At 61.8% G+C, this 111,216-nt stretch carries 111 protein-coding genes and 1 riboswitch (2 of these 112 cut by a window edge); of the genes, 51 read left to right on the top strand and 60 right to left on the bottom strand.

Annotated features, from left to right (window positions below; all coding sequences use genetic code 11):
- The 4 genes from HBO05_RS18455 to trmB all read left to right on the top strand — a co-directional run.
- Positions 1-248, top strand: the 3' portion of a protein-coding gene (locus tag HBO05_RS18455; RefSeq protein WP_076963151.1) for a DUF423 domain-containing protein. The gene continues 133 nt to the left of window position 1, outside the view; 248 of the gene's 381 nt are visible here — the last part of the coding sequence; its start codon lies beyond the left edge, outside the window; its stop codon occupies positions 246-248.
- Between the two features lie 71 nt (positions 249-319).
- Positions 320-520 (top strand): sulfur carrier protein ThiS, encoded by a 201-nt coding sequence (gene thiS / locus HBO05_RS18450; RefSeq protein WP_162947777.1) that lies wholly within the window; start codon positions 320-322, stop codon positions 518-520.
- 55 nt (positions 521-575) lie between these two features.
- Positions 576-1,370, top strand: coding sequence for a thiazole synthase (locus HBO05_RS18445; RefSeq protein ID WP_017845016.1), 795 nt, complete (start codon positions 576-578; stop codon positions 1,368-1,370).
- Positions 1,371-1,379: 9 nt separating this feature from the next.
- Positions 1,380-2,105 (top strand): tRNA (guanosine(46)-N7)-methyltransferase TrmB, encoded by a 726-nt coding sequence (gene trmB, locus HBO05_RS18440; protein ID WP_169954936.1) that lies wholly within the window; start codon positions 1,380-1,382, stop codon positions 2,103-2,105.
- A gap of 138 nt (positions 2,106-2,243) precedes the next feature.
- Here the strand turns inward: trmB and HBO05_RS18435 are convergent, their stop codons facing one another.
- The 9 genes from HBO05_RS18435 to HBO05_RS18395 form a co-directional block, all read right to left on the bottom strand.
- Complete coding sequence (locus tag HBO05_RS18435; RefSeq protein ID WP_034116244.1) at positions 2,244-2,567, bottom strand: DUF3392 domain-containing protein; 324 nt, start codon at positions 2,565-2,567, stop codon at positions 2,244-2,246.
- A gap of 18 nt (positions 2,568-2,585) precedes the next feature.
- Entirely contained in the window at positions 2,586-3,788 is a 1,203-nt protein-coding gene (gene hemW / locus HBO05_RS18430; RefSeq protein ID WP_262381430.1) for a radical SAM family heme chaperone HemW, read from the bottom strand.
- A complete protein-coding gene (gene rdgB / locus HBO05_RS18425) occupies positions 3,785-4,381 on the bottom strand; it encodes an RdgB/HAM1 family non-canonical purine NTP pyrophosphatase (RefSeq protein ID WP_172313696.1) in 597 nt (198 codons plus the stop codon). Before rdgB ends, hemW begins: the two co-directional genes overlap by 4 nt.
- Positions 4,378-4,812 carry a DUF4426 domain-containing protein gene (locus tag HBO05_RS18420; RefSeq protein WP_029300487.1) on the bottom strand — a complete coding sequence of 145 codons (435 nt, stop codon included), beginning with the start codon at positions 4,810-4,812 and terminating at the stop codon, positions 4,378-4,380. Before HBO05_RS18420 ends, rdgB begins: the two co-directional genes overlap by 4 nt.
- Positions 4,813-4,833: 21 nt before the next feature.
- The gene (metW, locus tag HBO05_RS18415) at positions 4,834-5,454 is read right to left on the bottom strand and encodes a methionine biosynthesis protein MetW (protein WP_029300485.1); all 621 of its coding nucleotides are present in this window, start codon (positions 5,452-5,454) and stop codon (positions 4,834-4,836) included.
- Positions 5,455-5,461: 7 nt separating this feature from the next.
- Positions 5,462-6,601 (bottom strand): homoserine O-acetyltransferase, encoded by a 1,140-nt coding sequence (locus HBO05_RS18410; protein ID WP_169954935.1) that lies wholly within the window; start codon positions 6,599-6,601, stop codon positions 5,462-5,464.
- 162 nt (positions 6,602-6,763) lie between these two features.
- Complete coding sequence (locus HBO05_RS18405; protein ID WP_057440376.1) at positions 6,764-7,354, bottom strand: YggT family protein; 591 nt, start codon at positions 7,352-7,354, stop codon at positions 6,764-6,766.
- A 9-nt stretch (positions 7,355-7,363) separates the two neighbouring features.
- The gene (gene proC, locus HBO05_RS18400; protein ID WP_057440375.1) at positions 7,364-8,182 is read right to left on the bottom strand and encodes a pyrroline-5-carboxylate reductase; all 819 of its coding nucleotides are present in this window, start codon (positions 8,180-8,182) and stop codon (positions 7,364-7,366) included.
- Positions 8,183-8,215: 33 nt separating this feature from the next.
- Positions 8,216-8,902 (bottom strand): YggS family pyridoxal phosphate-dependent enzyme, encoded by a 687-nt coding sequence (locus HBO05_RS18395; protein WP_170042152.1) that lies wholly within the window; start codon positions 8,900-8,902, stop codon positions 8,216-8,218.
- A 57-nt stretch (positions 8,903-8,959) separates the two neighbouring features.
- Between HBO05_RS18395 and HBO05_RS18390 the strand changes: the two genes are divergently transcribed.
- Positions 8,960-9,994: a type IV pilus twitching motility protein PilT gene (locus HBO05_RS18390; RefSeq protein ID WP_172313648.1), complete on the top strand. Its 1,035-nt coding sequence runs from the start codon at positions 8,960-8,962 to the stop codon at positions 9,992-9,994.
- Between the two features lie 76 nt (positions 9,995-10,070).
- Here the strand turns inward: HBO05_RS18390 and HBO05_RS18385 are convergent, their stop codons facing one another.
- On the bottom strand, positions 10,071-10,706 hold the full coding sequence (locus HBO05_RS18385; RefSeq protein WP_170042154.1) for a C40 family peptidase: 636 nt from the start codon (positions 10,704-10,706) through the stop codon (positions 10,071-10,073).
- A 249-nt stretch (positions 10,707-10,955) separates the two neighbouring features.
- On the opposite strand from HBO05_RS18385, the gene HBO05_RS18380 reads away from it, so the two are divergent.
- Positions 10,956-11,384, top strand: a complete 429-nt coding sequence (locus HBO05_RS18380) for a TM2 domain-containing protein (RefSeq protein WP_169953555.1) — start codon at positions 10,956-10,958, stop codon at positions 11,382-11,384.
- Positions 11,385-11,527: 143 nt separating this feature from the next.
- On the opposite strand, the gene HBO05_RS18375 is transcribed toward HBO05_RS18380, so the two are convergent.
- The 7 genes from HBO05_RS18375 to gshB form a co-directional block, all read right to left on the bottom strand.
- Positions 11,528-12,799, bottom strand: coding sequence for a dihydroorotase (locus HBO05_RS18375; protein ID WP_169953557.1), 1,272 nt, complete (start codon positions 12,797-12,799; stop codon positions 11,528-11,530).
- On the bottom strand, positions 12,796-13,800 hold the full coding sequence (locus HBO05_RS18370; protein ID WP_038444135.1) for an aspartate carbamoyltransferase catalytic subunit: 1,005 nt from the start codon (positions 13,798-13,800) through the stop codon (positions 12,796-12,798). Before HBO05_RS18370 ends, HBO05_RS18375 begins: the two co-directional genes overlap by 4 nt.
- A 24-nt stretch (positions 13,801-13,824) precedes the next feature.
- Positions 13,825-14,331 (bottom strand): bifunctional pyr operon transcriptional regulator/uracil phosphoribosyltransferase PyrR, encoded by a 507-nt coding sequence (pyrR, locus tag HBO05_RS18365; protein ID WP_169953558.1) that lies wholly within the window; start codon positions 14,329-14,331, stop codon positions 13,825-13,827.
- 82 nt (positions 14,332-14,413) lie between these two features.
- Positions 14,414-14,851, bottom strand: a complete 438-nt coding sequence (ruvX, locus tag HBO05_RS18360; RefSeq protein ID WP_005792259.1) for a Holliday junction resolvase RuvX — start codon at positions 14,849-14,851, stop codon at positions 14,414-14,416.
- Complete coding sequence (locus HBO05_RS18355; protein WP_170042156.1) at positions 14,851-15,420, bottom strand: YqgE/AlgH family protein; 570 nt, start codon at positions 15,418-15,420, stop codon at positions 14,851-14,853. Before HBO05_RS18355 ends, ruvX begins: the two co-directional genes overlap by 1 nt.
- A 100-nt stretch (positions 15,421-15,520) precedes the next feature.
- Positions 15,521-16,420, bottom strand: coding sequence for an energy transducer TonB (locus HBO05_RS18350; protein ID WP_169953560.1), 900 nt, complete (start codon positions 16,418-16,420; stop codon positions 15,521-15,523).
- 77 nt (positions 16,421-16,497) lie between these two features.
- Positions 16,498-17,451: a glutathione synthase gene (gene gshB / locus HBO05_RS18345; RefSeq protein WP_029300457.1), complete on the bottom strand. Its 954-nt coding sequence runs from the start codon at positions 17,449-17,451 to the stop codon at positions 16,498-16,500.
- Positions 17,452-17,689: 238 nt separating this feature from the next.
- Here gshB and pilG point away from each other — a divergent pair, with 238 nt between their 5' ends.
- The 6 genes from pilG to HBO05_RS18315 all read left to right on the top strand — a co-directional run bounded on the left by pilG (position 17,690) and on the right by HBO05_RS18315 (position 27,566).
- A complete protein-coding gene (pilG, locus tag HBO05_RS18340; RefSeq protein ID WP_032858786.1) occupies positions 17,690-18,097 on the top strand; it encodes a twitching motility response regulator PilG in 408 nt (135 codons plus the stop codon).
- 44 nt (positions 18,098-18,141) lie between these two features.
- A complete protein-coding gene (gene pilH / locus HBO05_RS18335; protein WP_169953561.1) occupies positions 18,142-18,507 on the top strand; it encodes a twitching motility response regulator PilH in 366 nt (121 codons plus the stop codon).
- Positions 18,508-18,519: 12 nt separating this feature from the next.
- Complete coding sequence (locus tag HBO05_RS18330) at positions 18,520-19,056, top strand: chemotaxis protein CheW (RefSeq protein WP_169953562.1); 537 nt, start codon at positions 18,520-18,522, stop codon at positions 19,054-19,056.
- A complete protein-coding gene (locus HBO05_RS18325) occupies positions 19,053-21,104 on the top strand; it encodes a methyl-accepting chemotaxis protein (protein WP_169953563.1) in 2,052 nt (683 codons plus the stop codon). The genes HBO05_RS18330 and HBO05_RS18325 overlap by 4 nt, the downstream gene beginning before the upstream one ends.
- 158 nt (positions 21,105-21,262) lie before the next feature.
- Positions 21,263-27,118, top strand: a complete 5,856-nt coding sequence (locus HBO05_RS18320) for an Hpt domain-containing protein (RefSeq protein WP_172313646.1) — start codon at positions 21,263-21,265, stop codon at positions 27,116-27,118.
- Positions 27,111-27,566 carry a chemotaxis protein CheW gene (locus tag HBO05_RS18315; protein WP_169953565.1) on the top strand — a complete coding sequence of 152 codons (456 nt, stop codon included), beginning with the start codon at positions 27,111-27,113 and terminating at the stop codon, positions 27,564-27,566. Before HBO05_RS18320 ends, HBO05_RS18315 begins: the two co-directional genes overlap by 8 nt.
- A gap of 158 nt (positions 27,567-27,724) precedes the next feature.
- Here HBO05_RS18315 and HBO05_RS18310 read toward each other — a convergent pair whose 3' ends face one another.
- Together HBO05_RS18310 and HBO05_RS18305 are read right to left on the bottom strand one after the other, a co-directional pair.
- A complete protein-coding gene (locus HBO05_RS18310) occupies positions 27,725-28,012 on the bottom strand; it encodes a HigA family addiction module antitoxin (protein WP_172313644.1) in 288 nt (95 codons plus the stop codon).
- 14 nt (positions 28,013-28,026) lie between these two features.
- The gene (locus HBO05_RS18305; protein ID WP_172313694.1) at positions 28,027-28,287 is read right to left on the bottom strand and encodes a type II toxin-antitoxin system RelE/ParE family toxin; all 261 of its coding nucleotides are present in this window, start codon (positions 28,285-28,287) and stop codon (positions 28,027-28,029) included.
- Between the two features lie 395 nt (positions 28,288-28,682).
- Here HBO05_RS18305 and HBO05_RS18300 point away from each other — a divergent pair, with 395 nt between their 5' ends.
- The 11 genes from HBO05_RS18300 to madM all read left to right on the top strand — a co-directional run bounded on the left by HBO05_RS18300 (position 28,683) and on the right by madM (position 37,013).
- Positions 28,683-28,910 carry a DUF6124 family protein gene (locus tag HBO05_RS18300; RefSeq protein ID WP_172313642.1) on the top strand — a complete coding sequence of 76 codons (228 nt, stop codon included), beginning with the start codon at positions 28,683-28,685 and terminating at the stop codon, positions 28,908-28,910.
- Between the two features lie 121 nt (positions 28,911-29,031).
- A complete protein-coding gene (locus HBO05_RS18295; RefSeq protein ID WP_172313640.1) occupies positions 29,032-29,754 on the top strand; it encodes a hypothetical protein in 723 nt (240 codons plus the stop codon).
- Positions 29,755-29,853: 99 nt separating this feature from the next.
- Positions 29,854-31,524, top strand: a complete 1,671-nt coding sequence (gene mdcA / locus HBO05_RS18290; protein ID WP_172313638.1) for a malonate decarboxylase subunit alpha — start codon at positions 29,854-29,856, stop codon at positions 31,522-31,524.
- A complete protein-coding gene (locus HBO05_RS18285) occupies positions 31,525-32,382 on the top strand; it encodes a triphosphoribosyl-dephospho-CoA synthase (RefSeq protein WP_172313636.1) in 858 nt (285 codons plus the stop codon).
- Positions 32,382-32,681, top strand: coding sequence for a malonate decarboxylase subunit delta (locus HBO05_RS18280; RefSeq protein WP_057960874.1), 300 nt, complete (start codon positions 32,382-32,384; stop codon positions 32,679-32,681). Before HBO05_RS18285 ends, HBO05_RS18280 begins: the two co-directional genes overlap by 1 nt.
- Positions 32,674-33,516, top strand: coding sequence for a biotin-independent malonate decarboxylase subunit beta (locus tag HBO05_RS18275; protein WP_172313634.1), 843 nt, complete (start codon positions 32,674-32,676; stop codon positions 33,514-33,516). The genes HBO05_RS18280 and HBO05_RS18275 overlap by 8 nt, the downstream gene beginning before the upstream one ends.
- Positions 33,513-34,292: a biotin-independent malonate decarboxylase subunit gamma gene (mdcE, locus tag HBO05_RS18270; protein WP_172313632.1), complete on the top strand. Its 780-nt coding sequence runs from the start codon at positions 33,513-33,515 to the stop codon at positions 34,290-34,292. Before HBO05_RS18275 ends, mdcE begins: the two co-directional genes overlap by 4 nt.
- Complete coding sequence (locus HBO05_RS18265; RefSeq protein ID WP_172313630.1) at positions 34,286-34,882, top strand: malonate decarboxylase holo-ACP synthase; 597 nt, start codon at positions 34,286-34,288, stop codon at positions 34,880-34,882. Before mdcE ends, HBO05_RS18265 begins: the two co-directional genes overlap by 7 nt.
- On the top strand, positions 34,879-35,784 hold the full coding sequence (gene mdcH, locus HBO05_RS18260) for a malonate decarboxylase subunit epsilon (RefSeq protein ID WP_169953578.1): 906 nt from the start codon (positions 34,879-34,881) through the stop codon (positions 35,782-35,784). Before HBO05_RS18265 ends, mdcH begins: the two co-directional genes overlap by 4 nt.
- 66 nt (positions 35,785-35,850) lie before the next feature.
- Positions 35,851-36,243, top strand: a complete 393-nt coding sequence (gene madL, locus HBO05_RS18255) for a malonate transporter subunit MadL (RefSeq protein WP_169953580.1) — start codon at positions 35,851-35,853, stop codon at positions 36,241-36,243.
- Between the two features lie 5 nt (positions 36,244-36,248).
- The gene (gene madM / locus HBO05_RS18250) at positions 36,249-37,013 is read left to right on the top strand and encodes a malonate transporter subunit MadM (protein WP_172313628.1); all 765 of its coding nucleotides are present in this window, start codon (positions 36,249-36,251) and stop codon (positions 37,011-37,013) included.
- A 102-nt stretch (positions 37,014-37,115) separates the two neighbouring features.
- Here the strand turns inward: madM and HBO05_RS18245 are convergent, their stop codons facing one another.
- Positions 37,116-38,030, bottom strand: coding sequence for a LysR substrate-binding domain-containing protein (locus tag HBO05_RS18245; RefSeq protein WP_169953584.1), 915 nt, complete (start codon positions 38,028-38,030; stop codon positions 37,116-37,118).
- A gap of 132 nt (positions 38,031-38,162) precedes the next feature.
- On the opposite strand from HBO05_RS18245, the gene HBO05_RS18240 reads away from it, so the two are divergent.
- Complete coding sequence (locus tag HBO05_RS18240) at positions 38,163-38,780, top strand: hemolysin III family protein (protein WP_057440355.1); 618 nt, start codon at positions 38,163-38,165, stop codon at positions 38,778-38,780.
- 95 nt (positions 38,781-38,875) lie between these two features.
- Here HBO05_RS18240 and HBO05_RS18235 read toward each other — a convergent pair whose 3' ends face one another.
- Positions 38,876-39,778 carry a LysR substrate-binding domain-containing protein gene (locus HBO05_RS18235; protein ID WP_172313626.1) on the bottom strand — a complete coding sequence of 301 codons (903 nt, stop codon included), beginning with the start codon at positions 39,776-39,778 and terminating at the stop codon, positions 38,876-38,878.
- Positions 39,779-39,884: 106 nt separating this feature from the next.
- Between HBO05_RS18235 and HBO05_RS18230 the strand changes: the two genes are divergently transcribed.
- The 3 genes from HBO05_RS18230 to HBO05_RS18220 are packed head-to-tail and all read left to right on the top strand — an operon-like array spanning position 39,885 to position 42,416.
- Positions 39,885-41,126, top strand: coding sequence for a D-amino acid dehydrogenase (locus HBO05_RS18230; RefSeq protein ID WP_172313624.1), 1,242 nt, complete (start codon positions 39,885-39,887; stop codon positions 41,124-41,126).
- Positions 41,127-41,135: 9 nt separating this feature from the next.
- Positions 41,136-41,489, top strand: coding sequence for a RidA family protein (locus HBO05_RS18225; protein WP_172313622.1), 354 nt, complete (start codon positions 41,136-41,138; stop codon positions 41,487-41,489).
- A 24-nt stretch (positions 41,490-41,513) separates the two neighbouring features.
- Entirely contained in the window at positions 41,514-42,416 is a 903-nt protein-coding gene (locus HBO05_RS18220) for a transporter substrate-binding domain-containing protein (RefSeq protein ID WP_169953592.1), read from the top strand.
- Between the two features lie 120 nt (positions 42,417-42,536).
- Here the strand turns inward: HBO05_RS18220 and HBO05_RS18215 are convergent, their stop codons facing one another.
- Both HBO05_RS18215 and HBO05_RS18210 read right to left on the bottom strand, forming a co-directional pair.
- Positions 42,537-43,256: a 16S rRNA (uracil(1498)-N(3))-methyltransferase gene (locus tag HBO05_RS18215; RefSeq protein WP_169953594.1), complete on the bottom strand. Its 720-nt coding sequence runs from the start codon at positions 43,254-43,256 to the stop codon at positions 42,537-42,539.
- A 166-nt stretch (positions 43,257-43,422) separates the two neighbouring features.
- Positions 43,423-44,829 carry an adenosylmethionine--8-amino-7-oxononanoate transaminase gene (locus HBO05_RS18210; RefSeq protein ID WP_169953596.1) on the bottom strand — a complete coding sequence of 469 codons (1,407 nt, stop codon included), beginning with the start codon at positions 44,827-44,829 and terminating at the stop codon, positions 43,423-43,425.
- Positions 44,830-45,103: 274 nt separating this feature from the next.
- Here HBO05_RS18210 and HBO05_RS18205 point away from each other — a divergent pair, with 274 nt between their 5' ends.
- Positions 45,104-45,655 (top strand): cytochrome b, encoded by a 552-nt coding sequence (locus HBO05_RS18205; RefSeq protein WP_169953598.1) that lies wholly within the window; start codon positions 45,104-45,106, stop codon positions 45,653-45,655.
- 32 nt (positions 45,656-45,687) lie between these two features.
- Positions 45,688-46,266 carry a YceI family protein gene (locus tag HBO05_RS18200; RefSeq protein ID WP_169953600.1) on the top strand — a complete coding sequence of 193 codons (579 nt, stop codon included), beginning with the start codon at positions 45,688-45,690 and terminating at the stop codon, positions 46,264-46,266.
- Positions 46,267-46,493: 227 nt separating this feature from the next.
- Here HBO05_RS18200 and HBO05_RS18195 read toward each other — a convergent pair whose 3' ends face one another.
- The 4 genes from HBO05_RS18195 to ahcY form a co-directional block, all read right to left on the bottom strand.
- Entirely contained in the window at positions 46,494-48,374 is a 1,881-nt protein-coding gene (locus tag HBO05_RS18195; RefSeq protein WP_057440348.1) for a DEAD/DEAH box helicase, read from the bottom strand.
- 223 nt (positions 48,375-48,597) lie between these two features.
- Positions 48,598-49,401: a transporter substrate-binding domain-containing protein gene (locus HBO05_RS18190; RefSeq protein WP_172313620.1), complete on the bottom strand. Its 804-nt coding sequence runs from the start codon at positions 49,399-49,401 to the stop codon at positions 48,598-48,600.
- 130 nt (positions 49,402-49,531) lie between these two features.
- The gene (gene metF / locus HBO05_RS18185; RefSeq protein WP_172313618.1) at positions 49,532-50,377 is read right to left on the bottom strand and encodes a methylenetetrahydrofolate reductase [NAD(P)H]; all 846 of its coding nucleotides are present in this window, start codon (positions 50,375-50,377) and stop codon (positions 49,532-49,534) included.
- A 169-nt stretch (positions 50,378-50,546) separates the two neighbouring features.
- Positions 50,547-51,956, bottom strand: a complete 1,410-nt coding sequence (gene ahcY, locus HBO05_RS18180) for an adenosylhomocysteinase (RefSeq protein ID WP_169953606.1) — start codon at positions 51,954-51,956, stop codon at positions 50,547-50,549.
- A 21-nt stretch (positions 51,957-51,977) separates the two neighbouring features.
- A riboswitch (S-adenosyl-L-homocysteine riboswitch) is annotated at positions 51,978-52,085 on the bottom strand.
- Between the two features lie 198 nt (positions 52,086-52,283).
- On the opposite strand from ahcY, the gene HBO05_RS18175 reads away from it, so the two are divergent.
- The 4 genes from HBO05_RS18175 (at position 52,284) to HBO05_RS18160 (ending at position 54,983) form a co-directional block, all read left to right on the top strand.
- Positions 52,284-52,682: a hotdog domain-containing protein gene (locus tag HBO05_RS18175; RefSeq protein ID WP_029297383.1), complete on the top strand. Its 399-nt coding sequence runs from the start codon at positions 52,284-52,286 to the stop codon at positions 52,680-52,682.
- An 87-nt stretch (positions 52,683-52,769) separates the two neighbouring features.
- Positions 52,770-53,657 (top strand): formate/nitrite transporter family protein, encoded by an 888-nt coding sequence (locus tag HBO05_RS18170; protein WP_169953842.1) that lies wholly within the window; start codon positions 52,770-52,772, stop codon positions 53,655-53,657.
- Positions 53,658-53,731: 74 nt separating this feature from the next.
- Complete coding sequence (locus HBO05_RS18165; protein ID WP_169953608.1) at positions 53,732-54,565, top strand: EamA family transporter; 834 nt, start codon at positions 53,732-53,734, stop codon at positions 54,563-54,565.
- Positions 54,566-54,596: 31 nt separating this feature from the next.
- Complete coding sequence (locus HBO05_RS18160) at positions 54,597-54,983, top strand: MAPEG family protein (protein WP_057960859.1); 387 nt, start codon at positions 54,597-54,599, stop codon at positions 54,981-54,983.
- Positions 54,984-55,085: 102 nt separating this feature from the next.
- On the opposite strand, the gene HBO05_RS18155 is transcribed toward HBO05_RS18160, so the two are convergent.
- Positions 55,086-56,267 (bottom strand): MltA domain-containing protein, encoded by a 1,182-nt coding sequence (locus tag HBO05_RS18155; protein ID WP_169953610.1) that lies wholly within the window; start codon positions 56,265-56,267, stop codon positions 55,086-55,088.
- Positions 56,268-56,394: 127 nt separating this feature from the next.
- Here HBO05_RS18155 and HBO05_RS18150 point away from each other — a divergent pair, with 127 nt between their 5' ends.
- Entirely contained in the window at positions 56,395-56,844 is a 450-nt protein-coding gene (locus HBO05_RS18150; protein WP_169953612.1) for a cytochrome c, read from the top strand.
- Positions 56,845-56,862: 18 nt separating this feature from the next.
- On the opposite strand, the gene HBO05_RS18145 is transcribed toward HBO05_RS18150, so the two are convergent.
- The 5 genes from HBO05_RS18145 to HBO05_RS18125 all read right to left on the bottom strand — a co-directional run bounded on the left by HBO05_RS18145 (position 56,863) and on the right by HBO05_RS18125 (position 61,920).
- On the bottom strand, positions 56,863-57,258 hold the full coding sequence (locus HBO05_RS18145; RefSeq protein WP_170042168.1) for a DUF1090 domain-containing protein: 396 nt from the start codon (positions 57,256-57,258) through the stop codon (positions 56,863-56,865).
- Between the two features lie 79 nt (positions 57,259-57,337).
- The gene (ligB, locus tag HBO05_RS18140; protein WP_172313616.1) at positions 57,338-59,020 is read right to left on the bottom strand and encodes an NAD-dependent DNA ligase LigB; all 1,683 of its coding nucleotides are present in this window, start codon (positions 59,018-59,020) and stop codon (positions 57,338-57,340) included.
- 95 nt (positions 59,021-59,115) lie between these two features.
- Positions 59,116-59,463 carry a DUF1090 family protein gene (locus HBO05_RS18135; protein WP_070993955.1) on the bottom strand — a complete coding sequence of 116 codons (348 nt, stop codon included), beginning with the start codon at positions 59,461-59,463 and terminating at the stop codon, positions 59,116-59,118.
- 251 nt (positions 59,464-59,714) lie between these two features.
- The gene (gene metK, locus HBO05_RS18130) at positions 59,715-60,905 is read right to left on the bottom strand and encodes a methionine adenosyltransferase (protein WP_170042170.1); all 1,191 of its coding nucleotides are present in this window, start codon (positions 60,903-60,905) and stop codon (positions 59,715-59,717) included.
- 19 nt (positions 60,906-60,924) lie between these two features.
- Positions 60,925-61,920, bottom strand: coding sequence for a metalloregulator ArsR/SmtB family transcription factor (locus tag HBO05_RS18125; RefSeq protein ID WP_170057597.1), 996 nt, complete (start codon positions 61,918-61,920; stop codon positions 60,925-60,927).
- Positions 61,921-62,193: 273 nt separating this feature from the next.
- Here HBO05_RS18125 and tkt point away from each other — a divergent pair, with 273 nt between their 5' ends.
- From tkt to fba, 6 genes are all read left to right on the top strand, one after another.
- The gene (gene tkt / locus HBO05_RS18120; protein WP_169953622.1) at positions 62,194-64,191 is read left to right on the top strand and encodes a transketolase; all 1,998 of its coding nucleotides are present in this window, start codon (positions 62,194-62,196) and stop codon (positions 64,189-64,191) included.
- A 122-nt stretch (positions 64,192-64,313) separates the two neighbouring features.
- Positions 64,314-65,399: an erythrose-4-phosphate dehydrogenase gene (gene epd, locus HBO05_RS18115; RefSeq protein ID WP_172313614.1), complete on the top strand. Its 1,086-nt coding sequence runs from the start codon at positions 64,314-64,316 to the stop codon at positions 65,397-65,399.
- Positions 65,396-66,559, top strand: a complete 1,164-nt coding sequence (locus HBO05_RS18110; protein ID WP_057440234.1) for a phosphoglycerate kinase — start codon at positions 65,396-65,398, stop codon at positions 66,557-66,559. Before epd ends, HBO05_RS18110 begins: the two co-directional genes overlap by 4 nt.
- A gap of 29 nt (positions 66,560-66,588) precedes the next feature.
- Complete coding sequence (locus HBO05_RS18105; RefSeq protein WP_169953628.1) at positions 66,589-66,810, top strand: hypothetical protein; 222 nt, start codon at positions 66,589-66,591, stop codon at positions 66,808-66,810.
- Between the two features lie 60 nt (positions 66,811-66,870).
- Complete coding sequence (locus HBO05_RS18100) at positions 66,871-67,206, top strand: MliC family protein (RefSeq protein ID WP_169953630.1); 336 nt, start codon at positions 66,871-66,873, stop codon at positions 67,204-67,206.
- A gap of 279 nt (positions 67,207-67,485) precedes the next feature.
- Positions 67,486-68,550, top strand: coding sequence for a class II fructose-bisphosphate aldolase (fba, locus tag HBO05_RS18095; protein ID WP_029297347.1), 1,065 nt, complete (start codon positions 67,486-67,488; stop codon positions 68,548-68,550).
- Between the two features lie 119 nt (positions 68,551-68,669).
- Here the strand turns inward: fba and HBO05_RS18090 are convergent, their stop codons facing one another.
- The 5 genes from HBO05_RS18090 to HBO05_RS18070 form a co-directional block, all read right to left on the bottom strand.
- Entirely contained in the window at positions 68,670-69,131 is a 462-nt protein-coding gene (locus tag HBO05_RS18090) for a hypothetical protein (protein ID WP_170057599.1), read from the bottom strand.
- A gap of 272 nt (positions 69,132-69,403) precedes the next feature.
- On the bottom strand, positions 69,404-69,673 hold the full coding sequence (locus HBO05_RS18085) for a hypothetical protein (RefSeq protein WP_169953634.1): 270 nt from the start codon (positions 69,671-69,673) through the stop codon (positions 69,404-69,406).
- Positions 69,674-70,046: 373 nt separating this feature from the next.
- A complete protein-coding gene (locus HBO05_RS18080) occupies positions 70,047-70,304 on the bottom strand; it encodes a hypothetical protein (RefSeq protein WP_169953636.1) in 258 nt (85 codons plus the stop codon).
- 318 nt (positions 70,305-70,622) lie between these two features.
- Positions 70,623-71,852, bottom strand: a complete 1,230-nt coding sequence (gene alr, locus HBO05_RS18075) for an alanine racemase (protein ID WP_169953638.1) — start codon at positions 71,850-71,852, stop codon at positions 70,623-70,625.
- 131 nt (positions 71,853-71,983) lie between these two features.
- Positions 71,984-72,649, bottom strand: coding sequence for a polysaccharide lyase family 7 protein (locus HBO05_RS18070; protein ID WP_170042173.1), 666 nt, complete (start codon positions 72,647-72,649; stop codon positions 71,984-71,986).
- Between the two features lie 319 nt (positions 72,650-72,968).
- Here HBO05_RS18070 and HBO05_RS18065 point away from each other — a divergent pair, with 319 nt between their 5' ends.
- Genes HBO05_RS18065 through HBO05_RS18055 form a run of 3 tightly spaced genes read left to right on the top strand, consistent with a single transcriptional unit; the run spans position 72,969 to position 75,952 of the window.
- The gene (locus HBO05_RS18065) at positions 72,969-75,089 is read left to right on the top strand and encodes an EAL domain-containing protein (protein WP_169953642.1); all 2,121 of its coding nucleotides are present in this window, start codon (positions 72,969-72,971) and stop codon (positions 75,087-75,089) included.
- A gap of 42 nt (positions 75,090-75,131) precedes the next feature.
- Entirely contained in the window at positions 75,132-75,638 is a 507-nt protein-coding gene (locus tag HBO05_RS18060) for a M48 family metallopeptidase (protein ID WP_172313612.1), read from the top strand.
- 17 nt (positions 75,639-75,655) lie between these two features.
- On the top strand, positions 75,656-75,952 hold the full coding sequence (locus HBO05_RS18055) for a winged helix-turn-helix domain-containing protein (protein WP_170042176.1): 297 nt from the start codon (positions 75,656-75,658) through the stop codon (positions 75,950-75,952).
- Between the two features lie 96 nt (positions 75,953-76,048).
- On the opposite strand, the gene HBO05_RS18050 is transcribed toward HBO05_RS18055, so the two are convergent.
- Entirely contained in the window at positions 76,049-76,501 is a 453-nt protein-coding gene (locus tag HBO05_RS18050; protein WP_169953647.1) for a GNAT family N-acetyltransferase, read from the bottom strand.
- Between the two features lie 255 nt (positions 76,502-76,756).
- Between HBO05_RS18050 and HBO05_RS18045 the strand changes: the two genes are divergently transcribed.
- Entirely contained in the window at positions 76,757-77,494 is a 738-nt protein-coding gene (locus tag HBO05_RS18045) for a transporter substrate-binding domain-containing protein (RefSeq protein WP_169953649.1), read from the top strand.
- Positions 77,495-77,581: 87 nt separating this feature from the next.
- Here HBO05_RS18045 and yccS read toward each other — a convergent pair whose 3' ends face one another.
- From yccS to betI, 11 genes are all read right to left on the bottom strand, one after another.
- Positions 77,582-79,765: a YccS family putative transporter gene (yccS, locus tag HBO05_RS18040; protein ID WP_169953651.1), complete on the bottom strand. Its 2,184-nt coding sequence runs from the start codon at positions 79,763-79,765 to the stop codon at positions 77,582-77,584.
- 223 nt (positions 79,766-79,988) lie between these two features.
- Positions 79,989-81,167, bottom strand: a complete 1,179-nt coding sequence (locus HBO05_RS18035) for an NAD(P)/FAD-dependent oxidoreductase (protein ID WP_169953653.1) — start codon at positions 81,165-81,167, stop codon at positions 79,989-79,991.
- 163 nt (positions 81,168-81,330) lie between these two features.
- The gene (dbpA, locus tag HBO05_RS18030) at positions 81,331-82,668 is read right to left on the bottom strand and encodes an ATP-dependent RNA helicase DbpA (RefSeq protein WP_232545553.1); all 1,338 of its coding nucleotides are present in this window, start codon (positions 82,666-82,668) and stop codon (positions 81,331-81,333) included.
- A gap of 130 nt (positions 82,669-82,798) precedes the next feature.
- The gene (mdtD, locus tag HBO05_RS18025) at positions 82,799-84,226 is read right to left on the bottom strand and encodes a multidrug transporter subunit MdtD (RefSeq protein ID WP_172313610.1); all 1,428 of its coding nucleotides are present in this window, start codon (positions 84,224-84,226) and stop codon (positions 82,799-82,801) included.
- A 36-nt stretch (positions 84,227-84,262) separates the two neighbouring features.
- The gene (locus HBO05_RS18020; RefSeq protein ID WP_170042178.1) at positions 84,263-85,153 is read right to left on the bottom strand and encodes an alpha/beta hydrolase; all 891 of its coding nucleotides are present in this window, start codon (positions 85,151-85,153) and stop codon (positions 84,263-84,265) included.
- Between the two features lie 256 nt (positions 85,154-85,409).
- Complete coding sequence (locus HBO05_RS18015; RefSeq protein WP_172313608.1) at positions 85,410-86,726, bottom strand: TldD/PmbA family protein; 1,317 nt, start codon at positions 86,724-86,726, stop codon at positions 85,410-85,412.
- Positions 86,726-88,168 carry a TldD/PmbA family protein gene (locus tag HBO05_RS18010; protein WP_172313606.1) on the bottom strand — a complete coding sequence of 481 codons (1,443 nt, stop codon included), beginning with the start codon at positions 88,166-88,168 and terminating at the stop codon, positions 86,726-86,728. Before HBO05_RS18010 ends, HBO05_RS18015 begins: the two co-directional genes overlap by 1 nt.
- 127 nt (positions 88,169-88,295) lie before the next feature.
- Positions 88,296-88,991 (bottom strand): RraA family protein, encoded by a 696-nt coding sequence (locus HBO05_RS18005; RefSeq protein ID WP_029297314.1) that lies wholly within the window; start codon positions 88,989-88,991, stop codon positions 88,296-88,298.
- Positions 88,992-89,237: 246 nt separating this feature from the next.
- The gene (gene betA, locus HBO05_RS18000; protein WP_172313604.1) at positions 89,238-90,938 is read right to left on the bottom strand and encodes a choline dehydrogenase; all 1,701 of its coding nucleotides are present in this window, start codon (positions 90,936-90,938) and stop codon (positions 89,238-89,240) included.
- A 128-nt stretch (positions 90,939-91,066) separates the two neighbouring features.
- Positions 91,067-92,539 (bottom strand): betaine-aldehyde dehydrogenase, encoded by a 1,473-nt coding sequence (gene betB, locus HBO05_RS17995; protein ID WP_169953665.1) that lies wholly within the window; start codon positions 92,537-92,539, stop codon positions 91,067-91,069.
- Positions 92,540-92,633: 94 nt separating this feature from the next.
- Positions 92,634-93,227: a transcriptional regulator BetI gene (gene betI / locus HBO05_RS17990; RefSeq protein ID WP_032858683.1), complete on the bottom strand. Its 594-nt coding sequence runs from the start codon at positions 93,225-93,227 to the stop codon at positions 92,634-92,636.
- A gap of 378 nt (positions 93,228-93,605) precedes the next feature.
- Between betI and HBO05_RS17985 the strand changes: the two genes are divergently transcribed.
- Positions 93,606-95,543 (top strand): BCCT family transporter, encoded by a 1,938-nt coding sequence (locus tag HBO05_RS17985; RefSeq protein ID WP_346266490.1) that lies wholly within the window; start codon positions 93,606-93,608, stop codon positions 95,541-95,543.
- Between the two features lie 156 nt (positions 95,544-95,699).
- Here HBO05_RS17985 and choV read toward each other — a convergent pair whose 3' ends face one another.
- The 3 genes from choV to HBO05_RS17970 form a co-directional block, all read right to left on the bottom strand.
- Complete coding sequence (gene choV, locus HBO05_RS17980; RefSeq protein WP_029300678.1) at positions 95,700-96,878, bottom strand: choline ABC transporter ATP-binding protein; 1,179 nt, start codon at positions 96,876-96,878, stop codon at positions 95,700-95,702.
- Complete coding sequence (choW, locus tag HBO05_RS17975; protein WP_032858679.1) at positions 96,875-97,720, bottom strand: choline ABC transporter permease subunit; 846 nt, start codon at positions 97,718-97,720, stop codon at positions 96,875-96,877. The genes choV and choW overlap by 4 nt, the downstream gene beginning before the upstream one ends.
- A gap of 67 nt (positions 97,721-97,787) precedes the next feature.
- Positions 97,788-98,735 (bottom strand): choline ABC transporter substrate-binding protein, encoded by a 948-nt coding sequence (locus HBO05_RS17970; protein WP_169953669.1) that lies wholly within the window; start codon positions 98,733-98,735, stop codon positions 97,788-97,790.
- A 427-nt stretch (positions 98,736-99,162) separates the two neighbouring features.
- On the opposite strand from HBO05_RS17970, the gene HBO05_RS17965 reads away from it, so the two are divergent.
- Positions 99,163-100,539, top strand: a complete 1,377-nt coding sequence (locus tag HBO05_RS17965) for an L-serine ammonia-lyase (RefSeq protein ID WP_172313602.1) — start codon at positions 99,163-99,165, stop codon at positions 100,537-100,539.
- 516 nt (positions 100,540-101,055) lie between these two features.
- The gene (locus tag HBO05_RS17960; protein WP_029300670.1) at positions 101,056-102,159 is read left to right on the top strand and encodes a GlxA family transcriptional regulator; all 1,104 of its coding nucleotides are present in this window, start codon (positions 101,056-101,058) and stop codon (positions 102,157-102,159) included.
- A gap of 88 nt (positions 102,160-102,247) precedes the next feature.
- On the opposite strand, the gene HBO05_RS17955 is transcribed toward HBO05_RS17960, so the two are convergent.
- From HBO05_RS17955 to HBO05_RS17935, 5 genes are all read right to left on the bottom strand, one after another.
- Entirely contained in the window at positions 102,248-102,511 is a 264-nt protein-coding gene (locus tag HBO05_RS17955; protein WP_170042183.1) for a hypothetical protein, read from the bottom strand.
- Between the two features lie 248 nt (positions 102,512-102,759).
- Positions 102,760-103,233, bottom strand: coding sequence for a thioesterase family protein (locus tag HBO05_RS17950; protein WP_172313600.1), 474 nt, complete (start codon positions 103,231-103,233; stop codon positions 102,760-102,762).
- Positions 103,234-103,350: 117 nt separating this feature from the next.
- Positions 103,351-104,316, bottom strand: a complete 966-nt coding sequence (locus tag HBO05_RS17945; RefSeq protein WP_169953677.1) for an L-carnitine dehydrogenase — start codon at positions 104,314-104,316, stop codon at positions 103,351-103,353.
- Between the two features lie 145 nt (positions 104,317-104,461).
- Positions 104,462-105,349 (bottom strand): 3-keto-5-aminohexanoate cleavage protein, encoded by an 888-nt coding sequence (locus HBO05_RS17940; protein WP_170042186.1) that lies wholly within the window; start codon positions 105,347-105,349, stop codon positions 104,462-104,464.
- A 74-nt stretch (positions 105,350-105,423) separates the two neighbouring features.
- Positions 105,424-106,362: a choline ABC transporter substrate-binding protein gene (locus HBO05_RS17935; RefSeq protein WP_172313598.1), complete on the bottom strand. Its 939-nt coding sequence runs from the start codon at positions 106,360-106,362 to the stop codon at positions 105,424-105,426.
- A 193-nt stretch (positions 106,363-106,555) separates the two neighbouring features.
- Between HBO05_RS17935 and HBO05_RS17930 the strand changes: the two genes are divergently transcribed.
- On the top strand, positions 106,556-107,500 hold the full coding sequence (locus HBO05_RS17930) for a GlxA family transcriptional regulator (RefSeq protein WP_172313596.1): 945 nt from the start codon (positions 106,556-106,558) through the stop codon (positions 107,498-107,500).
- Positions 107,501-107,632: 132 nt separating this feature from the next.
- Here HBO05_RS17930 and HBO05_RS17925 read toward each other — a convergent pair whose 3' ends face one another.
- A complete protein-coding gene (locus HBO05_RS17925) occupies positions 107,633-108,040 on the bottom strand; it encodes a DUF3010 family protein (protein ID WP_169953685.1) in 408 nt (135 codons plus the stop codon).
- Positions 108,041-108,082: 42 nt separating this feature from the next.
- A complete protein-coding gene (locus HBO05_RS17920; RefSeq protein WP_169953687.1) occupies positions 108,083-108,484 on the bottom strand; it encodes a lysozyme inhibitor LprI family protein in 402 nt (133 codons plus the stop codon).
- A 220-nt stretch (positions 108,485-108,704) separates the two neighbouring features.
- Here HBO05_RS17920 and HBO05_RS17915 point away from each other — a divergent pair, with 220 nt between their 5' ends.
- The 3 genes from HBO05_RS17915 to dgcA all read left to right on the top strand — a co-directional run.
- Positions 108,705-109,682, top strand: a complete 978-nt coding sequence (locus HBO05_RS17915; RefSeq protein ID WP_169953689.1) for a dipeptidase — start codon at positions 108,705-108,707, stop codon at positions 109,680-109,682.
- 69 nt (positions 109,683-109,751) lie between these two features.
- Entirely contained in the window at positions 109,752-110,282 is a 531-nt protein-coding gene (locus HBO05_RS17910) for a DUF5943 domain-containing protein (RefSeq protein WP_169953691.1), read from the top strand.
- Positions 110,283-110,297: 15 nt separating this feature from the next.
- Positions 110,298-111,216, top strand: partial view of a dimethylglycine demethylation protein DgcA gene (gene dgcA / locus HBO05_RS17905; protein WP_172313594.1) — the 5' end (the start) only. The gene runs 1,142 nt beyond the window's last position; only the first 919 of its 2,061 coding nucleotides appear in the window; its start codon is at positions 110,298-110,300; the stop codon falls past the right edge of the window.

The following is a 111,216-nucleotide window of genomic DNA, read 5'->3' as shown; positions in this document are numbered from 1 at the left end:
ACCAACTGGTGCACGCCCTGGCGTTGTTTGGCGTGGCCTTGCTGGCCGCGCATGTGCCCGGGCGCCTGGTGCTCTGGGCCGGTGTGTCGTTCAGCATCGGCATCTTGCTGTTCTCCGGCAGCCTGTACCTGCTGACCACCATCGGCATTGGCAAGCTGGGGATCATCACGCCGTTTGGCGGCCTGGCGTTCCTGATTGGCTGGCTGTGCCTGGGGCTCGCCGCCTGGCGCCTGCAACTGACCGCCTGACGCTTGTAGCTGACCTTCAGGTCACGATCAGGCTAGAATGCTGGCCCCTAAAAACGATGGCGGCCCGTGGCATGCGCATTCAATTGAACGGCGAATCCTATGAACTGCCCGACGGTGAAACCGTCGCGGCCCTGCTGACCCGTCTGGAACTGACCGGACGTCGCGTCGCAGTGGAGCTCAACCAGGATATCGTCCCGCGTAGCCAGCACACCGAAACCGCCCTCACCGAAGGCGATCAGGTTGAAGTGGTCCACGCCATCGGCGGCGGCTAGCCCTGCGGCAACTACCCGGATTCTGCAGAACCTCACCCCAACTCGAGGATTTCCCATGAGCATCGTTCGTAGCGACAAGCCCTTCGTCCTGGCCGGTCGTACCTACCAGTCGCGTTTGCTGGTAGGCACCGGCAAGTACCGCGACATGGAAGAAACCCGCCTGGCTATCGAAGCCTCGGGCGCCGAAATCGTGACGGTGGCTGTGCGCCGCACCAATATCGGCCAGAACCCGGGCGAACCGAACTTGCTGGATATCCTGCCGCCGGATCGCTACACCATCCTGCCCAACACTGCCGGTTGCTACGACGCCATCGAAGCTGTGCGCACCTGCCGCCTGGCCCGTGAGCTGCTCGACGGCCACAACCTGGTGAAGCTGGAAGTGCTGGCGGACCAGAAAACCCTGTTCCCCAACGTGATCGAAACCCTCAAGGCCGCCGAAACCCTGGTCAAGGAAGGGTTCGACGTGATGGTCTACACCAGCGATGACCCGATCATCGCCCGCCAACTGGCCGAGATCGGCTGCATCGCGGTCATGCCGCTGGCCGGCCTGATCGGTACTGGCCTGGGGATCTGCAACCCGTACAACCTGCAGATCATCCTCGAAGAAGCCAAGATCCCGGTGCTGGTGGATGCCGGCGTCGGTACCGCGTCCGATGCCACCATCGCCATGGAACTCGGCTGCGAAGCGGTGCTGATGAACTCGGCCATCGCCAATGCGCAACAGCCGATCATGATGGCCGAAGCCATGAAACACGCGATTGTCGCTGGCCGCCTGGCGTACCTCGCCGGGCGTATGCCAAAAAAACTTTACGCCAGCGCCTCCTCGCCGCTGGATGGTCTGATCAAGTAAGAGCCATTGATGACTGAATCAAACGAAACGCCGAACCCCGTGGAAGAAGGCGACGAGTCCAAGCACCGCCGCATCAAGAGTTTTGTGATGCGTGCCGGGCGCATGACCGAAGGCCAGCAAAAGGGCCTGGACCAGGGCACGCCGCTGTTCGTCCTGCCCCTGGCCGATGCGCCGGTGGACTTCGACCAGGTGTTTGGCCGTTCGGCCCCGCGCTCCCTGGAAATCGGCTTCGGCATGGGCCATTCCCTGCTGGAAATGGCTGCGGCGTCGCCCGAGCAAGACTTTATCGGCGTGGAAGTGCACCGTCCGGGCGTGGGCGCGCTGCTTAACGGCGTGCTGACCCAGGGCCTGAAAAACCTGCGGGTCTATGACTGCGATGCGATCGAAGTGCTTAACCGCTGCATCGCCGACAACAGCCTCGACCGCCTGATGCTGTTTTTCCCGGATCCATGGCACAAGAGTCGTCACCACAAGCGCCGTATCGTCCAGGCGTCCTTCGCGGAACTGGTGCGCAGCAAGCTCAAGGTGGGCGGCATCCTGCACATGGCCACCGATTGGGAACCGTATGCGCAGTACATGCTGGAAGTGATGAACGTCGCCCCTGGCTACCGCAACCTGGCCGAAGATGGTCAGTGCGTACCACGCCCGGCCGAACGTCCGATCACCAAGTTCGAACGCCGTGGCGAGCGGTTGGGGCATGGGGTTTGGGATTTGAAGTTCGAAAAGCTGGCTTGATCAGCCAGAAAACTGGAATGCGACCAACTGTAGGAGCTGGCTTGCCTGCGATAGCGTCACTTGGGTATCACTGATACACCGAGGTGATGCTATCGCAGGCAAGCCAGCTCCTACAGTTGTTTTGTGGTGGGCTTTGAGTCAGCGACGGTCGGCAACCACGCCAATCAACACCAGCACCACCAACAGCACCGGTGCCAGGCTGTAGTTATTGAACTGGCTCAACCCCCGCACAATCCACGGCGTGGCGTAGATCAGCGCGGCGCCGCTGCCGATCATGCACAGCAGGGCCATCAACGGTACGCGCAAGGCGCCGGCGATGCTGCCCAGGCGCGCTTCGACCCAGCCCTTGATGTCGGCGCCGAATAGCACCAACAGGCAGCCTACCAGCGCCAGGGATATTTCCGACAGGTTGCTACGGCTCCAGCGGGATACGGTGGCGAGCAGGTCGAGTACCAGATCCATTCGATTTCCTTAGAGCGATCAGCTCAAAAACTTCTGCAGCAGGTCATTGAGAAAGAGTTGCCCACGGTCCGTGGCCGCCAGGCGTGACGGTTCGACCTGCAATAAGCCACTTTGTTCGGCATCCCTGCGGGCTTGATCCAGGCTGGCCAGGTCCAGGCCGGTGCGCTCGGCATACAGCTTGGCTTCCACGCCCTCGGTCAGGCGCAGGGCGTTCATCAGGAACTCGAAGGGCAGTTCCTCGTTGGTCAGCTCTTTCATGCCTGCCTGGAAGCTTTTTGCCGGGTTGAGGTAGTCCTTCGGTGCGCGGGTCTTCCAGGTGCGCACGATGCGCCCGTCTGGATGGCTGAGCTTGCCGTGGGCGCCGGCGCCGATGCCGATAAAGTCGCCAAAACTCCAGTAATTGAGGTTATGCCGCGCGGGTCGGCCCGGCTGGGCGTAGGCCGAGACTTCATATTGCGCGTAGCCGTGTTCGGCGAGCAGGGCCTGGCCGGCTTCCTGGATATCCCACAGGGTGTCGTCTTCCGGCAGCGTCGGCGGCTGGTTCCAAAATACGGTGTTGGGTTCCAGGGTCAGTTGGTACCACGACAGATGGGTCGGCTTGAGCGCAATCGCCTGGCGCAGGTCGCCCAAGGCGTCGTCCAGGGATTGATCGGGCAAACCGTGCATCAGGTCCAGGTTGAAGTTATCGAACCCGGCCTGGCGTGCCATGCCGGCGGCGCGTACGGCTTCGTCGCCGTTGTGGATGCGGCCCAAGGCCTTGAGCTTTTCCTGCTGGAAGCTCTGGATGCCAATCGACAGGCGATTGATCCCCAGCTTGCGGTAGGCGACGAACTTCTCTTGCTCGAAGGTGCCGGGGTTGGCTTCCAGGGTGATTTCGATATCGCTGGCAAACCGGATACGTTGCTCCACGCCCTCCAGCAACCGGCCCAGCGCCGCCGCACTGAACAGGCTTGGCGTGCCGCCGCCAAAGAAGATCGAACTCAACTCGCGGCCATACACCGCGTGCAGGTCCTGATCCAGGTCCGCCAGCAGCGCGTCGACATACTCTTCTTCCGGCAACACCTTGCTGGCGGTGTGGGAGTTGAAGTCGCAATAGGGGCATTTACGCACGCACCACGGGATGTGGATGTACAGCGCCAGGGGCGGCAGCACTGGCAAGGCCGCCCGAGGTGTTTGCGCGCCACCGAGGATCAGGGGCTGCGCGGAGGTGTTGTGGGTCATTTCAAGCCCAGGCGCTGGCGCAGCAAATCCATTGCGCGGGCGCGGTGGCTGATCTGGTTCTTGTCGGCGGGGCTCAGTTGGGCGCTGGACACATTGCGCTCCGGCACCCAGAACAACGGGTCATAGCCAAACCCGTGCTCGCCGCTGGCCGTATGCAGGATGCGCCCGTGCCACAAGCCTTCGCAGAGGATCGGCAGCGGGTCGTCGGCATGCCGCACCAGCGCCAGCACGCAGACAAACTGCGCGCCGCGCATCGCGTCCGGCACGTCCTTGAGGGCGTCCAGCAGCTTGGCGTTGTTCGCCGCGTCGCCTTTGCCGTCGGCATAGCGCGCCGAGTAGATGCCAGGAGCGCCGCCGAGGAAGTCCACCGCCAGGCCCGAATCGTCGGCCAGTGCCGGCAGGCCGGAAATGCGCGCGGCATTGCGGGCCTTGAGGATGGCGTTCTCGACGAACGACAGGCCGGTCTCTTCCGGCTCCACCTGGCTGAACTCGCCAATCGAGCGCAATTGCACCGATTCGCCGAGCATGGCCTGGAGTTCCTTGAGTTTGCCGGCGTTATGGCTGGCCAGTACGAGTTGTGTCAGGTTCATTATTCGGCCGGGAACAGTTCTTGGGTGAAACTGAAACCGTGGGCCTTGCCGCCGGTTTCAACATTGATGGTAAAAGTGCGGAATTCCTGCTGCGGCACCGAGTAGGGGGCGAGGTAGTAGATCGCGCCTTTTTCGGTGATTTGCTTGAAGGTCAGCATTTCACTTTTGCCGGTCAGGTCCTTGATCGTGCCGGTCACTTGCGCCGCCACGGGCTCCACGCCCTTGATCACCGAAACGTTGATCATGCCCTTGTTCTTGCTGCGCACCACGCCCACGGCCTGGGCTGTCTCGGGTTGTAGGAAGCTGGAGGTGAAGGTGCTGTAGTGCACGGTGATATCACCAAATGCCTTCTGCCGATTGCTGTCGATAGGGCCGGCGGCCATGGCACTGGCGCCCAGGCAGGCGGTGAGTAGAAAAATAGCCAGGCGACTCATGATCGTCCTCCTCGAAAATGGTTAGACGGCAATCTGGTGGTCGGTCAGGCCAGGACTGCTGACCCGATAAATCCCGATTTCACCCAAAAGATTAGGCCATAGCTTACTCGCCCAGCCGTGGCGATGCTGTTGATCGACGGCAAGGCGGTTGATCACCTTGGCTTCGCGCCCGCTGCACAGTGCTTCGAAGTCCTCGAAGGTGCAGAAGTGAATGTTGGGCGTGTTGTACCAGGTGTACGGCAAGAAGTCCGATACCGGCATCCGGCCCTTGGTGGCCAGGTACCAGCGGCAGCGCCAGTGGCCGAAGTTGGGGAAGGTGATGATGCACTGGCGGCCGACGCGCAACATCTCGTCGAGGATCCGGTCCGGATAGTGCACGGCCTGCAGGGCCTGGGTCATCACCACGATATCGAAGCTGTTGCTGGCAAAGTTGCCCAGGCCCTTGTCCAGGTCCTGCTCGATCACGTTGATGCCCTTGGCCACGCACTGGGCGATGTTGTCCGGGTCGTTTTCCAGGCCATAGCCAGTGACTTGCTTGTTGTCGCGCAGCCAGCTCAGCAGTTCGCCATCGCCGCAACCCAGGTCGAGCACGCGGCTGCCGGCGGGGATCCAGTCTTGGATGATTTCCAGGTCGGCTCTCATGGCGTTCTCACAAAGTTATGCGGTTCATGTAATTGCTGAAGGCCTGCAGGTAGCGCGGGATCGGGATCAGGAAGGCATCGTGGCCTTGCGGTGCGTCGATCTCCAGGTAGCAGACGTCTTTGCGCGCAGCCATCAGCGCATCCACCAGCTCCCGCGAACGGGCCGGCGAGAAGCGCCAGTCGGTGGTGAACGACATCACGCAGAACTTGGCGCTGGCCCCCTCGAAGGTCTTCGCCAGGTCGTCGTCAAAGTTTGCCGCCGGGTCGAAGTAGTCCAAAGCCTTGGTCATCAGCAGGTAGGTGTTGGCGTCAAAACGCCCGGAAAACTCCTCGCCCTGGTAACGCAAGTAGCTTTCGACCTGGAATTCGACGCTGTGGAAGTCGTAGTTGAGCTTCTCGCTCTTGAGCCCACGGCCGAATTTCTCGCCCATGGAGTCATCCGACAGGTAGGTGATATGCCCAACCATCCGCGCCAGCATCAAGCCGCGCTTGGGAATCACCCCGGCTTCCTGGAACGAACCACCGTGGAACTCGGGGTCGGTGAGGATCGCCTGGCGCGCCACTTCGTTGAAGGCGATGTTCTGCGCCGACAACTTGGGGGCCGAGGCGATGGCCAGGCAATGGCGCACGCGGTCGGGGTAGGTGATGGTCCATTGCAGGGCCTGCATGCCGCCCAGGCTGCCGCCGATCACCGCGGCCCATTGCTGGATGCCCAGCAGGTCGGCCAGGCGTGCCTGGCTGTGCACCCAGTCTTCGACGGTCAGTACCGGGAAGTCGGCGCCAAACGGCTTGCCGGTTTCCGGGTTGAGGCTGCTGGGGCCGGTGGAGCCATTGCAGCCGCCAAGGTTGTTCAGGCTGACCACAAAGAATTTGTTGGTGTCGATGGGCTTGCCGGGGCCGATGCAGCTGTCCCACCAGCCGGGCTTGCGCTCGTCGGCGCTGTGGTAGCCAGCGGCGTGGTGATGGCCGGACAGGGCGTGGCAGATCAGCACGGCATTGCTGGCCGTGGCGTTCAACTCGCCGTAGGTTTCATAGATCAGGTCATAGGCCGGCAGCGATCGACCGCAGGCCAGGGCCAGGGGTTCGCTGAAGTGCGCCACTTGGGGCACGACCAGTCCAACAGAATCGGGGGGGAAGGCAGCTGGCATCGACCCTGCTCTCGTTTAAATGAGGCGTAAGTCTAAAGAGAGGGGGGGCTAGCGGCAAGCGAACCTTGTCCTGGCTGATGACGGCTTGTTTCTGTGGGAGCCGGCTTGCCGGCGATGGCGTTTTCGCGGGTGCCATCGCCGGCAAGCCGGCTCCTACAAAGGTCAGATCAGCAAGCGCAGGATGTCCGGCATCATGGTCATTGCCGCCAGGTTGTTGATCACCAGCATGTCCAGGAGCTTGAGCACCATGAACGCAAGGATCGGCGAGATATCCAGGCCACCCAGGTTCGGCAGGATCTTGCGAAACGGCGCCAATGCCGGCTCGCAGATCTGGTTGACCAGTTCGGCGCCCGGGTTATGGCTGCCCGGTGCGACCCACGACAGGATCACGCTGATGATCAGGGCGAAGAAGAAAATCTTCAGGAACAGCGCGGTCACGCCGATCAGGGCCCAGACCAGCAGTTGCAGGAAATTGCCCATGGTGCCGTAGGTCAGCAGCAGCGTCAGGGCCATCAGCGCCAGTTGGACCAGGATCGCCAGGACCAGCGACGACATGTCCAGGCCGAACAGGCTCGGGATCACCCGGCGCAGCGGCTTGAGCAGTGGCTGGGTGGCCTTCACGGCGAATTGGCAGAGCGGGTTGTAGAAGTTGGCGCGTACCAGTTGCAGGACAAAACGCAACAGCACGATCAGCAGGTAAAGGCTGCCGAGGGTTTGCAGTACATAGACGGCGGCGGTGTTCAAACCAATCATATTGGCTCCTTATTGACCCAGTTGTTCGGCAAGTTCGGCCGAGCGGTGCGCGGCGGCACCCAGTGCTTTTTCGACCAGGGCTTCAAAGCCCCCGGCCTGGAACGATTCGATGGCCGCCTGTGTGGTGCCATTGGGCGAGGTCACGCGCCGGCGCAACTCGGCCGCGTCCACATCGCTGGACACCACCATATGCGCGGCGCCGAGGGCGGTTTGCTGGGTCAGTTGCTCAGCGATTTCCCGTGGCAGGCCCAGCTTCACACCGGCGGCGGTCATGGCTTCGACCAGCAGGAAGAAATACGCCGGGCCACTGCCGGACACGGCGGTGACGGCATCCAGTTGCTGTTCTTCTTCCAGCCACAGGGCCACGCCCACGGCCGACAACAGCTCCTGGGCCTGCTCACGCTGGGCGGCGCTCACTTGGGCGGTGGCGTACAGGCCGCTGACGCCTTGGCGCAGCAATGATGGCGTGTTGGGCATGCAACGCACGATCGGCTGGGCGCCGAGCCAGTTGTTCATGCTGGCGCAGTTGATACCGGCGGCAATCGACACCACCAGTTGCTGCGGCGCCAGGCTTGGGCGCAGGGCTTCGCACACGGCCTTCATGGCCTGTGGCTTGACTGCCAGCACGATGACGTCGACGCCCTGGATGGCCTCGGCGTTGTCGGCGAAGGTTTCGATACCGTGTTCTGCGCTCACCCGGGCACGGGTCTCGGCGCCCGGATCGCTGGCGCGAATTTGCGAGGCTTGCAGGCCCTTGGCCCGCAGGCCGCCGATCAGGCTGGCCGCCATGTTACCGGCGCCGATAAAGGCTATACGCGTGCTGCTCATGACAGGTCCTTACTCAGATGGAAGTCAGCCATTTCATGGCTGGCCGTAGTCGCGGGCGCCAAACAGGGCGGTACCGATCCGCACCCAGGTGGCCCCTTGGGCAATGGCCGACTCAAGGTCATGGCTCATGCCCATGGAAAGTGTGTCGAGCCCCAGGTTCAGGCTCGCTTGCAAGTCTCGTACGGCGGCAAACGCCGCATCTTGCTGTGCGCGGTCGTCGGTGGGCTCGGGGATCGCCATCAGGCCGCGCAGCTTCAAGCGGGGCAGGGCCTGGATCGCCTCGGCCAATGCTGGCAAATCGGCGGGTGTACAGCCGGATTTGCTGGCTTCGCCACTGACATTGACCTGGATGCAGATATTGAGCGGTGGCAGGTCGGCCGGGCGTTGTTCGGACAGGCGTTGGGCGATTTTCAGGCGGTCCACGGAGTGCACCCAAGCGAAGTTCTCGGCGATAGCGCGCGTCTTGTTCGATTGAATGGGGCCGATGAAGTGCCAACTCAAGGGCAGGTCGGTTAATTCCGCCTGTTTGCCGAGGGCTTCCTGCAAGTAGTTCTCGCCGAAGTCGCGTATCCCTGCGGCATGGGCCTGGCGCACGGCTTGCGCGGGTTTGGTCTTGCTCACGGCCAGCAAGTGGACGCTGCTTTCATCGCGCTGCACGGCCCGGGCCGCGGCACGGATGCGCTCACTAACCAGGCCGATATTGTCTGCTATGGTCGACATTCAAGTTGCGCCCGTGGATATGGAGTCCGCGGCATTCTACTGGAAATGGATAGCCCTATGGACATCACTGAACTGCTGGCCGCAAGTGTCAGCCGGGGCGCCTCCGACCTGCATCTGTCGGCAGGGCTGGCGCCGAGGGTGCGCGTTGATGGTGAGGTTCTGCCGCTGGATTGGCCGGTGCTGAGTGCAGCCCAACTGGCCGACCTGCTCAGCCCGATCCTCAATAAACACCAACAAAAGGATTTCGAAACATCTCTTGAAACGGATTTTTCCTTTGAAGTGCCGGGTGTTGCGCGCTTTCGCGCCAATGTGTTCCGCCAGCACCGGGGGATGGGCGCGGTGTTTCGCGCGATCCCCTCGCGGGTCCAAAGCCTGGAAGCCTTGGGGCTTGGCGATGTATTCCGGCGCATCGCCGAGCTGCCCAGGGGGCTGGTGCTGGTGACAGGTGCCACGGGCTCGGGCAAGTCCACCACCCTGGCGGCGATGGTCGATTACCTCAACAACACTTGCCAGCAGCACATCCTGACCCTTGAGGATCCCATCGAGTTTGTCCACGAACCGCGTAAGGCGTTGATCAGCCAGCGCCAGGTGCATCGGGACACCCACAGCTTTTCGGCGGCCCTGCGTTCTGCTCTGCGCGAAGATCCGGATGTGATCCTGGTGGGGGAGTTGCGCGACCTGGAAACTATCCGCCTGGCCCTGACAGCGGCTGAAACCGGGCACCTGGTGTTCGGCACCCTGCACACCAGTTCGGCGGCAAAGACCGTGGACCGGCTGGTGGATGTGTTCCCGGTTGGGGAAAAGGCCATGGTCCGCTCGATGCTCTCGGAGTCGCTGCAGGCGGTGGTGAGCCAGGTGTTATTGAGCAAAGTCGGCGGCGGGCGCGTGGCGGCCCATGAAATCATGCTCGGCACGCCGGCGGTCCGTAACCTGATCCGCGAGGACAAAGTGGCGCAGTTGTACTCGGCGATCCAGACAGGTGGGGCGTTGGGGATGAAAACGTTGGATATGAGCTTGAAGGGGTTGGTCGGTCAGGGGCTGATTAGTCGCGAAGAGGCGCGGGGGCAGGCGCGGGTGCCAGCAGATATATAGGATGTGGGAGCTGGCTTGCCTGGGATGCAGGCAAGCCAGCTCCCACACAAGCCAGCATTCACATTTGCATTTACTGTCAGCGCTGCACAATCCGCAGGTTGTTCTGCTCTTTGGGCAGCACGCGCTTGGCAATCACGTAGTTCTTGTTCCAGAACGGTTTTTTCAGGGTGTCGATACTGACCGACTTGCCACGGCGCGGTGCGTGGATAAAACGGTCGTTGCCCAGGTAAATGGCTACATGGTTGACCTGGCGGCTCTTGAGCTTGAAGAACAACAGGTCGCCGGGCTTCAAATCCTTGCGATCAACCTTCTGCCCGTGGCCGCTGGCCATGGCATTGGAGGTGCGTGGCAAGTCCACCGCAGCTACATCATTGAAGGCGTATTTCACCAAACCACTGCAATCAAAGCCTTTACTTGGGCTGCTGCCGCCCCAACGATAAGGGGTACCGAGCACGTTGACCGCACGGCTCAAGACTTTGCTGCTTTGCTGGTTATTGCTCGCGACCAGGCCGGGAACTGCTTTAACGTTGGCCTTGCTCAGTTGAGCCGGGCGCTTGACGCTGAGCTTTACCGATTTGGCGGAGCTGGTAGTGGCGTGAACTTTAGGGGTGAAACCATTAACGTTCGGAAGTCGTTGCTCACGATTGGTGGCGTGGGCGGCCAGTGGCATCAATAGGCAAATGGTTAGCCATGTCTTTAAAAATGGTCGCATAAGGCAGGCTCTTGTTGGTTTGCGCGCAACTTTATAACAGCTTTTAGTGTCTTTCTCAGGCCGTTTGTCGACTGAACCTTGACGTCAAAATCAGGAAAACCGCGACGAACTGTCGCAATTGTCCTACACAAGTCAGGCGGCATAAGGCTTTGAGGGAAGCGACGATAGCATTTGCCGTACGTCGGGTGCCTGTAAAAAAGTCACAAAGAAACCAGAAATATTTATCTATCGAGGCAAAAGAGGTCATTCATGAACACCTATCGACAGGATGTTTCGCAACAGGACACTCACAGCAAGATGATCGGTTATCTGCTCTGGATCTTCGGTTTTACCGGGGCGCACCGCTTCTACTACGGCAAGCCGGTGACCGGGACGATCTGGTTCTTCACCTTTGGTTTGCTGGGGATTGGCTGGTTGATCGACCTGTTTCTGATCCCGGCAATGGACCGTGAAGCCGACCTGCGTTTTACCGCCGGGCCCATTGAATACAACGTGGCGTGGATTCTGTTGGCGTTTCTTGGGGTATTTGGCTTGCACCGCATGTATCAGGGCAAATGGCTCACCGGCCTGTTGTACCTGGTGACCGGCGGCTTGTTCCTGATTGGCGTGCTGTATGACTTCTGGACACTGAACACGCAGATTTCGGTGCGCAATGCCGAGCGCCTGGGCGGGCGGTAAGCGTAGCTGGGCGCATGTGGGCACGGTCAAATGTGGAGCTGGCTAGCCTGCGATGCGGGCACCTCGGTATGTCAGTGACACTGAGGTGATGCAATCGCAGGCAAGCCAGCTCCCACACAAGCCAGCTCCCACACTTTAGCGGGTCAGGCCTGGTAGCTGATCCGTCCATCCACCAGGGTGTAACGCACAGTCGCCGGCAAGCTATGGCCGATGAACGGGCAGTTTTCACCGCGGGACAGCCACTGCTCGCCGGCGACAGTAGAACTGGCCGGGTCAAACAGCACCAGGTCCGCCGCCGCACCCACCGCCAGCTTGCCCGCCGGCAGGCGCAGCGCTTGCGCCGGGCCTGAGCTCAGGCGTGCCAGCAACGTTGGCAAGTCCAGCAACCCATCTTCCACCAGGGTCATTGCCAGTGGCAGCAGCAGCTCGACGCTACTGATCCCAGGCTCTGTCGCGCCAAACGGTGCCAGCTTGGCATCCCGTTCGTGGGGCTGGTGGTGGCTGGAGATCGCCGAAACCACCCCGGACTTCACCGCCGCACGCAAACCGTCACGGTCGGCGCGGGTGCGCAGTGGCGGTTGCACGTGGTACAGGCTGGAGAAGTCGATCAACGCCTCATCGGTCAGGATCAACTGGTACAGCGCCACATCGGCGGTCACCGGCAGGCCACGGGCCTGGGCCTGGGCGATCAAGGCTACGCCGCGGGCGCTGGTCAGCTGGCTGAAGTGCGCGCGTACGCCGCTTTGTTCCACCAGCAGGAGATCACGGGCCAGGGCCACGGTTTCTGCGGTTTCCGGGATGCCTGCCAGGCCGAGGAAACTGGCGGTGGGGCCTTCGTGGGCCAGGCCGCCTTCGGCCAGGTCGTGGTCCTGGGAGTGGAAGATCACCGTCAGGTCGAAGGTGGCCGCGTACTCCAGGGCACGGCACAGGGTGCGGGTGCTGCGGAAACTCTCCAGGCCGTTGCCGAAGGCCACGCAACCCGCGTCGCGCAGGGCAATCAGCTCGGCCAGTTGCTCGCCATCCAGGCCTTTGCTCAGGGCGCCGATGGGGAACACTTTGCAATTGCCGGCCTCGCGGGCGCGGTCGAGGATCAGCTCGGCCACGGCCGAGGTGTCCAGCACCGGTTTGGTCTGCGGCGGGCAGCACAGGCTGGTGACACCGCCTGCAGCGGCGGCGCGGGTTTCGCTGGCGATGCTGCCTTTGCGGCTGTAACCCGGCTCGCGCAGGGCCACGTTCAGGTCTACCAGGCCGGGCGCGGCCACCAGGCCTTTGGCGTCGATGCTCTGAACCGGGCTGAAACCACTGGGGGCGGCGCCGATGGCGATGATCTTGCCGGCTTCCAGGTGCAGATCAGTGACTTGATCCAGGCCGCTGGCCGGATCGATGACTCGGGCGCCGAGAATGCTGAGCTTCACTGGGCGTTCTCCTGCTCGAATTGACGTTGGGCAGTTTGCCCGCTCATGGCCATGGACAGCACGGCCATGCGCACCGCGATGCCGTAGGTGACCTGGTTGAGAATCACCGAGTGCGGACCGTCGGCCACCGCCGACTCAATCTCCACCCCTCGGTTGATCGGGCCTGGGTGCATGACAATGGCATCCGGCTTGGCGCCGGCCAGGCGTGCGGTGGTCAGGCCGAACAGGCGGTAGAACTCGCCTTCGCTGGGCAGCAGGCCACCGGCCATGCGCTCGCGTTGCAGGCGCAGCATGATCACCACGTCGACATCCTTCAGGCCTTCGGCCATGTCGGTGTAGACCTTCACCCCGTATTGCTCGATGCCTACCGGCAGCAGGGTTTTCGGCGCGATCACGCGGATATCCGGGCAGCCCAGGGTTTTCAGGGCCAGCATGTTCGAGCGTGCCACCCGCGAGTGCAGGATATCGCCGACGATGGCCACCGAGAGGTTTTCAAAGCCGCCCTTGTGCCGACGGATGGTGAGCATGTCGAGCATGCCCTGGGTCGGGTGGGCGTGGCGGCCATCGCCACCGTTGATGATCGCCACCTGCGGGCACACGTGTTCGGCGATAAAGTGCGCCGCGCCCGAGTCGCCATGACGCACCACGAACATGTCGGCCGCCATGGCCTCCAGGTTGCGCAGGGTGTCGAGCAGGGTTTCGCCCTTGCTCGCCGACGAGGTGGAGACGTTCAGGGTGATCACGTCGGCTGACAGGCGCTGGGCCGCCAGTTCGAAGGTGGTGCGGGTGCGCGTCGAGTTCTCGAAGAACACGTTGCAAATGGTTTTGCCGCGCAGCAGCGGGACTTTCTTCACCGCCCGGCCGCCGACTTCAAGGAACGAGTCGGCAGTGTCGAGGATTTCGGTGAGCAATTCGCGGGGCAGGCCGTCGAGGGACAGGAAGTGTTGCAGCTGGCCCTGAGCGTTGAGCTGCAGCGGGCGCTTGGCATCTAGAGGCGTCATCGCGGGGACTCTTTACAAGGCGGTTTAAAGGGCGAGGTCTTGCAGTTCGAGTTCGAGCGGCGTGGGACCGGACAATTTTACCCGCTGCTGGGCCGAAAGCGACAGGGTCGCGCCCACCACATCCGGGCTGATCGGCAGTTCGCCAGCCTCGAGGTCGAGCAGGCAGACCAGGGTGATGCTGGCCGGGCGGCCGTAGTCGAACAGCTCGTTCATGGCGGCGCGGATCGTGCGCCCGCTCATCAGCACGTCATCGATCAGTACCAGGTGCTGGCCTTCGATTTCAAAGGGCAGCGCTGACGGGCGCACTTGCGGGTGCAGGCCGTTCTGGCTGAAGTCATCGCGGTAGAAGGACACATCCAGGGTGCCCAGGGGCGCATCACTGCCCAGCTCTTGCAGCAACGCCTGGGCGACCCACACGCCACCGGTACGGATACCGATGAAACGCGGCTCGCTGATGGCGCGGTGTTGCAGGTGGGTCGTGAGGCTCGTCGCCATCTGACGGATCAGTTCGGCGGGATTGGGCAGGCTCATGGTGGCTCCTTCAAGGGCTTGGGCAGCGTGACGCTGGCAAAGTCCGGGCTCAAACGTAAGAAGACGCGGCAAGCCGCGTCAGTCAGGATTCAAATAAAGCAGTGTTTTCATCCAGCCACCCCTGCAGCAGCAAGGCGGCGGCAATGGCGTCGACCGGGTTGTCGCGGTAGCTGCCTTTCTGCCCGCCACGGTCGCGACGCTCACCCTTGGCCTCGAAGGTCGTCAGGCGTTCATCGTGGGTATAGAAGGGCAGGTTGTAGCGGCCGTTGAGGCGGCGGGCGAACTTTTCGGCGCGCAGGCACATGTCGCTGGGGGTGCCGTCCATGTTCAGCGGCAGGCCGACCACCACTGCGTCGGGCTTCCATTCCTTGATCAGGGCTTCGACCTGATTCCAGTCCGGTATGCCGTTCTGCGCCTTCAAGGTACACAGCTCGCGGGCCTGGCCGGTGATGACCTGGCCCACGGCCACGCCAATCTGCTTGGTGCCGTAATCAAACCCGAGGATCAGTCGCAAGGCCATCAGGCGTGCCCCACCTGGCTGGTCAGCAGGTTGAGGTTGACCCCCAACTGCTTGGCCGCGGCATTCAGGCGCAGTTCGCTGGCGGTGTTGAACAGAATGTCGGCATCGAAGGGGCAGGTCAGCCAGGCATTGTTGGCCAGCTCTTCTTCCAGTTGCCCGGCCTCCCAGCCCGCGTAACCCAGGGTGATCAGGCTCTGCTGCGGGCCGGCGCCATCAGCGATGGCAAACAGCACGTCCTGGGAAGTGGACAACGACACGCCCTCCAGGTCGACGGTTGCCTGGAACGTCGGGCCGCTGGGATGCAGCACGAAGCCGCGGTCAGTCTGCACCGGGCCACCGAAGTAGATCGGCACCGCCTGGCAACTGGCGGGTGGGTCGATCTCCGGGCGCAGTTGCTCAAGGATATCCGCCAGGTTCAGGTCTTGCGGTCGGTTGACCACCAGCCCCATGGCGCCATTGGCCGTGTGCTCGACGATATAGGTCAAGGTGTGCGCAAAGTTCGGGTCGGCCATATGGGGCATGGCGATCAGGAATTGGTGCTTGAGGTAAGTCGGGCTGACATTTTTCATGTCCGCTAGTGTGGCGTTGGAGGGGCGAACTGACAAGCTGGGGATGTGTAGGAATACGGTTAGCGGATTTTTTGCCCGTGTAGGAGCGAGCTTGGGGTAGTCAATTGCTGGAAAGCCGGTCGCCCTTGGCAAAGCGCCAGGTGCGGATGATTTCCAGGCGGTCGATATCGTTCAGGTCGCCGGTAAACGGGGCGAACGGTGCGGCCAGGCGCACGATGCGTTGTGCCGCCTGGTCCAGTAATGGCTGGCCGGACGACTCCAGCACCAGCACTTCATATAAGGAACCGTCGCGGTTGATTGATACGAGCAGGCGCAGGTTGCCGTAGATCTGCTGGCGCCGGGCCTCGTCCGGGTAGTTCAGGTTGCCGATGCGCTCGACCTTCTTGCGCCATTCGTCCTTATACCAGGCGCCTTTGTCGCGCATGGTAGAGGCGGCATTGAGCCGATAGATGCGCGGGCGCTTGGCATACAACTGTTGTTCGTTGGCCAGTTCGGCCTCCAGGCTGGAGATTTCGCTGGAAAGTTGCGAGCTGTCGAATGTCGGTGCGGGCTTGCTCGGCACAGGCTCGGTCTTCACGGCTTCGCGCTGGGTCACGGCCTTCTGGGGTTTTGGCGCAATGGTGGCGACGGCGGCCTTGGGCGCGGCCTGCTTGACCTCGGGCTTGGCCGCTGGAGGCGGGGTGACCTTATTGATCTTGTTGTCCTGGAAGGGCGCCACTTCGGTGGTCTTGGGCACTGCCTTTTTATCCAGGGTGCCGCTGCCCTGCTGGTTGTCCTGCGCCAGAAAGTCAGCCTTCTCGGGCTTTTTCTCACTTTTGAAGGTGGCGAGGGTGATTTCCAGGGTTTTGCTGATTTGCTGGGGTTCGACGAACGTGAAGCCCAGGCCGAGGATCAACGCCAAATGAATCAGCGCTGCCAGGAACAGGGTAAATCCGAGCCGATCAGCCGGGCGTACGCCGCTGTGGCTGAGTTCGGGGGGCAGGTCGGACGGAAGCGTCATAACAGGAAAACCAACATCGCGCGTCTCACGGGTGGCGCATGATAGCGCAATGTTGGTTTACATCTGGCTGTTCTATGTCACTTGGCTTGTAGCTTGTCGGCAATTGCCGCCATAAGCATTTCGCCGATATTGGTGCCGAACGCGTTGTCTATTTCGCGGATACAGGTGGGACTGGTCACGTTGATTTCGGTCAGGTGCTCGCCAATTACGTCAAGGCCTACAAACAGCAGGCCCTTTTCCCGCAGGGTCGGGCCAACCTGGGCGGCGATCCAGCGGTCCTTGTCGCTCAGCGGGCGGGCTTCGCCACGACCACCGGCCGCGAGGTTGCCACGGGTCTCGCCGGCCGCCGGGATACGCGCCAGGCAATAATCCACCGGCTCGCCGTCGATCATCAGGATGCGCTTGTCGCCGTCCTTGATTGCTGGCAGGTAGGCCTGGCCCATGATCTGCTGGGTGCCCAGGGCGGTCAGGGTCTCAAGGATCACCGACAGGTTCGGGTCGCCCGCGCGGTGACGGAAGATCGAGGTGCCGCCCATGCCATCCAGCGGCTTGAGGATTACATCGCCATGCTTGGCGGCAAATTCACGCAGCACATCGGCGCGGCGGCTGACCACGGTCGGCGGCGTGCACTGTGGGAACAGGGTGGCGAACAGTTTTTCGTTGCAGTCGCGCAGGCTCTGCGGCTTGTTGACGATCAGCACGCCGGCGCGCTCGGCCTGCTCCAACAAGTAGGTGGAGTAGACGAACTCCATGTCGAACGGCGGATCCTTGCGCATCAGGATCACGTCCAGGTCGCTCAGGGGGCTGTCGATCTCGTCTTGCAGCTCAAACCATTTCTCAGGGTTGGCGAACACCTGCAAGGGGCGCATCCGCGCCCGCGCCTCGCCATCGCCCTGGTAAAGGTCGCGCTGTTCCATATAGAACAGGGTCCAGCCGCGGGCCTGGGCGGCCAGCAGCATGGCCAGCGAGCTATCCTTTTTATAGGAGATGCTGGCGATAGGGTCCATGACAATGCCGACGCGAACGCTCATGGGGAATTCCTCTAGCAAATAAGGGCGCATAAAAGTGGCGTCAGAGTGGCGCTGCGGCTGTTGTGGGTCAAGGAAAAACCACCTTGCCGGTCGGCCGATAGATTGCCTCCCCAGTCTGTGCTAAAAAGGCTGCCATGGCGTGTCGGCCCTTGCATGGCAAGGGTTTTGGCGCTCGTCCCAGGCAGCATCCGGCAGTACACGCCGAAACCCGATTCGCTGTGGCGATGGTAGAGCAGATATGGAACAGCATTCCAACGCCTTGAAAGTGATGGTGATCGACGACTCGAAAACGATTCGCCGCACCGCTGAAACGCTGTTGAAGAACGTGGGGTGCGAAGTCATCACGGCCATCGACGGTTTTGATGCCCTGGCCAGGATCGTTGACCATCACCCGCACATTATCTTTGTCGACATCATGATGCCGCGCCTGGATGGCTATCAGACCTGCGCCCTGGTCAAGAACAACCCGGCGTTCAAGGCCATCCCGGTGATCATGCTGTCGTCCAGGGACGGCCTGTTCGACAAGGCCAAAGGGCGCATCGTCGGCGTCGATCAATTTTTGACCAAGCCTTTCAGCAAGGAAGAACTGCTCAGTGCGATCAAGGCCTATGTGCCGGGTTTCGCCGCAGTAGAACAAGCACATTGACCCAGCCCCCTGGGCTTGCGTCAACCAATGTAGTGGGGAAAACCATGGCACGCGTTCTGATCGTCGACGATTCGCCGACTGAAATGTACAAACTGACCGGCATGCTGGAAAAGCACGGCCACCAAGTCCTCAAGGCCGAGAATGGCGCCGATGGCGTGGCCCTGGCCCGCCAGGAAAAACCCGACGCCGTCCTGATGGATATCGTCATGCCCGGCCTCAATGGCTTCCAGGCTACACGCCAGTTGTCCAAGGAGCCGGAAACCAACGGTATCCCGATCATCATCGTCACCACCAAGGACCAGGAAACCGACAAGATCTGGGGCGCACGCCAGGGCGCCAAGGCGTACCTGACCAAGCCGGTGGAAGAAGACAAGCTGATCGAAGTGCTGAACTCGGTGCTCAAGTCCTGACGGCACGTTCCCATGACCGAGTCGCAAACCGCCTTTGAGCTGCTGCTGGACATCGACCGCCGTTGCCGCCTGTTGGCCGCTGATTTGCCGTCCCAGGAAACCCGCTCGCACAGCTGGAGTGGCATTGGCTTTCGCCTGGGCGGGCATTGGTATGTGGCGCCCATGGGCGAAGTCGCCGAGGTACTGCATGAACCGCGCTGCACCCTGATGCCCGGGGTCAAGCCCTGGGTCAGGGGCGTGGCCAACCTGCGCGGGCGCTTGCTGCCGGTGATCAACCTGTGCGGGTTTTTCGGCTACGAGCTGTCGACGGCGCGCAAGCAGCGCCGGGTGCTGGTGATCGAACACGAAGACACTTTCGTCGGCCTGCTGGTGGATGAGGTGGTCGGCCTGCAGCACTTCGCCCAGGACCAGCTGCGCCCGGTATCGGCCAGCGTGCCCGCGGCCAGCGCCGCGTTTATCCAAGGCCAGTTCAGCGGCGACCCGCTGTGGCAGGTCTTCAGCCCCTTCGCCCTGGCCCAGGCCCCGGGCTTTCTGGATGTTGCCGCATGAGCACCGCCACGCCCGTCAAACCGCAGGAAGCCTCCCGTAGCCGCTCGCAGATCATCGTGCTGTTTATCGCGCTGATTATCTTCATCATGCTGCTGTTCGCCAACTTCGCGTACCTCAACACCCAGTCCACCTACGACAAGCAGTACATCGGCCACGCCGGCGAGCTGCGCGTGCTGTCCCAGCGCATTGCCAAGAACGCCACCGAGGCCGCAGCCGGCAAGGCCGCCGCGTTCAAGCTGTTGAGCGAGGCGCGCAATGATTTTGCCCAGCGCTGGAGCTACCTGAAAAAAGGCGACCCGGCCACCGGCCTGCCCGCTGCGCCCAGCGCCGTGCGCAGCGAAATGCGCGCCGTGCAGCATGACTGGGAAGCCTTGCTCAAGAACACCGACGTGATCCTGGCCAGCGAGCAGACGGTGCTGTCCCTGCATCAAGTGGCGGCGACCCTGGCCGAAACCGTGCCGCAATTGCAGTTGGAGTCGGAAAAGGTCGTCGAGATCCTGCTGCAGCGCGGCGCGCCCGCCAGCCAGGTGGCCGTGGCCCAGCGCCAGTCGCTGCTGGCCGAGCGCATCCTGGGGGCGGTCAACACCGTGCTGGCGGGGGATGACACGGCGGTCAAGGCCGCCGACGCCTTTGGCCGCGATGCCAACCGCTTTGGCCAGGTCCTGGCCGGCATGCTCCAGGGCAGCGCAGGCCTGAAGATCAGCGAAGTGCAGGACCCGGATGCCCGTGCGCGCCTGGCGGAGATTGCCGAGCTGTTCGAGTTTGTCTCCGGCTCCGTGGATGAAATCCTCGAAACCTCGCCGCAACTGTTCCAGGTGCGCGCCTCGGCAAGCAACATCTTCAGCCTGTCGCAAACCCTGCTCGATGAAGCCTCGCACCTGGCCACCGGTTTTGAAAACCTGGCCGGCGGGCGCACCCTCGACACCATCGGCGGCTATGTCCTGGGCTTGCTGGCGCTGGCGTCAATCATCCTGATTGGCCTGGTGATGGTGCGCGAGACCAATCGCCAGCTGCGCGAAACCGCCGAGAAAAACGAACGCAACCAGAACGCGATCATGCGCCTGCTCGACGAAATCGAAGACCTGGCCGACGGCGACCTCACCGTGACCGCCTCGGTGACCGAAGACTTCACCGGCACCATCGCCGACTCCATCAACTATTCGGTGGACCAGTTGCGCGACCTGGTGGCGACCATCAACCTCACCGCCGGTGAAGTGGCCGGCGCCGTGCAGGAAACCCAGGCCACCGCCATGCACCTGGCCCAGGCCTCGGAACACCAGGCCCAGCAGATTGCCGAAGCCTCGACGGCGATCAACCAGATGGCCCAATCCATCGACCAGGTATCGGCCAACGCCGCCGAGTCTTCGGCGGTGGCCGAGCGCTCGGTGGAGATCGCCAACAAGGGCAACGAGGTGGTGCACAACACCATCCATGGCATGGACAACATTCGCGAGCAGATCCAGGACACCGCCAAGCGCATCAAGCGCCTGGGCGAGTCGTCCCAGGAAATCGGCGACATCGTCAGCCTGATCGACGACATCGCCGAGCAGACCAACATCCTGGCCCTCAATGCCGCGATCCAGGCGAGCATGGCCGGTGACGCCGGGCGCGGGTTTGCGGTGGTGGCCGATGAAGTGCAACGCCTGGCCGAGCGCTCGTCGGCGGCTACCCGGCAGATCGAGAACCTGGTGCGGGCGATCCAGACCGACACCAACGAAGCGGTGATCTCCATGGAGCAGACCACCACCGAAGTGGTACGTGGCGCGCGCCTGGCCCAGGACGCCGGGGTGGCCCTGGAAGAAATCGAGGGGGTGTCCAAGACCCTGGCCGCGCTGATCCAGAGCATCTCCAACGCCGCGCAGCAGCAAACCTCGTCGGCGGGGCAGATCTCCCTGACCATGAACGTGATCCAGCAGATCACCAGCCAGACCTCATCGGGCTCCACGGCCACCGCCGAGAGCATTGGCAACCTGGCCAAAATGGCCAGCCAGTTGCGCCGCTCGGTATCGGGTTTCACCCTGCCGCCCGTGCGCAAGACCGATGAATGACATGCCTCCCCAAAACCACCGCAATCTAAATGTGGGAGCGGGCTTGCTCGCGAAAGCGGTGTATCAGTCACCTAATGTGCCGACTGACCCAGCGCTTTCGCGAGCAAGCCCGCTCCCACATGGATTCTCACTTTTCACCCATTCAGACGGGAGTCGTTATGGTTGACCGGCACGACTACGTCGCCCTCGAATGGGTCAAGGGCGAGATCGCCGAAACCCTGAAGCAGGCCCGTGCGGCGCTGGACGCCTTTGCCGAGGACGCCAGCGAGCAAGCCCTGGCGCAGTGCCTGGAGGGCATTCACCAGGTCCACGGTGCCCTGCAAATGGTCGAGTTCTACGGCGCGGCACTGCTCGCCGAAGAAATGGAGCACCTGGCCCTGGCCCTGCAAGCCGGGCGTGTCAGCCAGCGTGAAGAAGGCATTCGCCTGCTGCAGCAAGCCCTCGGCCAACTGCCGTTGTACCTGGACCGTGTGCACAGCGCGCGGCGCGACCTGCCCCTGGTGGTGTTGCCACTGCTCAACGACCTGCGCAGCGTGCACGGCAAAAGCCTGCTCTCGGAAACCAGCCTGTTCAGCCCGCAACTGCTGGTGATCGCGCCGCTGCCCGATGATGCCCTGGCCCAACGAGCGCCGGCCGATTTTGCCGAACAACTGCAGCAATGGCGGCAAATGCTGCAACAGGGCTTGGCCGGGCTGCTGCGTGAAGACCACGGCCCGAGCAACCTGGAAGACATGGCGCGGGTCTTCGCGCAACTGGAAGCGCTGTGCCACGGCGCGCCGTTGCTGGCGTTGTGGCAAGTCACCTCGGCGCTGGCCGAAGGCATGCTCACCGGCGTTATCGCCAATAGCCCGGCGTTGCGCAGCCTGCTCAAGAGCTGTGACAAGGTGCTCAAGCGCCTGCAAATCCAGGGCATCGAAGGGATCAACACCCCGGCGCCCGACCAACTGCTCAAGAGCCTGCTGTTTTACATCGCCAAAGTCACCCGACCGACACCGCGCATGCAAAGCCTCAAGGAACGCTACGGCCTGGATGAAGCCTTGCCCGACAGCACCGTGGTCGATGCCGAGCGCGCGCGCCTGGCCGGGCCGGACCGCAACGCCATGGGCTCGGTGCTCGGTGCGTTGTGTGAGGAGTTGGTGCGGGTCAAGGAGCGCCTGGACCTGTTCGTGCGCAGCGACCGCCAACACATCTCTGGCCTGGACAGCCTGCTGGCGCCGTTGCGGCAGATCGCCGATACCCTGGCGGTATTGGGCTTTGGCCAGCCGCGCAAAGTGATCATCGACCAATTGGCGGTGGTCCAGGGCCTGGCCCAGGGGCAGCGCGAGCCCAATGATGCCGTGTTGATGGATGTGGCCGGGGCGTTGCTGTATGTCGAGGCGACGCTGGCCGGGATGGTCGGCACCGTCGAACCGCAAAACCGTGAAGACAGCCGCCTGCCCACCACCGACCTGACCCAGATCCACCAATTGGTGATCAAGGAGTCATGCCAGTGCCTCAAGCAGGCGCGAGAGCTGGTCATCGACTGCCTTGAGGCGCAATGGGATACACAGCGCCTGGAGTCCCTGCCAGAGCTGCTGACCCAGGTGCGTGGCGCCCTGGCGATGATCCCGCTGCCGCGCGCGGCGAGCCTGGTGCGTGGCTTCAAGATTTACGTCGATGAACAGTGGATGGGCCATGACACCGCGCCGCCGGCGGCGCAGCTGGAGCATTGCGCCGATGTGCTCACCAGCCTGGAACACTACCTGGAGCGCATGCTGCAGGACCCGGATGCACCGGGCGAGCGGGTGTTGGATATCGCTTTTGAAGGGCTCGCGGCGCTAGGTTATGCGCCAGTGCCCGCGCAGCAAGCCTGGCGCCAGGAACCCTCGGCACCGCACGATGAATTGCCGGTCGATTCCCAGACCCTGGCGCAGGCCCTGGCCAGCCCGACCCCACGTCTCAACCCACCGGCCCTGCAACGCCCGGGCAGCCTGCTGCCGCCGCCAGCCGATGAAGAGTCGGTGGATGATGAACTGCGCGAAGTGTTCCTGGAAGAAACCGCCGAAGTGCTGGAAGTGTTGCAGCGCCTGGTGCCCCAAGGTGCCGCCAGCCTTGGAGATAAAACCGCCCTGAGCGACATGCGCCGCTCCTTCCATACCCTCAAGGGCAGCGGGCGCATGGTGCGTGCCCTGGTGTTGGCGGAACTGGCGTGGGCCGTGGAAAACCTGCTGAACCGCGTGCTCGAGCGGGTGGTCGCGCCGGGCGCCGAGGTCCAGGCGGTGCTGGATGACGTGCTGGTGCTGCTGCCGGCCTTGATCGCCGAGTTCGCCGCCGACACCCAGCGCCAGCGCGATGATGTCGACCACCTTGCCGCACGCGCCCATGCCCTGGCCAGTGGCGCGCCGTTACCGCCAGCCGTGGCTCAGGATGACAGCGCGCTCGACCCACTGCTGCTGGAGATCTTTCGCAACGAAGCACAGAGTCACCTGGACAGCCTCAATCGGTTTTTGCACCAGGCCACCGAGCAGATGCCACTGCCTGTCAGCGATGAGCTGCAACGTGCCCTGCATACCCTCAAGGGCAGTGCCTACATGGCGGGCGTCTTGCCCATCGCCGAACTGGCGCGGCCGCTGGACCACCTGACCCGTGAATACAAGGCCCATCGCCTGGCCCTCGACCTGGATGAAATCGACTTGCTGCTGGAGGGCGAAGCCCTGTTCCAGCGCGGCCTGCGCCAGTTGGACAGTGACCCCCTGGCGCCCATCGACGGTGCGCAATCGTTGATCGAGCGCACCCAGGCGCGCCTCGACAGCCAGCTCGAAGCCTTCCTCAATGCGCCGAGCGCCGGCCTGCGGGTCAAGCGCGACCCACAGTTGATCAGCAACTTCCTGGCCCAGGGCATGGACATCCTGCTCGATGCCGAAAGCCTGCTGCGGCGCTGGCAACAACACCCTGGCGAGCGCCAGGAGCTCAGTGCGTTGCTGGACGAGCTGACCACCCTGGGCGAGGGCGCGCACCTGGCCGAACTGCATCCGATGGATGAACTGTGCGAAGCCTTGCTCGACCTGTATGGCGCGGTGGAAGAAAGCAGCCTGGCGGTCAGCGAGCGATTTTTCCAGGAGGCCGAACAGGCCCATGAAGCCCTGATCAACATGCTCGACCAACTGGCCGCCGGCCAGGAGGTCTGCCCGGCGCCGGCGCGCATGAAAGCCTTGCGCGAGTTACTCGATGAAGGGCTCGACCCCAGCGCCACCGGCCTGATCAAAACCGATGGCAGTCGCGCCTTGAGCATTGCCGAACTGGGCGCGGCCACCTCGCAGTTGCAGCAGGACTGGGCGGTGGACGATGAGATCGTCGAGATCTTCCTTGAAGAAGCGGTGGATATCCTCGACAGCGCCGGGCAGTCCCTCAAGCGCTGGCTGCTGGACCCCGACGGCGTGGCGCCGCTGTCGTCCCTGCAACGCGACCTGCACACCCTGCGCGGCGGTGCGCGCATGGCCGAAATCGGCCCGGTGGGCGATCTGGCCCAAGAGTTGGAAAGCCTTTACGAAGGCCTGGTGGACCGGCGCTACAACTACTCCGTTGAAATGGCGCAAGTGTTGATGGACAGCCATGAACACCTGGCCTTGCAACTGGAGCAGTTGCAAGAGCAGCAACCCTTGAGTGATTCCAGCGCCCTGATTGGCCGCTTGCGCGAGGTGCGCCAGAACGCCGCGCCGGTGGCGCTGCCCACACCGCCCGATGCACAGGGCGGCGGCAGTGATCCGGAGCTGCTGGACATCTTTCTGGAGGAAGCGGCCGACATCCTCGACAGCTCCGGCGCCGCACTGTCGCGCTGGCAGGCCGAGCCCCAGGGCCGCCAGGAAGTCGAGACTCTGCTGCGCGACCTGCACACCCTCAAGGGCGGCGCGCGGATGGTCGAGATTGGCCCGATTGGCGACCTGGCCCACGAACTGGAGTTTCTCTACGAAGGCCTGTCGGCGGGCTTGCTGGCGCCCACCAGCGAGCTGTTTGCGCTGCTGCAGGGCTGCCATGACCGCCTGGCGCAGATGGTCGAGGCAGTGGCGGCGGGGTTGCCGGTCGGTTCGGTGGAGCGCCTGATCGAGCGCATCAAAAGCCTGGTCCAGCCCAGCGAAGACCAGGCCGCACCGGTCGCCATGGCCGCCAGCAAACCCGAAGCCCCGGCCGCTAGCGAGCCGGGCGCGGACATGGTGAAAATCTCTGCCGAGCTGCTGGATGACCTGGTCAACCTCGCCGGCGAAACCTCGATTTTCCGTGGGCGCATCGAGCAGCAGGTCAACGACGCCCGCGCCGCCCTCAGTGAGGTGGAAACCACCATCGAGCGCATGCGTGACCAACTGCGCCGCCTCGATACCGAGACCCAGGGCCGTATCCTCAGCCGCCAGCACGCCGAGACCGAGCGCCTGGGCTACGAAGAATTCGATCCACTGGAAATGGATCGCCATTCCCAGTTGCAACAGCTGTCCCGCGCGTTGTCCGAGTCGGCCTCGGACCTTTTGGACCTCAAGGAAACCCTCGACCAGCGTAACCAGGACGCGCAGAACCTGTTGCAGCAACAGGCGCGGATCAACACCGAGCTGCAAGAAGGCCTGATGCGCACGCGCATGGTGCCGTTCGAGCGCATGCTGCCGCGCCTCAAGCGTATCGTGCGGCAAGTGGCCGGCGAGCTGGGCAAGGACGTGGAATTCGTGGTCGGCAATGCCGAGGGCGAGATGGACCGCAACGTGCTGGAGCGCATGGCCGCGCCCCTGGAGCATATGCTGCGCAACGCCGTCGACCATGGCCTGGAATCGCGGGATGCACGGCTGTTGGCGGGCAAGCCGCAGAAGGGCCGGATCACCCTGGACCTGAGCCATGAAGGTGGCGACATCATCTTCGACATGCGCGACGACGGCGCTGGCGTGCCGCTGGATGCGGTGCGGCGCAAGGCGATCAAGCGTGGCCTGCTGGACCCGGAGATGGAGATCAGCGATCGCGATGTGTTGCAGTTCATCTTGCAGCCGGGCTTTTCCACCGCCGAAAAAATCACCCAGATTTCCGGGCGCGGCGTGGGCATGGACGTGGTGCATGAAGAAGTGCGCCAGCTCGGCGGGAGCATGGTGATCGACTCTACGCCGGGGCAGGGCGTGCATTTTCGCATTCGCCTGCCGTTCACCGTGTCGGTCAACCGGGCGTTGATGGTGCAGTGCGCGGAAGACCAGTACGCGATCCCGCTGAACACCATCCAGGGCCTGGTGCGCGTGTTGCCCAATGAGCTGGAAGGGCACTACCAACTGGACCCGCCGGTGTATCAATACGCCGGCCAGCGCTATGAGCTGTATTACCTGGGCGAGCTGCTGCACACCGTGGCCCGGCCCAAGCTGCTGGGGCAAAGCCAGCCGCTGCCGGTGCTGCTGATGCAATGCAACGAGCGATATATTGCGGTGCAGGTGGACGACATGGCCGGCACCCGGGAAATCGTGGTCAAGGGCCTGGGCCCGCAGTTTGCGGCGGTGCAGGGGCTGTCCGGGGCGACCATTCTCGGCGATGGCCGGGTGGTGTTGATCATCGACCTGCTGGCACATATCCGCGCCCTGGCCCCGGCCTTGCCGGCCCAGGCGGCGGACACGGCATTGGCGGTCAACGAGCCGCAGAAAAAACAGCGATTGCTGGTGCTGGTGGTAGACGACTCAGTGACCGTACGCAAAGTCACCAGCCGCCTGCTCGAGCGCAACGGCATGAACGTACTGACTGCCAAGGACGGCATCGACGCCATCGCCCTGCTCGAAGAACACACCCCGGACCTGATGTTGCTGGACATCGAAATGCCGCGCATGGATGGCTTTGAAGTGGCGATCCAGGTGCGCAACGACCCACGGCTCGCGCGCCTGCCGATCATCATGATCACCTCGCGCACCGGCCAGAAACACCGCGATCGGGCCATGGCGATTGGCGTCAACGACTACCTTGGCAAGCCCTATCAAGAGTCGGTGTTGCTCGAAAGCATCGCCTACTGGAGCCCGAAACATGCTTGACCACCGCACCAGCCAACTCACCGGCTTGCTGCTGCCCCTGGCCGACCGCCACCTGCTGCTGCCCAACGTAGCGGTGGCCGAGCTGATCGACTTCCAGCGCGGCGAACCGGCCAGCGACGCTCCGCCGTGGTACCTGCGGCAAGTGACCTGGCGCGACCAGCAACTGCCCCTGATCAGCTTCGAAGCGGCCTGCGGTGGTACCAGCGTTGTCAGCGAACGCGCACGGATCGTCGTGCTCAACGCCCTCGGCGGGCGCCCGACCTTGAAGTTCATCGCGCTAGTGATCCAGGGCATTCCCCGCTCGTACAAGCTCGACAGCCAGTTGAGCTACGTGGACGTACCCCTATCACCGCTGGAACTGGCGGCGGTACAGGTCGGCGAGCATGTGGCGAAAGTGCCGGATCTGATGGGGTTGGAAGCGCTGCTGGTCGAGGCTGGGTTGGCGTGAACAACCGTTTTCAGCACCTCTGAAGACCCAATGTGGGAGCTGGCTTGTGTGGGAGCTGGCTTGCCTGCGATAGCATCACCTCGGTTTAACTGACACACCGAAGCGTCTGCATCGCAGGCAAGCCAGCTCCCACATTGGATTGCGCTTGGCGCCAAACCTTACTTAATCTGCGCAAAACGCTCAATGACCGGTTGTTCACGGTGCTCTGCTTGCCAAAGATCGTAGGTACTTTGCATCGACAACCATAACCGCGCTTTGCTGATGCCTGCCCGCTCCAACCTCACGGCAAGGTCTGGGCTGACTGGCGCGTGACCATGCAGGATCCTGGAGAATGTTTCCCTGGCAAAGCCGAGCCGCCGGGCCATGTCGGTAATGGTGATGCCCAAGCTGGGCATCACATCCTCAAGCAGGATTTCGCCGGGATGTGGCGGGTTGTGCATACCCATGTACGTGCCCCTGTTCAATGGTAGTCAAGGTAATCAACCAGTTCGACGTGATCATCAAGCATACGAAAAATGATGCGCCAGTTACCGCTAATGCTGACGGAGCAGTAGTCGAGCAGATCGCCTTTGAGTCGATGAAAACGCCATCCTGGGAGATTCAATTCGCCCGGGTGTCCTGCGCTATCCAGAATCAGCAGCACACGACGCAAGCGTTTCGCGTGACCCGCGTTGATGCCTTTGGTTGATCCTGTTTCATAATGTTCTTCTGGTGAGATGATTCAAATTCCAAAGGCTAGAGAGGTGCCATCCGAGCAACAACCCTAAAAATCTGTAGGAATGATCATGCGGCATGATGCCTTCAGATTTTTCCCGCGCATTTTCGCGCCGCCCATGAACTTGTCGCTCGCCGCCTGCGCGCCTAGGCTTGGTCGGTCATCGCAAAAAACGGTGACACGGACGTGCAAGTCCGGTTACATATCGGCGCACCAACGCCCATAGCCATTCAGCGGGCGTTTTTTATGCCTGCTGTGTTTGTTATGGCGGCTGTGCGTGGGAGACCTTCGGGTCTGCCGGGGTCCGATATGCCCGGTCTTGCACACCTGCGCACAGCTGCCACCCGATTTGCGTGCAAGCAAGCGGTGTCAGTCTCCTTCACATATCGGAGATGTTCACCATGATCAAACCCACCCCCAACCGACCTACCTCATCCAGTATCTTCACCGTCAACCCACACCAGAACACCGAAACCCTCGAGTCCCTCAACGCCCTGACCTGCGGCCTGGCCTTTGAGCTGAACGGCGCCCAGCGCGGCGTGCTCCTGGCCATCCAACAAATGACCGAACTGGGCCAACTGCTGGTCGAGCGTGCGCTGGAGCAACTATCGCCTGCGGCCGCTGCGTAAAACTTGATCAGTCCCAGAAAGGGACCGTTCGTTCCCTTTTTGGGACTGATGCCTGCTCGGGTAAAGCCCCACGTAAACCCGCCGATAACCCGACGAGTCTTTCGGTGGAAGCAACAACACAATGTGGCTATTTGACGTATTTGCCTGGCTGTACAACCTCACCCCGTTTACCGGTGCTTTGCTGTTGTGGTTCCTGGTGTTGGTGTTCACTGCCAGCGCGACGATGAGTTTTCCGACACGGCGCGGCAAGCTCGCTGGCTTCGGGATTTCGGTGGTGGGCGCGGTGTTTATCTTGGGGTACCTGGAAACCCTCGTGCTCAACGCCACAGGCAAAGAAATCAAGGGTGTTGTGATCAACCTGGTGGTCATGAGCCTCGGCGGTTTGGGCTCGTGCTTGCTTGGGGTGGCCATTTCGAAAAGACCAAGCAAGGCCGAGATTGAACAGACCCGCACCAGCATTCGTGGCTGGGGCCTGGCGGTCTTTGAATACCTGTTCGTGTTTATCCTGATGTGTTCACTGGTGCTGACTGTTTTCTGCCTGCCCTTGTGGCGCCTGGATTGGCCCGTGGTGTCGGGGCATGAAGTCACCGGCCTGTTGCTGGCTTTCCTGGGCGCGGTGTCAGGCTGCGCGATCGTCTCCTATCTGCGTCGGTTGATGAAGTGGGAGCAATGGGGCGTGGCCGTGTTGTTTGGGCTGCTGCTGTTTCTGCTGCCCGTGTACGTGCAGGCGATTTGGGGGCTGGTGAGCTGGAGCCTGGCGGCGGTGCTGGGGTTTCATGGCGTGGCGGGCATTGGCTTGGGCTGGACGGTGTGGCGCCAGCGCATGGAATGGCGGCGCTCCTGACCGTTACTCCAACCGTAACAATCCACCGCCGAGCTTGATTGATACCCCCCCGATTCACTCCTATGGTGAGCCCCACGACAGCGAACCCGTGGAGCGATCATGACAACAACAATAACCCCCGACTCGCGCTGGACGCGGCGCCGCGACGAGAAGCAGCGGCGGCTCGGGCTGGTCCAGGCGTTTGCCGACGGGGCCGTGCTGCCCAGCGACAGGATCGTCGAGGCCCTGCAAGCCCTGATCCTGCCCGGCGACCGCGTGGTGCTGGAAGGCAATAACCAGAAGCAGGCCGACTTTCTCTCGCGTTCCCTGGCCAAGGCCGACCCGGCCGTGCTCCACGATTTGCACATGATCATGCCCAGCGTCGGGCGCTCCGAGCACCTGGACCTGTTTGAAAAGGGCATCGCCCGCAAGCTCGATTTCTCGTTTGCCGGCACCCAATCCCTGCGCATCAGCCAGCTGCTTGAAGACGGCCTGCTGGAAGTCGGCGCGATCCACACCTACATCGAACTCTATGCGCGACTGGTCGTAGACCTGATCCCCAACGTGGTGCTGTCCGCAGGCTTCATGGCCGACCGCGCCGGCAATATCTACACCGGCCCCAGCACCGAAGACACCCCGGCGCTGATCGAGCCGGCGGCGTTCAGCGATGGCATCGTCATCGTGCAGGTCAACCAATTGGTGGACGACGTCAGCGACTTGCCCCGCGTGGACATCCCGGCCAGTTGGGTGGATTTCGTGGTGGTGGCCGACAAGCCCTTCTATATCGAACCGCTGTTCACCCGCGACCCCCGGCATATCAAGCCGGTGCATGTGCTGATGGCGATGATGGCGATCCGTGGCATCTACGAAAAACACAACGTGCAGTCGCTGAACCATGGCATTGGTTTCAATACCGCCGCGATTGAACTGATCCTGCCGACCTACGGTGAGTCCCTGGGCCTTAAAGGCAAGATCTGCCGCAACTGGACCCTCAACCCGCACCCCACGTTGATCCCCGCCATCGAAAGCGGCTGGGTTGAAAGCGTGCATTGCTTCGGCACCGAACTGGGCATGGAAAGCTACATCGCCGCGCGCCCGGATGTGTTCTTCACCGGTCGCGACGGCTCGTTGCGCTCCAACCGGATGTTCTGCCAACTGGCGGGGCAATACGCGGTGGACCTGTTTATCGGCGCCACTTTGCAGGTGGATGGTGACGGTCATTCGTCCACCGTGACCCGAGGCCGGCTCGCCGGGTTTGGCGGTGCGCCGAACATGGGCCACGACCCACGCGGGCGCCGCCACGGCACCCCGGCCTGGCTCGATATGCGCCACGACGATGCCCCCGAAGCCTTGCTGGAGCGCGGCAAAAAGCTGGTGGTGCAGATGGTCGAGACCTTCCAGGAGGGCGGCAAACCGACCTTCGTCGACACCCTCGACGCAGTGGAAGTGGCGCGCAAAAGCGGCATGCCCCTGGCGCCGATCATGATTTACGGCGACGACGTGACCCACTTGCTCACCGAAGAAGGCATCGCCTACCTGTACAAGGCGCGCTCCCTGGAAGAGCGCCAGGCGATGATCGCGGCGGTCGCCGGGGTGACCGCCATCGGCCTGCGCCACAACCCCAAGGACACCGCGCGCATGCGCCGCGAAGGCCTGATTGCCTTGCCCGAAGACCTCGGCATCCGCCGCACCGACGCCACTCGCGAGCTGCTGGCGGCCAAAAGCGTGGCCGACCTGGTGGACTGGTCCGGTGGCCTGTACAACCCGCCCGCCAAGTTCAGGAGCTGGTAAATGCACGCACTCAAACTGCACACACTGACCCTGGCCGAGCAACTGGCGGACCTGGCGGTCGATGCACTGATCGACGAAGCGGACCTGTCGCCCAAGCCGGCGCTGGTGGATCGGCGTGGCAATGGCGCCCATCAGGATTTGCACCTGGGCCTGATGCACGCGTCGGCGCTGTCCTTGTGGCCGGCCTTCAAGGAAATGGCCGAAGCGGCGATTGCCCTGGGCGAGATCGGCCTGCCGCTGCGCGAAGCCCTCGGCCGGATCGGCCGCGAAGGCGAACAGGCGATGCTCGCCACCACCCAGGGCGTGAATACCCACCGTGGCGCGATCTGGGCCCTTGGCCTGCTGGTGGCCGCCGCCGCGCTGGCACCTGCCTCGCGCACGGCCAATGCGCTGACTTTAAGGGCTGCGCGCCTGGCCCTGCTCAATGACCGTTATGCACCGCAACCGCTGAGCCATGGCGCGCAAGTCGCGCAGCGCTATGGCGTACGTGGCGCCCGCGAAGAAGCGCAACTGGGCTTCCCCGCAGTGCTGCAACGGGGCCTGCCGCAACTGCACGCAAGCCGTTTGCAACAACACGGCGAGCAGAACGCGCGCCTCGATGCGCTGCTGGCGATCATGACCCAACTGGCTGACACCTGCGTGCTCTACCGCGCCGGCACCGATGGCTTGCAGGCGATGCAACGGGGCGCCCAGGCCGTGCTGGATGCGGGCGGCAGCGCGAGCCTGGCCGGGCGGCGTCGCCTCAATGAGCTGGACCAGCAACTGCTGGCCCTGAATGCCTCCCCCGGTGGCGCCGCCGACCTGTTGGCCGCCTGCCTGTTTATCGACCGCATCGAGTCTTGCGACGGAGCGTTTTGATGGAAACCCTATCCTTTGAATTCCCCGCCGGGCAGCCGCCCAAAGGCCGCGCGCTGGTGGGCTGCGTCGGTTCCGGCGACCTTGAAGTGCTGCTGGAACCGGGCACGGCGGGCACCTTGAGCATCCAGGTGCAAACCTCGGTCAACGGCGCCGAGCAGCGTTGGCAGCACCTGTTCCAGCGAATTTTCCAGGAGCAGACCCCACCGGCGCTGAACATTCAGATCCACGATTTTGGCGCCACCCCCGGCGTGGTGCGTTTGCGCCTGGAGCAAGGTTTCGAGGAGCTTGGCCATGACTGATTTACTCAACCGGCACAGCTTCGTCGAACTCGGCGCCCGCCAGCGGGCCAAGGCCTTGCTCGATGCCGGCAGCTACCGTGAATTGATCGACCCGTTCCAGCGCGTGATGTCGCCGTGGTTGAGCCGCCAGGGCGTGGTGCCGCAGGCTGACGACGGGGTGGTGATTGCCAAGGGCACCCTCGATGGCCTGCCACTGGTGATCGCCGCCATCGAAGGTAATTTCCAGGGCGGCAGCCTCGGTGAAGTGGGTGGCGCAAAAATCGCCGGTGCCCTGGAACTGGCCGCCGAGGACAACCGCAACGGCATCCCGACGCGTGCGGTGCTGCTGCTGGAAACCGGCGGCGTGCGCCTGCAGGAGGCCAACCTCGGGCTGGCGGCGATTGCCGATATCCACGCGGCGATTGTCGACCTGCGCCAGTACCAACCGGTGATCGGCGTAGTGGCCGGCAGCGTTGGCTGTTTTGGCGGCATGTCCATTGCCGCGGGCCTGTGCAGCTACCTGGTGGTGACCCGTGAAGCGCGCCTGGGCTTGAACGGCCCGCAAGTGATCGAACAGGAAGCCGGCCTTGAAGAATACGACTCCCGTGACCGGCCCTTCATCTGGAGCCTGACCGGCGGCGAGCAGCGCTTCAACAGCGGCCTGGCCGACCGTTATGTGGCGGACGATGTGGCGCAGATCCGCCAGCAGATCAGCGAACTGTTGCAGCAAGGTTTGCCGGCAGCGCCGCGCAGCCGCCAGGCCGACTATTACCTGGCGCGCCTGGCTGCGCTGGACGCCGAACCGCAGATCGAGCCGGCCACGGTTCGTGACCTGTATCAGGGAGAACGCTCATGAGAGGCTTGCACTGGTTCAACGCATTGCGCGCGGATGCGGCGCCGGTGGCGGGTTTGCCGGCTTCGTTGAAAGTTGCTGATGGCGTGCTCGGCGAGCAGGCCGTGCGGTTTATCGCGGTGGTGCCCGATGCTGCCAACCGCTTCCCCCGCGCCCGCCAAGGTGAGGTTGGGTTGCTGGAAGGCTGGGGCCTGGCCAAGGCGGTGGATGAAACCATCGCCCGCGGCGATCAACGCCCGATTGTGGCTATTGTCGACGTGCCGAGCCAGGCCTATGGCCGTCGCGAAGAAGCCCTGGGCATTCATCAGGCCCTGGCGGCGGCGGCGGACAGTTATGCCCGCGCCCGTTTGGCCGGGCACCCGGTGATCGGGTTGCTGGTGGGCAAGGCCATGTCCGGGGCGTTTCTCGCCCATGGCTACCAGGCCAACCGCCTGATTGCCCTGCGCGACCCTGGGGTGATGGTGCACGCCATGGGCAAGGCCTCGGCGGCGCGGGTCACCTTGCGTAGCGTCGAAGAACTCGAAGCCCTGGCCGCCAGCGTGCCGCCCATGGCCTATGACATCGACAGCTATGCCAGCCTCGGCTTGCTCTGGGAAACCCTCACGGTCAGCCAGATCGAACAACCGACCGCCGACGACCTGGCGCGGGTCAGGGATTGCCTGGTGCAGGCGATCAAGGATGTGCAGAACAGCGGCGTGCGCGATTTGCGCGGGCGCCTGGGCGCCGTCAATCGTGCCGCGTCCAGCCATGTACGCCAGCTGTTGCGGGAACAATGGTGAACGCCCACGACTTGCTCTGGGGCATGGCCCCGGCGCACGTGCCCGCTGACGCACCGGCCTGGGTACTGGCGGTGATCGGGGCGGGGCAGCCGGTGGTGGTGCGCCGGGCGCTGGCCGAACCGGGCTATGTGGCGGTGGGTGTGCGTGGACGTTTGCGGGAGCAGCGCTTTGCGGCCGTGATGCCCGTGGCGGCTGTGCAACGGCGAGTGACACCCGAGGCCCTGTGCGGGGTGATCTCGCCCCGGGATTTACCGGCGTTGCGTGCCCTCGACCAACTGCGGCCGGTACTGGCGCAAGAGGTGTGGGGTGTGACGGGCAGCGCGGGTTTCGAGTTGGCCACGGGCATTGAGGCACTGCATGCCCAGAGCGATCTGGATTTGCTGCTACGCGCGCCCGAGCGGCTTGATCGCGGTGATGCCGAGGCGCTGCTGGCGATTCTGGACACCGCAGCGTGTGCCGTGGACCTGCAATTGCAAACCCCCTATGGCGCGGTGGCCTTGCGCGAATGGGCCGGCCCATCGCTGCGGGTGCTGCTGAAAAACGCCAGCGGTGCGCATCTGGTGATCGACCCTTGGCAGGCCGTGGCATGAGCAGCCTCCTGGTGTTTCCGGGGCAGGGTGCCCAACGCCCGGGCATGCTCCAGCAATTGCCTGCCAACGTCCTCGATGAAGCCAGCGATACCTTGGGACAAGAGGTGCGCCAGCTCGATTCGGCGCAGGCCCTGGCCAGCACCCGCGCCGTGCAACTGTGCCTGCTGATCGCCGGCGTGGCCCATGCCCGTGAGTTGCAACACACACCGGACTATGTGGCGGGCCTGTCCATCGGCGCTTATCCGGCGGCAGTGATCGCCGGGGCCCTGGCGTTTGCCGATGCGCTGCGGCTGGTCAGCCTGCGCGGTGAACTGATGCAGCACGCTTATCCACAGGGCTACGGCATGACAGCGCTGATCGGCCTGGAGTTATCCACCGTCGAAAGCGTGCTCGCCGAGGTCCACAGCGCGCAAACCCCGGTGTACCTGGCCAATATCAATGCCGATAACCAGTGCGTGATCGCCGGCAGCGATGCCGCCATGCAACGGGTGGCCAACCGCGTCAAAGGCCAGGGCGTGGCCAAGCGCCTGGCCGTCAGCGTGCCGTCCCATTGCGCACTGCTGGAGCAACCGGCCCAGGCCCTCGCTGAAGCGTTTGCCAAGGTCGCGCTCAAGGCGCCGGCCATTACTTACCTGAGTAGCAGCCGGGCGCGGCCGATCCGCGATCCGGCGCAGTTGCGTGACGACCTGGCGTTCAACATGTGTCGCCTCGTCGATTGGCGCGGCACCGTGCAAAGCGCCTATGAGCGCGGCGTGCGCCTGCACATCGAGCTGCCTCCGGGCACAGTCCTCACCGGCCTGGCGCGGCGGGTGTTTGAGCAAGGCACCGTGATTGCCTTCGAAGGTGCGCGCCTGGACACCTTGCAGGCCTTGCTGGAACAGGAGGGCCGCCACCACCGATAAAGCGTGAGCTTGGCTTTCGAAGCACAAAAACAACAATTTCGATCAAGCATCAAGAGGACTACCAGCATGATTATTTACGGTGTGGCGTTTCTGGCCCTGTGTACCCTGGCGGGCCTGTTCGTCGGCGAGCTATTGGGCAAATGGATGGGCATCCCGGCCAACGTCGGCGGGGTGGGGATCGCGATGTTGCTGCTGATCGGCCTGGGCAGTTACCTCGCCAAGCGTGGCCTGTTTACCGGCAAATCCGAGCAGGGCGTGAGCTTCTGGGCGGCGGTGTACATTCCCATTGTGGTGGCCATGGCGGCCCAGCAAAACGTGTATGGCGCGATCAGTGGCGGCCCGATGGCGATCCTCGCCGGCACCAGCGCGGTGGTGGTGGCATTTGCCCTGGTGCCGGTGCTGGTGCGCATCGGCAAGCGTGAGCCGGAAGCGGTTGTCACTCCCAAGTCGGCAGGGTGAGCGCCATGTACGAATCCTTGATGAAAGTCATCAGCGGCTACGGCCTGATCAGCGGTTTTGCGGTGATCGGCCTGACCATGTGGGTGTCCTACTGGATCAGCGACACCTTCACCAAAGGTCGCCTGCATGGTTCGGCCATCGCGATCCTGCTGGGGCTGGTGCTGTCCTATGTGGGTGGTGCGTTTACCGGCGGGGCCAAGGGCGTGGTGGATATCCCGTTGCTGTCGGGCATCGGCCTGCTGGGCGGGGCGATGCTGCGGGACTTTGCCATCGTGGCCACCGCGTTTGGGGTGAGCGTCGATGAGCTCAAGCGTGCTGGATATGTGGGGGTGCTGGCGTTGTTTGTCGGCGTTGGCTCGTCGTTTATCGCAGGCGTCGGAGTGGCCATGGCGTTTGGTTATACCGATGCGGTGAGCCTGACCACCATCGGCGCCGGGGCCGTGACCTACATCGTCGGGCCGGTGACCGGGGCGGCGATTGGCGCCAGTTCCGAGGTGATGGCGCTGTCCATCGCGGCGGGGTTGATCAAGGCCATTCTGGTGATGGTGATGACCCCGTTCGTCGCCCCGCTGATTGGCCTGAACAGCCCGCGCAGTGCGGTGATCTTTGGCGGGCTGATGGGCACCTCCAGCGGCGTGGCCGGTGGGTTGGCGGCGACTGATCCGAAGCTGGTGCCTTATGGCTGCCTGACGGCGGCGTTTTATACGGCGCTGGGGTGTTTGTTGGGGCCTTCGTTGTTGTTTTTGCTGATGCGCGGGTTGGTGGGCTGATCGACCCTTTGTAGGATCCGGCTTGCCGGCGATGGCTGCCTTGGATGTGTCGCAAGGCGAATGGCCTCATCGCCGGCAAGTCGGCTCCTACAGGGGCAGTGTTCAACGTTGCCGATTGGCATACATCCGACACTCCGCCAACAACGCCAGCAAGTTCGGATCGCGCTCCTTGGCCTTCAAGAACACCACGCCAATGTGCTGCTGCAACCGGTAGCGTGGTTGCAACGGGATCAGCTTGACCCGGTTCTCATACACCGCCGCGATCCTTCCCGGCAGCAGCGCATAGCCAACGCCCGAGCTGACCATGCTCAGCAGGGTAAAGATATCGTTGACCTGCATCGCCACCTTCGGCTCGAAGCCTGCCTGCTTGAACACCCGTGCGCCGTCCTGGTGGGTGGCGAAGCCTTGGGTCAGGGTGATGAAGGTGGCATCGCGCACCTGGGCCAGGTCGATTTCCTGTTCGCGATCCAGGGGCGAGTCGGCGGGGGTGGCGAGGAAGATATCGTCGCAAAACAGCTGGATCTGCGCGCAGTCCGGCTCGACGGCCTGGTCGTCGAGGGAGATCAGGATCGCGTCGACTTCCATGTTCTTGAGCTTGTACATCAGGTCGACGTTGGAGCCCAGGATCAGGTCGATATTGAGCTCGCTACGCCTGATTTTCAGGCCCATGATCAGTTGCGGCACGGTCTTGACCGTCAGCGAATACAGAGCGCCGAGCTTGAAACGCTCGGCGGAGAAACCGGCGGCTTCGCGGGTCAGGCGCACGCTGTCGACCACATCCTGTACCAGCTTCTGCGCGCGCTCTTCGAGGACGTAGGCGCTTTCCAGGGGGGTGAGGTTGCGCCCTTCGTGCTTGAACAGCGGGCAGCGTAGGGCGTTTTCCAGGGAGTGGATGGCCCGGTGCACGCTGACATTGCTGGTCTGCAACTCGGCGGCGGCACGGGCCAGGTTGCCGGTGCGCATGAAGGCCAGGAAGATTTCCAGTTTCTTGAGGGTAAATTCTTCGTCGATCAGCATGGCGATGACTCTTATTCGAATGCGTTCGATTGTGCCCTTAAAGCGCCGCAACCGTCATAACGGTCTTGCACTCTCGCCTGTCAGGCCTGAGCCTTATGGGGTAGATGCAGCAGTTTTGGAGGTTGGCAACACATGTATCACGGAGAACGATTCAACGCCTGGAGCCATTTGCTCGGCGCCGTGGCAGCCTTTATCGGCGCGGTGTGGATGCTGGTGGTGGCGAGCATGGACGGCAGCCCGTGGAAGATCGTCAGCGTGGCGATCTACGGTTTTACCCTGCTGGTGCTGTATAGCGCCTCGACGGTGTATCACAGCGTGCGCGGGCGCAAGAAAGCGATCATGCAGAAGGTCGACCACTTTTCGATCTATCTGCTGATTGCCGGCAGCTACACCCCGTTTTGCCTGGTGACCCTGCACGGGCCGTGGGGCTGGACGCTGTTCGGGATTGTCTGGGGGCTGGCGGTGATCGGGATCTTGCAGGAGATCAAGCCGCGTTCCGAGGCGCGCATTTTGTCGATTGTGATTTACGCGGTGATGGGCTGGATTGTGTTGGTGGCGGTCAAGCCGTTGATTGCCGCGCTGGGCATGGACGGGTTTATCTGGCTGGCGTCGGGTGGGGTGTTGTACACGGTGGGGATTATCTTCTTTGCCCTGGAACACCGTTTAAGGCACTCCCACGGGATCTGGCATCTGTTTGTGATTGGCGGCAGCCTGCTGCATTTTGTGGCGATCATGCGCTACGTGCTCTGACGCACCTCTGTAGGAGCCGGCTTGCCGGCGATGGCGTCAGCAAGGTTGGCGCAAGACTTGATGGCCTCATCGCCGGCAAGCCGGCTCTTACAGGTTTAGAGGCGGTCTAGCTGCTCCTGGGCACGGCTGCCAAAGATCTCCAGCAGGCTCGCCAACATATGCGGCGGTGGCTCGTCGGCGCGGGTCAGGGCATACAGGGTGATGGGCAGCGGTGGGGCCAGGGGGCGGATGCAGGTGCTGTCGGTGGATGCGCCCAGCGCGGTGAAGGGGTCGATCACCGCCAGGCCGGCGCCGGACTCCACCATGGCCCGGGCCAGGGAGTAGGTCTGCACCGAGATCCGCACGCGCGGCGGTGGTTCGACCGCTTCCAGATAGCTGTCGAGCCGCGCCGACAGCGGGTCGGCACTCGACAGGCCAATCAACGGCGTGCCCGCCAGGGCCATCAAGGGCAGGGGTTTGCCCAGTTCCGCCGCCGGCCAGAAACCCCGTGGCGCCAGGGCTACCAATACGCCGTGGGCCAATGCCTGTGCCTTGAGCCCCGGATGCTCCGGGGACTTGAGGGTCAGCGCCACATCCATCTCGCGCATCAACAGGTTTTGCACCAGCTCGCGGCTGTGGGCGCTGGACAGTTCGCAGGCGATGTCCGGGTAGCGCTGGGTCCACTCGCCAATCGCCGGCGGCAGCAGTGACAAGGCCAGGGCCGGCGTGGCGCCAATGCGCAGGCTTTGGCCGGGCGCGCGCCGCAGGTTCTGCGCCAGGCGCCGCACGCCTTGCAAGCTTTCGCTGACCTTATCGACCTCGCGCTCCAGGGCCAGGGCTTCCGGGGTGGGCTGCAGCTTGCCGCGTATGCGCAGGAACAGCGGGAAGCCCAGTTGCAGCTCGGCATGTTGCAGCACCTTGGTCACCGCCGGTTGCGAGACATGCAGCAACTGCGCGGCGGCACTGACCGAGCCGGTCTGGCGGATGGCCTGGAAGATTTCGATATGACGCAAGCGCATGACGAGTCCATAACCTTTGTTTATAGGTGGCCCATCTTTATTCATTGTCCGGCGCCTGTCACCTGCCCCTACCCTTGGACGCTCATTACAACGCTTGGGAATCGATATGGCTGAGCAGGTTTGCATCATTGGCGGTGGGGTCATCGGTCTGGCGAGCGCCTATGCCCTGGTGCGCGCCGGCATGGACGTGACGGTGGTCGAAGCCCGCGACAGCCTGGGCAGCGAGACCAGCTTTGCCAATGGCGGCCAATTGTCCTATCGCTACGTTGCGCCGCTGGCGGACAAAGGTGTGCCGTTGCAAGCCATTGGCTGGCTGCTGCGCGGTGACTCGCCGTTAAAGCTGCGCCCGCGCCTGGACCCGGCGCAATGGCGTTGGATGGCCTCCTTCCTTGGCGCCTGCCGGGCATCGGTCAACAAGCGCAACGCCGGGCACTTGCTGCGCCTAGCCACCCTGAGCCAGGGCACCTTGCAGCAATGGCGCGAAGAAGACGGGCTGGACGGCTTCGACTGGAAACGTAACGGCAAGCTGGTGACATTTCGCAGCCATCACACCTTCGAGCACGCTCGCAACAAGGTGCTCGATTGCCTGCAACAGCAAGTGCTGTCGGCGGCCGATTGCACGCGGCTGGAGCCGACCCTGGGGGCCAGGGATTTTGTCGGAGGTATCTACACGCCCAATGAAGAAGTGGCGGACTGTCATGGCTTCTGCCAGCAGTTGGCGGCGCGCCTGCAAGCGTCGGGCCGGTGCCGGTTTGTGCTGGGGCGCAAGGTCACGGGTATCCGCCATGCCAACGGCACCGTGCAGGCGATTGAGTTAGGTGACGAGGTGATGCCGGTGCAGCACCTGGTGCTGGCGGCGGGAGTACGCAGCCCCGAGTTGGCCTTGCCGGGCATCGCATTGCCGCTGTATCCGCTCAAGGGCTACAGCCTGAGCGTGCCGATTGGCGCGGAGCACGCCGCGCCGAACATCAGCATCACCGACTATGACCGCAAGATCGTTTACGCGCGGATCGGCGAACAACTGCGGGTGGCGGCGATGGTCGATATCGTCGGCTTCGATAAGGGCCTTGAGCCCAAGCGCCTGGCCCTGATCAAGCGCCAGGCCAGTGAGACGTTCCCCTTGGCCGGCGATTACAGCCAGGCCATCGAATGGGCCGGCATGCGCCCGGCCACCCCCAGCGGCGTGCCGCTGATTGGTGCCAGCGTGTACCGCAACCTGTGGCTCAACCTCGGCCACGGCGCCCTGGGTTTCACCCTGGCCTGTGGCAGCGGCCAGGTGTTGGCCGAACTGATTGGCCAGCACACTCCTTCCATTGATATGCAGGGCCTCGCGCCCCGCGCCGCATAGGACAGCGCAATGACCATCACCCGGATCAACAGTAACAGTCGCCTGTCGGGCGCCGTGACCTACCAGGACCTGGTCTTCCTCTCCGGCCAGGTGCCGGGCGACGGCCAGGACGTAAGCACCCAGACCCACGAGGTGCTGGCCAAAATTGATGCGCTGCTGGCCGAAGCCGGCAGCGACAAGGATCATCTGCTCAACGCGACGATCTACCTGAAGAACATTCAGGAGGGGTTTGCGCCGATGAATGATGTCTGGTCCGCCTGGCTCACGCCCGGCCAGGCACCGACCCGTACCACCCTGCAGGCGGAACTGGCACGCCCCAGTGTGCTGGTGGAAATCAGCGTCATCGCTGTACGCCGCCCATAACAAGAAAACCAACGGAGAATAACAATGCAAAAAATCACGTTGATCGGCACGGCCCTCGGGCTGTTACTGGCGGCCCAGGCCCAGGCCAATGAAGCGCCGCTGGTGGGCACCCTGGCCAAGGTCGCGAATGCCAAGAGCATCACCCTGGGCTATCGCGATGCGTCGGTGCCGTTTTCCTATGTCGGCGATCACACCGGCAAACCCATGGGTTACTCGGTGGACCTGGCGAGCAAGATTGTCGAGCGCATCCAACAGAAGATCGGCGTGCCCCAGCTCAACGTGAAGTACAACCTGGTCACCTCCCAGACCCGTATTCCGTTGGTGATCAACGGCACCGTCGACCTGGAGTGCGGCTCCACCGGGGTGACGGCCGAGCGGCAGAAGCAGGTGGCGTTTTCCTATGGCTTTATCTACGTCAAGGGCCAGTTGCTCACCGCCAACGACAGCGGTATCCAGCGCTTCGCCGACCTGCGCGGCAAGAACGTGGTGACCACTGCCGGCACCACCAACGAGCGGTTCCTCAAGAGCTACAACCACGAGCACAAGCTGGATATGTCGGTGATCAGCGCCAAGGATCACGGCGAGGCGTTCCAGATGTTGCAATCGGGCCGGGCCGTGGCGTTCTACATGGACGATGCGTTGCTCTACGGCGAGCGTGCCAAGGCCAAGGACCCGCACAAGTGGGTGGTGGTGGGCGAGGAGCAGTCGCGGGAAATTTACAGCTGCATGGTGCGCAAGGACGACCCGCAGTTTCTGGCGGTGGTCAACGAAACGTTGGGCGAGCTGTACAGCTCGGGGGAAATCAACGGGATCTACCAGCGCTGGTTTGAACAGCCGATCCCGCCGAAGGGATTGAACCTGGAGTTCCCCATGACCAGCGAGCTGAAGGCGATCATTGCCAAGCCGGTGAGTGATCCGGTGGAATAAAACACCCAGCCTGTAGGCGCCGGCTTGCCGGCGATGAGGCCCGCAAGTCTTGCGCAGGCCTTGATGCCGCCATCGCAGGCAAGCCAGCTCCTACAGTTTGATTGGGTTTGCAACGTGGGGTTAGAAGTCGCCCCATAGCTGTTGTGCGACGGCCAGCGCAACTACGGGCGCCGTCTCGGTGCGCAACACCCGCGGCCCCAGGCGTGCGGCGTGGAAGCCAACGCCTTGCGCGGTCTGGACTTCACCATCGGTCAAGCCACCCTCCGGCCCGATCAAAAACGCCAGGCTCGATGGCTTGGCATGGCTCACCAGCGGCTCGGCCACCGGGTGCAGCACCAGCTTCAAATCTGCCTCGGCCTGTTTCAACCAATCGGCCAGCAACAGCGGTGGGTGAATCACCGGCACCGTAGAGCGGCCGCATTGCTCACAGGCGCTGATTGCGACCTGGCGCCAGTGCAGCAGGCGTTTGTCGGCACGTTCGTCCTTGAGGCGCACTTCGCAGCGCTCGCTGAAGATCGGCGTGATGGCATTGACCCCAAGCTCGGTGGCTTTCTGGATGGCCCAGTCCATGCGCTCGCCACGGGACAGGCCCTGGCCCAGATGAATGTGCAGTGGCGACTCGACCTGGCCGGCGAAGGCTTCAGTCAGTTGCACCGTCACACGTTTTTTCCCGACTTCCAGCAGGCTGCCGCGAAATTCCTGGCCAGAGCCGTCGAACAGTTGCACGGCATCGCCTTCGTTCATGCGCAACACGCGGCTGATGTAGTGCGCCTGGGCTTCGGGCAATTCGTGGTCGCCAAGGCTTAGCGGGGTATCGGTGAAAAAACGCGACAGTCTCATTTCTGTTCTCTGCAAATAATGTGTGTGTTGCTATGCAGCGGGAGCGACGGCGTACTGTAGGAGCCGGCTTGCCGGCGATGGAGGTCAACGATAACGAGGGGGCCTGGATGAACGCGGCGCTCTCACGTTTTTCGCCGGCAAGCCGGCTCCTACAGGGGGCTGAGGGTTAGCCGGGGTCGCGAAAGCCTGGGTGGAAGTCCTTGGGCACGGCCACGCTGACTTTGCTGTTGGTGGCGATATCAATGCCCTCGGTGGCCACTTCGGCGAGGAAGTCGATCTGCTCCGGGGTAATCACATACGGCGGCAGGAAATACACCACGCTGCCTAGCGGGCGCAGCAGCGCGCCGCGTTCCAGGGCATGCTCGAACACTTTCAGGCCGCGCCGTTCCTGCCAGGGGTAGGCGGTCTTGGTCGCCTTGTCCTGCACCATCTCGATGGCCAGCACCATGCCAGTCTGGCGCACTTCCGAGACATGGGGGTGGTCTACCAGGTGCGCGGTGGCGGTGGCCATGCGCTGGGCCAGGGCCTTGTTGTTCTCGATGACGTTGTCTTCTTCGAAGATATCCAGGGTCGCCAGGGCTGCCGCACAGGCCAGCGGGTTGCCGGTGTAGCTGTGGGAATGCAGGAAGGCGCGCAGGGTCGGATAGTCGTCGTAGAAGGCGCTGTACACATCTTCGGTGGTGACCACGGCGGCCAGCGGCAGGTAGCCGCCGGTCAGGGCCTTGGACAGGCACAGGAAATCCGGGCGGATGCCCGCCTGCTCACAGGCAAACATGCTGCCGGTACGGCCGAAGCCCACGGCGATTTCATCGTGGATCAGGTGCACGCCATACCGGTCGCAGGCTTCGCGCAGCAGCTTGAGGTACACCGGGTGGTACATGCGCATGCCACCGGCGCCCTGGATCAGTGGTTCGACGATCACGGCGGCGACGCTGTCGTGGTTGTCCGCCAGGGTCTGTTCCATGGCCTGGAACATGGTGCGCGAGTGTTCTTCCCAGCTCATGCCTGCGGGGCGCAGGTAGCAGTCCGGGCTTGGCACCTTGATGGTGTCCAGCAGCAGCGCCTTGTAGGTCTCGGTGAACAGCGGCACATCACCGACCGACATCGCGGCGATGGTTTCGCCGTGGTAGCTGTTGGTCAGGGTGACAAAGCGCTTTTTGTTCGGCTGGCCGCGGTTGAGCCAATAGTGAAAGCTCATCTTCAGCGCGACTTCGATGCACGACGAGCCATTGTCGGCGTAGAAGCAGCGGGTCAGGCCTTCGGGGGTGATCTTGACCAGGCGCTCGGACAGCTCGATCACCGGCTGGTGGCTGAAGCCGGCGAGGATCACGTGCTCCAGTTGGTCCACCTGATCCTTGATGCGCTGGTTGATACGCGGGTTGGCGTGGCCGAACACGTTGACCCACCACGAGCTGACGGCATCGAGGTAGCGCTTGCCTTCGAAGTCTTCCAGCCATACGCCTTCACCGCGCTTGATCGGCACCAGCGGCAGTTGCTGGTGGTCTTTCATCTGGGTGCAGGGATGCCACAGCACCGCCAGATCGCGTTGCATCCACTGGTTGTTCAAGCCCATCTTTTAGTCTCCTCGAAGCGCTGCCGTGACCCGCGCAGGCAAAACAATCGCGCAAGCCTATGCAATGGTGGGCTGTGTCACAACCCATGAACGGTGAATTGGCAGTAAATGCAGGACGGTCTGTCACGTTTGTGCTCAATAGTCCTTAATCCCTAGTTAATTTACTGTTCATAGGCTCAACATCGGATAAATCGATATTTCAAAGCGAAATTTTCGGCTTTATATCGATAGGTAACACGCTAGTCTTGGACACGGCTCTTACAGGATTTGGGGAATGCAACTACGAAACACATCGGCCCGCTACGGCTGGGTCAGCATTGTTATCCACTGGAGTGTGGCCCTGGTGGTGTTTGGCCTGTTCGCGCTGGGCCTGTGGATGGTCGGCCTCGACTACTACAGCCTATGGCGCAAAGATGCACCGGACTTGCACAAAAGCATTGGTATTACGTTGTTTGCGGTGATGTTGGTGCGCATTGTCTGGCGCCTGCTCAGCCCACCACCGCCGCCACTGGCCAGCTATAGCCGCATGACCCGGATCGGCGCGGCGTTTGGCCACGCGTTCCTGTATCTCGGGCTGTTTGCCGTGATGATTGCCGGCTACCTGATTTCCACCGCAGACGGTGTCGGGATCCCGGTGTTTGGCCTGTTTGAAATTCCTGCCGTGGTTTCCGGTCTACCGGACCAGGCAGACGTAGCCGGGCTGGTGCATTTGTACCTGGCCTGGGTACTGGTGGTGTTTGCCGGCCTGCATGGCGTGGCCGCGTTGAAGCACCACTTCATTGATCGTGACGCGACCCTGGTTCGTATGCTGGGGCGCAAAGCCTGATGTTCAACCTCGACTCACAAGGAATAGAAAGCATGTTGAAAAAGACTCTCGCCGCTCTGGCAATTGGTTCTGCTCTGCTGTCTGCTGGTCAGGTGATGGCTGCTGATTACAAGATCGACAAGGAAGGGCAGCACGCCTTCATCGATTGGAAAATCAGCCACCTGGGCTACAGCTACATCCACGGTACCTTCAAGGACTGGGATGGTACGTTCAGCTGGGATGCCGCCAAGCCTGAAGCGAGCAAAATCGCCGTCGACGTGAAAACCGCCAGCCTGTGGTCCAACCACGCTGAACGTGACAAGCACATCGCCAGCAAGGACTTCCTGGACGTTGGCAAGTTCGCCGATGCCAAGTTCGTTTCGACCGCAGTTAAACCAACCGGCGAAAAAACTGCTGACGTGACCGGCGACCTGACCTTCCATGGTGTGACCAAGCCTGTGACCTTCAAGGCCACGTTCAACGGTGAAGGCAAGGATCCGTGGGGCGGCGAACGTGCTGGCTTCAACGCCAAGACTACGCTGAACCTGAATGACTTCGGCATCAAAGGCCCAGGCCCGACTTCCCAGACCGTGGACCTGGACATCTCGCTGGAAGGTGTCAAAGCGAAGTAAATTCGCAGGCTGCATAAAAAACCGGATCGTGAGATCCGGTTTTTTTTAGCCTGGAATACGGTCAATGTAGGAGCTGGCTTGCCTGCGATAGCGGCAGGTCAGCCACCTGCGATGCAGGCTGAAATCCCGTCATCGCAGGCAAGCCAGCTCCCACAGTTGATCGATGTCGAGTCCAAAAAAATGCCCCGGATCTTTCGATTCGGGGCATTTTTATGGCGCTTTGAAAATCAGCGGTTGCGGGTCAGCAACGCTGGTTTTTCACCACGAGGGCGGCCTGGCAGTTGATCCAACTGCTCAGGTGTCGGGAAGCGATCGCTTTTCGACTCCTTGTGGATGATCTTCGGCGTGGTGCCGCTGCGCGGGTTCTGCACGGCAGGTTCCGAGGCGCGTGGCTGCTCATCACGCGCAGGGCGGCGGTTGCGCGACTCTTCGCGACGGGCCTGGCCGTCACGCGGAGCGCCGTTGCGCGGGCCATTGCGCTTGGCAGGCGGGGTGCCAGTGGTGGCGCCGTTGCTGCTGCGTGGACCGTTCTGGCGACCCTGCGGCTGGCCGCCGGTGCGCGGAGCACCTGCACCAGCGCCCGGTGCCGGGGCACCTGGGCGGCGACCACGGCCCTGGGCCGGCTTGGCCTGGGGTACGTAGTCGACGCGGTTGCCGAAGTTATCCACGTCGTCGTCGAGGAACTCGTCCGGTGCGCGGTCGGCCGCGGCACGTGGCGGCTGGCTCGGCTGGCGCTGTTCGCGGGCCGGGGTGCCTTCACGGGGCTTTTGCTCACGGGCTGGGCGTTCGCCACGGCCGTTGGTAGGCGCCTTGTCCTTGCCGCCCTTGTCCTTGCCTTTGTCGCGACGACCACCGCCACCACCGCCGCCGTTCGGGCCATCGCCCTTGGGACCACGTGGGTTGCGCGGGTTACGCACATCCGGACGCTCGCGCACTTCCGGTTTTTCGGCTTCCACGGTGCTGGCATCGAAGCCCATCAGGTCGCCGTCGGCGATTTTCTGCTTGGTCATGCGCTCGATGCTTTTCAGCAGTTTCTCTTCATCCGGGGCGACCAGGGAAATGGCCTCGCCCGAACGACCGGCACGGCCAGTACGGCCGATACGGTGCACGTAGTCTTCATCGACGTTTGGCAGCTCGAAGTTGACCACGTGCGGCAGTTGGTCGATATCCAGGCCGCGGGCGGCGATATCGGTGGCGACCAGGATCCGTACGGAGCCGGCCTTGAAGTCGGCCAGGGCCTTGGTCCGCGCGTTCTGGCTCTTGTTGCCGTGGATGGCGACGGCGGTGAGGCCGTGCTTGTCCAGGTACTCGGCCAGGCGGTTGGCGCCGTGCTTGGTGCGGGTGAACACCAGCACCTGTTCCCAGGCGCCAGCGGTGATCAGGTGAGCCAGCAGCGAGCGCTTGTGGCTGGCTGGCAGGCGGAACACCCGCTGCTCGATACGCTCGACCGTGGTGTTGGGCGGCGTGACCTCGATGCGCTCGGGGTTGTGCAGCAGCTTGCCGGCGAGGGCCGTGATGTCGTTGGAGAACGTTGCCGAGAACAGCAGGTTCTGACGCTTGGCCGGCAGGCGCGCGAGGACTTTCTTCACGTCATGGACAAAGCCCATGTCGAGCATACGGTCGGCTTCGTCCAGCACGAGGATTTCCACGTGGGACAGATCGACGCTGCCTTGGCCGCACAGGTCGAGCAAACGACCAGGGCAGGCGACCAGCACGTCAACCCCGCGGGACATGGCCTGAACCTGTGGGTTCATGCCGACGCCGCCGAAGATGCAGGCGCTGACGAACTTCAGGTCGCGAGCGTACAGCTTGAAGCTGTCATGCACTTGTGCGGCGAGTTCGCGGGTAGGGGTCAGGACCAGTACGCGGGGTTGGCGCGGGCCGTGACGCTGGGATTTGTCCGGGTGACCGTTGGGGAACAACCGCTCCAGAATCGGGAGGGCGAAGCCGCCGGTTTTACCAGTACCTGTCTGAGCCGCGACCATCAGGTCGCGACCTTGCAACACGGCGGGAATAGCCCGCTGTTGCACCGGAGTAGGCTCGGTATAGCCCGCTGCCTCGATGGCGCGGACTAAAGCCTCGGAGAGACCGAGGGAAGCAAAGGACATGAGTAATCCTGTTTGTAGTTAGGGCTTGGCCCAAAGGGATAATCTTGCCGGGCGCGAATGGCGTTTAGAGGAACGCAACCCCGTCCGGTCCTGCTGGGGCTGGCAGGCACTCCAATGGCTCGCGCGGGCTGCAAAGCTGCGCAGTAGCGGGGTTGGATGCCTGTGATACGACCACAGCGGCCGGGCGTAAGCCTGGCGGAAAGGCCGGAGTATAACAGAGCATTCACTGCGCGCTGCTTTCCTGCTGCTCAACGGTGTCGTCCAGCAGCGGCGACGGGGCTATCTGGGTCCCGGCGCCGGCATATTTGGCACTCAGGGCCGCGTAGGCGGGCTCTTGCTTGAAACGTTTGAGCTCGGCACCAAAACGCTGGACCAGCAGGTCCATGCCCGCGCCACGGCGTACGGCGAGGAATTGTTTCTGGCTGCTGATCACCGGCGGCGCCTGGGTGACCTGGTGCTCCAGGCCCAATTCCTTGAGCACATGCTGGCCGACCCGGCGGTCGGTGATCACCAGATCGATCCGGCCACGGGCCAATTTGCCGAAGTTAGCCTCATGGCTGGGGGCCGGTTCGCGGGTAAACAGCGTGGATTCGCTGAACCCGGCGCTATACAGGTAACCGGGGGAGGTGCCGATGGTCAGCCCTTTGAGCTCATCCAGGGTCTGGAACGGATGCGGGCGCTGGTTGGCGTAGAACATCACAAACTCAACCTGGGACAACGGTTCGCTGGGGTAAAGCAGCGCCGCGTCGCGTTCGTGGCTGTGGAAAATATCCAGCGCGCCGTCGGCCAGGCCTTGGTCGAGCATGACCAGGCAGCGTTTCCAGGGCAGGAACTGCCACTGCACCTCGATCCCCAGGCGCTGGAACACGATGACGGTAGTCTCGTAGTCGAGCCCGCGCATCTGGCCGTTTTCTTCGTAGACGTAAGGTGCCCAGGGCTCGGTGACAATGCGCAGTTTCTCGCCGTGGGCGGTCAGGCTCAGGCAAGTGAAAAGAACAGCGCTCAACAGCTGGAGAATGACGGGCATACCCTGAGGTTACGACTGTCTCAGGTTAAAGAGAAGCTCTGGATCGGGGATCTTCAGGCGGCAAACCTGAACTTTTATTGTGCCGCCGAGCCGGGAAGGAATCCTGGCCGGCGGTACAAAGGGGGCAGCCTCAGCGTGGCAGCTTGAGGTTGTTCCAGATCGCCAGGCTCGGGTCAGCCTGGTTCAGGGTGTAGAAGTGCAGCCCCGGTGCGCCACCTTGCAGCAAGGTTTCGCACATTTCACTGATGACCTGCTCGCCGAAGGCCTGGATGCTCTTGACGTCATCGCCGTAGGCTTCCAGCTGCTTGCGTACCCAGCGTGGGATTTCTGCACCGCAGGCGTCAGAGAAGCGCGCCAGCTTGCTGTAGTTGGTGATCGGCATGATGCCCGGCACGATCGGGATGTTCACGCCCAGGGCCTGCACGCGCTCGACGAAGTAGAAGTAGCTGTCGGCGTTGAAGAAGTACTGGGTGATCGCACTGTTGGCGCCGGCATTGGCCTTGCGCACGAAGTTGTTGAGATCGTCTTCGAAGTTGCGCGCTTGCGGGTGCATTTCCGGATAAGCAGCCACTTCGATATGGAAGTGATCACCGGTTTCTTCACGGATGAAGCTCACCAGGTCATTGGCGTAGCGCAGCTCGCCGCTGGCCATGCCCATGCCGGACGGCAGGTCACCGCGCAGGGCGACGATACGCTTGATGCCGGCGGCCTTGTATTGGGTCAGCAGGCCGCGCAGGTCGTCCTTGCTGTCGCCCACGCACGACAGGTGCGGCGCGGCAGGCACCTTGGCCTGGCTTTCCAGCTGCAGCACGGTGTTGATCGTACGATCACGGGTCGAGCCGCCTGCGCCGTAGGTGCAGGAGAAGAAATCGGGGTTGTAGCTGGCCAACTGCTTGGCAGTCGCCATCAACTTTTCATGCCCAGCATCGGTCTTGGTCGGGAAGAACTCGAAGCTGTAGCGACGGTCTTGGGACATGGTAATACCCTTGAAAACTCATAAAACCGGAAGACATACACCGTCAATGTGGGAGCGGGCTTGCTCGCGAAAGCGGTGTGCCAGTCGTTACTGCTTCGACTGACACTGCGCATTCGCGAGCAAGCCCGCTCCCACACAAGCCCGCTCCAGCAGGGAGAGAGCCGGTTACTTAGTAGCGGTAGGCGTGCGGCTTGAACGGGCCTTCGACGGTCACTCCGATGTAGTCGGCCTGGGTCTTGGTCAGTTGCGTCACGACGCCGCCGAAGCCGCGGACCATTTCCAGGGCCACTTCTTCGTCGAGTTTCTTCGGCAGTACTTCCACGGTCAGGCGCTCGGCTTTCTGGGCTGGCGACAGGTCGGCGTACTTCTGGCCGAACAGGAAGATCTGCGCCAGTACCTGGTTGGCGAACGAGCCATCCATGATGCGGCTTGGGTGGCCAGTGGCGTTGCCCAGGTTAACCAGGCGGCCTTCGGCCAGCAGGATCAGGTAGTCGTCGTTCTGTGGGTCGAAATCACCACTGCCCGTACGGTGAACCTTGTGTACCTGAGGCTTGACCTCTTCCCATGCCCAGTTCTTGCGCATGAAAGCGGTGTCGATTTCGTTGTCGAAATGCCCGATGTTGCACACCACGGCGCGCTTTTTCAGGGCCTTGAGCATGTTCGCATCGCAGACGTTGACGTTACCGGTGGTGGTCACGATCAGGTCGATCTTGCCCAGCAGGGCCTTGTCGATGCTGGCTTCGGTGCCGTCGTTCTGGCCGTCGATGAACGGCGAGACCACTTCGAAACCGTCCATGCAAGCTTGCATGGCGCAGATCGGGTCGACTTCGGAGACCTTGACGATCATGCCTTCCTGGCGCAGGGACTGGGACGAACCCTTGCCCACGTCACCGTAGCCGATCACCAGGGCTTGCTTGCCCGACAGCAGGTGGTCGGTGCCGCGCTTGATCGCATCGTTGAGGCTGTGACGGCAGCCGTACTTGTTGTCGTTCTTGCTCTTGGTCACCGAGTCGTTGACGTTGATGGCCGGGATTTTCAGCTCGCCCTTGGCCAGCATGTCCAGCAGGCGGTGTACGCCGGTGGTGGTCTCTTCGGTCACACCGTGGACGCGGTCGAGAATCTGCGGGTACTTCTTGTGCAGCAGCTCGGTCAGGTCGCCGCCGTCGTCGAGGATCATGTTGGCATCCCAAGGCGCGCCATCTTTCAGGATGGTTTGCTCCAGGCACCACTCGTACTCTTCTTCGGTCTCGCCTTTCCAGGCGAAGACAGGGATGCCGGCAGCGGCGATGGCAGCAGCGGCCTGGTCCTGGGTCGAGAAGATGTTGCAGGACGACCAGCGCACTTCGGCACCCAGGGCAACCAGGGTTTCGATCAGCACGGCAGTCTGGATGGTCATGTGGATGCAGCCGAGAATCTTCGCGCCCTTGAGCGGCTGCTCAGCGGCGTACTTGCGGCGCAGGCCCATCAGGGCAGGCATTTCGGATTCGGCGATAAAGGTTTCGCGACGGCCCCAGGCAGCGAGGGACATATCGGCGACTTTGTAGTCGGTAAAACCTGCAGGCGTGATTACAGCGCTCATGAAGAGCCTCCATTCGTAGTGTGCGAATGGGCGCCGTTGTGCGTTTAGTATCCAACCAGGACAACCCGGCTGGGCAACGCCCCATCCGAGCCTGACAGGCCAGGGCCTGCTGCAGCGCCCCTCGGACAGGTGGCGGGAGAACGGTATCAATCACAGATGACCGTTTTGAAGCGGTGGCGATTATAGCCGCCTGCGCCTGACTTCCCAAGCCTTTCTGTCGGGGTCATGAAGATCGCTCATGACACTGATAGGCAATGGCTCATAGAGCTTGGGCCGGCGCTCTGCCATGATGTTGGCCATCATTTCGCAAGACGCTTTGGAGTGAACATGAACTTCCACACCCGCAAATGGGTAAAACCCGAAGACCTCAACCCCAACGGCACCCTGTTCGGTGGCAGCCTGCTGCGCTGGATCGACGAAGAAGCGGCGATCTACGCCATCGTTCAACTGGGCAACCAGCGCGTGGTGACCAAGTACATTTCCGAGATCAATTTTGTCAGCGCCTCGCGCCAGGGCGACATCATCGAGCTGGGCATCACCGCCACCGAGTTTGGCCGCACCTCCATCACCCTGACCTGTGAAGTGCGCAACAAAATCACGCGCAAGAGCATCCTCACCGTAGAAAAAATGGTCTTCGTCAACCTCGGCGAAGACGGCCTGCCGGCACCCCATGGTCGTACCGAGATCAAGTACGTCAAAGACCAGTTCCAGGACGACAGCGAGTAACCCTCCGTATAAGCAAGTGGCCATTGAACGCTGGTGATGACTGGCAGGTCGTACCTGAACATCGTCACCCAACGTTCAGGTACGCCCATGGCCACGCAAAAAGACGGCAAGACTCCCAACCTGTCGCAGGAAGAACAGCAGGATGTGGACAAGAACCAGCCACCCCGGGCGGCGGTGCTGCATGAAATCATCCGCACCCAGGGCGACCAGGAGCTGGAGCGCAGCGTAGCGGCGCTGTGGTGGTCGGCGCTGGCCGCCGGCCTGACCATGGGCCTGTCATTGATGGCCATGGGGCTGCTCAACTCACGCCTGCCCGACGGCGAAGGCTTCAAGGTGATTGCCAGCTTTGGCTACTGCGCAGGCTTCCTTGCAGTGATCCTCGCGCGCCAGCAACTGTTCACCGAAAACACCCTGACCGCCGTGCTGCCGGTGATGAGCAAGCCGACCCTGGGCAATGCCGGGCGCCTGTTGCGGCTGTGGACGGTGGTGCTGGTGGGCAACCTCTGCGGCACCTTGCTGGTGGCTTATGTGATGCTGCACCTGCCGATCTTCGACACCAAGACCGACCAGGCCTTCCTCGAAATCGGGCGCAAGATCATGGAAAACGATACGGGCCAGATGTTCGCCAAGGGCATCGTCTCCGGCTGGATGATCGCCACCATGGTGTGGATGATCCCGTCCATGGAAAGCGCCAAGATGTGGATCATTATCCTGATCACCTACCTGATGGCCTTGGGCGACTTCACCCACATCGTCGTCGGTTCGGCGGAAGTGTCCTACCTGGTATTTGCCGGCGAGCTACCGTGGAAGGACTTCTGGCTGGTATTTGCCGGGCCGACCCTGGCGGGCAATATCATCGGCGGCAGCTTTATCTTTGCGTTGATCAGCCATGCTCAGATTCGCAGCGAAGGCAGCCTGCCGGGCAAAAAGGCGGCGGACCCGAGGCATCCGCAGCGGATCGACAAGGATCAGTGAGGCCAGTGTGTGCCAGCGCGGTATTTGGTATATGTATGTGCTGACACATCACGAATCACTTACAGGAGGTTCCATTGCTTGCGACAGTCTTGGTACTGATAGCGGCACTGTTGCATGCGACGTGGAACACCTTGATCAAATTCAGCGGCGAACGCCTGTTGGTGATCGCCTGCATGGACAGCGTTGCGCTGCTGTTTGTGCTATTGGCGGTAGGATTTGTGTCGCTGCCGCCCTTGGAAATCTGGCCGTGGATCATCGCCTCGGCGCTGTTCGAGTTGCTCTACCGCTACCTGCTGATCCAGGCCTACCGCGTCGGTGACCTGGGGTTGGTGTATCCGCTGATGCGCGGCTTATCGCCGCTGGTGGTGCTGGCGTTGACCCTGGTGTTTGCCGGGGAGGTACTCAGTACCCAGCAGATTGTCGGCATCCTGCTGATCCCGCTCGGCATGTTGTGCCTGTTGTGGCATGGCGGTGGTGGGGATCGGTTGCCGTGGTCGATGTTGCCGGTGGTGGCGCTGATCGGCCTGTGCATCGGCTGCTATACCTTCCTCGATGGTCAGGCGCTGCGGCGCTGGTCGCACCCATTGGACTACCTGGTCTGGGTGACCCTGCTCAGCGCCTGGCCGTTTCCATTGTTGGCCATGGTGCGCAAGCGTGCGGCGTTCAGCCTGTTCTGGCGCACACAATGGCGGTTGGGGCTGAGCGTGGGATTGTGCGTGTTGTTGAGCTACGCTCTGGTGCTTTGGGCCATGCAGTTGGGCTCGATTGCCGAGGCCGCCGCGCTGCGGGAAGTCAGCGTGATCCTGGTGGTGTTGTTCGGCATGCGTTACCTGAAAGAACCTTTCGGCCGCTCCCGGCTCTTAGCCTGTGGGTTGGTACTGATCGGCATGCTCGTGATGAAACTCTAACCAGCGGATAAAACTAAAAAAGGAATGAGTGATGACTGTCGCTTTCTGGTGTGTGTTGATCGCAATTTTTCTGCCTTACCTGTGTACCGGCGTGGCCAAGTTCAGTGGTGGCAAGTTCGGCCCCCGGCAGAACCATGACCCCCGGGCCTTCCTCGAAACCCTCGAAGGCTTCGCCAAGCGCGCCCATAGTGCACAGCTCAACAGCTTCGAAGTGACCCCGGCGTTTGCCGCTGCGGTGATCATTGCCCACCTGGCCGGCAACGCGGAACTGGTGACCATCAACGTACTGGCGGTGCTGTTTATCACCAGCCGCCTGCTGTACATCATCTGCTACCTGGCGGACTGGGCGATCTTGCGTTCGCTGGTGTGGTTCGTGGGCATGGCGTTGATTGCGAGTTTCTTCTTCGTCTCGATCTAAGGCACGCAGCCAGCCCTTGTGGGAGCTGGCTTGCCAGCGATGACGCCAGCACGTGCACCCGCGATGTCGGATTTCAAACCGCCATCGCCGGCCAGCCGGTTCCTACAAAGGCGCATCCGGCACTTGAGGCAGCGCGGTACCCTTGGGCCACAACATCCAGATCTGGCCCTGCTGCTTCATGTTCCCGGCTAACTCGCCCGCCGCATCACCGGTGCCCCAGAACAGGTCCGCACGTACCTCGCCGACAATCGCGCCGCCGGTATCCTGGGCCGCTACCGGCCGTACGACCGGCGCCCCATCGGGGCGGGTGGTCGACAGCCACAACAGGCTGCCCAGCGGGATGACCTTGCGGTCCACGGCCACGCTGTAGCCGGCGGTCAGCGGCACGTTCAGCGAGCCGCGCGGGCCTTCATTGCTGTCGGGGCGGGTGCTGAAGAAGACGTAGCTGGGGTTGCTCGCCAACAGTTCCGGGATCCGCTCAGGATGGGCCTTGGCCCAGGCACTGATCGCGCCCATGCTCACTTCGTCTTTCTTCAACTCGCCTTGCTCCACCAGCCAGCGGCCGATAGGGCGATACGGGAAGCCGTTCTGGTCGGCATAGCCCACGCGCAACTGACGACCGTCAGCCAGCTGGATGCGGCCAGAACCCTGGATTTGCAGAAATTGCAGGTCCATCGGGTGGGTCAGCCAGGCAATAGGCTTGGCACTGGAGCCTTGCTGGTTGATGGTGCCGGCATCGTCATAGGGCTTGAGTACCCGGCCTTCCAGGCGCCCGCGCAGGCGTTTGCCCTTGAGTTCGGGGTAGATGCTTTCCAGGTTGACGATGATCAGGTCGTCCGGCACCCCAAACACCGGCACGTGGGCGGTCTTGGTTTCGGTGAGGCTGCCCGGGTAGACCGGTTCGTAATAGCCGGTGATCAGGCCATTGGGCGTGTTGTCCGCCGAGCGCAAGCCATAGACGTCCAACTGCTGCTTGAGGAAGCCACGGATATCCCCGGCATTGCCCGGCACATTGACCGCTGCAGCGCAGGTGGCGCCCCACACCGGATCGTTCTTCAGGCGTTGGCAGGCACTACGCCAGGATTCGAAGCCAGCTTGCAGGTCGCTGTCCGAAACCACCGGCAGGTCTTCCCAGGTGGCACTGACGTAGGTCGCCACAGCATGGGGTTTTTCTGGCTCAGGTTTGGGTGCCGGAGCGTTGCCGCCGTCGCATCCGGCGAGTAGTGCGATCATCGGCAGAGCCCATGCCAGCCGGCGGCTCCAGGGGTTAAACAGGTTATTCATGCAAGTAATTCCCAAGGCGATTGCCTGCGCAGGGTGCGGCGCAAGCATCCATATTATTAATAGGGCTATTGGTCTTTGCGGGCGGGGCGAGGATACTGGCCGCCGTTTCCCGTAACCCTGAGCCACCATGACTTTTAAAAAACTGACTGTTGTATTGCTGGCCTGCCTGACGCTGACCGCTTGCGGTGGCGTTGACCCGAACTCGCCATTGGGCCAGCGCAAGGCCATCTTCAAGCAGATGCTCAAGACGGGCGAAGACCTGGGCGGCATGCTGCGTGGCCGCATCCCGTTCGACGGGGCCAAATTTGCCGAAGGTGCGGTCAAGCTTGACGCTTTGTCCCATGAGCCGTGGAAGCACTTTCCAACGGTGCGCGAAGAAGATCACACCAGCGCCAAGGACGACGTATGGCAAAAACAGGCCCAGTTCCAGGAACTGGCGCGCAACCTTGAGGCGGCCACCGGTGAATTGGTGATCGCCAGCCAGGTGCAGCCTTACAAAGCCAGTGACCTGAAGCCTGCGGTGCAGAAAGTCGAAGATGCCTGCAGCGCCTGTCATAAGCAGTTTCGCGACCATTGAGGCTCGATTGGCTGCGCCTTACTTGTCCAGGTCGTCGAGAGCTTGCTGCAACTCTTTGCGCGATTCGGCGAGCTTGTCCTTACGCTTGTTGATCTTCTCGGAGTCGCCCTTTTTCATGGCCTTGTCGAGGTCGGCCTGACGGCGGCTGACTTCGTGCTTGGCGTCCAGCACCTTGTTCTCGCGTTCCTTTTTCAGGGAGGCATCGGTGCAGTGGGCGGTGACTTCGCTCAAGGCTTTTTCCAGGCCGGCTTGTTGCTCACTGTTGCCGTGGGCCTTGGCTTGTTCGATCTGCAGGCTGATGGCCTGGCGCTTGGCGGCGCAACCGGTCAGTTGCGGGGCTGTCTCGGCAGCCAGCAATGGCGTGGCGAGGAAGCTGGTAACGGTCAACAGGGCAAGCGGTGCAAGAAATTTCATGGAAACTCCAAAGTAAACAGATCGTTGTAAGGTGGGCAGGATGATTTCTGCTGGCACCGATTAAATTGGCGGGTCGAGACTAAAAGCCATCTATCCCGGCAGCCCGCAGTGTTTCACTCATAGCCACCACCTGGGGGTCGCGAAAAAAGGCGCTCAATTGCGCCGCGCGCCCCGGGCCGATTCCTGCTTCGGCCTGCCAGGCTTGAGTGTCTCGCGCAGCCAGGGCATGCCAGCCGCCCGCCAGGTTATTGCGGGCGGTAGGTGGAACCCCAAGCGCCATCAGCCATTGCGCGAACGGTCGCTGGCGCGCCACTTGCAGGCTCGCAAGCAGGCGCGCACTGCTGCGGTCGCCGAATCCGTCAATGGTAGCAAGCTCTGTCTCATCAAGGTTCAACCAATCCACCAAACCACTGATTTGCCCGGCCTGGATCAAGCTATTCCAGGTCTCGCGGCCAATGTGTGGCAGGTCCAGCCCTTGCTTGCCGCTGAGCCAGGTCAGCCGGGCCAGCAGTTGCTCCTCGCAGGCCGGGGCCAATTGCCAGCAGCTCAGGTGATGGAAATTGCTGGCTACCGGCACCGCGACATCGACCCGTGGATAGCTGCGCAGGATGACCTGGTCGAGCCTTGGGATCACCTGGCCGGCGAGGCTGATGGACACCTGGTCGCCTGGGCGGATATCCAATTCCTGCCAGCGCTTCAAGGAGCCGATGCTGACGCGTTTGATCTGACGGTCGTCGAGCAGCACCGGGTCCAGTTCCAGGATCGGAGTGATACGGCCGGTGCGGCCGATTTTGAACTGCACATGGCGAACATGGGCCAGGGCTTTGATGACCGGGTATTTCCAGGCAACAGCCCAATACGGCGTACTGGCCTGCCAGCGTTCGGCCGGGGCGCGCTGGCTGTGGTGCAGCACCACGCCATCAGTGGCGAAGGGCAATGGATGTTCATGCCAGAAAGTTCGCCAGTGCCGTGCCTGTTCGAAGGTGTCGATGGGCTGGCTGTAACGCTGGCTATCGCCAAAACCCCAGCGTGCGAGGCTGTCCAACTGCTGCTTGAGGTCCGCCGGCCCATGGGGCCAGGCCCAGACAAACAGGCCGATACCTGCGGCGTCGGCGTCGCTCAGATGTTGGCGGTTCATCAGCCCGGAGACTTTACTGCGGGCATTCATGCCGCCCGTCTCCCCTTGTATGTGGGCGCCCAGGCGCCAATACAGCTCGCCCTGCAAGAGCAGGTCGATGGCCTCGGGCAGCTGTTGCACGATGCCTGGAATGTTGCGGGCCGAGGCGGTCCAGTCCTGGCCGAACAGGCCGTCGCCGCGGCTGATGACCTGGACCAGGCGCCCTGCGCGATAGACCAGGGTCACCGCCACACCATCGACCTTGGGTTGTACCCACAGGTCGCGGCGTGTGCTGATCCAGTCTGCCACGGCGCGGTCGTTGACCAGCTTCTCAAGGCCTGTATGCGCGACTGGGTGGGCAACAGTGCCGCGCGCGCTGGACAGGGGGTTGTCGGCAGATGACGGTGCCTGTGCGAAGCAACCCCGCCATTGCTCCAGGCGTATGCGGGCCTGATCGTAGAGCTCGTCGCTGATCAGGGATTGGCCGAGCCGATGGTAACTGTCATCCCACAGGCCGATTTGCCGTTGCAGAGCGGTTATTTCGTCCTGGGCCTTGTTCAGTGGCCAGTCCGGGCAGCCCTGCGCCCAGGCGATGAGAGGGAAGAGCATCAACAGCAGGTAGGTCAGCAGGCGTGGCGGCATCATGAGCATCCTTGCTCTGAAGGGGGGGCCAGCCTAAAGCAGGCAGACGCCCATAAAAAAGCCCCGCAGGCGCGAGGCTTTTTACCGGGTGTTTCTGCTTACTTGAACAGACCGCCCAGGGCTTTCACGGTGTCGTTGCTGTCTGCCTTGGCCTGCTGCTTTTGCGAGGCTTCGTCGAGCTTGCCCTGGGACTCGCCGACTTTTTTGCAACCTTTGTTTACCTGATCCAGTGCAGCCTGCATGGCCTTCACTTTCAGGTCTTCGCCATTGGCTTTGGCGGCATCGACCTTGGCTTGCAGCTCCTGGCTCTGTTTTTCGCAGTTGCCGGTTGCGCCGCCCAACTGGGAAGTCAGGGCGCCAGTCAGGCCGCTCAGGTCAGCGGCTTGCACTGGCAGGGCGAACAGGCTGAACAGGACGGCGGCAGGGGCGAACGTGGAAATACGCATGAAAAACCTCAATGTTCGATTGCCTGCGCACTTGGCTGTCCCGAGCGGGCGCAATGCAATATCCAATGTGGTTGAGCGCTCGGGAGGGCGCGGATTCTAGTGGGCCATCATTTTGCCTGCAAGGTTTGGATCCAATAAATGTGAACTATTTGCCAGGTTCGCCGTCGCGTGCTCATCGGTGCCTGTAAAAAAGCGCAACAAAAAGCCCCGCCGGGAATACCCGGCGGGGCCTTGGGTGCTACGTGCTGCGATTACAGGCCGGCAGCGGTGCGCAGGTCGTCGGCGCGGTCGGTTTTTTCCCAGGTGAACGTGGTGAAGGTGTCGTCGCCGACGGTCTTCAGTTCAGGGGTACGGCCGAAGTGGCCGTAGGCCGCGGTTTCCTGGTACATCGGGTGCAGCAGGTCGAGCATGGTGGTGATTGCGTACGGACGCAGGTCGAAAATCTCACGCACCAGCTTGACGATCTTGTCGTCGCTGATCTTGCCGGTGCCGAAGGTGTTCAGCGAGATCGACGTAGGCTGGGCCACACCAATGGCGTAGGACACCTGAATCTCGCAGCGTTCGGCCAGCCCGGCGGCAACGATGTTCTTGGCCACATAACGACCGGCGTAGGCGGCCGAGCGGTCAACCTTGGATGGATCCTTGCCGGAGAACGCGCCACCGCCGTGACGGGCCATGCCGCCGTAGCTGTCGACGATGATCTTGCGACCGGTCAGGCCGCAGTCGCCTACCGGGCCACCAATGATGAACTGGCCGGTCGGGTTGATATGGAACTGGGTGTCCTTGGTCAGCAGCTCGGCAGGCAACACGTGCTTGACGATCAGCTCCATCACGCCTTCGCGCAGGTCTTTGTAGGAGACTTCCGGGTTGTGCTGGGTCGACAGCACCACGGCGTCGATGCCCACCACTTTGCCGCCTTCGTAACGGCAGGTCACCTGGGACTTGGCGTCCGGGCGCAACCAAGGCAGCAGGCCGGATTTACGGGCTTCGGCCTGGCGCTTGACCAACTGGTGGGAGAAGGTGATCGGCGCAGGCATCAGTACGTCGGTTTCGTTGCTGGCGTAGCCGAACATCAGGCCCTGGTCGCCGGCGCCCTGGTCTTCTGGCTTGGCACGGTCCACACCCTGGTTGATGTCGGGCGACTGCTTGCCGATGATGTTCATCACGCCGCAGGTCGCGCCGTCGAAGCCGACGTCGGAGCTGGTGTAGCCGATGTCGGTGATCACGTCACGGACGATCTGCTCCAGGTCGACCCAGGCCGACGTGGTGACTTCACCGGCGATGATCGCCACGCCCGTTTTCACCAGCGTCTCGCACGCCACGCGGGCGAACTTGTCTTCAGCAATGATGGCGTCCAGCACCGCATCAGAAATCTGGTCGGCGATTTTGTCCGGATGCCCTTCAGACACGGACTCGGAGGTGAAAAGGGAATATTCGCTCATCTCGATGTTTTCCTGATATTTACCGATGGTGAGTGTCGCCAGTTGGCCGCTGAAAGTGGCGGACCTGAATCTGGAAACCATTACGTAAGCCTACATAGAGGCTTTCCCCGGGAACGAGTCCCGCAGCGGTGGCCCAACGGGCCAGATCGTCCTGTTCAAACCCCAACCATAGATCACCGCAGGCCTCCCTGGCCCAACTCTGGTTGTGGCTGCATAAATCGGTTACCAAAAGACTGCCGCCCGGTTGCAGCAGACCGGCCATTTGTTTGAGGGCATCGGCCGGGGCGGCGAAATGGTGCAAGACCATGTTCAGCACCACGCAATCGGCTTGCAGCCCTACATCATTCAAGGCATCGGCCAGCCGCAGGCTGACGTTGCCCAAGTGCTCGCGCTCGCACAGCTGGCGCGCCAGTTCCAGCATGGCCGGGCTGTTGTCCAGCGCCGTCACCTGGTGGAAGCGGCGTGCCAGGTCTGGCAGGAACCCGCCATCGCCCGGGCCGACTTCCAGCGCCGTGGCAGCCTGGCTGAAGCCCAGTTTGTCGAGCAGCGCCAACACGCTTTCGCGGTATTGAGGCAGCCCGGCAATCAGGTCCTGCTGGGCGCGAAACTTGTCCGCCACCCGTGAGAAAAAGTCCTGGCTGGCGGCGGCGCGTTGCCCGTGGACCTGTGCGATCCGCGATTGGACGTCAGCCGGCAGGGCCAGGTTGTCCACTTCGTCGAGCAATGCAGCGTGCAGCTTGCCACCCAGCAAGTCGGTGTGGGGCAGGGCACGACGGTAAAAAATCGCGTTGCCTTCACGGCGGGTGGCCACCAGGTCGGCCTGGGCCAGCACTTTCAGGTGATGGCTCATGCCGGACTGGCCAATGGCAAAGATCCGTGCCAGTTCCAATACGCCAAACGAGTCGTTGGCCAGGGCGCGCAATACATTCAGGCGCAGCGGATCGCCGCCGGCCTTGCACAGGGCCGCCAGCTCATCGCAGTCGTCGGGGCGAATGGAAGGCGCAGGTAAGTTCATAAGGCCAGCAGTCTAGTGATGAGGTCAAATCCTCGCAAGGCCAATATCAAAAAGTTTTGATATTGGTCGATAATCGGTGGTTATAAGCAGGCGCTATAACCTTTAGACGAACGGCGGGAAGTGTTCTTGCTGCCAATGCAGTCCAAACCACAGGAAAAACCTACATATGTCGGTATCTGTCATTGCCCCTAAGGCCTTGGCTGAGGGAAAATGCCGGTCCTTTTTTCCGTTTCTTTTATTCACTCTCGATTCAATATCCTCAGGAGATCAGCGATGCCCAGCCGTCGTGAGCGTGCCAACGCCATTCGTGCCCTCAGCATGGATGCCGTGCAAAAAGCCAACAGCGGCCATCCCGGTGCCCCGATGGGCATGGCGGATATCGCCGAGGTACTTTGGCGTGACTACCTGAAACACAACCCGAGCAACCCCTCGTTCGCCGACCGTGACCGCTTCGTGCTGTCCAACGGCCATGGCTCGATGTTGATCTATTCGTTGCTGCACCTGACCGGCTACGACCTGTCCATCGACGACCTCAAGCAGTTCCGCCAACTGCACAGCCGCACCCCGGGCCACCCGGAATTCGGCTACACCCCTGGCGTCGAGACCACCACCGGTCCCCTGGGCCAAGGCCTGGCCAACGCCGTGGGCTTCGCCCTGGCCGAAAAAGTCCTGGCGGCGCAGTTCAACCGTCCAGGCCATAACGTTGTCGACCACCACACCTATGTGTTCCTGGGTGATGGCTGCATGATGGAAGGCATTTCCCACGAAGTCAGTTCCCTGGCTGGCACCCTCGGCCTGGGCAAGCTGATTGCTTTCTACGATGACAACGGCATCTCCATCGATGGCGAAGTCGAAGGCTGGTTCACCGACGACACGCCAAAGCGTTTCGAAGCCTACAACTGGCAGGTCATCCGCAATGTTGACGGCCACGATCCGGAAGAGATCAAGACGGCCATCGAAACGGCGCGCAAAAGCGAGCAGCCGACGCTGATCTGCTGCAAGACCACCATTGGCTTCGGTTCGCCGAACAAGCAAGGCAAGGAAGATTGCCACGGCGCCCCACTGGGTGACGCGGAAATCGCCCTGACCCGCGAAGCGCTGAAGTGGAACTACGGCCCGTTCGAAATCCCGGCTGATATCTACGCCGAGTGGGACGCCAAGGAAGCCGGCCGCGCCGCTGAAGCCGAGTGGGACCAGCGTTTTGAAGCCTACGCCGCCCAATTCCCGGCATTGGCCAATGAGCTGATGAGCCGCCTCAATGGCGACCTGCCGCTGGACTTCTCGGCCAAGGCCGATGAGTACATCGCAGAAGTGGCCGCCAAAGGCGAAACCATCGCCAGCCGCAAAGCCAGCCAGAACGCGCTGAATGCCTACGGCCCACTGCTGCCTGAACTGCTTGGCGGTTCGGCTGACCTGGCCGGTTCCAACCTGACCCTGTGGAAAGGTTGCAAAGGTGTCTCGGCTGAAGACGCCAGCGGCAACTACATGTACTACGGCGTGCGCGAGTTCGGCATGAGCGCCATCATGAACGGCGTTGCCCTGCACGGTGGCCTGGTGCCTTACGGCGCGACCTTCCTGATGTTCATGGAATACGCACGCAATGCCGTACGCATGGCGGCGCTGATGAAGAAGCGCGTGATCCACGTCTACACCCACGACTCCATCGGCCTGGGCGAAGACGGCCCGACGCACCAGCCGGTCGAGCAACTGACCAGCCTGCGTACCACGCCGAACCTGGATTGCTGGCGCCCAGCCGACGCGGTGGAATCGGCCGTGGCCTGGAAGCACGCGATCGAGCGCAAGGACGGCCCTTCGGCGCTGATCTTCTCCCGCCAGAACCTGCAGCACCAGGCGCGTACCGACGCGCAGATCGCCGCTATCAGCCGTGGTGGCTACGTGCTCAAGGACTGCATCGGCGAGCCGGAGCTGATCCTGATCTCCACCGGTTCCGAAGTGGGCCTGACCGTTCAGGCCTACGACAAGCTGACTGCCCAAGGCCGTAACGTGCGCGTTGTGTCCATGCCGTGCACCAGCGTGTTCGAAGCCCAGGACGCGGACTACAAGCAATCGGTCCTGCCGTTGCAGGTCAGCGCGCGTATCGCCATTGAAGCGGCGCACGCCGACTACTGGTACAAGTACGTGGGCCTGGAAGGTCGCGTGATCGGCATGACTACCTATGGTGAGTCGGCGCCGGCGCCAGCGTTGTTCGAAGAGTTCGGTTTCACCCTGGAAAACATCCTGGGTCAGGCTGAAGAACTGCTGGAAGACTAAGTCAGTCTGCGTTGTCTGTACTGGCGCCATCGCGGGCAAGCCCGCTCCCACATTTGGATCGCGGTCTAATGTGGGAGCGGGCTTGCCCGCGATAGCGATGGAACATATTGATCGAGAACCCCATGCCTGAACCCCGTCCCTACAAAGTTGCACTCAACGGCTACGGCCGGATTGGTCGTTGCGTCTTGCGTGCGCTGTTCGAGCGAGGGGCGGCGGCCGGGTTTGAAATTGTCGCAATCAACGATCTGGCCGACATGGCCAGCATCGAATACCTGACACGCTTCGACTCCACCCACGGCCGGTTCCCCGGCGAAGTGCGGATCGACGGCGATTGTCTGCATATCAATGGCAACTGCGTGAAAGTTTTGCGCAGTGCCACGCCCGAGGGCATCGACTGGGCGGCGCTGGGCGTCGACCTGGTACTGGAATGCTCCGGTGCCTACCACACCCGTGCCGATGGCCAGCGATTCCTCGACGCCGGTGCGCCGCGCGTGCTGTTTTCCCAGCCGATGGCCAGCGAGGCGGATGTCGACGCCACCATCGTCTACGGCGTCAACCAGGACTGCCTGACCGGTGACGAGTTGCTGGTGTCCAACGCCTCCTGCACCACCAACTGCGGCGTGCCGCTGTTGCGTCTGCTGGACCAGGCGATTGGCCTGGAATATGTGTCGATCACTACCATTCACTCGGCGATGAACGACCAGCCGGTGATTGACGCCTACCACCATGAAGACCTGCGCCGCACCCGTTCGGCGTTCCAGTCGGTGATTCCGGTGTCCACCGGCCTGGCCCGCGGTATCGAACGCCTGCTGCCGGAACTTGCCGGGCGAATCCAGGCCAAAGCAGTGCGCGTGCCGACGGTGAACGTGTCGTGCCTGGATATCACCATGCAAACCGTCAGTGACACCGATGCTGGCGAGGTCAACCGGATCTTGCGCGACGCCGCCACCAGCGGCCCGCTCAGAGGCCTGTTGGCCTACACCGAGTTGCCCCACGCCAGTTGTGATTTCAACCATGACCCGCATTCGGCCATCGTCGATGCCAGCCAGACCCGTGTTTCCGGCCCGAGGCTGGTGAATATCCTGGCCTGGTTCGATAACGAATGGGGCTTTGCCAACCGCATGCTGGATGTTGCGGAACATTATCTGCACATCGCTTCTGCAAAATCAGCCTTTCAAAATCAAGCAATTCAGGAACTGCGACCATGACCGTGTTGAAGATGACCGACCTCGATCTGCAAGGTAAGCGCGTACTGATCCGCGAAGACCTCAACGTCCCAGTCAAGGACGGTGTGGTCACCAGCGATGCGCGCATCCTTGCCTCGCTGCCGACCATCAAGCTGGCCCTGGAAAAAGGCGCGGCCGTAATGGTCTGCTCCCACTTGGGTCGTCCGACCGAAGGTGAGTTCTCCGCCGAAAATAGCCTCAAGCCTGTAGCCGATTACCTGAGCAAGGCCCTGGGCCGCGAAGTGCCGCTGGTGGCTGATTACCTGGGCGGCGTCGACGTCAAGGCCGGCGACATCGTGCTGTTCGAAAACGTGCGTTTCAACAAGGGCGAGAAAAAGAACAGCGACGAACTGGCCCAGCAATATGCTGCGCTGTGTGACGTGTTCGTGATGGATGCGTTCGGCACCGCGCACCGCGCCGAGGGTTCGACCCATGGCGTAGCCAAGTTCGCCAAGGTGGCCGCTGCTGGCCCGTTGCTGGCTGCCGAGCTGGACGCACTGGGCAAGGCCCTGGGCGCACCGGCCCAGCCAATGGCCGCCATCGTGGCGGGCTCCAAGGTGTCGACCAAGCTGGACGTGCTCAACAGCCTGAGCCAGATCTGCAACCAGTTGATCGTTGGCGGCGGCATTGCCAACACCTTCCTGGCGGCTGCTGGCCATCCGGTAGGCAAATCCCTGTACGAGCCGGACCTGCTGGACACTGCCCGCGCCATCGCGGCCAAGGTCAGCGTGCCACTGCCGGTGGACGTGGTAGTGGCCAAGGAATTCGCTGAAAGCGCCGAAGCGACCGTCAAGCTGATCGCCGACGTGGCGGCAGACGACATGATCCTGGACATCGGCCCACAAACTGCAGCGAACTTCGCTGAGCTGCTGAAAGCCTCCCGGACTATCCTGTGGAATGGCCCGGTGGGTGTGTTCGAGTTCGACCAGTTCGGCAACGGCACCAAAGTACTGGCCAAGGCAATTGCCGAAAGTTCGGCGTTCTCCATTGCCGGCGGTGGCGACACCCTGGCGGCCATCGATAAATATGGCGTTGCTGAGCAGATCTCCTACATTTCTACCGGTGGTGGCGCGTTCCTTGAGTTCGTCGAAGGCAAGGTGCTGCCAGCCGTTGAAGTGCTGGAAAGTCGAGCCAAGGGCTGAGGCCTGCGGTCTGGAAAAGGAGCATTCCCATGATCAAGCCATTCGCGCTGGTGATTGCAGCAGGCCTGTTGGCCGGCTGCGGCAGCGCGCCCAAGGCGCCGCCAGAGGCACCGGGGGCTGCGCCGCACAAGGGCTGCTACCAGGCCGACTGGCAGGCTGAAACCATGCCGGTGATCAGCAAGCGCATAGGGCCCGACGGGCTGGAGAAATACGACTCCCCGCCCAAAGGTAAGGAACAGGGTTGCCCTTGATGGGTCTGATTCACTAACCGACAGCAGTGGCGGCCCCAGGCCGCCGTTCGAGGATTGGCAATGAAAGGCGTTATCGCCCTGGCAGCACTGGCTCTACTGGCCGGTTGTGCCAACCTGAACATGTTCAACAAGGCACAACCGCAGCAAGCACCATGGACCACCTGGGTATGCGACAGCCAGGCCCAGGTGAACTGGCGGTTTGTCGATACCGACCACAAGCAGGTGGATGTGCGCCTCGGCGGCTCCGACCAGGTCTATCGCCTCAAGGAAGACGTGGCGGCCTCCGGCGCGCTGTACAGCAATGAACGGCTGGCGTTTCACACCAAAGGTGAGGAAGGCCTGGTTTACTGGGTGGCCACCGATGATTTGATCGGCCGGGGCTGCAAGGCCCAATAGAAAGAACACGGTCTCAACATAAATGATATCCAAATGTGGGAGCGGGCTTGCCCGCGAAAGCGGTGGCGCAGTTGGCGAATTCGGTGTCTGGCACACCGCGATCGCAGGCAAGCCAGCTCCCACATGATTCGGTTCCAGATTGGAATTTGGGTCAGCCCCAGTAGCAATAACGATTCAGCAGGCCAAGGCTCAACGCCTTGATCTGCAATAACTTGAATAGCAGCCGCCGCTACGGCAGGCTTGCACGATTAACGACCCTCGACCGGGAGAGACAACACAATGGCACTTATCAGCATGCGTCAAATGCTGGACCACGCAGCCGAGTTCGGCTACGGCGTCCCAGCCTTTAACGTCAACAACCTTGAGCAGATGCGCGCCATCATGGAAGCCGCTGACAAGACCGACTCCCCAGTGATCGTCCAGGCTTCGGCCGGTGCCCGCAAATACGCCGGTGCGCCGTTCCTGCGTCACCTGATCCTTGCGGCAATCGAAGAATTCCCACACATCCCGGTGTGCATGCACCAGGACCACGGCACCAGCCCTGACGTGTGCCAGCGCTCGATCCAACTGGGCTTCAGCTCGGTAATGATGGACGGCTCCCTCGGTGAAGACGGCAAGACCCCGACCGACTACGACTACAACGTGCGTGTCACCCAACAAACCGTCGCCCTGGCTCACGCCTGCGGTGTGTCGGTAGAAGGTGAGCTGGGCTGCCTGGGTTCCCTGGAAACCGGCATGGCCGGTGAAGAAGACGGCATCGGCGCCGAAGGCGTGCTGGATCACAGCCAGATGCTGACCGACCCCGAAGAAGCCGCTGACTTCGTCAAGCGCACCCAGGTCGATGCCCTGGCCATCGCCATCGGCACCAGCCATGGCGCCTACAAGTTCACCAAGCCACCGACTGGCGACGTACTGGCCATCGACCGCATCAAGGAAATCCACAAACGCATCCCCAACACCCACCTGGTGATGCACGGTTCTTCCTCGGTACCGCAAGAGTGGCTGGCGATCATCAACCAGTACGGCGGCGACATCAAAGAAACCTACGGCGTACCGGTTGAAGAAATCGTCGAAGGCATCAAGCACGGCGTGCGCAAGGTCAACATCGACACCGACCTGCGCCTGGCTTCCACCGGTGCGATGCGTCGCCTGATGGCCACCAACCCGAGCGAGTTCGACCCGCGTAAGTTCTTCGGTGCCACTGTGACTGCGATGCGTGATGTATGTATCGCGCGTTACGAAGCGTTCGGTACTGCCGGTAATGCTTCGAAGATCAAGCCTGTGTCGTTGGAAGCGATGTACCAGCGGTACTTGAAAGGTGAGTTGAACGCCAAGGTTAACTAAGCTTCAGGTGTTAATAAAAAACCCGCCTCTTCAGGCTGTGTGAAAACGCAGCCTGATTCCTGCGGGTTTTTTATAGATGCGTGAAACACCTGGCAACGCAAGGCGAAACCGCAGCAAAATCATTCTTTTCGCAACCATCCTGATTTCAACTTGCTTTTATTGCTCGCCTTCACATTTTTTTCAAAATCATCCAAGGAATATGCAGCACCACTTCCTCGTTTATAAGTACCGGCTCTTAATTGCGACAAGACCCCAGATGCCAGTTCCTCATAATTAGCGGCGCCTGTAACGCCTGGAAACTCGTCTCCACCGCGATGCCCGACTATATAACTGATTCTTTGAGCATCTGAGATGGTTTCTTCAAAGAAGTAATGATGATTAGTAAATTCAGCCCATTGTTGGTCATGCTGCTGAAGCACTTGTGTCTCTTCATAAGATAAAGGGTCTTCCGGTGTCCAACCCCCAAGAGATATAAAAAGTTTCTTTGTCGAGTCTTCAGGATTTTTAAGAAAGTCCCGGTGAGCCAAAGCCCTTGCAGTTGCAGTGCCTACATGTGGTGCTTGTACAAAATTATATTCCATGACTTTAAACCTCACCTAAATGTTAGCGAAATAAACACACTTTGTGGCTCATCCTTAATCACCAAAGACCACACAACAAAAATAAACCAACAAAAACCAAGTTAAACCTGTCAAAAGCTGCAGTCTTTAGACTCTTTCGCTATTGAGGATAAAATGGAAGAATATCGATAATGGGGACAGATCTATTTAACTAACCCACCCTTATGGGGCGTCAGTACTCTATGGAATCTAACAGATCCGTCCCCTTTACCCTCTTTATCGTTATGGCTTGTTCACTTTTTTACGCAAGTAACATTAAGGGATGTTATGCCGTAAATTTTTTGGGCGGTGCCCGCCATTTCCGCTTTTACTTTTTTTTCTGCCTCACTTGCAGACGTTGCTTTGACAGTTGAAATTGGGTTGCCAGGTAACGATATATTGCATATGTATGTATCCTCCTGTGCATGGGCTGGAGCAGACACCGCTAGGGTGCAAGCAAGGAAAGCTGCCGGGGTGAGGTTTTTTCCTGAATTTAATAACTTCGTAAGGATTGAGTTTTTCATGATTTTTCTCATCTGGATTGATCTGAGTCCTTAAGGTAGTTTTTTTTATAACTGTCTCTACTGTGAAATCTCACAGTATTGGTGGCTTTTTTATATTTTTTCGTGATTGCACTTGTGGTTAATAAGATCTGTTTGTTATGGCTGCGCTGGACCATCTGATGCGGGTTTTTAGGCAATGCAACTCTGGCCAGATTGGGCATCGATCCTCCCACGCCCGTGTAATCGGGTAGACGTATAGCAGTAAAAATGGTGCCAAAAAAGATCCGTCCCCTTTATCCTCAATGGAAAAAGCCCGCAGCGACGCGGGCTTTTTTGTAGCGATGTTTGAGCAAGCTTCCTTCGGTTGCTTTTATAGTGCTCAGAGGGATGCTTCTTATCGGACGTCTACATAATAGTAAGGCGTGTATCGACCGATGGTTGTATCGTAGATCGTCAAGTCTTGTCGTGTGCCTGAAGGTACACCTGCAAATGTTCCAGCAAAACTACCATCATAACTTGAGGTCATTTGCCCATAGAGATATCCGGTGTTGGCTTGCTGTACGTTTAGAACAGTATTTGGTGCTGCGCCTGTACCACCGACGGTAATGGTCCCGGTTGAAGTGCTTTGTGCATAGTTGATTGAAATGGTCATTGCATATTCCTTTATTAAATAAAGTTGGTGGGTGAATTAGATAAATCCCGGTTTCCAGCTTCACCCTTCCTGGGTGGTGCGAGGAGAATGATAGGGGCGTTAACTGTTGCTTTCATCTGTAAGAAATGACAGTTTTTTAGATTTTTTTGGAATGGTTGTTATTAGGAAATGTAAGTTGTGTGAGAGCGGTAAATTTGAAGTGGTATTTAAAATTAATAACAGGGTTAACTAAGCTTTAGGTATTAATAAAAAACCCGCAGAGATGCGGGTTTTTTGTGGGCAGGATTTGAAAGTATCAACCCACAGGGTTGCTGTAGTTTATTGATCGACAAGAACCTTGGGATTGGAATTACCCCACACCGTATAAAGGTCCGCCAACAACGCCCCGTTAATATCCTCTACCTCCGCCTGGGTCGTCTGCACATTCCCCTGCTTGCCAAACAACACCACCTCATCGCCGCTCTTCACGGTCGGCACGTCCGTCACATCCACCATCAGCGTGTTCATCGACACCTTGCCCACCACCGGCACGCGATGGCCATTGATCAGCACGATGCCTTTGTTGGTGAACGCCCGGCGATAGCCGTCGGAATAGCCCACGGTGATGTTCGCCAGTTTCGAATCACGCGCCAGGGTGTAGGTGCGGTCATAGCCGACGGTGTTGCCCTTGGGGTAGCTGTTGACCGAAGCCACGTGGGATTTGAACTGCATCACTCGTTTGTATTCGGTAAACGACGGCACGGTGTCGCCGAACAGCAGGCCGCCGGGGCGCACCATGTCCAGGCGGGACTCGGGCACTTCCAGGGTGGCGAAGGAGTTGGCGGCGTGCAGGGTGATTTTGCTGCGGTCCAGTTGGGCGACGTTGATCAGCCAGTTGGCCTGCTCGTTGAAGGCCTTGAGGCCGGCGCGTACGTCGGCGGCGTCTTCGACGGCGAAGTGGGTCATGATCGCCTTCACCTCCAGGTTTGGCACCTTGGTGATGGCTACGGCGTCGCGGCGGCCCTGGGCGGTGGTCATTTCCACGCCGTTGCGGCTCATGCCACTGGAGTTCAGGCCCAGGTGCACCACCAGCGGGCGGCCGTGATGCTCGGCGATCAGGCTGGCGCGCACGGCGAAGTCGAGGTTGCCCACCAGCTCTTCGACGTTGTATGGCAGCGCCGCTTCCAGTTCGCTGAGGGCGGCGGTGCGCACGCGGATCAGTTGGCCCTTGAAGCCGCTTTCGCGTACCACGCGGGCTTCTTCATTGCTGGCCACGCCCACGCAAGGCACGCCGAGCTTGATCACCGATGGCATCAGCAGGCCAATGCCGTGGCCGTAGGCGTCGGCCTTGAGCACGGCGCAGATTTTCGACTTATCGGCGAGGCTGGTTTGCAGGGTGCGGATGTTGTGTTCAAACGCGGCTTTGCTGATCTCAACCCAGGCGTTGCTGTCCTGGATATTGACCTGGGCCACCCCGTCGGTCATCGACAACGGCGGGGCCGCGAAGGCCGGGTTTTGCAGCAGAACCATGCCCATGGACAGGGCGAGTAGGGTGCGAGTGAAGGGCATTGATGAGTCTCCATGACTTTCTTATAGGTAAGCATTGCGCGTGCGCGGCGCCATACTCGAATTGTCCTACAAGAAAGTCGAGACCCAGGGTCGCGGTTCTGTCCTAAAGCGTCGTGAGAATGATCAGACTGTCAGTTGTGATCGATATCCAGCTTGGCAAACGTCACTTTGCCGCCCTCTTTGCTGTCGCCACTGTTGTCTTGCACGTACACACCGGCCTTGAAGTACAACGGCTTTTTGCCCCAGGCCGCGCCGAGGCGTTCGTTCCATTGGCCGTTGGCCGCCTCGATGCTCAACAAGCCAGCTTTGTTCAGGTGAATGACGTAGGTGAAGTTGCGCCCCAGGGGCACATTCTCGGCCACGATAATTACCCGGCCCTTGCTGTCGTCCGGGCGCATGCGCACCTTGGCGACGATGTTGCCGGTCTGGGTTTTTTCCTTGTACTGGTATTCGACTTTGACCAGCGGTTTCTGGCTGTCATAGGCGTGAATCTGGCCGATCACGATCTTGCCCGAAGAGGGCACCTGGTTGATGGCCAGGGTGGCGCGCAGGTAATTGTCGGCTTCGGGATAGGTCCAGTTGCGCAGCCGGCCGTCGGCATAGGTTTCCCGCAGTTCGCTGCGCGGGTAGATGGCGTTTTCGGTACGGGTACCGGTCACCGGGGACCAGAATTGCACGCTGCTGCCTTCGGCCTGGAAGTATTTGCCTTTGAAACCACTGAGCAGCTTGGGGGTGTCGATGGTGGCTGGCGGGGTGCCAACAGGGATGCTCAGGTTCCAGGTGGACAGATCAATCATGGGGTGCGCCTTTACTGTACGAAAGAAGGGTCAAAAGGCTTTGGCCCGTGGATTGGCGCGTTCTTTATAAGCGGCTGGTAACTGTTTGTTAACAAGTTTTAGGCGGTTTATTGGCGTCAATAGTCTGTCAAAAAGCCATCTTTCCCGTAGTCCGTGGGCTGTAGGCGCTGACCGTTAGTCGGTTGTGTGGCCTTTTGGCGCAATGATGGCATCGTCGCGCCTTCTGCTTTATTGGATCCAGGGCTAGAGTGACTCCACATTAAGTGTCCGGTTTTGTCGCAAAAATGACCGGAATGAACCCTCAAGGAAGAGATGCAGCATGGAATCCGTTCCAACCCCGGCCGACGGCTGTTCAGTGCTCCTGGTGGTCGATGACTACCCGGAAAACCTGATCAGCATGCGCGCGCTCCTGCAGCGCGACGACTGGCAGGTGGTGACGGCGGCTTCCGGCGAGGAAGCCCTGGGGCTGCTGCTCGAACGTGACGTCGACCTGGTGCTGCTGGATGTGCGAATGCCGGGCATGGACGGCTTCGAAGTGGCGCGCTTGATGCGCGGCAGCCAGCGCACCCGCATGACTCCGATCATTTTCTTGAGTGCCAATGAGCAATCGCCCGCCGCCGTGCTGGAAGGCTATGCCAGCGGTGCCATCGACTACCTGTTCAAGCCATTCGACCCGCAGATCCTCAAGCCCAAGGTCCAGGCCCTGCTGGAGCATCAGCGCAACCGGCGGGCCTTGCAGCGCTTGAGTCATGACCTGGAACTGGCCCGTGCCTTCAATGCCTCGGTGCTCGACAACGCCGCCGAGGGCATCCTGGTGGTGGGCGAAGACGGGGTGATCAGCTACGCCAACCCGGCTATTTCGCGATTGCTCAATGCCACGGTGGATGAACTGCAAGGCCGGGCGTTCCTCGGCTACCTGCAAAAACCCCATATGCCCGACTGGTTCGGCTGCGAGCTATACGCCGGCTACCTGCGCGGCGAAACCTGGCGCCTGCACGATGCGATCCTGCGTACCGCGCCCGGCCAGCAACTGCCGGTGGCGATGTCCTGTGCGCCCTTGCCCCGCGAGCAGAAGGCCATGGTGGTGACTGTGCAGGACATGTCGCAAGTACGGCACCTGCATCAGCAATTGGAGTCCCAGGCCGTCACCGACCCCCTCACCGGTCTGCTCAACCGGCGGGGTTTTTACCAGACCGTGGAGACGATCCTGCTGCGCAACGAGCGCAGCGAGCTGGCCACGGTGCTGCTGTACATGGACCTGGACGGCTTCAAGCGGGTCAATGATTCCGTGGGGCACGACGCCGGCGACCGGGTGCTGCGCTGGGTCTCGGAGCAGTTGGAGCTGTGCCTGCGCAGTTGCGACATTCTTGGCCGCCTCGGGGGGGATGAGTTTGTCGCGTTGCTGGAACTGCAATACCCGGAGCAGGCCGCCAAGCTCGCCGAACAACTGATCGAGCGAGTGTCGATCTGCCAGCAGGTAGACGGCCTGGAAGTGATGCTGGGGGTCAGTATCGGCATTGCCACTTTCCCCGATTGCGGGCGCGATCTCACTGGCCTGCTGCGCGCCGCCGACATCGCCATGTACGAAGCCAAGCGGGCAGGGCGTCAGCAATATCGCTATTACGATCAGGAAATGAACGGCCGGGCCCGCTCGCGCCTGATGCTAGAAAGCAGTGTGCGCGAGGCCATCGACAACAAGCAGGTGACGTTGGTGTACCAGCCCCAAGTGTCCCTGGTGGACGGGCACTTGCGCGGGGTCGAAGCCTTGTTGCGCTGGCAGCACCCCAGTGTTGGCGATGTGCCGCCCGGGTTGTTCCTGCCCTTGCTGGAAGAGGCGCGGTTGATTAGCCAGCTCAGCAGTTGGATCTACCACCAGGTGGCATTGGCGCGACAGGCCTGGGCCCCAGTCATGCGTGACGACTGGGTGCTCAGCGTGAGCCTGAGCAGCAGCCAGTTCAATATGCCCAACCTGGTGGCTCAACTGCAGCAGGCACTGGAGCGACATGGGCTGCACGGGCGACAACTGGAAGTGGAAATCGCCGAAGAAAGCCTGATGCACAACATTGAAGAGTCCATCAAGCAGCTCAAGCAGCTACGGCGCCTGGGCGTGCGCATAGCCTTGGATGACTTTGGTTCGGGCAACTGCTCCCTGGCGCATCTGCGTGACCTGGAGTTCGACACGCTCAAGCTCGACCCCGGCCTGGTCGCCCGCGTGCTCGGCTCGCCGCGGGAGGCGGCGCTGGCCCGCAGCATTATCGAGCTGTGCGGGCACTTCGGCTTGCTGGTGATCGCCGAAGGTGTGGAAACCCTGGAGCAATGCCACTGGCTGCAGGCCAATGGCTGCCAGTTTATCCAGGGACCGCTGGTGGCCCCGCCCCTGACGGCTGAGGATATTTGCCAGTGGCCGCAGCTTTTCGCGCTACGGGCAGGCCCTTGCTGAATTCGCTACACTGGCGGCCTCACGCCCCTGCCGTTCGAACCCATGACTGCGTTGAAATACCTCCAGGCCTATCCCGCCGCCCTGCAAGAGCAAGTGCGCCAAATGATCGCCAAGGATCAACTGGGCGACTACCTGCAACAGCGCTACCCCGAGCGTCATGGGGTGCAAAGTGACAAGGCGTTGTACAGCTACGCCCTGGCCCTGAAGCAGGAGCACCTGCGCAACGCGCCGGCCATCGACAAAGTGCTGTTCGACAACCGCCTGGACCTGACCCACCGCGCCCTGGGCCTGCACACCACGATCTCGCGGGTGCAGGGCGGCAATCTCAAGGCCAAGAAAGAGATCCGCATCGCCGCGTTGTTCAAGGACGCGGCGCCGCAGTTCCTGAAGATGATCGTTGTCCACGAACTGGCGCACTTCAAGGAATCGGACCACAACAAGGCGTTCTATAAACTTTGCGAATACATGTTGCCCGGCTACCACCAGGTGGAATTCGACCTGCGGGTGTACCTGACCTATCGCGACTTGCTAGGCGCGGCGCGGGATTGAATCGAGAGGAAGCGAGCATGGATGTCAGCAAGACCAAGAGCAGTTTCTACCGCCGCCTGTATGTGGCGTACCTGATCGATAGCCAATTGGCCAGCAGCGTCCCGGCGCTGACCGAGGTGACCGGCATGCCCCGGCGCACGGCGCAGGACACCATCGCCGCGTTGGCGGACCTGGATATCGTCTGTGAGTTCGAGCAGGAAGAGGGTGCCCGCAATCATGCCGGGCGCTATCGGATTCGCGACTGGGGGGCGATTGACCGCGGCTGGATCGAGCGCAACCTGGTGCAGGTCAAGCAGGTGTTGGGTTATCCCTGAAATTCGGTTGGCAGGCCTGGCGCTATCGCGGGCAAGCCCGCTCCCACAGGCTGATTGCGTTCAAATTTGGGAGCGGGCTTGCCCGCGATGGCGATCTCAAGCGCGCCGCATCCCAATATGCGGAATTTCATCCTCCAGGTATTCCTCCCCCTCGACCTTGAACCCGTATCTTGCGTAGTACCCCTGCAAATGCGCCTGGGCTGAGAGAAAGATCGGCGTCTGCGGCCAGATATCGTCGATCTGCTTGAGGGTTTCCTCCAGCATCTCGTGCCCCAGGCCGGTACCCCGTGCAGCCTCGGCCACCAGAACGCGGCCGATCACCACGTCGCCGCCGTGCAGCTCCGGGTCGAGCAGGCGCAGGTAGGCCACCAGTTGATTGTCCTGCCAGGCCATCAGGTGGTGGGTATCGCCCTCCAGGTCCTGGTCATCGATATCCTGGTAGACGCATTTCTGCTCGACCACAAACACCGCTGCCCGCAGACGCAAAATGGCGTAGAGCTGTTCCTTGCCCAGATCATTGTGGTGCTTGCAAACCCAATCGACAGTCATCGTTCCATCTCGCATAAAGACCTGCCTGGATAGTAATGCCCTGACCGGCGACTGTCTTGGGCGGTGGTGCAAACACCTGCAAAACCACGTTTTTTGTGAGTGGCGTCAATTTGCCATCATTGAGTGCTTTCGCGGCCGGGTTCTTTGTGTAATCTGCGGTACACCGCGAGCGATAAGCTAAAGTCAGAACCTGGAAGGATTCCCGCCAGGCGTCATCGCCCGCAAGGAACTGCCCGCTGTGCAAGGACATTAAGCATGCTGCGATTGTCTCGTGCCGTTGCTTTGATCGTATTGCTGTTGCTGGCCCCCACGGTGGCCGCGGAACGCTTGCGCCTGGTGGCGGATGCGTGGCCGCCGTTTACCGATGCGACACTGGTCAATGGAGGCCTGGCCACCGATATCGTCAGCACTGCCCTGGCGCGTGCCGGCTATGCCAGTGATTTCGAGCAGGTGCCTTGGGCGCGGGCGCTGATGGGGGTAGGCGACGGGCGTTATGACGTACTGATCAATGCCTGGTACGACGAGGCGCGCACGCAGTTGGGGCAGTTTTCCGCCGAGTACCTGCTCAACCGCGTGCGTTTCATCAAGCGCCGCGACGATTCCATCGAGTTCCAGAACCTGCAGCAACTGCACGACTATCCCGTCGCCGTGGTACGCGGCTACGCCTATTCGGCCGAGTTCGATGCCGATCCCCAACTGCAAAAAGTCCCGGTGCATAACTTCGCCATGGCCGTGCGCATGCTCGCGGCCCGGCGGGTGCGGCTGACGGTCGAGGACGAATATGTCGCGCGCTTTTACCTGGCGCGGGAATCACCCAGGGTGCGCAGTGCGGTGGAGTTTTTGCCTAAGCCCTTGAGTGAGAACAGCCTGCATATTCTGGTCAGCCTGAAAAACCCCAGGCATGAGCAGATTGTTGCCGGGTTTGATCGGGAGATTGCCCGGATGAAAGTTGATGGCAGTTATGCGCGACTGCTCAAACAGCATGGGATGTAGTGGTCTTCAGGGCCTCATCGCAGGCAAGCCAGCTCCCACATGGGAATGCATTTCAAAGGTAGGCGCTGGCTCACCTGCGATGACGGCCTAAGCCGCACTGGTTTCCTTGATCAAATGCGCCGCCAAGGTACGCAGCGGCCCCAACTGCCGACAGATCAACCCCAACTGCGTTTGCACCAGGCGCTGTGCTTCGTCGATCTCATCCGGCATCTGCTCCAGCTCCACCGCCAGCGCTTCCTCGGCATCGCTTTGCACCGCGATCGGCTGCTTGTTCGCCAGCCCCGTGGCGATTTCGTCGATGCTCGTGGCGAGGGTCTTGCCCGCGCCTTCGATCAGGTGCTCGCGCACGTCTGCTGGCAGTTGGGTATCGCGGTGCGCGCCAAGCCCCGAGAGGTAACTGAGCAAGGTGTGGGACAGCACCAGGAAGCGGAAGCCTACGTCGGCTTCCTTACGGAAATGCCCAGGCTCCATCAGCATATTGGCCAGGGTGGTGGACAGCGCGGCGTCGGCGTTGTGTGCATTGCGCCGGGCCAGGCGGTAGGCCAGGTCGTCGCTCTTGCCGGCGGCATATTGCTGCATGATCTGGCGCAGGTAGATGCTGTTGCAGGTCAGGGTGTTGGCCAGCACTTTGTTCAGGCGCCGGCCTTGCCAGTCCGGCAGGAACAGGAACACCGCCAGCCCGGCGATCAGGCTGCCGAGCAGGGTATCGAACAGGCGCGGCAGGAACAGCCCGTAGCCATCGCCCACCTGGTTGAAGCAGAACAGCACCATCAGGGTAATGGCCGCAGTGGCCAGGGTGTAGCGGGTGGTGCGGTTGATAAAGAACACCAGCCCGGCGGCGATGGCGAACATCGATTGCACCAGGGGGCTGGGGAACAGATCGAACAGCGCCCAGGCCACTGTCAGGCCGATGGCTGTGCCGACGATCCGCTGGCCGAGCTTGCGCCGCGTAGCGCCGTAGTTGGGCTGGCAGACAAACAGGGTGGTGAGGATGATCCAGTAGCCCTGGGACGGGTGGATCAAATGCACCATGCCGTAGCCGACACTCAGCGCCAGCGGCAGGCGCAGGGCGTGACGGAACAGCAGCGAAGTCGGGGTTAGTTGGGTACGCAGGCGCGTCCACATTTCCTTGAGGTTACGCGGCGAACGGTCCAGCAGGCTGCTGTCGCTGGCATCTGCCAGGCTGTCGGGGTTGCTGGCGTCACTGAGCAGGCGGTCGAGGGTCGACAGGTTGGCCGCCAGCGCGCGCAACGAACGCAGCAGCCCGCGCCAGGCCGGGTTGCTCTGGATGCGCAGGTGTTCGAGGGAGGCGTTCAGGTCGCCCAGGGCCTCGGCGAAGCTGTCGTCGTAGACGAATGGCTGGCGCAACTGGATCGACTCGGCGAGGGCCTGGCAGGCCTTGCCTTGCTGGCGCAGCAGGCGCTGGCAGCGGAACAGCACATCGCTGTGGAAGAACGCCTCGGCCAGGGCGTTGTAGGGGTAGTGGGAGGAGCTGGCGCGCTCGTGGATGTCCTGGGCCAGGAAGTACAGCTTGAGGTAGCGGCTGACCTTGGACCCCGGCCGGCCATTGCCGACACGGTGCAGGATGATTTCCTTGGCCGCATTGAGCGCCGCCACCACCCGGCCATTTTGTTGCGCCAGCTCCAGGCGCCGCGCTTCTACGTCCAGCTGGCGAATAGGCTCGAACAACGATGACTTGAGCTTGAGGTAACGCCCCAGCTCGCGAAACAGCCGGGCCAGGCTCTGTTGCACCGGCTGGTTGGAAAACATTGCCTGCCACAGCACCGACAGTGCGCCGTACCAGGCGGCACCGGCCACCAGCAGCAAAGGCTCGTGCCAGAAGTCGGTGACGGCACCGCCGCGCTGGTCCACGCCGATCATGGTGTAGACCGACAGGATCAAGGTGGCCGAGGCAATCGCGCCATAGCGCTCGCCCAACGCGCCGAGCATGGTCAGGCAAAAACTCGCCAGGGCGATGGCGATGGCAAAAATCCACGGGTAGGGAAACAGCAACTCCACCGACAGCGCCGCCACGCTGAAACACACCAGCGTTACCGCCAGCGCATTGAGGCGGCCCTGCCAGCTGTCATCGGTCTCGGCCAGGGCGCTGGCGATAATCCCCAGGAACAGCGGGATCAGCAGCGACATTTCATCCTGATACCAGCACAGCGCCATGCTGCCGGTGAGGGCGATAAACACCCGTACGCTGTAACTGAACTTATCCAGTGCCCAAAGGCGCCGCATGGACTGCTTGAACGAGGTCGAGGACATGAAGTCTGGGGTCTTCCGGGACGATGCCGCTAAATTGAGCCAGTAATGACGCCACGGCAAGCGTGGCGATCACATTCATAAGCAAAAAATATCCCAGGCACCGCAATCAACTGTAGGAGCTGGCTTGCCGGCGATAGCGGTGGGTCAACCGGCAAATGGGGCACTGATACACCGCTATCGCCGGCAAACCGGCTCCTACAGTTTGATCGAGTACATCCTTGGTTCAGGCGTACTGCGCCGCCGCATACCCCGAAGCCCAGGCCCACTGGAAGTTGAAGCCGCCCAGGTGCCCGGTCACGTCCAGCACTTCGCCGATAAAATACAGGCCGGGGCTTTTCAGCGATTCCATGGTCTTGGACGACACTTCCCGCGTATCCACCCCGCCCAGGGTGACTTCGGCGGTGCGGTAGCCTTCGGTGCCGGCCGGGACCAATTGCCAGCAGCCCAGCCGCGTGGCGATGTCCGCGAGCTCGGCGTGGGTGTACTGCTTCATCGGCTTGGACACAAACCACGTCTCGGCCAGCAGGTTGGCCATCTTCTTGGTGAAGATCTCGCCCAGCAGGGTCTTGAGCTCGCTGTTGGGGCGCTCGGCCTGTTGCTGTTGCAGCCAGGCGTGGGCGTCGTGGTCGGGCAGCAGGTTGATCTCAACCGTGTCGCCGGGCTCCCAGTACGAGGAAATCTGCAAAATCGCCGGCCCGCTCAGGCCGCGATGGGTAAACAGAATGTTCTCGCGAAAGCTCTGCTCGTTGCAGCTGACCAGGCAATCGACCGAGGTGCCGGACAGCTCGCCACACAGCTCCTTGAGCTGATCGGTGATGGTAAACGGCACCAGGCCTGCGCGGGTTGGCAGCAGTTCATGACCGAACTGCCTGGCAACCTGATAACCAAAGCCGGTGGCGCCCAGGGTCGGAATCGACAGGCCGCCGGTGGCAATCACTAGGGATTCGCAGCGCAACTCGCCGAGGGTGGTTTGCAGTTGGTAGCCGCTGTCGAGCCTGGCGATCTCCTGGATCGAGGTGTCCAGGTGCAGGCTCACGCCGGTCTGGATGCATTCGTCGAGCAGCATGCCGAGGATGTCGCTGGATTTGTTATCGCAGAACAGCTGACCGAGTTTTTTCTCGTGGTACGGCACGCCATGCTTGGCCACCAAGGCGATGAAATCCCACTGGGTGTAGCGGGCCAGGGCGGATTTGCAGAAGTGCGCATTGTGCGAGAGGAAGTTGGCCGGCTCGGTGTACATGTTGGTGAAGTTACAGCGGCCACCGCCGGACATCAGGATCTTCTTGCCGGCCTTGTTCGCATGGTCGATCAGCATCACCTTGCGCCCACGCCCGGCGGCGGTCAGCGCGCACATCAAGCCTGCGGCGCCAGCGCCAATGATCACAACTTCGGTCGAGCGCACAGCAATGTCCTCACAAAAACCTGATTTGAAATGCAATCAACTGTGGGAGCTGGCTTGCCTGCGATGGCATCAACTCGGTCAATCTGTCAGACCGAGTCGCCTGCATCGCGGGCAAGCCCGGCTCCCACATTGATTCGGTTCCTTCAACAGGAACGCGGTGTGCTTACAGGATCCGTACGCGCAACGAACGGCCCTTGATTTTGCCGTCGTTCAAGCGCTGCAACGCCTGCTTGGCGACGCTGCGCTCCACCGCCACGTAGGCCTGGAAGTCAAAGATCGCGATCTTGCCGACCTGGGCGCCCGGAATCCCGGCTTCACCGGTCAGCGCGCCAAGGATGTCACCTGGGCGGACCTTGTCTTTACGGCCGGCAGCAATGCACAACGTGCTCATCACCGGCAGCAGCGGCGCGCCGCCCTGGGACTTGAGGTTGCTCAGTTGGTCCCAGTTCAGCGGGGCCTTTTGCAGCAGTTCGATGGCCTGGGCGCGGTGCGCCTCGGACGGTGCCACCAGGCTGATGGCGATCCCGGTCTCACCGGCACGACCGGTACGGCCGACGCGGTGGATGTGGATTTCCGAATCGCGGGCCAGTTCGACGTTGATCACCATGTCCAGCGAGTCGATGTCCAGGCCGCGGGCCGCCACGTCGGTGGCCACCAGTACCGAAGTACTGCGGTTGGCGAACATTGCCAGCACCTGGTCACGGTCGCGCTGTTCCAGGTCGCCATGCAGGCCGACCGCAGAAATGCCCTTGGCGGTCAGGTGATCCACGGTTTCCTGCACTTGCTGCTTGGTAAAGCAGAAGGCCACGCAAGAGGCCGGACGGAAGTGCGACAGCACCTTGGTCACTGCGTCCATGCGTTCTTCCGGGGAGATTTCGTAGAAACGCTGCTCGATCTGCTCATCGGAGTGGAACGCTTCGGCCTTGACCTGCTGCGGCGCGCGCATGAATTTGGACGCCAGTTGCTTGATGCTCACCGGGTAGGTGGCCGAGAACAGCAGGGTCTGGCGACGGGCCGGGGTCTTGCTGATGATGTCTTCGATGGCGTCGTAGAAACCCATGTCGAGCATGCGGTCGGCCTCGTCGAGGATCAGCGTGTTCAAGCCGTCCAGCACCAGCGAACCCTTGCGCAGGTGTTGCTGGATGCGGCCAGGGGTGCCGACGATGACGTGGGCGCCATGTTCCAGGGAGGCGATCTGCGGGCCGAGGGACACGCCGCCGCACAGGGTCAGCACCTTGATGTTGTCTTCGGCGCGGGCCAGGCGGCGGATTTCCTTGGCCACCTGGTCTGCCAGCTCGCGGGTCGGGCACATCACCAGGGCCTGGCAACCGAAGTAGCGCGGGTTGATCGGGTTCAGCAGGCCGATACCAAAGGCAGCGGTCTTGCCGCTGCCGGTCTTGGCCTGGGCGATCAGGTCCAGCCCCTTGAGGATCACCGGCAAGCTTTGCGCCTGGATCTGCGTCATCTCGGCATAACCCAGCGAGTCGAGGTTAGCCAGCATGGCGGCGGAGAGCGGCAAAGTATTAAAAGCGGTGGCGATGGTGGTCACGGGACTGGCTCTGCAAAACAAAATGTCGCGCAGTGTACCAGCCCCGTGGGAATTTCCCTGCAAGTTCTAGACGAGTCGCTGCTTAATGCTCAATGTCGTGCTCGCGGCTGACCACCCGTTTGCCGTCTTTTGGCGACAATTGCAGGAAGATCGCCGCCGCCAGCATCGCCATGATGCCCACGGTGAGGAACGTCAACTGGAATGCCTCAAGCACCGTATTGACTCCATCGTTACCGGCTTGGGCAGTAAACCCGCCAAGCAGGGCACCGGCGCAGGCCACCCCCAGGCTCAGGGCCAGTTGCGCCACCACCGACAGCAGGCTGTTGCCGCTGCTGGCCTGGGCGTCGTCGAGGTCGATCAGGGTCACGGTGTTCATCGCGGTAAATTGCAGGGAGTTGATCGCCCCCAGCACTGCGAGCATTGCCAGCAGCAGCGGGTACGGCGTCTGCTCGCTGACCAGACCCATGCTCGCCAGCATGATCCCCAGCGCCAGGGTGTTGCCGGTGAGCACGATGCGATAGCCCAGGCGTTCGATCAGCGGCCGGGCGATGGACTTGGCGAGCATGGCCGCCGCCGCCAGGGGCAACATGCTCATCCCCGCCTGGGACGGCGAATAGCCCAGGGCGATCTGCAACAACAGCGGTACGAGGAACGGCAGGGCGCCGCTGCCCAGGCGCGCGAACAGGTTGCCGAGAATGCCCACGGCAAAGGTCCGGGTCTTGAACAGCACCGGCGAGAACAGTGGGTTTTCGATATGCCCGGCGCGCAGCCAGTAGGCCGCCAGGCACGCCATGCCGCCGAACAGCAGCAACATCACGCGCAAATGCGGCAGGTGCAGCTCACCCAGGCCTTCCATGGCAATGGTGATCAGCACCATCGCCGCGCCAAACAGCAAAAAGCCCAGGCTGTCGAAGCGTGTTCGCTCGCTGCCGCGCAGGTCGGGGATGAACTTCCACACGGCGTAGCAGCCGATCATGCCTACCGGCAGGTTGATCAGGAAGATCCAGTGCCAGGTCAGGTATTGCACCATCCAGCCGCCCATGGTCGGGCCGAGCAAGGGGCCGAGCAGGCCGGGGATGGTGATAAAGCCCATGATCCGCACCAGCTCCGAGCGCGGGTAGGCGCGCAGCACCACCAGCCGGCCGACCGGCAGCATCAGCGCACCGCCCAGGCCCTGGATCACCCGCGCGCCCACCAGCATGGTCAGGCTGCTGGACAGGGCGCACAGCAGCGAGCCGATGCTGAACAGCATGATCGCGCCAAAGAAAATCTTCTTGGTACCGAAACGGTCGGCGATCCAGCCCGAGGCCGGGATCAGCAAGGCCACGGTGAGCATGTAGGCGATGATCACGCCCTGCATGCGCAGCGGGTTTTCCGCCAGATCCTCGGCCATGGCGGGCAGTGCCGTGTTGAGAATCGTGCCGTCGAGCGACTGCATGAAGAAGGCAATCGCGACCACCCAGGGCAACCAGCGGGCAGTCTTGGCATCGAGCACGACACGATTGGGCATGGGATCCCTTTTTGTTAGCAGGCTATGTGTTGCCGATTATGCGCTAACCTCCGCCGGTTTTCCCACTGGCGGTTCGTCTATATCTGACAGGGGAACGTCTTTACCCACCAGGAAATCGATCAACGCCCGGTGCACCGCCAGCGCCGCCTCCCGCGACTCCAGGTCGAGCAAATGGCCGGTGTGCTCGGCGCTGGCGAAGCTGCTGCGGCCCACGTACTGCTTGAACAGTTGGGCTTCATTGGCCGGGGTGTATTCGTCCAGGGTGCCGTTGAGAAAATGCACCGGGGTTTCGATCTGGCGCAATTGCGGCAGGTAGTTGCCATCGCCCAGGGCAAGCACCTGATGAATATGAAAGCGCGCCTGGCGGTATTCGGTGGTGGCCATGGTCGACAGGTGCCGATGGTTATTGCGCTTGAGCCGGCTGGAGAGGAATTTGCCGACGGTTTCATTGAGCAGGTGGCCGACGGCGGACTTGTCATCGGCCTCGATCAGCACCCGCACGCGCTCCACGTATTCGAGCATCGCCTGGTTGAGATTGGGCGCCAGGGCCATCACCACCGAGCTTTCGATAGAAGGCGGGTTGCGCGCCAGGGTCAGCAGGGTCGAGATGCCACCCCAGGAGGCCGACACCAGGTGGTTGACCTGGAAACGCTCCACCAGCGCCCGCAGGATCTCGACTTCGTCGTCCTTGGTCACCAGGTCCAGATCGGCGTTGTGGGGGCGCGAATAGCCGGAAAACGGCAAGTCGAACATCAACACATTGAAATGCTCGGCCAGGCACTTGCTGGTGCGGGCGAATGAGCGGGTGGTGGACAGCGCGCCATTGACCAACAGCACGGTCTTGCGTTGCGGATCGTTACCCAGTTGCTCTACGTGAACGTTGTAGTGCTTGAACAACTTATCAATGACAAAACTTCCTTGGTACATGTCAACGCTCCGGCTCGCCCTATCCCGGGCGAGGTCATGCATCGCTTGCGCGCAAGCGGGTTGAAAGGTGGCGGGATGCCACCAACCGTTATAACGAGGTTTTGGAGTGTCGACAACAGCCCGCCAACCAACGGGGTGCGGCAAGGGACGGTTCATCAGAACCCAGGGTATTCCCCTGTAGGAGCCGGCTTGCCGGCGATCAGGCCCGGGAGCCTGACGGCGATCTTCTGGCCGCCATCGCCGCCAAGCCGGGCGTTTACAAGGTCAGGGTCAGACGTTTTACCAGCGCGCCGGGCAGCAGGTTGGACGAGGTATTACGCTCGCCATAGGTGCTGGCCGACAGCAACAACTCGCGCTCGGCAGTCAGCGCTTCCAACTGTGAGCCCAGCAGTTGGTAGACGCTATCGTCAAAACGCATGGTGCTGACCGGCGCCTTGATCTCACCGTCTTGCACCCAGAACGTGGCGAAGCGGGTCATGCCCGTCAGGCGCGCCGCCGGTTGGTCGGAGTAGTTCAGGTACCACAGGTTGCTGATGTACAGGCCGGTGCCCAGTTGCTTGAGGATATCGGCCTGGGCCAGGCTGCCGGCGGCCATCTGCAAAGCGCTGGGGGACTCATCGGCGCTAGCGCCGTTGGTGCTCAAATCGTATTCGGCGGCGCTGCGCGAGTTGACCAGTTGCCCTTGCGCCTGGCCATTGGCGACCAAGGTCACGTCGCTGCGAGGGTAACCGTCACGGGAGAACGCCGGGCTCAGGGAGGCCGTGATCTGTTCGCTCATGTCCACCAGCGGGCTCAGGGCCTGGTCGCCGGCATACAGGCGCTGCAACGGGCTGCCCTTGCTGGCGATAGCCTGTGCAGAAAAACCACCCCAGGCGAGCATGCCGATGATTTCTTCCATGGCCGCCGGTGCCAGGTACGCGCGGTATTGACCGGGCGCCAGGGTGTGCAAGGGCCGGCCAAGGAACTCCAGTTGTTCGCGGGCTTGCTGCAAGCGCTGGGCAAAGGCCGCGCTGTCCCAGGCATCGCCGGCGTAGCTGGCCTTGACCGCCTCGCCATTGGCATGGAACAGGCTGAAGTCAAAGTTGAAACTATTGGCCTGATGCCAGCCAAAAGCCCCCGACGAGCTGGCGAACCCACGGCTGATCGGCCCGGCGGCATAAATGCCGACCAGGTCGAAACCTTGGGCGCCCTGGCTGATTTCGCCCAGGACCTGATCGAGGTCCGGCAGCGCCTGGGCCTGCTCGCTGCTGTTTTGCCAGGCCGTGTGATTGAGCAGCAGGTAAGGATCCTTGGGCAGCAAGGGCAAGGTTTCGCGCAGTTGCTGCAGGCTCTCGGCCAGGCGCTGGCGGTCCACCTCGGGGTCTCCGGCCAGGGTGATACCGAGGTCGGCGTGCCGGCCATCGTTGATCAGCTTGAGGTTGACACTGGCCTGCTGTACCTGGCCGGCCTGGCGCACCTTGGCGTGGTTGAAACGCACGAATTCGGACGACTCCGCCGCGTAGTCCAGATGAAACTGTTCCCCTTCGGTGATGGCCTGCTTGAGCCACTCCACCAGGTCCTTGAAAGCCTTCATCAGGCGTCTCCCCCAAACACATCCACATCACTGAAGACACACGCCGGCGATGCATGGCCGACGCGGATCACCTGGTTCGGCTCGCCCTTGCCACAGTTGGGCGTGCCCAGCACCTTGAAGGTACTCGCATCGCCCACGGCGCTGAGCTTGCGCCAGAACTGCGCGGAAATCGCCCGGTAGTTGGGGTTCTTCACCACGCCCTTGAGTTCGCCATTCTCGATCAACTGGCCCCATTCGCAGCCGAACTGGAACTTGTTGCGCGCATCATCGATGGACCAGGAACGGTTGGTCGACATCAGGATGCCGTGCTCGATGCCACCGATCAGTTGCCCCAGGCTCTGGTCGCCGGCCTCGATATTGAGGTTGGCCATGCGGTCGATGGGCGCGCGGTTCCAACTGCTGGCGCGGCTGTTGGCCACGCCGCCCATGCCCGAGCGGTATTGCGACAGCGCCCCGCCCAGGGGCTTGAGCAGTAGGCCGTTACGGATCAGGAACTGCTTGTTGGCGGGCGTGCCGTCATCGTCATGGGCGTAGCTGGCCAGTTGCTCGGGAATGTCGGGGTCAAAGGTCACGTTCAGCAGGTTGGAGCCGTATTGCAGGTGCCCGAAGTCGCTGGCCTTGACGAAGCTGGTGCCGGCGTAATTGCGCTCGTCGCCGAGGATGCGGTCCAGCTCCAGCGGGTGGCCGATGGACTCGTGGATCTGCAGGATCATCTGGTCGGGCATCAACAGCAGGTCGCGCGGGCCTTGGGGTGTGTTGGGGGCCAGCAGCAGTTGCAGGGCCTCGTCGGCAATTCGGGGTGCAGCACCTATCAGGCCGAAGCGGCTGATCACATCAAAGCCACCTTGCTGGCCAAAGTTGCTGCCACCCAGGGTGCGGGTCTGGCTGTCGTTGCCGTCGTAGGCGGTCACGTTGACGCCGGGGAACACAAAGCGCTGGGCCTGGCGCAACTCGGCGCCGGCGCTGTTGAGGTAAATCTGCTCTACGCGGGTGGTGCCCAGGCTGACCTCCCAGTTCACCAGGCGCTCGTCCTTGGGCACGGCGGCCGATTCGGCACCGAGCAGTTGGTAGCAGTCGCTCAGGGACGGGAAGGGTTGCTCGAGTTCTGGCGACAGATAGTCGGCGACGTCGCTGGACACCGGCTGGTCGCGCAGGTCGAGCAGGGCGTGGGGCCTGATCCGCCGGGCTTGCTGCTCGGCACGCTCGAGGGCGGCTTGCAGGCCGGCCAGGGAAATATCGTTGGTGGCCGCGTAGGCTTCGACCCCGTCGAGGCGCACGGTGAGCATGGCGCCTTCGTCGCGGCTCAGGTGTGGCGGTTCGGCGACGTTCTTGCGCACCGACAGGTACTGGCCGGACTCGCGCACGTAGCGCAGGGAAAAGAACTCGGCGCGGGTACGCAGGGCGGCGAAATGTTGTTTGAGTTGCGGGTGTTTGTCGAACATGGGGCCTTCCTTGTGGGCGGTGATGGCTTTGAGGGCCCCATCGCAGGCAAGCCAGCTCCCACCTTTTGAATGTGTTCACAAATCAAAATGTGGGAGCTGGCTTGCCTGCGATGCTTTTGCCTTGGCTTTAGACCGGGCAACCCTTGGCGCGCAAAATCGCGTCAAAGCGATCAGGGTCCAGGGTGCCGGCTTCGATGGCGGCCAGTGTGGCTTTCTCGCGGGCCAGCAGGTCATGGCAGCGCACCAGCAATTCCGGCAGTTCGCTGCGCGAGGCGGCGACCACGCCGTCGCCGTCGCCGATCATCAGGTCGCCAGGTGCTACCAGCATGCCGGCGCAGGAGATCGGTACGTTGATCTCGCCGCCGCCGTCAGTGCTCGGGCCACGATGCACGCCGCCGATGGCGTAGGCTGGCAGTTCGCCGGTCTGCCATTCGTCGAGGTCGCGCAGGGCGCCGTTGATCACCACCCCGACAATACCGGCCTTCAGGGCCATGGCGCGCATGATGCCGCCGAACACCGCACGGGTCAGGTCGGCGCTGCCGTCGATCACCAGCACATCGCCCGGGCGGGCCATTTGCATGGCTTTGAGAATCATCAGGTTGTCACCGGGGCGCACTCGCACGGTCAGCGCGCTGCCGAGCATCGGTGCATTGCCGTGGAAGGCCTTCAGGCCCAGGCCACCGACGTTACGGCCCAGGCAGTCGCTGACGGCCGCGGCCGGAATCTTGCTGAATTCCTTCAGCCATTTCGGGTCCAGCGGTTCAACGTTTGGATTGATCAGGAAGCCGGTAGGCCATTTGCTCGAAGAAACGACATCAAACATGAGAAAGCCTCGTGGCCAGGCAGAAGCCGGCGTGTCGGTAGGAAGGTGAAACGTTTGCGCGAGGGACTAGATTAGGCCGGCGCGGGGGGTGGGATCAAGGGCGGGGCAGTGTAGGAAGAGTCTGGGAAGATGTGTGTTGGCTGGGCGGGCCTCATCGGGAGCAAGCCCCCTCCCACATTTTGATGGGTGAATACATTCAAATGTGGGAGCTGGCTTGCCTGCGATAGGAGCGCCGCGGTGTAACGCTTACCGCGCGGTCGGACCCACTTCACGCAACGGCTTGCCACGCACTGGCGCATCGCCGGCCACGTAGTAGTCCGCGGTGCTGCGCGGCAACTGGCGGCCACGCATCTTGTCGGCGATTTTCTCGGCGATCATGATGGTTGGCGCGTTCAGGTTGCCGGTGGTGATGATCGGCATGATCGATGCATCGACCACCCGCAGGCCCTGCATGCCATGCACGCGGCCTTCGCCATCGACCACGGCCATTTCGTCGGTGCCCATCTTGCACGAGCAGGAGGGGTGGAACGCGGTTTCGGCGTGTTCGCGGATGAACTTGTCCAGTTGCTCGTCGGTTTGCACGTCGATGCCCGGGCTGATCTCGCGGCCACGGTACGCGTCCAGTGCCGGCTGCTGCATGATTTCACGGGTCAGGCGGATGCCATCGCGAAACTCCTGCCAGTCCTGCTCGGTGGCCATGTAGTTGAAGAGGATGCTCGGGTAGTCCCGTGGGTTCTTCGACTTCACTTGCACGCGGCCACGGCTCGGCGAACGCATGGAGCCCATGTGCGCCTGGAAACCGTGCTCTTTCACACCGTTGCTGCCGTTGTAGTTAATCGCGACCGGCAGGAAGTGGTACTGGATGTTCGGCCACTCGAATTCTTCACGGGTACGGATAAAACCGCCCGCCTCGAACTGGTTGCTGGCGCCGATGCCGGTGCCGTTGAACAGCCATTCGGCGCCAATGGCCGGTTGGTTGTACCAGAGCAGCGACGGGTACAGCGAGACCGGCTGGGTGCAGGCGTATTGCAGGTACAGCTCCAGGTGGTCCTGCAGGTTTTCACCGACGCCCGGCAGGTCGTGGACCACCGGGATGTCGAGGCTTTCCAGGAGTTTGGCCGGGCCTACACCGGAGCGTTGCAGCAATTGCGGCGAAGCGATGGCGCCGCTGCACACCAGCACTTCCTTGCGCGCGCGGGCTTCAACACGTTCTTCGGCGGCGCCGATCAGGTAACGCACGCCGACCGCACGCTTGCCTTCGAACAACACTTTGTCGGTCAGGGCATGGGTGACGATGGTCAGGGTCGAACGTTTCTTGGCGGTGTCCAGGTAGCCACGGGCGGTACTGGCGCGACGGCCTTTGGGCGTCACGGTACGGTCCATCGGGCCGAAGCCTTCTTGCTGGTAGCCGTTCAAGTCCTCGGTACGCGGGTAACCGGCCTGCACGCCGGCTTCAACCATGGCGTGGAACAGCGGGTTATTCCCGGCTTTAGGCGTGGTCACGCTGACCGGACCTTCGCCACCGTGGTAGTCGTTAGGGCCGATGTCGCGGGTTTCGGCCTTGCGGAAATACGGCAGGCAGTCGAGGTAGCTCCAGTCTTCCAGGCCTGGCAGCTTCGACCAGTTGTCGTAGTCCATGGCGTTGCCACGGATGTAGCACATGCCGTTGATCAGCGACGAGCCACCCAGGCCCTTGCCGCGCCCACATTCCATGCGGCGGCCGTCCATGTGTGGCTCTGGATCGGTTTCATAGGCCCAGTTGTAGCGGCGGCCTTGCAGCGGGAACGCCAGGGCGGCGGGCATCTGGGTACGGAAATCGAAACGGTAGTCCGGGCCGCCGGCTTCCAGCAGCAGGACGGTGACGCCTTCGTCTTCGGTCAGACGGGTCGCCAGGGTGTTACCGGCGGAACCGGCACCCACAATGATGTAGTCGTATTCTTGGGACATAAATGCACCCTCTTTGGAGATGGTCAGGTCAGGCGAGGGCGTTGCCCTCGATCGCCGGCAAGCCGGCTCCTACAGGTCGTGCGCAATTCTTGTAGGAGCCCGCTTGCGGGCGATTGGCGGTAGCCGGGTTAGAACACCGAGGCGTAGTCGCCCAGCTCAACCTGTACCGATTTGATGCGGGTGAAGTTGTTCAGCGAGCTGATGCCGTTCTCACGGCCAACACCCGACTGCTTGTAGCCGCCCACCGGCATCTTGGCGTCGGACTCGCCCCAGGCGTTGATCCAGCAGATACCGGCTTCCAACTGATGAATCACGCGGTGAGCGCGGTTCAGATCGCGGGTCACCAGGCCAGCGGCCAGGCCGAAGTCGGTGTCGTTGGCACGACGGATCACTTCTTCTTCGGTCTCGTAGGTGAGGATGCTCATTACCGGGCCAAAGATTTCTTCACGCACGATGGTCATGTCGTCGGTGCAGTCAGTGAACACGGTCGGTGCCACGAACGCGCCCTTGGCGAAGTCGCCGTCGGTCAGGCGGTCGCCGCCGCACAGCAGGCGTGCGCCTTCTTCCTTGCCCTTGGCGATGTAGCCCAGCACGCTTTCCATGTGGGCGAAGCTGACCAGTGGGCCGAAGTTGGTGTTTTCGTCTTCTGGGTTGCCAACGCGGATGCGCGCAACACGCTCCACGATCTTGGCTTCAAAGGCAGCTTGCAGGTGCTTTGGAATAAACACGCGGGTGCCGTTGGTGCAGACCTGGCCGGAGCTGTAGAAGTTGGCCATCATCGCGGTGTCGGCGGCGCGATCCAGGTCGGCGTCGTCGAAGATGATCAGCGGGGATTTGCCGCCCAGTTCCATGGTCACGTCTTTGAGCGAGGAACTCGAAGCGCTGGCCATGACCTTCTTGCCGGTGTCGGTGCCGCCGGTGAAGGAGATTTTTTCGATGCGTGGGTGCTCGGTCAGCCAGGTGCCGACTTCACGACCGCTGCCGGTCAGGACGTTGAACACGCCATCCGGAACGCCGGCTTCGGTGTAGATCTCGGCCAGTTTCAGGGTGGTCAGCGACGTCACTTCGCTTGGCTTGAAGATCATTGCGTTGCCGGCCGCCAGGGCTGGGGCAGACTTCCACAGGGCGATCTGGATCGGGTAGTTCCACGCGCCGATACCGGCGACCACGCCCAGCGGCTCGCGGCGGGTGTAGACGAACGAAGTGGTACGCAGCGGGATCTGCTCGCCTTCGATGGCGGGCACCAGGCCGGCGTAGTATTCCAGCACGTCGGCACCGGTGACGATGTCGACGTACTTGGTTTCAGAGAAGGATTTACCGGTGTCCAGGGTTTCCAGGGCGGCCAGTTCATCGTTGCGCTCACGCAGGATTTCCACGGCGCGACGCAGGATGCGCGAACGCTCCATGGCGGTCATCGCGGCCCAGATTTTCTGGCCCTTTTCGGCGCTGACCACCGCACGCTCAACGTCTTCGAACGTAGCGCGCTGCACGTTGGCGAGAACTTCACCGTTAGCCGGGTTGATGGCTTCGAAGGTGGCATCGCTGCCAGCGTCGCTGTAGCCGCCGTCAATGTAGAGTTTTTGCAGTTCGAAACGGGCCATAAAGTCCTCGCAAGTGCATAAGTGGTTGGCGTTAACCACTGAAGGGGCATAGCCCGCTCAGCAGCCGTTCAGGGGTTGAGCGTTTATGTGGGCTCTAACTCACCTGCTTGGCCAATTGGAAATCCATGTATTCGTAAGCGATCCGTTGCGCCTGCTCCGTGTCGAAAGCGTCTCCCGACAGGGCGCCGCGCAACCACAAGCCGTCGATCAGGGCCGCCAGGCCTCGGGCTGCGCTGCGTGCATCTTCCAGCGGCAGCACACGGCGGAACTGGCAGCACAGGTTGGAATACAGGCGGTGATCGTTGATCCGCTGCAACCTGTGCAAAGACGGGTGGTGCATGCTGGTGGCCCAGAAGGCCAGCCAGGTTTTCATTGCCGGGCCGTTGACCTGGCTGGCGTCGAAGTTGCCGCCAATAATCACTTGAAGGTGCGCCCGGGGGCTGTCTTCCTTCAATGCCTGCCGGCGTTCGTGGACGTTCTCGATCAGCACATTCATCAGGTACCGCATGGTTGCGGCGATCAGGCCATTCTTGTCCTGAAAGTAGTGACTGATGATGCCGTTCGAGACGCCGGCCAGACGGGCGATCAGCGCAATGCTGGCATCTCCCATCCCAACCTGATCGATGGCCGTCAATGTGGCTTCGATCAACTGCTGGCGGCGTATGGGTTGCATACCGACCTTGGGCATGTAGCACCTCTCCTTAGGCCTGCCGACGGGCGTAAACGTTCGTCGGCTTGAAGGCCAGTCTATTTTGTTTTGATTGAACGTTCAATCAACAAAGAATAAGATCTGCGACAAATGGTCGCTGCCTACAGGTATTTCCTACATGTCGGCAGGCACATCTGACATCCGTAAAAACCCTTGAAACCGCCCATGACCCTGGGTCGCTGGGGTTCGGGGATTTTCGGGATGTCTTTATAACACCCGTCCGTCGACTGCCGAAAAATCGATGGCGCGGGTCACGCGCTGCCTTGTGTCCTCTCTCGCACTGCCCGGAGCCTCTGTGCCATGAGTTCTGCCTCTCTTATAAAGACCCCACCGGAAAAGGTGCGGGTCAACGGTTGGGTGTTCTACACCTCCACCGCGCTGATCCTGTTGTTGACCGCCGTTCTGATCATCGCCCCGCAAGAGGCCGGCAGAATGCTGGGAGTCGCCCAGACCTGGCTCTCGAAGAGCTTTGGCTGGTACTACATGGTGGTTATCGCCGCCTACCTGGTATTTGTGGTGGGCCTGGCGTTTTCGTCCTACGGCAAATTGAAGCTGGGCAGCAAGGCCGATACCCCGGACTTCAGCTACGGCGCCTGGGCCGGCATGTTGTTCTCCTCGGGCATCGGCATCTCGTTGCTGTACTTCGGCGCGTCCGAGCCGTTGGATCACTACTTCAACCCGCCCGAAGGCGCCGCCGCCACCCATATGGCCGCGCGCCAGGCGTTGCAGCTGACCTTCCTGCACTGGGGCCTGCATGGCTGGGCGATCTATGCGCTGGTCGGCCTGGCCGTGGCGTACTTTGCTTACCGCCATAACCAGCCGCTGGCCCTGCGTTCGGCGCTGTACCCGTTGATGGGCGAGCGCTGGGTCAAGGGTGCGGCCGGTCATGCGGTGGATGGCTTCGGCATGTTCGTGACCCTGCTGGGCCTGGTGACGAACCTGGGGATTGGTTCGATGCAAGTGTCGTCCGGGCTGGAAAACCTGTTCGGCATGGAGCACAGCAACACCAACCTGCTGATCGTGATCATCGTGATGAGCACCGTGGCGACCATCGCCGCCGTGTCGGGCGTGGAGAATGGCATTCGCCGCCTGTCCAACCTGAACATCGTGCTGTTCAGCGGCCTGCTGATTTTCGTGCTGCTGTTTGGCCCGACCCTGCACCTGCTCAACGGCTTTGTGCAGAACCTGGGCGACTACATGAACGGCCTGGTGCTCAAAACCTTCGACCTCTACGTGTACGAAGGCGATGGCGAGAAGTCCGAGCGCTGGATGGGCCTGTGGACCCTGTTCTACTGGGCCTGGTGGATTTCCTGGGCACCGTTCGTCGGCATGTTCATCGCGCGTATTTCCCGTGGCCGTACCGTGCGTGAACTGGTGGCTGGCGTATTGCTGATCCCGCTGGGCTTTACCCTGGCGTGGCTGTCGATCTTCGGCAACTCGGCGTTGGACCTGGTGCTCAACCACGGTGCGGTGGAGCTGGGCAAGACCGCGCTGGAGCAGCCATCCATGGCGATCTACCAGTTGCTGGAATACTACCCGGCGTCGAAAGTGGTGATCGGCGTGTCGATCTTTGTCGGCTTTGTGCTGTTCCTGACGCCGGCGGATTCTGGCGCGGTGATGATGGCCAACCTGTCGTGCAAAGGTGGCAATGTGGATGAGGATGCGCCGCATTGGCTGCGGATCTTCTGGTCGGCGGTGATCACCCTGGTGACCATCGGCTTGTTGTTTGCCGGCAACTTTGAAGCCATGCAGACCATGGTGGTACTGGCGGGCCTGCCGTTCTCGGTGGTGCTGATCTTCTTTATGTTCGGTTTGCACAAGGCCATGCGCCAGGATGTGGCCATCGAACAGGAGCAGGCGCAATTGGCCGAACGCGGCCGTCGCGGTTTCAGCGAGCGCCTCACCGCCCAGGACCTGCAACCGAGCCAGGCGGTGGTGCAACGCTTTATGGACAAGAAAGTCACCCCGGCGCTGGAAGAAGCGGCCGTGGCATTGCGCGCCCAAGGGCTGGATGTGCAGACGCTGCTGGGTAAGTCCAAGCGCTGCATTGGCGTGCGGATCGAGATGGAAGGCAACCCGTTTGTCTACGAGGTGAGCCTGGACGGCTACCTGGCGGCGCCCAGTGAGTCGATCGAGGCCGACGAGGAACGTGCGCGCTACTACCGCGCCGAGGTCTACCTGCACAACGGCGGCCAGGAATACGACCTGATGGGCTTCACCCAGGAGCAGATCACCCGGGATGTGCTCGATCAGTTTGAAAGCCATCGGCAGCTCCTTGGCCGTGTCTATAGCTGATAAAAGCCGGCGGTGTCGTCACTGACACCGCCTGTTCAAACTTGGCAATGCGCTCAAATGTAGGAGCTGGCTTGCCAGCGATAGCGGTAGTGAATCCAACACCGCTATCGCTGGCAAGCCAGCTCCTACAATGACCCAGTTTCTTCAGTTGGGTCTTTAGCCCAGGTTCTTGCCCAGCAGGGCGTGGTACAGCTCGCTATCCCCCAGAATCCCTACCACCTTGTTGTTGTCGTGCAGCACCAGCTTGTTGCCGGTCTGGTAGCGAATCTGCAACGCATCGCGCATGCCGATATTCGAATCCACCAAGGTCGGCAACCGCCCCAGGCCTTCCACGGCTTGCCCTGGCGCCCAGTTCTGCAGGTTCATTGCCACGCCATTTTGCCGCGCGCCCTGGATGGTGTTGCCTTCGGCCAGGTCCAGCCACGAATCGCCGCCTGGGTCCAGGCACACCGAGCCGTTGACCCGCTTGCAGTTGTCCAGGGTGCGCATCAGGCTGCGGCCGCACAACACGTTCAGCGGGTTGGTATGGGCGACGAAGGTGCGCACATAGTCATCCGCCGGGTTCAGCACAATCTCTTCCGGCACGCTGTACTGGATGATCTTGCCGTCTTTCATGATCGCGATCCGGCTACCGAGCTTGAGCGCCTCATCCAGGTCGTGGCTGACGAACACGATGGTCTTGCTCAGCTTGCGTTGCAGCTCCAGCAACTCATCCTGCAGGCCTTGGCGGATCAGGGGGTCGAGGGCCGAGAAGGGTTCGTCCATCAGCAGGATATCGGCGTCCATCGCCAGTGCGCGAGCCAGGCCGACGCGCTGTTGCATGCCGCCCGAGAGTTCGTCGGGCTTCTTGTTGCGCCATTGGGTCAGGCCCACCAGCTCAAGTTTTTCGTCCACCAGCTTGCGCCGCTCTTTCTCGGGGCGGCCCTGCATCTCCAGGCCAAAGCTGATGTTTTCGCGCACCGTGAGCCAGGGCATCAGGGCGAACTTCTGGAACACCATGGCGATGCGCTTGGTGCGCATCATTTTCAGCTCTGCCGGGGTGCATGAGGCGATGTCGATCTGGCGCCCTTCATGCTCGACAAACAACTGGCCACGGCTCACGGTGTTAAGGCCGTTGATACAGCGCAACAGGCTGGATTTGCCGGAGCCGGACAGGCCCATCAACACGCAGATCTCGCCTTTCTCGATATCCAGGCTGGCCTTTTCCACGCCGACGATCTGCCCGGTCTTTTTCAGGATTTCGTTGCGGTGCATCCCCTCGTCCAGCAGCTTGAGGGCTTCGCGTGGGTCTTTGGAGAAGATCACGTCGACATTGTCGAATCGGATAATGCTCATGCATCACCCCCTACTTTGGCGTCGGGTTGTTTGCAGATGCGGTCGAGCATGATGGCCAGCAGCACAATCGCCAGGCCGGCTTCAAAGCCCAGGGCAATGTCGGCGGTGTTCAGCGCGTTGACCACGGGTTTGCCGAGGCCGTCGGCGCCCACCAGGGCCGCGATCACCACCATCGACAACGACAGCATGATGCATTGGGTAATGCCGGCAGCAATGCTCGGCATGGCGTGGGGCAGTTCGATGCGCGAGAGCAACTGGCGGCGCGAGCAGCCAAAGGCCTTGCCGGCGTCCATCAACTCTTGCGGCACATCGCGGATGCCCAGGTAGGTCAGGCGGATCGGCGCGGCAATCGCGAACACCACCGTGGAGATCAGGCCAGGCACCACGCCCAGCCCGAAGAGGGTCAGGGTCGGGATGAGGTAGACGAAGGTTGGCACGGTCTGCATCAAATCGAGCACCGGCCGCATCATCGTGTAGAACATCGGCTTGTGCGCGGCAACAATGCCCAGCGGCACGCCGATCACCACGCAGACCAGGGTGGCGAACAGCACCTGCGCCAGGGTCTCCATGGTTTCCTGCCAGTACCCCAGGTTGAGGATCAGCAGGAAGGAGGCGATGACAAATACGGTCAGGCCCCACTTACGTTGAATGTAGTGAGCAAGCAGCGCAATCAGACCGATCAATGCCAGCGGATTGAACCAGGTCAGCGCAAACGTCACGCCGTGGATCATCGTTTCCAGTGTCGATGCGATCGCGTCGAAATAATCGGCGCCGTTCTGCGTCAACCATTCGACGAAGGCAGCGATGTACTGGCCTAGTGGGATTTTCTGTTCAGTCAGCATGGTAGTGAATGTCCACATGCGAAGAGGGAAAACATCCTGGGCCGGCACGCCGGCCCAGGGTCAGCGGTTACTTGTCGAGGTAGGCTTTCACGGCGGCAAGTCCTGGTTTGCCATCAAGGGTGGTGACCCCGGCGAGCCAGGTGTCGAGTACTTGCGGGTTCTTCTTCAGCCAGGCCTTGGCGGCTACGTCGGGTTTCATCTTGTCGTCGAGGACGTTGCCCATCAGGGTGCTTTCCATGTCCAGGGTGAACGACAGGTTTTTCAGCAGTTGGCCAACGTTGCTGCACTCCTGCACGTAGCCCTTGCGGGTGTTGGTGTAGATGGTGGCCTGACCGTAGTTGGGGCCGAATGAATCGTCACCTCCAGTCAGGTACTTGAGTTTGAAGCGGGTGTTCATCGGGTGCGGTTCCCAGGCGAGGAACACAATGGCCTGGCCGCGCTTGGTGGCACGGTCCACTTGCGAGAGCATCCCCGCTTCGCTGGACTCCACCACCTTGAAGCCTGCGTCCTTCAAGCCGAACTGATTCTTGTCGATCACGCTCTGGATCGTACGGTTGCCGTCGTTGCCCGGTTCGATGCCGTAGATCTTGCCGCCCAGTTCGTCCTTGAATTTGACGATGTCGGCGAAGTCCTTCAGGCCCTTGTCGTACAGCGCTTGCGGCACGGCCAGGGTGTATTTGGCGTTTTCCAGGTTGGCGCGCACGGTTTCCACGGTGCCGGCATCACGGTACTGCTTGATGTCGTTTTCCATGGTCGGCATCCAGTTGCCGAGGAAGATATCCATGTTCTTGCCGTCGGCCAGGGACTTGTAGGTCACGGGTACGGAAATCATCGTGGTGCGGGGCTTGTAGCCCAGGCCCTTGAGGACTTCGCTGGTGGTGGCGGTGGTGACGGTGATATCGGTCCAGCCGACATCGGAGAAGTTGACGGTGCTGCACTGCTCAGGATCAGCAGCGAGGGCCGCAAGGGGAAGACTCAGCATGGCGGCCAACAACAACGGGGGGGAACCTTTCATGGGTTTGGACTCCTGGTGTTTTTCCGGCGGTGCTTGACCGCGCTTATAAGTGTTGCAGTTGGGGCGTGCGAGCGATGTGCAGCCTCGGTGCCTTGCAAACGAGTCGAGACTGATCATGTACCAGTGAAAATCTGACGCCTACAGGGTGGGTCGTATCCAGTACAGGGATGGTCGTATCCAGTGTCGGTGACGTCGCTTACAGATTTTTCCATAGGCAAAACTGCACTTTTTCTCGATCTGCGCCGCAAAAAACGGCGATTACGCCCCATTGCACGGGGAAGACGCTGGTGAGCATGGGTATGTCGGTGTGAGACGCCGGACGGCGCAGTGAAAGCTTGATGATGCCGCCATCTGGGCGACTTGAGCGTAGCAGCTCCGCCACCAGGCGTTATTGCGCCTGGCCTGTGCTATCGAGGAGTTTCGCGCAATGGCTATCAGCGTTTTCGACCTGTTCAAGATCGGCATTGGGCCGTCCAGTTCCCACACCGTCGGCCCCATGCGCGCCGCGGCGTTATTCGTCCAGGGCTTGCGGGAACGTGCGCTTGTGGATCAGGTGCGGCGTGTCGAAGTGCAGCTGTATGGCTCTTTATCGGCCACAGGCATCGGCCACGGCAGCGACAACGCGGTGATCATGGGGCTGATGGGCGAGTGGCCAGACGCGATTGATCCATCGCAGATCGGCCTGCGTATCGAGGCCCTGCGCCAAACGCAGACGTTGCTGCTGGACAACCGCTTCCCGGTGCCGTTTGTGTGGTCGCGGGACATGCGCCTGATCGACGAAAACCTGCCATTCCATCCCAACGCCATGACCCTGGTGGTCTACGGCGCCCAGACCGAGTTGCATCGCGATACCTACTATTCGGTGGGCGGCGGCTTTGTGGTGGATGAAGCCCAGGCGCGCAGCGGCGTGGCAGATATGGACCGCACCGAACTGCCCTATGATTTCTCCAGCGCGGTGGAGTTGTTGCAGTTGTGCAAGACCCACAACCTGCGCGTCGCCGAACTGATGTTGGCCAATGAAAAGGTCTGGCGTTCCGAGGAAGAAATCCGCAGCGGCCTGATGAAACTCTGGCGTGCCATGCAGGACTGCGTCGAGCAGGGCCTCAAGCACGAAGGCATCCTGCCCGGCGGCTTGAATGTGCGCCGCCGCGCCGCCAAGTTGCACCGCAGCCTGCAGGAGTTGGGCAAGCCGAATGTGATCGGCTCGACCTTGAGCGCCATGGAGTGGGTCAACCTGTTCGCCCTGGCCGTCAACGAAGAAAACGCTGCCGGTGGGCGCATGGTCACGGCCCCGACCAACGGGGCGGCGGGGATCATTCCGGCGGTGCTGCACTACTTCATGAAGTTCAGCGAGCAAGTCACCGAGGCCAATGTGGTGGACTACTTTCTCGGTGCGGCGGCCATCGGCATTCTGTGCAAAAAGAATGCGTCGATCTCTGGCGCCGAAGTCGGTTGCCAGGGCGAAGTCGGCTCGGCCTGCGCCATGGCGGCGGCGGGGCTGGCCGAGATTCTCGGCGCCTCGCCGGAGCAGGTGTGCAACGCCGCCGAAATCGGCCTGGAGCACAACCTCGGCCTGACCTGCGACCCGGTGGGCGGCCTGGTGCAAGTGCCGTGCATCGAGCGCAATGCGATTGCAGCGGTCAAGGCAATCAATGCCGCGCAGATGGCGTTGCGTGGCGACGGCCAGCACTTTATCTCCCTGGACCGGGTGATCCGCACCATGCGCGATACCGGGGCGGATATGCATGACAAGTACAAGGAGACCTCGCGGGGTGGGTTGGCGGTGAGTGCTGTCGAGTGTTAAGCGAACCCAATGCTCAAAGCAGTGAAGATCAAATGTGGGAGCGGGCTTGCCCGCTCCCACAGGGGATCTGCGCTTAACTGACTGGTATTGGGGCTTGCTCGCGATGACGGAGTGTCAAACCCCACTGCTCATAAAGTGAACACTTCACCCCCAACACGCCACCTTTTAGCGCGTCGCAAACAGATAAGTAGCCCCCAAACGATTTCCCTCCCGACCACCCGTCACCTGTGCGTGTGGTGACACACTTTTCCTACGCCCTGAAAGCGCCTTCCCACAAGTGCTACCGATCTGCTCACAGACCGTGAGCGTAGGCTTTTTCCGACTCATATCCTCACGCCGGGCGCGGGCTTATATAGACACCTCAATAGGTCGTTTTCAGGAGTTATTGAATACCTATTCAACTTTAGGCATGGCATTTGCTCTATCAATTCAAAGCCTCTCTCCTGACGGACGAAGAGTGCAATAACAAGAGCCTCGCCTGAGGCCATCACCTGCTTTGTGTGAGGAGATACCGCGATGACGTCGTTCAACTCCGGGGCTCAACCCCAGAACCGTGCGCCTCAATCCATCGGCTTTTTGCTGCTGGACAATTTCACGCTGATTTCCCTGGCGTCCGCAGTGGAGCCACTGCGCATGGCCAACCAATTGTCCGGTCGCGAGCTGTATCGCTGGACCACCTTGAGCGTCGACGGCAACCAGGTATGGGCCAGCGATGGCCTGCAAATCACCCCCGATTGCTCCATGCACAAAGCCCCGGCCCTGGACACCGTGATTGTCTGCGGCGGCGTGGGTATCCAGCGCACCGTGACCCGCGAACATGTGTCGTGGCTGCAAAGCCAGGCGCGCCAGTCCCGCCGCCTCGGCGCGGTGTGCACCGGCAGTTGGGCCCTGGCCTGCGCCGGCTTGCTCGACGGGTTTGATTGCAGCGTGCACTGGGAATGCCTGGCGTCGATGCAGGAAGCTTTCCCACGGGTGTCGATGAGCACGCGCCTGTTCACCCTCGACCGCAATCGCTTCACCAGTTCGGGCGGCACCGCGCCGCTGGACATGATGCTGCACCTGATCAGCCGCGACCACGGCCGTGAACTGTCGGCGGCGATTTCCGAGATGTTTGTGTACGAACGTATCCGCAATGAACAGGATCACCAGCGTGTGCCGCTCAAGCACATGCTCGGCACCAACCAGCCGAAGCTGCAGGAAATCGTCGCGCTGATGGAAGCCAACCTGGAGGAGCCGATCGACCTCGATGAACTGGCCGTCTACGTCGCCGTCTCGCGGCGCCAGCTGGAGCGCCTGTTCCAGAAATACCTGCACTGCTCGCCGTCGCGCTACTACCTCAAGCTGCGCCTGATCCGTGCCCGGCAGTTGCTCAAGCAAACGCCGATGTCGATCATTGAAGTGGCCTCGGTGTGCGGGTTTGTGTCCACGCCGCATTTCTCCAAGTGCTACCGCGAGTATTTCGGCATTCCGCCACGGGATGAACGCGTCGGTTCCAACACCACCCAGCAAGTGGCGATGATGCCGATTCCGCAGGCGTTGGTGTTGTCACCGTTGGCGGGGCCGATGTCGGCGTTGAGCCAGGCGCGCAATGAGTCGACGTTTGCCAGTGTAAGGCTGTAGACCGAGGCGCCTGCATCGCAGGCAAGCCAGCTCCCACATTTGGAGTGCATTCCCCTGTGGGAGCGGGCTTGCCCGCGATAGCGGTGTATCAGGCCCCGGAACTCTTCCTGAATGCCACCAAAGCAGGCAACAACTGCTTATCAATCGCCTGGCGCACCGCCGGCAGAATCGTCGCGCTGCCGGTATACATCTGTTCGACCATGCCCTTGAGTGCCTTGGCCCGCGCTTCACTCAAGCCGCGTACCGCACATTCACAGGCCTGCTCGGCAGTGGCGCCGCTGGACACCTCGAAACCCAGGGAGCGCAGCTGGCTCAGCAGGTCATCCTGATCAATCAAATCCGCGTGCATCATGATGTTCATCCTGGTTAGGGGAGACTTCGATCAGGTTCGATTCTGGTGGGCCGTCAGCGGGTCGGCAAGGCCTGAATGGCGCAATGGCTGGAACGACTATGAACAGGTCGTTTTCGGGCCAGTTGCCAAGAATGGTTGTGGGCACACTTAGGCTCAAGCAAGCAGATTGAAGGTTTGGTCACCCTCGGCCCGCACGCTCGCACAAAGCACTCTGCCCCGATCCTGTCACGGCTGGATCGGGGCTTTTTTTATTTGACCGGCAGGCCGATGACACGCCCGAGCAGGGCCGGCCGGGGCAGGTCTGCCTGCTCGCTGCTGATTGCCGCCAGGCGCTGTGCCACCGCTGCGCTGAACGGTGCCGAGCGTGGCCCGGCAAGGTCGACATGCAGCAGCATCTGCTCATTACCCGCCAGCTCCCGCTCTTCGCCCACCAGGTGCAGGCTGTGATACAGATGCAGGCGTTTGTTGTCATGGGCGATCAACTGGGTGTGCACCTCGACCTCGGCGTCCAGCTTCACTTCGTGCAGGTAGTTCAAGTGCAGTTCCAGGGTAAACAGCGAGTGGCCGCTGGCTTCGCGGTTGTCGCTGTCCAGGCCCAGGGTGTCCATCAACGCATCGGTGGCGTAGCTGAAGATCAGCAGGTAGAACGCATCGCGCAGGTGGCCGTTGTAATCGACCCAGTCGGGGATGATGTGGGTGGTGTAGGTCGTCAGTGCGGGCATGTCGTCAATTCCAGATCTGTACTCGGTCAGCTGTGGGAGCTGGCTTGCCTGCGATGGTGGTGGTCAATCCAACACCGTTATCCCAGGCAACCCAGCTCCCACAGAAATAAACAGCCGTTATTCGGCGAAGCTCATGCCGTGTTTTTCTTTGGTGGTCTTCACCGCCTCCAGCACCGCCAGCAGGCAATCATCACGATAGCGCTCCAGCGCCGCAATGCTATGGCTGCCCAACTGCTCGCGGGTGCCATCGACCACATCATCAATCAGTTTGTCCGTCAGTTCCGGTGCCGGCAGGTAGGTCCACGGCAGCTGCAACGCCGGGCCGAATTGCGCCATGAAATGCCGCATCCCGGCGTCGCCGCCGGCCAAGGTATAGGTGAGGAACGTGCCCATGAACGACCAGCGCAAACCGGCGCCAAAGCGGATCGCATCGTCGATCTCGCCGGTGGTCGCTACACCGTCGTTGACCAGATGCAACGCCTCGCGCCACAGCGCCTCAAGCAAGCGGTCGGCGATAAAACCGGGGACTTCCTTGCGCACATGCAGCGGGCGCATGCCCAGGGATTCGTAGACTTTTATCGCCGCCTGGATCGCTTCGGGCGCAGTGTGTTTGCCGCCGACCACTTCCACCAGCGGCAGCAGGTACACCGGGTTGAACGGGTGGCCGACCACGCAGCGCTGCGGGTGTGTGGCGCTTTCATAAAACTCGCTGGGCAAAAGCCCCGAAGTGCTGGAGCCGATCAACGCATTGGGCTTGGCTGCCGCGCTGATCTTGCTGTGCAGCTCCAGCTTCAGCTCCAGGCGTTCGGGGGCGCTTTCCTGGATGAAGTCGGCGTCTTGCACGCATTCTTCGATGGTCGCGACAAACCGCAGACGGTCCTGGGAGGCGCCCGGTGCCAGGCCCTGCTTTTCCAGGGCGGCCCAGGCATTGGCGACACGCTTGCGCAGGGCCGCTTCGGCGCCGGGCGCCGGGTCCCAGGCCACCACATCCAGGCCATGGGCGAGGGCGCGGGATACCCAGCCGCTGCCGATGACACCACTGCCCAGGGCGGCGAAGGTTTTGATTTCGGTGATAAAGCTCATTTCGGTAATTTCCAGTGCTAAAGAGGTTCATTGTGGGAGCTGGCTTGCCTGCGATAGCGGTGGGTCAGTGCCAAATGCATCAACTGATACACCGCTATCGCAGGCAAGCCAGCTCCTACATTTTTGAGCCGGTTGCGGCAGGGGATTAGCTGCGTTTGGTCAGGCCCATCTTGGTTCGGCCTTCAGCCGGGGTCAGCACTCGCGCGCCCAGGCGGCTGAGGATTTCCCCGGCACGCTCCACCAGTTGCCCATTGGTCGCCAGCACGCCCTTGTCCAACCACAAGTTGTCTTCCAACCCAACCCGCACGTTGCCGCCCAGCAGCACCGCCTGCGCCGCCATCGGCATCTGCATGCGCCCGATGCCAAAGCCGGCCCACACCGCGGCGGCGGGCAGGTTGTCGACCATGGCTTTCATGGTGGTGGTATCGGCCGGTGCACCCCAGGGGATGCCCAGGCACAGTTGGAACAGTGGGTTGTCGAGCAGGCCTTCCTTGATCAGTTGCTTGGCGAACCACAGGTGGCCGGTATCGAAAATCTCCAGCTCGGCCTTCACCCCCAGTTCCTGTATGCGCTTGGCGCCCGCTCGCAGTTGGGCCGGGGTGGACACATAAATAGTGTCGCCATCGCCAAAGTTCAGGGTGCCGCAGTCCAGGGTGCAGATTTCCGGCAGCAGTGCCTCGACGTGGGCCAGGCGGGTCAGCGGGCCGACCAGGTCGGTATTGGGGCCGAACGCCATGGGGTTCTCGCCACCGCCGATTTCCAGGTCGCCGCCCATGCCGGCGGTGAGGTTGACGATGATGTCGATGTCCGCCTCGCGGATGCGCTCCATCACCTCACGGTACAGCGCCACGTCGCGGCTGAACTTGCCGGTGTGCGGGTCGCGCACATGGCAATGCACCACGGTGGCGCCGGCTTTGGCGGCCTCTACCGCAGCTGCAGCGATTTGCCTGGGGGTGACCGGCACGTGGGGGCTTCTGGCGGTCGTGTCGCCAGCACCGGTGAGTGCGCAGGTGATGATGACGTCGTGGTTCATGGGGCAGGTTCCTTACAGGCGTGGTAGTGCCGTTCGCGGCCGTTGTTGGCCGCGAAACGGTGATTCGGGAGAGGTTATTTGCTGGTCAATTGCAGATGGGCGGCAGCGGGCTTGCCGTCGAACGTGGTCACGCCCTCCAGCCAACGCTGCTGGTCCTGGGGGTGATCCTTGAGCCACTGGCGGGCCGACTCGAACGCATCTTTGTGCTCCAGCAACGGCTGCATCATCCGGCTCTCTTGGGCGGCGGTGAACGTCAGGTTGGTCAGCAACTTGTGCACATTCGGGCATTGCTCGGCGTAGGTCGGGGTGGTCACTGTCCAGACCGTGGCCATGCCTTCATTGGGCCCCAGGGCGTCCTCGCTGCCGGACAGGTAGGTCATCTGCACATTGACGTTCATCGGGTGCGGCGCCCAGCCAAAGAACACCACGGCTTCGTTGCGGCGTACGGCGCGGTCCACGGCGGCGAGCATGCCGGCCTCGCTGGACTCCACCAACTGGAATTTGCCCAGGCCGAACTGGTTCTTGGCGATCATCGCCTTGATCTGGGTGTTGGCCCCGGAGCCTGGTTCGATGCCGTAGATCTTGCCGCCCAGCTCTTTCTGGAACTTGGCAATGTCGGCGAAGGTTTTCAGGCCCTTGTCTGCAAGGTAGGTCGGCACCGCCAGGGTCGCGCGGGCGTCCTTGAGGCTGGGCGCGTCGAGGACTTTGACCTGCCCGGCGTCGACGAACGGGGTGATGGTCTGGGTCATCAGCGGGTTCCAGTAGCCGAGGAACAGGTCCAGGCGCTGGTCGCGAATGCCGGAGAAGATGATCTGCTGGGACGCACTGGTTTGCTTGGTGCTGTAGCCGAGGCCGTCGAGCAGCACCTGGGTCATGGCGCTGGTGGCGATCACGTCGGTCCAGTTCACCACGCCCATGCGCACGTTCTTACAGGAAGCGGCATCGGCGGCCCACAGGCTGGTGCTCAAGACGGCACTGAGTGCGAGCACGCAGCGGCTGATCAGTCGGTTCATGATGGATCCCTCGGCAGGTCGTTATTGTGGGTTCCGGCGTCTTTGTGCACCGTGCCGCCAAGTTACCCAGCTTGCAGCGCGGCAAAACGCACGGCGGCGACCCACTTTTGCACTGCAGCGACCTGTGCCCTTGAATGGGTGCTGGAACTGGCGTATCACAGTGACCACGCTACCCGTCCCACGAGTGCGCACCATGCCCCAGGATTTCTACTTCCTGCTGATGCCGGGTTTCTCGGCCATCGGCTTTATCTCGGCCATCGAACCGCTGCGCGTGGCCAACCGCTTTCGCGGCGAGCTGTATCGCTGGCATGTGCTGAGCGCTGACGGTGGTGCAGTGCTGGCGAGCAACGGCATGTCGGTCAACGCCGACGCCGGGCTTGAGCCTCTGAAAAAAGGTGCGACTCTGTTGGTAGTCGCCGGCTTCGAGCCCCTGGAATTCGCCACGCCGGCCCTGGAGCACTGGCTGCGCCGCCTCGACCATGACGGCGTGACCCTCGGCGCTATCGACACCGGCAGCTTCGTCCTGGCCCAGGCCGGCCTGCTCGACGGCTACCGCCTGACCCTGCATTGGGAGGCCATCGATGCCTTCAAGGAATCCTATCCCGCACTGGCCGTGACCCAGGAACTGTTCGAGATCGACCGCCGGCGTATCACCTGCGCCGGCGGCACCGCGTCCATCGACCTGATGCTCGACCTGATCAGCCAGGCCCACGGCCCGGAGCTGGCGATCCAGGTTTCCGAGCAATTCGTGCTGGGCCGCATCCGCCCGCGCAAAGACCACCAGCGCATGCAGATCGCCACGCGCTACGGCATCAACAACCAGAAGCTGGTGCAGGTGATTGGCGAGATGGAACAACACACCGAACCGCCCCTGAGCACCCTGGCGCTGGCGCAGATGATCAAGGTCACACGGCGCCAGCTGGAGCGCCTGTTCCGCCTGCATCTCAATGACACCCCGAGCAACTTCTACCTCGGCCTGCGCCTGGAAAAAGCCCGGCAGTTACTGCGCCAGAGCGGCATGAGCGTGCTGGAAGTAAGCATTGCCTGTGGGTTCGAGTCGCCGTCGTATTTCACTCGAAGCTACCGGGCGCGGTTTGCCAAGTGCCCGCGGGAGGATCGGCGGCGGGAGGTGGTGTAAGTCTATTGCGCATACGCCGACCCCATGTAGGAGCTGGCTTGCCTGCGATAGCCGTGTATCAGTTGGCAGATAAGTTGCTGACCCACCGCTATCGGAGGCAAGCCAGCTCCTACATCGGATTTGTGGTGGGGCTTACTTTTTTACCAAGGCCGAGCACGCGGTTTTAAACGCCTCATGCTGATACTTGTTCAGCGTCGCCGGCAACGCAAAGTCGTGCTTCTTGTTCTGCGCATTGATGGTCTGCGGCGACAGCAGTGTCACTTCAACGCCGTCCAGCAACTGCAGCACTCCTTCAATCTTGAACGTGGTCGGGCCGCCGGCGAATTCGCCTTTTTTGCTGCGTTTCTTGATCGCGATACGGGTGATGCCGTTGTCGCGTACAAACGCGGCCACCTGGCTGGCGAAAGCTTTGACGTTGGCCGCCTCGTCATCGTCCTCGAGGGCGATTTTCTTGGTGGCCAGGGCGACGTGGGCCAGATCCAGGGTGGCAACGGCGATGATGGCTTCGCTGCCTTTGATTTCGATGCCGCAGAGAGTCATGGGTGGCCTTGGTTCAGAGGAAAGGATGGGCGCGATTGTCGCTTATTCCTGCCCGATCGACTCCAAAAACTCCGACCGCTCATCACTCATCCGCGCCAGGCAGTCATTTTGCGCAATGGCGTAGGCCTTGGTGCCGGTGACTGCCGGGAAGGTGTCCACCGCGCAGTCGGCATCCCGCAGTTTTTCCCACTTCTGCTGGGCATCCTTCAGACGAGCGGTGATGTCCGCCAACTGCGCCTTGTTGCTGGCGTAGGTGGAGCCCATGCGTTCCAGCAGGCCCTGGTAGTTATCCTTGAGCAGCTGTTCGGCGGTGGTTTTGTTGTAGGAGGCGCATTCCAGGGTCTGTTTGTCGTTTTCGATGCCATCACACGGGGTGCTGTCGGTGTCTTCGGCTGCGTGGACGCCGGTGGCGAGGAGTGCCAAAGCCAGGAAAATCGGTTTCATTGCGCCTTCTCATATCAGTGGATGGGTCGAATTCTGGCTCAAGCGTAGGCCAAAGAACAGATGCAGGACAGACACCTGCGTGCACCCTTTGTCGTGGATTGACGCTTTCGGCAATTCCCCTGTCGTTTTTGCACCCGGCTCTGTCAGCCCCTGGGCATATGCTGGCCCCAAAGCGCCGGCAGACGATTCGGCGCATGAATCGCCAATAAGGGGACGCCTGATGAGCCCAGCCGAACTGCACGCCGATAGCATCGTTATCGACGGGCTGATCATTGCCAAGTGGAACCGCGACCTGTTCGAGGACATGCGCAAGGGTGGCCTGACCGCCGCCAACTGCACGGTGTCGGTGTGGGAAGGCTTCCAGGCCACCATCAATAACATCGTGGCCAGCCAGACCCTGATCCGCGAGAACAGCGACCTGGTGATCCCGGTGAAGACCACCGCCGACATCCGCCGCGCCAAGGAGCAGGGCAAGACCGGCATCATCTTCGGCTTCCAGAATGCCCATGCCTTTGAGGACCAGCTCGGCTACGTCGAGATCTTCAAGCAGCTCGGCGTCGGTGTGGTGCAGATGTGCTACAACACCCAGAACCTGGTGGGCACCGGCTGTTACGAGCGTGACGGCGGCCTGTCGGGCTTCGGGCGTGAGATCGTTGCTGAGATGAACCGTGTCGGGATCATGTGCGACCTGTCCCACGTCGGCTCCAAGACATCCGAAGAAGTCATCCTCGAATCGAAGAAACCGGTGTGCTACTCCCATTGCCTGCCGTCCGGCCTGAAAGAGCATCCGCGCAACAAGTCCGATGCAGAACTCAAGTTCATTGCCGACCACGGCGGGTTTGTCGGCGTGACCATGTTTGCACCGTTCCTGGCCAAGGGCATCGACTCGACCATCGACGACTACGCCGAAGCCATCGAGTACACCATGAACATCGTCGGCGAAGACGCCATCGGCATCGGCACCGACTTCACCCAGGGCCATGGCCAGGATTTCTTCGAAATGCTGACCCATGACAAGGGCTACGCCCGCCGCCTGACCAGCTTCGGCAAGATCATCAACCCGCTGGGCATCCGCACCGTGGGCGAGTTCCCCAACCTGACCGAAACCCTGCTCAAGCGCGGCCACAGCGAGCGCGTAGTGCGCAAGATCATGGGCGAGAACTGGGTCAACGTTCTCAAGGACGTCTGGGGCGAATAAGCCCTGCATTCTTTCCCGCTGCCATCCGTGCGGCGGGCACCAAACCGAATTTTCTGGAGTTGAGTTTCCATGGCCAAGATCGCCCCGCAATTGCCTATCGAAGTCGACAGCGAAACCGGTGTCTGGACTTCCGACGCCCTGCCGATGCTGTACGTGCCGCGCCATTTTTTCGTCAACAACCACATGGGTATCGAAGAGGTCCTGGGCGCTGACGCCTACGCCGAAATCCTCTACAAGGCCGGCTACAAGTCCGCCTGGCACTGGTGTGAAAAAGAAGCAGAATGCCACGGCCTGGAAGGCGTCGCGGTGTTCGAACACTACATGAAGCGCCTGTCGCAGCGCGGCTGGGGCCTGTTCAAGATCCAGGACATCGACCTCGATAAAGGCACCGCCAGCGTCACCCTCGAACACTCGGCCTTCGTCTATGTGTACGGCAAGGTCGGGCGCAAGGTCGACTACATGTTCACCGGCTGGTTTGCCGGTGCCATGGACCAGATTCTGCAAGCGCGCGGCAGCAACATCCGCACCGTCGCCGAGCAAGTCTACGGAGGCTCCGAAGAGGGCCACGACGACGGTCTGTTCACCGTCAAGCCGTTGTAAGCCGAGGACCGTGCCATGGCTTTCGAAGCAATGTTTGCGCCGATCCAGATCGGCAAACTGACCATCCGTAACCGCGTGCTCAGTACCGCCCACGCCGAGGTGTATGCCACCGACGGCGGGATGACCACCGAGCGCTACATCAGGTATTACGAAGAGAAAGCCAAGGGCGGCATTGGCCTGGCGATCTGTGGCGGCTCCTCGGTGGTGGCGATCGACAGCCCGCAGGAGTGGTGGAGTTCGGTGAACCTGTCCACCGACCGCATCATCCCGCACTTCCAGAACCTGGCTGACGCGATGCACAAGCATGGCGCCAAGATCATGATCCAGATTACCCACATGGGGCGCCGCTCGCGTTGGGACGGCTTCAACTGGCCGACCCTGATGTCACCCTCGGGCGTGCGTGAGCCGGTGCACCGTGCGACCTGCAAGACCATCGAGCCGGAAGAAATCTGGCGGGTGATCGGCAACTACGCCAGCGCCGCAGGCCGGGCCAAGGCCGGTGGCCTGGATGGCGTGGAACTGTCGGCGGTGCACCAGCACATGATCGACCAGTTCTGGAGCCCACGGGTCAACAAACGCACCGATGAATGGGGCGGCAGCTTTGAAAACCGCATGCGTTTCGGCCTGGAAGTGCTCAAGGCTGTGCGTGCGGAGGTCGGTCCGGACTTTTGCGTGGGTATCCGTTTGTGCGGGGATGAATTCCACCCGGACGGCCTGTCCCACGAGGACATGAAACAGATCGCCAAGTACTACGACGACACCGGCATGCTCGACTTCATCGGCGTGGTCGGCTCGGGTTGCGACACCCACAACACCCTGGCCAACGTGATCCCCAACATGAGTTATCCACCGGAGCCGTTCCTGCACCTGGCGGCCGGGATCAAGGAAGTGGTCAAGTCCCCGGTGCTGCACGCGCAGAACATCAAGGACCCGA

Source organism: Pseudomonas sp. WS 5079 (genome assembly GCF_012985465.1).
Classification (GTDB): Bacteria; Pseudomonadota; Gammaproteobacteria; order Pseudomonadales; family Pseudomonadaceae; genus Aquipseudomonas.
Note: the sequence above shows the minus strand (reverse complement) of the source record. Positions and strands in the feature narration are given on the sequence as shown.

Bases quoted from the DNA above. Each gene is read 5' to 3' on its own strand.
- thiS (WP_162947777.1), top strand. From the start codon at position 320: ATGCGCATTCAATTGAACGGCGAATCCTATGAACTGCCCGACGGTGAA.
- HBO05_RS18445 (WP_017845016.1), top strand. From the start codon at position 576: ATGAGCATCGTTCGTAGCGACAAGCCCTTCGTCCTGGCCGGTCGTACC.
- trmB (WP_169954936.1), top strand. From the start codon at position 1,380: ATGACTGAATCAAACGAAACGCCGAACCCCGTGGAAGAAGGCGACGAG.
- HBO05_RS18435 (WP_034116244.1), bottom strand. From the start codon at position 2,567: ATGGATCTGGTACTCGACCTGCTCGCCACCGTATCCCGCTGGAGCCGT.
- hemW (WP_262381430.1), bottom strand. From the start codon at position 3,788: ATGACCCACAACACCTCCGCGCAGCCCCTGATCCTCGGTGGCGCGCAA.
- HBO05_RS18420 (WP_029300487.1), bottom strand. From the start codon at position 4,812: ATGAGTCGCCTGGCTATTTTTCTACTCACCGCCTGCCTGGGCGCCAGT.
- metW (WP_029300485.1), bottom strand. From the start codon at position 5,454: ATGAGAGCCGACCTGGAAATCATCCAAGACTGGATCCCCGCCGGCAGC.
- HBO05_RS18410 (WP_169954935.1), bottom strand. From the start codon at position 6,601: ATGCCAGCTGCCTTCCCCCCCGATTCTGTTGGACTGGTCGTGCCCCAA.
- HBO05_RS18405 (WP_057440376.1), bottom strand. From the start codon at position 7,354: ATGATTGGTTTGAACACCGCCGCCGTCTATGTACTGCAAACCCTCGGC.
- proC (WP_057440375.1), bottom strand. From the start codon at position 8,182: ATGAGCAGCACGCGTATAGCCTTTATCGGCGCCGGTAACATGGCGGCC.
- HBO05_RS18395 (WP_170042152.1), bottom strand. From the start codon at position 8,902: ATGTCGACCATAGCAGACAATATCGGCCTGGTTAGTGAGCGCATCCGT.
- HBO05_RS18390 (WP_172313648.1), top strand. From the start codon at position 8,960: ATGGACATCACTGAACTGCTGGCCGCAAGTGTCAGCCGGGGCGCCTCC.
- HBO05_RS18385 (WP_170042154.1), bottom strand. From the start codon at position 10,706: ATGCGACCATTTTTAAAGACATGGCTAACCATTTGCCTATTGATGCCA.
- HBO05_RS18380 (WP_169953555.1), top strand. From the start codon at position 10,956: ATGAACACCTATCGACAGGATGTTTCGCAACAGGACACTCACAGCAAG.
- HBO05_RS18370 (WP_038444135.1), bottom strand. From the start codon at position 13,800: ATGACGCCTCTAGATGCCAAGCGCCCGCTGCAGCTCAACGCTCAGGGC.
- pyrR (WP_169953558.1), bottom strand. From the start codon at position 14,331: ATGAGCCTGCCCAATCCCGCCGAACTGATCCGTCAGATGGCGACGAGC.
- ruvX (WP_005792259.1), bottom strand. From the start codon at position 14,851: ATGGCCTTGCGACTGATCCTCGGGTTTGATTACGGCACCAAGCAGATT.
- HBO05_RS18355 (WP_170042156.1), bottom strand. From the start codon at position 15,420: ATGAAAAATGTCAGCCCGACTTACCTCAAGCACCAATTCCTGATCGCC.
- HBO05_RS18350 (WP_169953560.1), bottom strand. From the start codon at position 16,420: ATGACGCTTCCGTCCGACCTGCCCCCCGAACTCAGCCACAGCGGCGTA.
- gshB (WP_029300457.1), bottom strand. From the start codon at position 17,451: ATGAGCGTTCGCGTCGGCATTGTCATGGACCCTATCGCCAGCATCTCC.
- pilG (WP_032858786.1), top strand. From the start codon at position 17,690: ATGGAACAGCATTCCAACGCCTTGAAAGTGATGGTGATCGACGACTCG.
- pilH (WP_169953561.1), top strand. From the start codon at position 18,142: ATGGCACGCGTTCTGATCGTCGACGATTCGCCGACTGAAATGTACAAA.
- HBO05_RS18330 (WP_169953562.1), top strand. From the start codon at position 18,520: ATGACCGAGTCGCAAACCGCCTTTGAGCTGCTGCTGGACATCGACCGC.
- HBO05_RS18325 (WP_169953563.1), top strand. From the start codon at position 19,053: ATGAGCACCGCCACGCCCGTCAAACCGCAGGAAGCCTCCCGTAGCCGC.
- HBO05_RS18320 (WP_172313646.1), top strand. From the start codon at position 21,263: ATGGTTGACCGGCACGACTACGTCGCCCTCGAATGGGTCAAGGGCGAG.
- HBO05_RS18315 (WP_169953565.1), top strand. From the start codon at position 27,111: ATGCTTGACCACCGCACCAGCCAACTCACCGGCTTGCTGCTGCCCCTG.
- HBO05_RS18310 (WP_172313644.1), bottom strand. From the start codon at position 28,012: ATGGGTATGCACAACCCGCCACATCCCGGCGAAATCCTGCTTGAGGAT.
- HBO05_RS18300 (WP_172313642.1), top strand. From the start codon at position 28,683: ATGATCAAACCCACCCCCAACCGACCTACCTCATCCAGTATCTTCACC.
- HBO05_RS18295 (WP_172313640.1), top strand. From the start codon at position 29,032: ATGTGGCTATTTGACGTATTTGCCTGGCTGTACAACCTCACCCCGTTT.
- mdcA (WP_172313638.1), top strand. From the start codon at position 29,854: ATGACAACAACAATAACCCCCGACTCGCGCTGGACGCGGCGCCGCGAC.
- HBO05_RS18285 (WP_172313636.1), top strand. From the start codon at position 31,525: ATGCACGCACTCAAACTGCACACACTGACCCTGGCCGAGCAACTGGCG.
- HBO05_RS18280 (WP_057960874.1), top strand. From the start codon at position 32,382: ATGGAAACCCTATCCTTTGAATTCCCCGCCGGGCAGCCGCCCAAAGGC.
- HBO05_RS18275 (WP_172313634.1), top strand. From the start codon at position 32,674: ATGACTGATTTACTCAACCGGCACAGCTTCGTCGAACTCGGCGCCCGC.
- mdcE (WP_172313632.1), top strand. From the start codon at position 33,513: ATGAGAGGCTTGCACTGGTTCAACGCATTGCGCGCGGATGCGGCGCCG.
- HBO05_RS18265 (WP_172313630.1), top strand. From the start codon at position 34,286: ATGGTGAACGCCCACGACTTGCTCTGGGGCATGGCCCCGGCGCACGTG.
- mdcH (WP_169953578.1), top strand. From the start codon at position 34,879: ATGAGCAGCCTCCTGGTGTTTCCGGGGCAGGGTGCCCAACGCCCGGGC.
- madL (WP_169953580.1), top strand. From the start codon at position 35,851: ATGATTATTTACGGTGTGGCGTTTCTGGCCCTGTGTACCCTGGCGGGC.
- madM (WP_172313628.1), top strand. From the start codon at position 36,249: ATGTACGAATCCTTGATGAAAGTCATCAGCGGCTACGGCCTGATCAGC.
- HBO05_RS18245 (WP_169953584.1), bottom strand. From the start codon at position 38,030: ATGCTGATCGACGAAGAATTTACCCTCAAGAAACTGGAAATCTTCCTG.
- HBO05_RS18240 (WP_057440355.1), top strand. From the start codon at position 38,163: ATGTATCACGGAGAACGATTCAACGCCTGGAGCCATTTGCTCGGCGCC.
- HBO05_RS18235 (WP_172313626.1), bottom strand. From the start codon at position 39,778: ATGCGCTTGCGTCATATCGAAATCTTCCAGGCCATCCGCCAGACCGGC.
- HBO05_RS18230 (WP_172313624.1), top strand. From the start codon at position 39,885: ATGGCTGAGCAGGTTTGCATCATTGGCGGTGGGGTCATCGGTCTGGCG.
- HBO05_RS18225 (WP_172313622.1), top strand. From the start codon at position 41,136: ATGACCATCACCCGGATCAACAGTAACAGTCGCCTGTCGGGCGCCGTG.
- HBO05_RS18220 (WP_169953592.1), top strand. From the start codon at position 41,514: ATGCAAAAAATCACGTTGATCGGCACGGCCCTCGGGCTGTTACTGGCG.
- HBO05_RS18215 (WP_169953594.1), bottom strand. From the start codon at position 43,256: ATGAGACTGTCGCGTTTTTTCACCGATACCCCGCTAAGCCTTGGCGAC.
- HBO05_RS18210 (WP_169953596.1), bottom strand. From the start codon at position 44,829: ATGGGCTTGAACAACCAGTGGATGCAACGCGATCTGGCGGTGCTGTGG.
- HBO05_RS18205 (WP_169953598.1), top strand. From the start codon at position 45,104: ATGCAACTACGAAACACATCGGCCCGCTACGGCTGGGTCAGCATTGTT.
- HBO05_RS18200 (WP_169953600.1), top strand. From the start codon at position 45,688: ATGTTGAAAAAGACTCTCGCCGCTCTGGCAATTGGTTCTGCTCTGCTG.
- HBO05_RS18195 (WP_057440348.1), bottom strand. From the start codon at position 48,374: ATGTCCTTTGCTTCCCTCGGTCTCTCCGAGGCTTTAGTCCGCGCCATC.
- HBO05_RS18190 (WP_172313620.1), bottom strand. From the start codon at position 49,401: ATGCCCGTCATTCTCCAGCTGTTGAGCGCTGTTCTTTTCACTTGCCTG.
- metF (WP_172313618.1), bottom strand. From the start codon at position 50,377: ATGTCCCAAGACCGTCGCTACAGCTTCGAGTTCTTCCCGACCAAGACC.
- ahcY (WP_169953606.1), bottom strand. From the start codon at position 51,956: ATGAGCGCTGTAATCACGCCTGCAGGTTTTACCGACTACAAAGTCGCC.
- HBO05_RS18175 (WP_029297383.1), top strand. From the start codon at position 52,284: ATGAACTTCCACACCCGCAAATGGGTAAAACCCGAAGACCTCAACCCC.
- HBO05_RS18170 (WP_169953842.1), top strand. From the start codon at position 52,770: ATGGCCACGCAAAAAGACGGCAAGACTCCCAACCTGTCGCAGGAAGAA.
- HBO05_RS18160 (WP_057960859.1), top strand. From the start codon at position 54,597: ATGACTGTCGCTTTCTGGTGTGTGTTGATCGCAATTTTTCTGCCTTAC.
- HBO05_RS18155 (WP_169953610.1), bottom strand. From the start codon at position 56,267: ATGAATAACCTGTTTAACCCCTGGAGCCGCCGGCTGGCATGGGCTCTG.
- HBO05_RS18150 (WP_169953612.1), top strand. From the start codon at position 56,395: ATGACTTTTAAAAAACTGACTGTTGTATTGCTGGCCTGCCTGACGCTG.
- HBO05_RS18145 (WP_170042168.1), bottom strand. From the start codon at position 57,258: ATGAAATTTCTTGCACCGCTTGCCCTGTTGACCGTTACCAGCTTCCTC.
- ligB (WP_172313616.1), bottom strand. From the start codon at position 59,020: ATGATGCCGCCACGCCTGCTGACCTACCTGCTGTTGATGCTCTTCCCT.
- HBO05_RS18135 (WP_070993955.1), bottom strand. From the start codon at position 59,463: ATGCGTATTTCCACGTTCGCCCCTGCCGCCGTCCTGTTCAGCCTGTTC.
- metK (WP_170042170.1), bottom strand. From the start codon at position 60,905: ATGAGCGAATATTCCCTTTTCACCTCCGAGTCCGTGTCTGAAGGGCAT.
- HBO05_RS18125 (WP_170057597.1), bottom strand. From the start codon at position 61,920: ATGAACTTACCTGCGCCTTCCATTCGCCCCGACGACTGCGATGAGCTG.
- tkt (WP_169953622.1), top strand. From the start codon at position 62,194: ATGCCCAGCCGTCGTGAGCGTGCCAACGCCATTCGTGCCCTCAGCATG.
- epd (WP_172313614.1), top strand. From the start codon at position 64,314: ATGCCTGAACCCCGTCCCTACAAAGTTGCACTCAACGGCTACGGCCGG.
- HBO05_RS18110 (WP_057440234.1), top strand. From the start codon at position 65,396: ATGACCGTGTTGAAGATGACCGACCTCGATCTGCAAGGTAAGCGCGTA.
- HBO05_RS18105 (WP_169953628.1), top strand. From the start codon at position 66,589: ATGATCAAGCCATTCGCGCTGGTGATTGCAGCAGGCCTGTTGGCCGGC.
- HBO05_RS18100 (WP_169953630.1), top strand. From the start codon at position 66,871: ATGAAAGGCGTTATCGCCCTGGCAGCACTGGCTCTACTGGCCGGTTGT.
- fba (WP_029297347.1), top strand. From the start codon at position 67,486: ATGGCACTTATCAGCATGCGTCAAATGCTGGACCACGCAGCCGAGTTC.
- HBO05_RS18090 (WP_170057599.1), bottom strand. From the start codon at position 69,131: ATGGAATATAATTTTGTACAAGCACCACATGTAGGCACTGCAACTGCA.
- HBO05_RS18085 (WP_169953634.1), bottom strand. From the start codon at position 69,673: ATGAAAAACTCAATCCTTACGAAGTTATTAAATTCAGGAAAAAACCTC.
- HBO05_RS18080 (WP_169953636.1), bottom strand. From the start codon at position 70,304: ATGACCATTTCAATCAACTATGCACAAAGCACTTCAACCGGGACCATT.
- alr (WP_169953638.1), bottom strand. From the start codon at position 71,852: ATGCCCTTCACTCGCACCCTACTCGCCCTGTCCATGGGCATGGTTCTG.
- HBO05_RS18070 (WP_170042173.1), bottom strand. From the start codon at position 72,649: ATGATTGATCTGTCCACCTGGAACCTGAGCATCCCTGTTGGCACCCCG.
- HBO05_RS18065 (WP_169953642.1), top strand. From the start codon at position 72,969: ATGGAATCCGTTCCAACCCCGGCCGACGGCTGTTCAGTGCTCCTGGTG.
- HBO05_RS18060 (WP_172313612.1), top strand. From the start codon at position 75,132: ATGACTGCGTTGAAATACCTCCAGGCCTATCCCGCCGCCCTGCAAGAG.
- HBO05_RS18055 (WP_170042176.1), top strand. From the start codon at position 75,656: ATGGATGTCAGCAAGACCAAGAGCAGTTTCTACCGCCGCCTGTATGTG.
- HBO05_RS18050 (WP_169953647.1), bottom strand. From the start codon at position 76,501: ATGACTGTCGATTGGGTTTGCAAGCACCACAATGATCTGGGCAAGGAA.
- HBO05_RS18045 (WP_169953649.1), top strand. From the start codon at position 76,757: ATGCTGCGATTGTCTCGTGCCGTTGCTTTGATCGTATTGCTGTTGCTG.
- yccS (WP_169953651.1), bottom strand. From the start codon at position 79,765: ATGTCCTCGACCTCGTTCAAGCAGTCCATGCGGCGCCTTTGGGCACTG.
- dbpA (WP_232545553.1), bottom strand. From the start codon at position 82,668: ATGCTGGCTAACCTCGACTCGCTGGGTTATGCCGAGATGACGCAGATC.
- mdtD (WP_172313610.1), bottom strand. From the start codon at position 84,226: ATGCCCAATCGTGTCGTGCTCGATGCCAAGACTGCCCGCTGGTTGCCC.
- HBO05_RS18020 (WP_170042178.1), bottom strand. From the start codon at position 85,153: ATGTACCAAGGAAGTTTTGTCATTGATAAGTTGTTCAAGCACTACAAC.
- HBO05_RS18015 (WP_172313608.1), bottom strand. From the start codon at position 86,726: ATGAAGGCTTTCAAGGACCTGGTGGAGTGGCTCAAGCAGGCCATCACC.
- HBO05_RS18010 (WP_172313606.1), bottom strand. From the start codon at position 88,168: ATGTTCGACAAACACCCGCAACTCAAACAACATTTCGCCGCCCTGCGT.
- HBO05_RS18005 (WP_029297314.1), bottom strand. From the start codon at position 88,991: ATGTTTGATGTCGTTTCTTCGAGCAAATGGCCTACCGGCTTCCTGATC.
- betA (WP_172313604.1), bottom strand. From the start codon at position 90,938: ATGTCCCAAGAATACGACTACATCATTGTGGGTGCCGGTTCCGCCGGT.
- betB (WP_169953665.1), bottom strand. From the start codon at position 92,539: ATGGCCCGTTTCGAACTGCAAAAACTCTACATTGACGGCGGCTACAGC.
- betI (WP_032858683.1), bottom strand. From the start codon at position 93,227: ATGCCCAAGGTCGGTATGCAACCCATACGCCGCCAGCAGTTGATCGAA.
- choV (WP_029300678.1), bottom strand. From the start codon at position 96,878: ATGAGCATTATCCGATTCGACAATGTCGACGTGATCTTCTCCAAAGAC.
- choW (WP_032858679.1), bottom strand. From the start codon at position 97,720: ATGCTGACTGAACAGAAAATCCCACTAGGCCAGTACATCGCTGCCTTC.
- HBO05_RS17970 (WP_169953669.1), bottom strand. From the start codon at position 98,735: ATGAAAGGTTCCCCCCCGTTGTTGTTGGCCGCCATGCTGAGTCTTCCC.
- HBO05_RS17965 (WP_172313602.1), top strand. From the start codon at position 99,163: ATGGCTATCAGCGTTTTCGACCTGTTCAAGATCGGCATTGGGCCGTCC.
- HBO05_RS17960 (WP_029300670.1), top strand. From the start codon at position 101,056: ATGACGTCGTTCAACTCCGGGGCTCAACCCCAGAACCGTGCGCCTCAA.
- HBO05_RS17955 (WP_170042183.1), bottom strand. From the start codon at position 102,511: ATGATGCACGCGGATTTGATTGATCAGGATGACCTGCTGAGCCAGCTG.
- HBO05_RS17950 (WP_172313600.1), bottom strand. From the start codon at position 103,233: ATGCCCGCACTGACGACCTACACCACCCACATCATCCCCGACTGGGTC.
- HBO05_RS17945 (WP_169953677.1), bottom strand. From the start codon at position 104,316: ATGAGCTTTATCACCGAAATCAAAACCTTCGCCGCCCTGGGCAGTGGT.
- HBO05_RS17940 (WP_170042186.1), bottom strand. From the start codon at position 105,349: ATGAACCACGACGTCATCATCACCTGCGCACTCACCGGTGCTGGCGAC.
- HBO05_RS17935 (WP_172313598.1), bottom strand. From the start codon at position 106,362: ATGAACCGACTGATCAGCCGCTGCGTGCTCGCACTCAGTGCCGTCTTG.
- HBO05_RS17930 (WP_172313596.1), top strand. From the start codon at position 106,556: ATGCCCCAGGATTTCTACTTCCTGCTGATGCCGGGTTTCTCGGCCATC.
- HBO05_RS17925 (WP_169953685.1), bottom strand. From the start codon at position 108,040: ATGACTCTCTGCGGCATCGAAATCAAAGGCAGCGAAGCCATCATCGCC.
- HBO05_RS17920 (WP_169953687.1), bottom strand. From the start codon at position 108,484: ATGAAACCGATTTTCCTGGCTTTGGCACTCCTCGCCACCGGCGTCCAC.
- HBO05_RS17915 (WP_169953689.1), top strand. From the start codon at position 108,705: ATGAGCCCAGCCGAACTGCACGCCGATAGCATCGTTATCGACGGGCTG.
- HBO05_RS17910 (WP_169953691.1), top strand. From the start codon at position 109,752: ATGGCCAAGATCGCCCCGCAATTGCCTATCGAAGTCGACAGCGAAACC.